The organism is Lactobacillus melliventris (assembly GCF_013346935.1).
Lineage (GTDB): Bacteria > Bacillota > Bacilli > Lactobacillales > Lactobacillaceae > Lactobacillus.
Map to the genome: position 1 here is coordinate 115,344 of NZ_JAAEEB010000001.1, position 115,343 is coordinate 230,686.

The 115,343-nt window shown below is 36.5% G+C and carries 112 protein-coding genes and 2 tRNA genes (2 of these 114 cut by a window edge); 95 read left to right on the forward strand and 19 right to left on the reverse strand.

The genetic code is table 11. The features are described 5' to 3' along the window. A protein-coding gene (locus tag GYV61_RS00520; protein ID WP_174794375.1) for a PTS sugar transporter subunit IIC crosses the window boundary here: on the forward strand, window positions 1-388 show its 3' portion. The gene continues 701 nt to the left of window position 1, outside the view; only the last 388 of its 1,089 coding nucleotides appear in the window; its start codon lies off the left edge, out of view; it ends in the stop codon at window positions 386-388. Between the two features lie 105 nt (window positions 389-493). Here the strand turns inward: GYV61_RS00520 and pgmB are convergent, their stop codons facing one another. Genes pgmB through GYV61_RS00535 form a run of 3 tightly spaced genes read right to left on the reverse strand, consistent with a single transcriptional unit; the run spans window position 494 to window position 5,678 of the window. Continuing rightward, window positions 494-1,162, reverse strand: coding sequence for a beta-phosphoglucomutase (gene pgmB / locus GYV61_RS00525; protein ID WP_174794376.1), 669 nt, complete (start codon window positions 1,160-1,162; stop codon window positions 494-496). Next, on the reverse strand, window positions 1,143-3,962 hold the full coding sequence (locus GYV61_RS00530) for an alpha-L-rhamnosidase (RefSeq protein WP_174794377.1): 2,820 nt from the start codon (window positions 3,960-3,962) through the stop codon (window positions 1,143-1,145). The genes pgmB and GYV61_RS00530 overlap by 20 nt, the downstream gene beginning before the upstream one ends. Window positions 3,963-3,974: 12 nt before the next feature. Further along, window positions 3,975-5,678 carry a glycoside hydrolase family 3 protein gene (locus GYV61_RS00535; RefSeq protein ID WP_174794378.1) on the reverse strand — a complete coding sequence of 568 codons (1,704 nt, stop codon included), beginning with the start codon at window positions 5,676-5,678 and terminating at the stop codon, window positions 3,975-3,977. Between the two features lie 136 nt (window positions 5,679-5,814). On the opposite strand from GYV61_RS00535, the gene GYV61_RS00540 reads away from it, so the two are divergent. The 3 genes from GYV61_RS00540 (at window position 5,815) to GYV61_RS00550 (ending at window position 10,021) form a co-directional block, all read left to right on the forward strand. After that, a complete protein-coding gene (locus tag GYV61_RS00540; protein ID WP_122037483.1) occupies window positions 5,815-6,825 on the forward strand; it encodes an AraC family transcriptional regulator in 1,011 nt (336 codons plus the stop codon). 495 nt (window positions 6,826-7,320) lie between these two features. Next, window positions 7,321-8,733: a glycoside hydrolase family 1 protein gene (locus GYV61_RS00545; protein WP_122037484.1), complete on the forward strand. Its 1,413-nt coding sequence runs from the start codon at window positions 7,321-7,323 to the stop codon at window positions 8,731-8,733. Between the two features lies 1 nt (window position 8,734). Continuing rightward, entirely contained in the window at window positions 8,735-10,021 is a 1,287-nt protein-coding gene (locus tag GYV61_RS00550; protein ID WP_174794379.1) for a PTS sugar transporter subunit IIC, read from the forward strand. Window positions 10,022-10,408: 387 nt separating this feature from the next. On the opposite strand, the gene GYV61_RS00555 is transcribed toward GYV61_RS00550, so the two are convergent. Continuing rightward, window positions 10,409-11,557, reverse strand: coding sequence for a helix-turn-helix domain-containing protein (locus GYV61_RS00555; protein WP_174794380.1), 1,149 nt, complete (start codon window positions 11,555-11,557; stop codon window positions 10,409-10,411). 105 nt (window positions 11,558-11,662) lie between these two features. Here GYV61_RS00555 and GYV61_RS00560 point away from each other — a divergent pair, with 105 nt between their 5' ends. The 5 genes from GYV61_RS00560 to GYV61_RS00580 all read left to right on the forward strand — a co-directional run bounded on the left by GYV61_RS00560 (window position 11,663) and on the right by GYV61_RS00580 (window position 17,354). After that, window positions 11,663-14,056, forward strand: a complete 2,394-nt coding sequence (locus tag GYV61_RS00560) for a DUF4982 domain-containing protein (protein WP_174794381.1) — start codon at window positions 11,663-11,665, stop codon at window positions 14,054-14,056. A 90-nt stretch (window positions 14,057-14,146) separates the two neighbouring features. Then, the gene (locus tag GYV61_RS00565) at window positions 14,147-14,464 is read left to right on the forward strand and encodes a hypothetical protein (protein ID WP_174794382.1); all 318 of its coding nucleotides are present in this window, start codon (window positions 14,147-14,149) and stop codon (window positions 14,462-14,464) included. 1 nt (window position 14,465) lies between these two features. After that, on the forward strand, window positions 14,466-15,428 hold the full coding sequence (locus GYV61_RS00570) for an alpha/beta hydrolase (RefSeq protein WP_174794383.1): 963 nt from the start codon (window positions 14,466-14,468) through the stop codon (window positions 15,426-15,428). Between the two features lies 1 nt (window position 15,429). Beyond that, window positions 15,430-16,896 (forward strand): GH39 family glycosyl hydrolase, encoded by a 1,467-nt coding sequence (locus GYV61_RS00575; RefSeq protein WP_194240774.1) that lies wholly within the window; start codon window positions 15,430-15,432, stop codon window positions 16,894-16,896. Between the two features lie 281 nt (window positions 16,897-17,177). Continuing rightward, the gene (locus GYV61_RS00580) at window positions 17,178-17,354 is read left to right on the forward strand and encodes a hypothetical protein (RefSeq protein WP_174794384.1); all 177 of its coding nucleotides are present in this window, start codon (window positions 17,178-17,180) and stop codon (window positions 17,352-17,354) included. Between the two features lie 28 nt (window positions 17,355-17,382). Here the strand turns inward: GYV61_RS00580 and GYV61_RS00585 are convergent, their stop codons facing one another. After that, entirely contained in the window at window positions 17,383-18,393 is a 1,011-nt protein-coding gene (locus GYV61_RS00585) for a serine hydrolase domain-containing protein (protein WP_174794385.1), read from the reverse strand. Between the two features lie 196 nt (window positions 18,394-18,589). Here GYV61_RS00585 and GYV61_RS00590 point away from each other — a divergent pair. The 3 genes from GYV61_RS00590 (at window position 18,590) to GYV61_RS00600 (ending at window position 20,627) form a co-directional block, all read left to right on the forward strand. Further along, a tRNA-Glu gene (locus tag GYV61_RS00590) sits at window positions 18,590-18,661 on the forward strand. An 8-nt stretch (window positions 18,662-18,669) separates the two neighbouring features. After that, window positions 18,670-18,741: transfer RNA gene (locus GYV61_RS00595), tRNA-Gln, on the forward strand. A gap of 284 nt (window positions 18,742-19,025) precedes the next feature. Then, window positions 19,026-20,627: an ATP-binding cassette domain-containing protein gene (locus GYV61_RS00600; RefSeq protein ID WP_174794386.1), complete on the forward strand. Its 1,602-nt coding sequence runs from the start codon at window positions 19,026-19,028 to the stop codon at window positions 20,625-20,627. A gap of 62 nt (window positions 20,628-20,689) precedes the next feature. Here GYV61_RS00600 and GYV61_RS00605 read toward each other — a convergent pair whose 3' ends face one another. Continuing rightward, window positions 20,690-22,042, reverse strand: a complete 1,353-nt coding sequence (locus GYV61_RS00605) for a Mur ligase family protein (protein ID WP_174794387.1) — start codon at window positions 22,040-22,042, stop codon at window positions 20,690-20,692. Window positions 22,043-22,187: 145 nt separating this feature from the next. Here GYV61_RS00605 and GYV61_RS00610 point away from each other — a divergent pair, with 145 nt between their 5' ends. The 18 genes from GYV61_RS00610 to GYV61_RS00695 all read left to right on the forward strand — a co-directional run bounded on the left by GYV61_RS00610 (window position 22,188) and on the right by GYV61_RS00695 (window position 36,178). Beyond that, the gene (locus GYV61_RS00610; RefSeq protein WP_046324704.1) at window positions 22,188-22,787 is read left to right on the forward strand and encodes a thymidine kinase; all 600 of its coding nucleotides are present in this window, start codon (window positions 22,188-22,190) and stop codon (window positions 22,785-22,787) included. A 17-nt stretch (window positions 22,788-22,804) separates the two neighbouring features. After that, window positions 22,805-23,893, forward strand: coding sequence for a peptide chain release factor 1 (gene prfA / locus GYV61_RS00615; RefSeq protein WP_110445990.1), 1,089 nt, complete (start codon window positions 22,805-22,807; stop codon window positions 23,891-23,893). Next, window positions 23,886-24,734: a peptide chain release factor N(5)-glutamine methyltransferase gene (gene prmC / locus GYV61_RS00620; RefSeq protein ID WP_174794388.1), complete on the forward strand. Its 849-nt coding sequence runs from the start codon at window positions 23,886-23,888 to the stop codon at window positions 24,732-24,734. The genes prfA and prmC overlap by 8 nt, the downstream gene beginning before the upstream one ends. Then, the gene (locus GYV61_RS00625) at window positions 24,734-25,738 is read left to right on the forward strand and encodes an L-threonylcarbamoyladenylate synthase (RefSeq protein ID WP_174794389.1); all 1,005 of its coding nucleotides are present in this window, start codon (window positions 24,734-24,736) and stop codon (window positions 25,736-25,738) included. Before prmC ends, GYV61_RS00625 begins: the two co-directional genes overlap by 1 nt. Before the next feature lie 85 nt (window positions 25,739-25,823). After that, window positions 25,824-26,453, forward strand: a complete 630-nt coding sequence (gene upp / locus GYV61_RS00630; protein ID WP_046324708.1) for a uracil phosphoribosyltransferase — start codon at window positions 25,824-25,826, stop codon at window positions 26,451-26,453. 117 nt (window positions 26,454-26,570) lie between these two features. Beyond that, window positions 26,571-27,284, forward strand: a complete 714-nt coding sequence (gene atpB / locus GYV61_RS00635; protein WP_046324709.1) for a F0F1 ATP synthase subunit A — start codon at window positions 26,571-26,573, stop codon at window positions 27,282-27,284. An 18-nt stretch (window positions 27,285-27,302) separates the two neighbouring features. Next, complete coding sequence (atpE, locus tag GYV61_RS00640) at window positions 27,303-27,527, forward strand: F0F1 ATP synthase subunit C (protein ID WP_034981200.1); 225 nt, start codon at window positions 27,303-27,305, stop codon at window positions 27,525-27,527. Window positions 27,528-27,572: 45 nt separating this feature from the next. After that, complete coding sequence (atpF, locus tag GYV61_RS00645) at window positions 27,573-28,085, forward strand: F0F1 ATP synthase subunit B (protein WP_174794390.1); 513 nt, start codon at window positions 27,573-27,575, stop codon at window positions 28,083-28,085. Beyond that, complete coding sequence (gene atpH, locus GYV61_RS00650) at window positions 28,085-28,633, forward strand: ATP synthase F1 subunit delta (protein ID WP_174794391.1); 549 nt, start codon at window positions 28,085-28,087, stop codon at window positions 28,631-28,633. The genes atpF and atpH overlap by 1 nt, the downstream gene beginning before the upstream one ends. A gap of 14 nt (window positions 28,634-28,647) precedes the next feature. Then, on the forward strand, window positions 28,648-30,159 hold the full coding sequence (atpA, locus tag GYV61_RS00655; protein ID WP_046324712.1) for a F0F1 ATP synthase subunit alpha: 1,512 nt from the start codon (window positions 28,648-28,650) through the stop codon (window positions 30,157-30,159). 11 nt (window positions 30,160-30,170) lie between these two features. Next, window positions 30,171-31,133 (forward strand): F0F1 ATP synthase subunit gamma, encoded by a 963-nt coding sequence (locus GYV61_RS00660; RefSeq protein WP_110445996.1) that lies wholly within the window; start codon window positions 30,171-30,173, stop codon window positions 31,131-31,133. A gap of 22 nt (window positions 31,134-31,155) precedes the next feature. Continuing rightward, window positions 31,156-32,595: a F0F1 ATP synthase subunit beta gene (gene atpD / locus GYV61_RS00665; protein ID WP_046324714.1), complete on the forward strand. Its 1,440-nt coding sequence runs from the start codon at window positions 31,156-31,158 to the stop codon at window positions 32,593-32,595. Between the two features lie 11 nt (window positions 32,596-32,606). Further along, complete coding sequence (locus tag GYV61_RS00670) at window positions 32,607-33,044, forward strand: F0F1 ATP synthase subunit epsilon (protein ID WP_046324715.1); 438 nt, start codon at window positions 32,607-32,609, stop codon at window positions 33,042-33,044. A gap of 74 nt (window positions 33,045-33,118) precedes the next feature. Continuing rightward, a complete protein-coding gene (locus GYV61_RS00675; protein WP_034981184.1) occupies window positions 33,119-33,349 on the forward strand; it encodes a DUF1146 family protein in 231 nt (76 codons plus the stop codon). Window positions 33,350-33,431: 82 nt separating this feature from the next. Next, window positions 33,432-34,421: a rod shape-determining protein gene (mreB, locus tag GYV61_RS00680; protein ID WP_046324716.1), complete on the forward strand. Its 990-nt coding sequence runs from the start codon at window positions 33,432-33,434 to the stop codon at window positions 34,419-34,421. A 16-nt stretch (window positions 34,422-34,437) separates the two neighbouring features. After that, window positions 34,438-34,731, forward strand: coding sequence for a membrane protein insertion efficiency factor YidD (gene yidD / locus GYV61_RS00685; RefSeq protein ID WP_046324717.1), 294 nt, complete (start codon window positions 34,438-34,440; stop codon window positions 34,729-34,731). An 8-nt stretch (window positions 34,732-34,739) separates the two neighbouring features. Then, the gene (locus GYV61_RS00690; protein WP_110445998.1) at window positions 34,740-34,967 is read left to right on the forward strand and encodes a DUF2969 domain-containing protein; all 228 of its coding nucleotides are present in this window, start codon (window positions 34,740-34,742) and stop codon (window positions 34,965-34,967) included. Between the two features lie 17 nt (window positions 34,968-34,984). Continuing rightward, complete coding sequence (locus GYV61_RS00695) at window positions 34,985-36,178, forward strand: FtsW/RodA/SpoVE family cell cycle protein (protein ID WP_174794392.1); 1,194 nt, start codon at window positions 34,985-34,987, stop codon at window positions 36,176-36,178. Window positions 36,179-36,223: 45 nt separating this feature from the next. Here GYV61_RS00695 and GYV61_RS00700 read toward each other — a convergent pair whose 3' ends face one another. The 5 genes from GYV61_RS00700 to rpsD form a co-directional block, all read right to left on the reverse strand. After that, on the reverse strand, window positions 36,224-36,679 hold the full coding sequence (locus GYV61_RS00700; RefSeq protein WP_046324721.1) for a universal stress protein: 456 nt from the start codon (window positions 36,677-36,679) through the stop codon (window positions 36,224-36,226). A gap of 44 nt (window positions 36,680-36,723) precedes the next feature. Then, window positions 36,724-37,005 carry a hypothetical protein gene (locus GYV61_RS00705; RefSeq protein WP_174794393.1) on the reverse strand — a complete coding sequence of 94 codons (282 nt, stop codon included), beginning with the start codon at window positions 37,003-37,005 and terminating at the stop codon, window positions 36,724-36,726. Between the two features lie 449 nt (window positions 37,006-37,454). After that, window positions 37,455-38,756: a replication-associated recombination protein A gene (locus GYV61_RS00710; protein WP_174794394.1), complete on the reverse strand. Its 1,302-nt coding sequence runs from the start codon at window positions 38,754-38,756 to the stop codon at window positions 37,455-37,457. Further along, window positions 38,757-39,224 (reverse strand): YueI family protein, encoded by a 468-nt coding sequence (locus GYV61_RS00715; RefSeq protein ID WP_174794395.1) that lies wholly within the window; start codon window positions 39,222-39,224, stop codon window positions 38,757-38,759. A gap of 70 nt (window positions 39,225-39,294) precedes the next feature. After that, on the reverse strand, window positions 39,295-39,906 hold the full coding sequence (gene rpsD / locus GYV61_RS00720; RefSeq protein ID WP_046324725.1) for a 30S ribosomal protein S4: 612 nt from the start codon (window positions 39,904-39,906) through the stop codon (window positions 39,295-39,297). Between the two features lie 429 nt (window positions 39,907-40,335). Between rpsD and ezrA the strand changes: the two genes are divergently transcribed. The 10 genes from ezrA to mreD all read left to right on the forward strand — a co-directional run bounded on the left by ezrA (window position 40,336) and on the right by mreD (window position 52,642). Then, a complete protein-coding gene (gene ezrA, locus GYV61_RS00725) occupies window positions 40,336-42,051 on the forward strand; it encodes a septation ring formation regulator EzrA (RefSeq protein WP_174794396.1) in 1,716 nt (571 codons plus the stop codon). A 165-nt stretch (window positions 42,052-42,216) separates the two neighbouring features. Continuing rightward, window positions 42,217-43,374 carry an aminotransferase class V-fold PLP-dependent enzyme gene (locus GYV61_RS00730; protein ID WP_174794397.1) on the forward strand — a complete coding sequence of 386 codons (1,158 nt, stop codon included), beginning with the start codon at window positions 42,217-42,219 and terminating at the stop codon, window positions 43,372-43,374. Between the two features lie 6 nt (window positions 43,375-43,380). After that, a complete protein-coding gene (thiI, locus tag GYV61_RS00735) occupies window positions 43,381-44,598 on the forward strand; it encodes a tRNA uracil 4-sulfurtransferase ThiI (protein WP_174794398.1) in 1,218 nt (405 codons plus the stop codon). A 268-nt stretch (window positions 44,599-44,866) separates the two neighbouring features. Beyond that, window positions 44,867-47,506 (forward strand): valine--tRNA ligase, encoded by a 2,640-nt coding sequence (locus GYV61_RS00740; RefSeq protein WP_174794399.1) that lies wholly within the window; start codon window positions 44,867-44,869, stop codon window positions 47,504-47,506. Between the two features lies 1 nt (window position 47,507). Further along, on the forward strand, window positions 47,508-48,785 hold the full coding sequence (locus GYV61_RS00745; RefSeq protein WP_174794400.1) for a glutamate ligase domain-containing protein: 1,278 nt from the start codon (window positions 47,508-47,510) through the stop codon (window positions 48,783-48,785). Next, window positions 48,766-49,446, forward strand: coding sequence for an HAD family hydrolase (locus GYV61_RS00750; protein WP_174794401.1), 681 nt, complete (start codon window positions 48,766-48,768; stop codon window positions 49,444-49,446). Before GYV61_RS00745 ends, GYV61_RS00750 begins: the two co-directional genes overlap by 20 nt. 35 nt (window positions 49,447-49,481) lie before the next feature. Beyond that, complete coding sequence (locus tag GYV61_RS00755) at window positions 49,482-50,105, forward strand: JAB domain-containing protein (RefSeq protein ID WP_174794402.1); 624 nt, start codon at window positions 49,482-49,484, stop codon at window positions 50,103-50,105. 97 nt (window positions 50,106-50,202) lie between these two features. Continuing rightward, window positions 50,203-51,207, forward strand: coding sequence for a rod shape-determining protein (locus tag GYV61_RS00760; RefSeq protein WP_110446011.1), 1,005 nt, complete (start codon window positions 50,203-50,205; stop codon window positions 51,205-51,207). Between the two features lie 50 nt (window positions 51,208-51,257). Next, the gene (gene mreC / locus GYV61_RS00765) at window positions 51,258-52,109 is read left to right on the forward strand and encodes a rod shape-determining protein MreC (protein WP_110446012.1); all 852 of its coding nucleotides are present in this window, start codon (window positions 51,258-51,260) and stop codon (window positions 52,107-52,109) included. Continuing rightward, window positions 52,109-52,642 (forward strand): rod shape-determining protein MreD, encoded by a 534-nt coding sequence (mreD, locus tag GYV61_RS00770; protein ID WP_110446013.1) that lies wholly within the window; start codon window positions 52,109-52,111, stop codon window positions 52,640-52,642. Before mreC ends, mreD begins: the two co-directional genes overlap by 1 nt. A 29-nt stretch (window positions 52,643-52,671) precedes the next feature. Here the strand turns inward: mreD and GYV61_RS00775 are convergent, their stop codons facing one another. Beyond that, window positions 52,672-52,812, reverse strand: coding sequence for a DUF4044 domain-containing protein (locus tag GYV61_RS00775; RefSeq protein ID WP_084619544.1), 141 nt, complete (start codon window positions 52,810-52,812; stop codon window positions 52,672-52,674). A gap of 101 nt (window positions 52,813-52,913) precedes the next feature. On the opposite strand from GYV61_RS00775, the gene GYV61_RS00780 reads away from it, so the two are divergent. The 30 genes from GYV61_RS00780 to GYV61_RS00925 all read left to right on the forward strand — a co-directional run bounded on the left by GYV61_RS00780 (window position 52,914) and on the right by GYV61_RS00925 (window position 80,865). Then, window positions 52,914-53,240, forward strand: coding sequence for a DUF3397 domain-containing protein (locus tag GYV61_RS00780; protein ID WP_110446014.1), 327 nt, complete (start codon window positions 52,914-52,916; stop codon window positions 53,238-53,240). 167 nt (window positions 53,241-53,407) lie between these two features. Next, window positions 53,408-53,839 carry a division/cell wall cluster transcriptional repressor MraZ gene (mraZ, locus tag GYV61_RS00785; protein ID WP_110446015.1) on the forward strand — a complete coding sequence of 144 codons (432 nt, stop codon included), beginning with the start codon at window positions 53,408-53,410 and terminating at the stop codon, window positions 53,837-53,839. Between the two features lie 2 nt (window positions 53,840-53,841). Then, on the forward strand, window positions 53,842-54,789 hold the full coding sequence (rsmH, locus tag GYV61_RS00790) for a 16S rRNA (cytosine(1402)-N(4))-methyltransferase RsmH (RefSeq protein WP_174794403.1): 948 nt from the start codon (window positions 53,842-53,844) through the stop codon (window positions 54,787-54,789). Between the two features lie 12 nt (window positions 54,790-54,801). Continuing rightward, on the forward strand, window positions 54,802-55,164 hold the full coding sequence (ftsL, locus tag GYV61_RS00795; protein WP_046324739.1) for a cell division protein FtsL: 363 nt from the start codon (window positions 54,802-54,804) through the stop codon (window positions 55,162-55,164). Next, the gene (locus tag GYV61_RS00800) at window positions 55,164-57,329 is read left to right on the forward strand and encodes a penicillin-binding protein (protein ID WP_174794404.1); all 2,166 of its coding nucleotides are present in this window, start codon (window positions 55,164-55,166) and stop codon (window positions 57,327-57,329) included. Before ftsL ends, GYV61_RS00800 begins: the two co-directional genes overlap by 1 nt. A 6-nt stretch (window positions 57,330-57,335) precedes the next feature. Next, window positions 57,336-58,298, forward strand: coding sequence for a phospho-N-acetylmuramoyl-pentapeptide-transferase (mraY, locus tag GYV61_RS00805; protein ID WP_046324741.1), 963 nt, complete (start codon window positions 57,336-57,338; stop codon window positions 58,296-58,298). Window positions 58,299-58,307: 9 nt separating this feature from the next. Further along, window positions 58,308-59,687: a UDP-N-acetylmuramoyl-L-alanine--D-glutamate ligase gene (murD, locus tag GYV61_RS00810; RefSeq protein WP_174794405.1), complete on the forward strand. Its 1,380-nt coding sequence runs from the start codon at window positions 58,308-58,310 to the stop codon at window positions 59,685-59,687. Window position 59,688: 1 nt separating this feature from the next. Continuing rightward, window positions 59,689-60,795 (forward strand): undecaprenyldiphospho-muramoylpentapeptide beta-N-acetylglucosaminyltransferase, encoded by a 1,107-nt coding sequence (gene murG, locus GYV61_RS00815; protein WP_174794406.1) that lies wholly within the window; start codon window positions 59,689-59,691, stop codon window positions 60,793-60,795. A gap of 16 nt (window positions 60,796-60,811) precedes the next feature. Further along, window positions 60,812-61,669 carry a cell division protein FtsQ/DivIB gene (locus tag GYV61_RS00820; protein ID WP_110446021.1) on the forward strand — a complete coding sequence of 286 codons (858 nt, stop codon included), beginning with the start codon at window positions 60,812-60,814 and terminating at the stop codon, window positions 61,667-61,669. A 61-nt stretch (window positions 61,670-61,730) separates the two neighbouring features. After that, entirely contained in the window at window positions 61,731-63,089 is a 1,359-nt protein-coding gene (ftsA, locus tag GYV61_RS00825; protein WP_110446022.1) for a cell division protein FtsA, read from the forward strand. Window positions 63,090-63,103: 14 nt separating this feature from the next. After that, window positions 63,104-64,441 carry a cell division protein FtsZ gene (ftsZ, locus tag GYV61_RS00830; RefSeq protein ID WP_122037518.1) on the forward strand — a complete coding sequence of 446 codons (1,338 nt, stop codon included), beginning with the start codon at window positions 63,104-63,106 and terminating at the stop codon, window positions 64,439-64,441. A 15-nt stretch (window positions 64,442-64,456) separates the two neighbouring features. After that, complete coding sequence (locus tag GYV61_RS00835; protein ID WP_046324747.1) at window positions 64,457-64,897, forward strand: cell division protein SepF; 441 nt, start codon at window positions 64,457-64,459, stop codon at window positions 64,895-64,897. Further along, entirely contained in the window at window positions 64,897-65,202 is a 306-nt protein-coding gene (locus tag GYV61_RS00840) for a YggT family protein (RefSeq protein ID WP_122037519.1), read from the forward strand. Before GYV61_RS00835 ends, GYV61_RS00840 begins: the two co-directional genes overlap by 1 nt. A 177-nt stretch (window positions 65,203-65,379) precedes the next feature. After that, window positions 65,380-66,210 carry a YlmH family RNA-binding protein gene (locus tag GYV61_RS00845; RefSeq protein WP_233558038.1) on the forward strand — a complete coding sequence of 277 codons (831 nt, stop codon included), beginning with the start codon at window positions 65,380-65,382 and terminating at the stop codon, window positions 66,208-66,210. Then, window positions 66,177-66,986 (forward strand): DivIVA domain-containing protein, encoded by an 810-nt coding sequence (locus GYV61_RS00850; RefSeq protein WP_046324749.1) that lies wholly within the window; start codon window positions 66,177-66,179, stop codon window positions 66,984-66,986. Before GYV61_RS00845 ends, GYV61_RS00850 begins: the two co-directional genes overlap by 34 nt. Window positions 66,987-67,206: 220 nt before the next feature. Beyond that, window positions 67,207-69,996 carry an isoleucine--tRNA ligase gene (gene ileS / locus GYV61_RS00855; RefSeq protein WP_174794407.1) on the forward strand — a complete coding sequence of 930 codons (2,790 nt, stop codon included), beginning with the start codon at window positions 67,207-67,209 and terminating at the stop codon, window positions 69,994-69,996. Beyond that, a complete protein-coding gene (locus GYV61_RS00860) occupies window positions 69,996-70,202 on the forward strand; it encodes a cold-shock protein (RefSeq protein WP_046324751.1) in 207 nt (68 codons plus the stop codon). Before ileS ends, GYV61_RS00860 begins: the two co-directional genes overlap by 1 nt. A gap of 14 nt (window positions 70,203-70,216) precedes the next feature. After that, complete coding sequence (locus tag GYV61_RS00865; RefSeq protein WP_046324752.1) at window positions 70,217-70,780, forward strand: NUDIX hydrolase; 564 nt, start codon at window positions 70,217-70,219, stop codon at window positions 70,778-70,780. 1 nt (window position 70,781) lies between these two features. Beyond that, window positions 70,782-71,120, forward strand: coding sequence for a hypothetical protein (locus GYV61_RS00870; RefSeq protein ID WP_046324753.1), 339 nt, complete (start codon window positions 70,782-70,784; stop codon window positions 71,118-71,120). A gap of 18 nt (window positions 71,121-71,138) precedes the next feature. Then, window positions 71,139-71,837, forward strand: a complete 699-nt coding sequence (locus GYV61_RS00875; RefSeq protein WP_046324754.1) for a 5'-methylthioadenosine/adenosylhomocysteine nucleosidase — start codon at window positions 71,139-71,141, stop codon at window positions 71,835-71,837. Continuing rightward, entirely contained in the window at window positions 71,838-72,989 is a 1,152-nt protein-coding gene (locus GYV61_RS00880) for a cysteine desulfurase family protein (RefSeq protein WP_174794408.1), read from the forward strand. Between the two features lie 52 nt (window positions 72,990-73,041). Beyond that, window positions 73,042-73,383, forward strand: a complete 342-nt coding sequence (locus GYV61_RS00885; RefSeq protein ID WP_174794409.1) for a DUF1831 domain-containing protein — start codon at window positions 73,042-73,044, stop codon at window positions 73,381-73,383. A gap of 5 nt (window positions 73,384-73,388) precedes the next feature. Next, window positions 73,389-74,513: a tRNA 2-thiouridine(34) synthase MnmA gene (gene mnmA / locus GYV61_RS00890; RefSeq protein WP_174794410.1), complete on the forward strand. Its 1,125-nt coding sequence runs from the start codon at window positions 73,389-73,391 to the stop codon at window positions 74,511-74,513. Window positions 74,514-74,631: 118 nt separating this feature from the next. Beyond that, window positions 74,632-75,288 (forward strand): histidine phosphatase family protein, encoded by a 657-nt coding sequence (locus tag GYV61_RS00895; protein WP_174794411.1) that lies wholly within the window; start codon window positions 74,632-74,634, stop codon window positions 75,286-75,288. Continuing rightward, on the forward strand, window positions 75,285-75,929 hold the full coding sequence (locus GYV61_RS00900) for a tetratricopeptide repeat protein (RefSeq protein ID WP_174794412.1): 645 nt from the start codon (window positions 75,285-75,287) through the stop codon (window positions 75,927-75,929). The genes GYV61_RS00895 and GYV61_RS00900 overlap by 4 nt, the downstream gene beginning before the upstream one ends. Beyond that, complete coding sequence (gene recD2, locus GYV61_RS00905; RefSeq protein WP_174794413.1) at window positions 75,926-78,301, forward strand: SF1B family DNA helicase RecD2; 2,376 nt, start codon at window positions 75,926-75,928, stop codon at window positions 78,299-78,301. Before GYV61_RS00900 ends, recD2 begins: the two co-directional genes overlap by 4 nt. A gap of 9 nt (window positions 78,302-78,310) precedes the next feature. Next, the gene (locus GYV61_RS00910) at window positions 78,311-78,700 is read left to right on the forward strand and encodes a DUF1828 domain-containing protein (protein ID WP_174794414.1); all 390 of its coding nucleotides are present in this window, start codon (window positions 78,311-78,313) and stop codon (window positions 78,698-78,700) included. Between the two features lie 94 nt (window positions 78,701-78,794). Continuing rightward, window positions 78,795-79,508 carry an ATP-binding cassette domain-containing protein gene (locus GYV61_RS00915; RefSeq protein WP_174794415.1) on the forward strand — a complete coding sequence of 238 codons (714 nt, stop codon included), beginning with the start codon at window positions 78,795-78,797 and terminating at the stop codon, window positions 79,506-79,508. An 8-nt stretch (window positions 79,509-79,516) separates the two neighbouring features. Next, complete coding sequence (locus GYV61_RS00920) at window positions 79,517-80,308, forward strand: ABC transporter permease (RefSeq protein ID WP_046324761.1); 792 nt, start codon at window positions 79,517-79,519, stop codon at window positions 80,306-80,308. A 134-nt stretch (window positions 80,309-80,442) separates the two neighbouring features. Then, window positions 80,443-80,865 (forward strand): GNAT family N-acetyltransferase, encoded by a 423-nt coding sequence (locus GYV61_RS00925; RefSeq protein ID WP_046325200.1) that lies wholly within the window; start codon window positions 80,443-80,445, stop codon window positions 80,863-80,865. 136 nt (window positions 80,866-81,001) lie between these two features. Here GYV61_RS00925 and GYV61_RS00930 read toward each other — a convergent pair whose 3' ends face one another. The 4 genes from GYV61_RS00930 to def all read right to left on the reverse strand — a co-directional run bounded on the left by GYV61_RS00930 (window position 81,002) and on the right by def (window position 84,637). Next, window positions 81,002-81,952 carry a diacylglycerol/lipid kinase family protein gene (locus tag GYV61_RS00930; RefSeq protein WP_174794416.1) on the reverse strand — a complete coding sequence of 317 codons (951 nt, stop codon included), beginning with the start codon at window positions 81,950-81,952 and terminating at the stop codon, window positions 81,002-81,004. Between the two features lie 45 nt (window positions 81,953-81,997). Continuing rightward, window positions 81,998-83,677, reverse strand: a complete 1,680-nt coding sequence (gene rnjA, locus GYV61_RS00935) for a ribonuclease J1 (protein WP_174794417.1) — start codon at window positions 83,675-83,677, stop codon at window positions 81,998-82,000. Window positions 83,678-83,682: 5 nt separating this feature from the next. Continuing rightward, window positions 83,683-83,907 (reverse strand): DNA-dependent RNA polymerase subunit epsilon, encoded by a 225-nt coding sequence (locus tag GYV61_RS00940; RefSeq protein WP_046324764.1) that lies wholly within the window; start codon window positions 83,905-83,907, stop codon window positions 83,683-83,685. A gap of 175 nt (window positions 83,908-84,082) precedes the next feature. Continuing rightward, window positions 84,083-84,637, reverse strand: coding sequence for a peptide deformylase (gene def / locus GYV61_RS00945; protein ID WP_174794418.1), 555 nt, complete (start codon window positions 84,635-84,637; stop codon window positions 84,083-84,085). 254 nt (window positions 84,638-84,891) lie between these two features. On the opposite strand from def, the gene typA reads away from it, so the two are divergent. The 9 genes from typA (at window position 84,892) to holA (ending at window position 94,444) form a co-directional block, all read left to right on the forward strand. Further along, window positions 84,892-86,733 (forward strand): translational GTPase TypA, encoded by a 1,842-nt coding sequence (gene typA, locus GYV61_RS00950; RefSeq protein WP_174794419.1) that lies wholly within the window; start codon window positions 84,892-84,894, stop codon window positions 86,731-86,733. Between the two features lie 101 nt (window positions 86,734-86,834). Beyond that, the gene (locus GYV61_RS00955) at window positions 86,835-88,013 is read left to right on the forward strand and encodes an FtsW/RodA/SpoVE family cell cycle protein (protein ID WP_174794420.1); all 1,179 of its coding nucleotides are present in this window, start codon (window positions 86,835-86,837) and stop codon (window positions 88,011-88,013) included. After that, window positions 88,010-88,351 carry a DUF2129 domain-containing protein gene (locus tag GYV61_RS00960; RefSeq protein WP_174794421.1) on the forward strand — a complete coding sequence of 114 codons (342 nt, stop codon included), beginning with the start codon at window positions 88,010-88,012 and terminating at the stop codon, window positions 88,349-88,351. Before GYV61_RS00955 ends, GYV61_RS00960 begins: the two co-directional genes overlap by 4 nt. Continuing rightward, complete coding sequence (gene rsmD / locus GYV61_RS00965) at window positions 88,348-88,896, forward strand: 16S rRNA (guanine(966)-N(2))-methyltransferase RsmD (RefSeq protein WP_046324769.1); 549 nt, start codon at window positions 88,348-88,350, stop codon at window positions 88,894-88,896. The genes GYV61_RS00960 and rsmD overlap by 4 nt, the downstream gene beginning before the upstream one ends. A 9-nt stretch (window positions 88,897-88,905) precedes the next feature. Further along, window positions 88,906-89,385 (forward strand): pantetheine-phosphate adenylyltransferase, encoded by a 480-nt coding sequence (gene coaD / locus GYV61_RS00970; RefSeq protein ID WP_174794422.1) that lies wholly within the window; start codon window positions 88,906-88,908, stop codon window positions 89,383-89,385. Next, window positions 89,382-90,431, forward strand: a complete 1,050-nt coding sequence (locus GYV61_RS00975; RefSeq protein WP_174794423.1) for a SepM family pheromone-processing serine protease — start codon at window positions 89,382-89,384, stop codon at window positions 90,429-90,431. Before coaD ends, GYV61_RS00975 begins: the two co-directional genes overlap by 4 nt. Window positions 90,432-90,490: 59 nt before the next feature. Further along, window positions 90,491-91,204, forward strand: coding sequence for a ComEA family DNA-binding protein (locus GYV61_RS00980; protein WP_174794424.1), 714 nt, complete (start codon window positions 90,491-90,493; stop codon window positions 91,202-91,204). Further along, window positions 91,173-93,461 carry a DNA internalization-related competence protein ComEC/Rec2 gene (locus GYV61_RS00985; RefSeq protein WP_174794497.1) on the forward strand — a complete coding sequence of 763 codons (2,289 nt, stop codon included), beginning with the start codon at window positions 91,173-91,175 and terminating at the stop codon, window positions 93,459-93,461. Before GYV61_RS00980 ends, GYV61_RS00985 begins: the two co-directional genes overlap by 32 nt. Further along, entirely contained in the window at window positions 93,458-94,444 is a 987-nt protein-coding gene (holA, locus tag GYV61_RS00990; protein ID WP_174794425.1) for a DNA polymerase III subunit delta, read from the forward strand. The genes GYV61_RS00985 and holA overlap by 4 nt, the downstream gene beginning before the upstream one ends. A gap of 78 nt (window positions 94,445-94,522) precedes the next feature. Here holA and rpsT read toward each other — a convergent pair whose 3' ends face one another. After that, window positions 94,523-94,774, reverse strand: a complete 252-nt coding sequence (gene rpsT / locus GYV61_RS00995; RefSeq protein WP_046324775.1) for a 30S ribosomal protein S20 — start codon at window positions 94,772-94,774, stop codon at window positions 94,523-94,525. A 200-nt stretch (window positions 94,775-94,974) separates the two neighbouring features. Between rpsT and rpsO the strand changes: the two genes are divergently transcribed. The 7 genes from rpsO to yihA all read left to right on the forward strand — a co-directional run bounded on the left by rpsO (window position 94,975) and on the right by yihA (window position 102,843). Then, window positions 94,975-95,244: a 30S ribosomal protein S15 gene (rpsO, locus tag GYV61_RS01000; protein WP_034979304.1), complete on the forward strand. Its 270-nt coding sequence runs from the start codon at window positions 94,975-94,977 to the stop codon at window positions 95,242-95,244. Window positions 95,245-95,404: 160 nt separating this feature from the next. Continuing rightward, the gene (locus GYV61_RS01005; RefSeq protein WP_174794426.1) at window positions 95,405-97,189 is read left to right on the forward strand and encodes a ribonuclease J; all 1,785 of its coding nucleotides are present in this window, start codon (window positions 95,405-95,407) and stop codon (window positions 97,187-97,189) included. Next, window positions 97,190-98,023 (forward strand): tetratricopeptide repeat protein, encoded by an 834-nt coding sequence (locus tag GYV61_RS01010; RefSeq protein WP_174794427.1) that lies wholly within the window; start codon window positions 97,190-97,192, stop codon window positions 98,021-98,023. It abuts the gene before it with no gap. A 185-nt stretch (window positions 98,024-98,208) separates the two neighbouring features. Beyond that, complete coding sequence (tuf, locus tag GYV61_RS01015) at window positions 98,209-99,399, forward strand: elongation factor Tu (RefSeq protein ID WP_045928030.1); 1,191 nt, start codon at window positions 98,209-98,211, stop codon at window positions 99,397-99,399. A 143-nt stretch (window positions 99,400-99,542) separates the two neighbouring features. Further along, a complete protein-coding gene (gene tig, locus GYV61_RS01020) occupies window positions 99,543-100,868 on the forward strand; it encodes a trigger factor (RefSeq protein ID WP_046324778.1) in 1,326 nt (441 codons plus the stop codon). 123 nt (window positions 100,869-100,991) lie between these two features. Next, window positions 100,992-102,269: an ATP-dependent Clp protease ATP-binding subunit ClpX gene (gene clpX / locus GYV61_RS01025; protein WP_174794428.1), complete on the forward strand. Its 1,278-nt coding sequence runs from the start codon at window positions 100,992-100,994 to the stop codon at window positions 102,267-102,269. Then, window positions 102,259-102,843: a ribosome biogenesis GTP-binding protein YihA/YsxC gene (gene yihA / locus GYV61_RS01030; protein ID WP_046324780.1), complete on the forward strand. Its 585-nt coding sequence runs from the start codon at window positions 102,259-102,261 to the stop codon at window positions 102,841-102,843. Before clpX ends, yihA begins: the two co-directional genes overlap by 11 nt. A 38-nt stretch (window positions 102,844-102,881) precedes the next feature. Here yihA and GYV61_RS09800 read toward each other — a convergent pair whose 3' ends face one another. After that, window positions 102,882-103,004 (reverse strand): SPJ_0845 family protein, encoded by a 123-nt coding sequence (locus tag GYV61_RS09800; RefSeq protein ID WP_255409580.1) that lies wholly within the window; start codon window positions 103,002-103,004, stop codon window positions 102,882-102,884. A 212-nt stretch (window positions 103,005-103,216) separates the two neighbouring features. Between GYV61_RS09800 and uvrC the strand changes: the two genes are divergently transcribed. From uvrC to GYV61_RS01070, 8 genes are all read left to right on the forward strand, one after another. Beyond that, window positions 103,217-105,019: an excinuclease ABC subunit UvrC gene (uvrC, locus tag GYV61_RS01035; protein WP_122037552.1), complete on the forward strand. Its 1,803-nt coding sequence runs from the start codon at window positions 103,217-103,219 to the stop codon at window positions 105,017-105,019. Between the two features lie 66 nt (window positions 105,020-105,085). After that, window positions 105,086-106,390 (forward strand): GTPase ObgE, encoded by a 1,305-nt coding sequence (gene obgE, locus GYV61_RS01040; RefSeq protein WP_174794429.1) that lies wholly within the window; start codon window positions 105,086-105,088, stop codon window positions 106,388-106,390. Between the two features lie 21 nt (window positions 106,391-106,411). Next, window positions 106,412-108,331, forward strand: a complete 1,920-nt coding sequence (locus tag GYV61_RS01045) for an acyltransferase family protein (RefSeq protein ID WP_174794430.1) — start codon at window positions 106,412-106,414, stop codon at window positions 108,329-108,331. Window positions 108,332-108,342: 11 nt separating this feature from the next. After that, complete coding sequence (gene rnz / locus GYV61_RS01050; protein ID WP_046324784.1) at window positions 108,343-109,284, forward strand: ribonuclease Z; 942 nt, start codon at window positions 108,343-108,345, stop codon at window positions 109,282-109,284. After that, window positions 109,277-110,071, forward strand: a complete 795-nt coding sequence (locus GYV61_RS01055) for an SDR family NAD(P)-dependent oxidoreductase (RefSeq protein ID WP_174794431.1) — start codon at window positions 109,277-109,279, stop codon at window positions 110,069-110,071. Before rnz ends, GYV61_RS01055 begins: the two co-directional genes overlap by 8 nt. A gap of 8 nt (window positions 110,072-110,079) precedes the next feature. After that, the gene (locus GYV61_RS01060) at window positions 110,080-110,301 is read left to right on the forward strand and encodes a lipopolysaccharide assembly protein LapA domain-containing protein (protein WP_046324786.1); all 222 of its coding nucleotides are present in this window, start codon (window positions 110,080-110,082) and stop codon (window positions 110,299-110,301) included. A gap of 109 nt (window positions 110,302-110,410) precedes the next feature. Further along, on the forward strand, window positions 110,411-110,602 hold the full coding sequence (gene rpmF, locus GYV61_RS01065) for a 50S ribosomal protein L32 (RefSeq protein WP_034979275.1): 192 nt from the start codon (window positions 110,411-110,413) through the stop codon (window positions 110,600-110,602). A gap of 91 nt (window positions 110,603-110,693) precedes the next feature. Continuing rightward, window positions 110,694-112,241 carry a bifunctional metallophosphatase/5'-nucleotidase gene (locus GYV61_RS01070; RefSeq protein ID WP_174794432.1) on the forward strand — a complete coding sequence of 516 codons (1,548 nt, stop codon included), beginning with the start codon at window positions 110,694-110,696 and terminating at the stop codon, window positions 112,239-112,241. A 36-nt stretch (window positions 112,242-112,277) separates the two neighbouring features. Here GYV61_RS01070 and GYV61_RS01075 read toward each other — a convergent pair whose 3' ends face one another. Beyond that, on the reverse strand, window positions 112,278-112,484 hold the full coding sequence (locus tag GYV61_RS01075) for a YjzD family protein (RefSeq protein ID WP_046324788.1): 207 nt from the start codon (window positions 112,482-112,484) through the stop codon (window positions 112,278-112,280). A gap of 107 nt (window positions 112,485-112,591) precedes the next feature. Here GYV61_RS01075 and GYV61_RS01080 point away from each other — a divergent pair, with 107 nt between their 5' ends. Further along, window positions 112,592-115,343 carry the 5' portion of a DNA polymerase III subunit alpha gene (locus tag GYV61_RS01080; protein ID WP_174794433.1) on the forward strand. The gene runs 389 nt beyond the window's last position, so the window shows 2,752 of its 3,141 coding nt (coding positions 1-2,752); the start codon lies at window positions 112,592-112,594; its stop codon lies beyond the right edge, outside the window.

Consider the following 115,343-nt stretch of genomic DNA (forward strand, 5'->3'; position numbering starts at 1 on the left):
CACTTTGGTATTAGTAGTTCATTCTTGGCGCACTAATAAATCTGGAGTTACCATCGCCATAGCACTGGGAGCTATGAAAATGATGATGCCTAATCTTTTCAGATATCCAATTATCGTTTTGCCAACCTTAATTACTGCAGTTCTTTCTGCTATTCCAGTAGCTTTATTCCATGTTAGTGGCACACCAGCTTCTGCTGGTTTCGGTCTTGTTGGCTTAGTTGGCCCCCTTGCCGCATTAGACGCTGGTAAAGCAAGCATTAATATTGTAATGGCGCTAATTGTCTGGATAGTATTTCCGGTTGTAGTAGCAATGATTTGTCGCTTTCTTTTTGAAAAAGTATTTCATCTTTATGATGAAAAAGTTGCCTTTGCTTATTTAGGCGAATAATTATTTCTGTCATTAAAAAACCAATCCTTACTTACATCAATTTATTTTAAACATCAAAAAACTCGTGAAAAAATATTATTTTATTCACGAGCTTTTATTTTCTAATTATTTTTCTAAGCTAAATTTTTTCCAGGCAGTTTCGATTTGCTTATAGTTTAAAGCTGCTGTTTTAGGGAAAAGGACTTTAGCATCTTTGAGGTCTTTCTTAGAGCCAACACCAACGGATAATGCCCCTGACTTATTAATTGCAGTGATGCCAGCAATTGAGTCCTCAATACCAACGCAGTCTTGTGGCTTGAGCTTTATGGCCGCGGCTGCAGCAATAAAGATATCTGGAGCAGGTTTACCAGCAGCTACTTTACTAGGATCGGCAATAGCATCGAATGCATCTGTTAATTGTAATTTTTCTAAAATAAAGGGGCCATTCAGACTCGCCGAAGCCAAGGAAAGTCTGACATTATTCTTCTTAAAGGAAGAAATCAATTCATTAATTCCAGGCAAGATATTTGCGGGTGTTAAATTGGCCAGCAAATTGCGGAAAATATTATTCTTCTCATTAGTCATTTCATTAAACTGTTCTTTTGAAACGGAGATAGCTAAAAAGTTTAAAATTGCTTTTAAAGAATCACTGCGATTAACGCCTTTAGTTTGCTTTTCCAGTTCATCCGGCAACTCAAGATTGAAATGATTTTTAATTAATTTGCGCCATGCTTGGAAATGATAGATGGATGTATCTGCGATGACTCCATCTAAATCAAAGAGAACGCCTTTCATTTAAAAACTTCCTTTCACTTGCTACAGGTGTTGTGTCAAGTATTTTATTAATTTGGGTAAAATCTTCGTCTGCGATATTAATAAATGGCAACAAATTATTTAACTTCACAAGGGAATTTTCGCCAAATTTTGCGAGATTATCAGGATCTTGCAAAAAATCAAAGACTGGATTAATTGACTTTAATTGTTTAACAAGCTCTGAATCTTTCATTAGTTGTTTGGCAGGCATGTTGATATTGTAGTATTCGATATAACTTCTTTCAGGTACATAAGAGATTGTAAAGTCACCATTAGTTAATTCCAATGGCATCGATGCTGGCTGACCATTAAGTTCTACTTTATTCTTCACTCTAGGTAATTTTACGGTTACTTTTTGACCAAAAGGAATGCTGAGGTTGACCTTGATAGTGTGCCGAGCATCAGTTTCAAGTTGGTATGCCATTTTGAGGTCACCATATGAACTGTGGTAGTGACCAGAAATCTTTTTAAACCGATAATCAAATTGAGGCGCAAAAAGAACCTTTTGGTAACCATAAGTTTGCTTTCTTAATCCCAAAATTTGTTGATAAACCCATTGCATAATTGCACCGATTGAATAGTGGTTAAGAGAATTCATTCCTTCAGGATTCATTGAGCCATCAGGCAGCACGGAGTTCCAACGTTCCCAAATAGTAGTGGCACCCAAATTAACTTCATAGAGCCAGCTTGGAAAATCTTCGTTTAGAAAAATTTGTGTCGCTAATTTATGTTCGCCATTTTCAGATAAAACCTGACAAATAAAAGGCGTTCCAATAAAGCCAGTTTGCAAATGGTTGTGATCCTTATTTAACCTTTGAACTAAATCTTTAACTACACGTTTTTTCTGTTTTTCTGGTACTAAATCGAAATGAAGGGCTAGGGCGTATGCAGTTTGTGTGTCAATTGCCAGCCGGCCATTTTTAGTAATAAATTCGTCTTTGATGGCTGTTTTAATAGCTTGAGCTTGTTGTTCATATTTCTTAGCATCACTGGCATTACCTAAAATTTTAGCTGTTTGAGCAACAATCCAACTGGAATAGGCGTAATAAATTGAAGCAATATAATCTTCGTCAGTCTTTCCACTAGGCAGCGCTGGGTTTTCACCATCTAAAGACAGCCAATCACCGAATTGAAAGCAACCAGTCCAAAGATTCTTGGTAGTGGTTGCTTGACCAATCCAATCTACCCAGGACTTCATACTGGAATAATTTTGTCTTAAAATAGCTGAATCAGCTGTTGCTTGGTATGCTGTCCAAGGAATAACGGTTGCGGCATCTCCCCAAATTGCTGCGCCACCACTATTATTGCCCATTGCAGGAGCATACATTGTTAGCATTCCATTGTGTGCAGCCTGTTCAATTTTCATATCTTTAGCATATTTTTTGAAAAAGGCGTAAGCATTCATGTTTAAAATGGCAGTGCTGGCAAAGATGTCGGCATCACCGGACCAGCCTAAACGCTCGTCTCGTTGCGGACAGTCTGTTGGGACATCAAAGAAGTTGCTTTTTTGACTCCACAAAACATTCTGGAGCAGGTGATTAACTTTGGTATTAGTAGTTTCTATACCACCAGTAATTTCAAGATCGGAATAAATTACCGCTGCCCTGAAATCATCTTTTCCTAAAGGTTTTGAATTGCCGGAAACTTTAACATAGCGGTAACCGTAGTAGGTGAAGTGTGGTCTAATCCATTCTTTTTTACCATTCGAAATATAATGAAAGGCAGCACGAGCTTCTCGAAGATTATCCCGGTAAAAGTTACCATCTTGCAGAATTTCGCCCACTTGTAAATCAATTTCGCTGCCTGAAGGTTCCTGATTTTTAAATTCTGGCCAACCAGCTTGATTTTGACCGAAATCAAGAACTGTTTCACCTTTAGGAGTATGAATAATTTCTTTAACAGGTAAATATTCTTTTATTTTTAATGGTAGGCTTAAACGGTCGTGCAATATTTCTTTAGTATGGTGTAATACGATTACCGGTTGCCAATTAGTTATTTTCTTGCTAGCGTCAAAGTCTTCACCATAATAAATGGCTGATTTGGTAATTTTTCCAGCAGTAGTTTTCCAAGAAGAGTCTGTGTTTATCACTTCACTACTACCATCATCATATGCGATATGCAGTTCAGCAATGGCCATTTGCTGGTCGCCATAAATGCAATCTTTACCACCATCAAAGCCAAAGTTGCCTTTGTACCAACCATCACCAAGGGAAATCAAAAGTTCTTGCTGCGATTTTTCCGCCAGCATTGCGGTAACATCATAAGTTTGAATTTGTACTAGCTTGTCATATGCAGTGACGCCGGGGGTAAGAAACTCATCACCAATTTTTTGCTTGTTCAAATAAGCTTCGTAAACCCCTAAACCGCTAATATAAAGACGTGCATTAACAACTTCCTTAGGTACAGTAAATTCTTTCTTTAAAAGAGTATTTTGAATGTTTTTATCTTGATTACCGATCCATTCGGCAGTGAAAGGCTCATTCATCTTACCAGTTTCAAAGAAGCTTTTTGCGCTTGTTTGAGTATCAGCGCTTTTTAACCAAACAGTAACGTCATATCTCGTGCGCGGTTTAAGCTCCAATTTAAAGTCAAAGTAATTGTTATCATATTGTTGCCACTGACTGTCAAAAATTGGTTCATTTGCATCAATTGTTATTCTTTTTTGAATATTGCTTGAAATCTGACTCGCTTCAGCGCTGAATTCAATTCTCAAATGGTTGTCTAAATCATAACCAAGAGGCTCAGCATAATGATTGACTAAAATATCTTTAATTTTTAACATTGATCTGCCTCCTTATAAGTGAGTCTCAAAGCGGCCACAGAAAGGATCAACAGGACTATGTCCACTAAATTTATCATTGCCCATCATTTTTTCCAGAAGAGCATCAATTGTGACATCATTGCCTGTATAAGCATTAATATAAGTTGAAACCATTGGAATATCGAATAGGTGATAGGGATTGCAAGTGGAAACAAAAACAGTAGGGATGTCCTTCATAAACCACGGAGCGTCTGCTGCCATTAGATGAATCCAATCAAGTCTTGTTGTCGTTTGATTACTTGCCGTTTCAACGTTAGCAACGTAAAATGCCAGGTCAAATTGATCTTTTTCATATTGCACTCCACCTTCGAAAACCTCTTTAAAATTAAGATTTTTCCGATCAAAAACTGTAACTTTAAATCCTTTTTCTGTCAGTTTCTCTTTAAATTTTGCGGTTACTTTACCGCCTTCCTTAAAACCACCATCGTCTGTATCACCTAAAACGACTAAACGAACACGAGGATATTTTTCTGGTGTAATCGGTAGCAGTTTGTCACGATCTTTAACTAAAGTAACAGATTCTTGTGCTACTTTGGCGGCCAGTTTTTCGTGTTCAGCTAACTTTAAATTAATTTCTTGCGATGCGGGTTCGCAAAGGTTATTTTCTGTATTCATTACGCCTTGTGCAATTTTAGTTGCAATTATTCTGGTAACAGCTTCGTCTACTCTTGCCATAGAAATCTTGCCACTTTTGACTGCGTCAGTCACAAATTGATAGTCTTCATCGATATCCTTGTTGAATAAGATCATGTCGATACCCGCATTAATGGTTGCAGGTAAGGCTTCTGAACGTGGCAAAATTGCATTGTATCCGATCATTGGTGTGGCATCAGTTATTGTGAGACCATTAAAATGCAAAACAGTGCGCAAAAGGCCATCAATTAGCAATTTGGAAGTAGATGCAGGACGTAAATCCTTATCTTCAATACCAGGTTGTAAGCGACGTTCCCAAGCTGGTTGCATAATGTGGGCAATCATGACAGCAGGCAGACCATTTTGAATTAAATGATGATAGATTTGCCCGTAAGATTCCATCCATTTGTCAGCGGGTAGGGAGTTAATTGAGCTCAAGAGGTGTTGGTCGCGTTCATCAACGCCATCCCCAGGAAAGTGTTTAGCTACAGGAATAACATGATTAGCCTTAAGACCTTTGATTTGTGAATCAGACATTCTGATAACACGCTCTTCGCTACTACCATATGTGCGCACATTCATGATCGGGTTGCGGAAGTTTTGGTCTAAATCAACAATTGGTGCAAAAGACATGTTGCCGCCAACTTGTTTTGCTTCATAGCCTGATACATCACCCAAATTATATGCATTCTGTTCGTCATCCGTAGCGGCAACCTGTAAGGGTCTGCCAAACCATGTGCCTTCAGTTAATAAACCATTGCCGCCAGCTTCCAAATTAGCAGCAATGAACAGGGGAGTTGCACTTGCTTTTTGAGATACTGCTATTTCATGTTGCAATTTTTGGGCTTTATCAGGCCGGTACATGATGCCACCTGGTTGATATTTTTTAACAAACTCTGTTAAGTCAGTGTTGTCTTCATCCTCACCAATTACAAAGAAAAGCTGTCCTATTTTAGCAGAAAGTGGCATATTTGCCACTTTGTTTTTGATAAAATCAATTTCTGCGCTCGATAAGTTATAAGGCTTTTTTGTTAGATCTGTCATTATTTTCCTCCCAAATTCTGAAATGTCTTGCTTTGTTCTTCATTTTAACTTAATGTAAAAAGGTAAACTATTGTTAAATTACATAATAAAACTGTTTATTTCACAGAATCTTTTTCATAAGCTTAAAGGTATCAAAATGCACGAAAAAATAATTCAAATGTTACGTCAGAATAATAGCTTTCGAGATTGGAATACAATGTTGCAAGATTTTAAAAATGGTGATTTCAAATTAAAAGTTGCTGGTCATATTAATAGTGAACCTGTTTATGAATTCTTCAATACTTATTCTGATAACTTAGTGCTAAACAGTAGTTCAATTACAATATCAGTTCAACCCGTAGAATCATATATTCCATTTCATATACATGATTATGTAGAAATTAACGTTCCCTTGGTGGGTAACTGTGTCTTAGTAACTGAACATGAACGTATTAAAGTTAAGCAGGATAATATGATTTTTGTAGGTGTCAAAACACCTCACAAAGTGGAACCGATTAGCAAAAATGGTGTAGTTTTAAATATTGAATTGCGTACATCTGCTTTTTCTTTGAACGAACTGGATTTTTTGCAATCAAAAGGAAAAGGCATTTCAATTTCAAGTTTACTTTTTTCTTTATTGTCAGATGAAGATCATGGTGAAGGACGATACAGTTTATTCGAGATTGATCATGATCCTAAAATTACTGCTGTCATATACGATATCATTGATGAATATTATGGTGCTCGAATACAATCAGATCAGATTATCAAATTGGAAATGCTGACTATGTTTTCCTTGCTAATACGAAAAACATATTATCGAGAAGCATCGGTCACTGACTCAAAAAAGAAAAACAATAATTTACTTTCTTTGCTACTGTATATTGAAAAAAATTATTCTAAGATCACATTGGATCAGATGGCGCAGCATTTTGGCTTTAATCCTAATTATTTATCAGATTATTTAAAAAATGAAACTGGTTTGTCATTTATTAAGTTAGTCCAGCTGCAAAGAGTGAATGTAGCAGCAAAATATCTGACATACACTAAGGTTTCGATTGAAAAGATTGCCACGAGAGTGGGATATGAAAATGCATCCTATTTTTATAAAATTTTCAAACAATATTTTGGCATTTCTCCAGCAAAATACCGTTCTAATACCAGATAATGGTATTTTTTTATGTCTTCTTTTTTAATAAAATCTGTGAAATCAACATAATTTGTCTAGCTTTTGCATATTGTTTGCCTACTATAACAATCATATACTTTATTAAAATTAAAGCGCTTTAATTTTAATAAAGAAAGAAGAGTGATGTGAATGATAAATTGAAAAGCTCACATAGAAGAATATATTCATTCATATAAAAACTTTTGTGATGTGAAATAGAATTAGTATCGAATAATTAAATATTTGGGTGTTATTGAAAATTTTAATTTTAAATCTACGAACAATTAATTTTTCACAAACTACTAATTTTGTTAAATTTGACACTAATAAGTATATCTATTCAGTTAATAAAAGAGTTTATGATGATATTTGCAAAATAAATACTAGAAGATGTTTTTTAAACTGTGCTAATAAAAATTTCTGACGATAATTGCAATAACTAATCTCAGATTAATAGTAATAAGACAAAATTAAAAAATGAATGTGAGTATAACAATGTTGAAGAAAAATTTTTTATGGGGTGGCTCAACTGCTGCTAATCAAATTGAAGGTGCTTTTGATTTAGATGGTAAAGGATTGAGTACGGCTGATGTTTTGACTCAAGGTTCACTGCATAAGAAAAGAATAGTTACTGATACAGTTGAAAACGGGGAGAAATATCCTAGTCACTTAGGGATTGACTTTTATCATCATTATAAGGAAGACATCGAGTTATTTGCCGAAATGGGATTCAAGTCTTATAGGATGTCTATTGCTTGGTCACGAATTTTTCCCAATGGTGATGAAAATAAGGCTAATGAAGAAGGACTGAAGTTTTATCATGATGTTTTTAATGAGTTGCATAAATATAATATAGAACCCATAGTGACGTTATCTCACTATGAAATGCCATTAAATTTAGTTAAAAAATACCATTCTTGGAGAAATAGGAAACTTATAAAATTTTTTGTTAATTATGCAAAAACGGTTTTTCAAGAATATAAAAATGACGTTCATTACTGGCTGACATTTAATGAAATAAATGCTATTTCCGGAAATCCTTGGAATCCTGCAGGAATAGTAATAAAAAATGATGAAAATCGTGATCAAGTGATCTATCAGGCTTTACATTACCAACTAGTAGCTAGTGCACGAGCTGTAATCGAGTGTCATAAAATTAATCCTAAAAATTCAGTAGGAAATATGATACTTTTTCCAATCGTTTATCCCAAAACTTGTGATCCATTGGATATCAAAGCTTCATTTGACATGGAAGATTCTGTTTTGGAAGCTGGGGATATACAGGTATTTGGAAAATATCCCCAGAAAGTTATAAATAAATTCAATGAAGAGAATTTAATGTTAGACATTACTGAAAATGATTTAGAAACTTTAAAAAAGGGCACTGTAGATTTTGTCAGCTTTAGTTATTATTCTTCCTTAGTAACTGAAGACTCTACTAAAGCATCAGATAAATCTTCAGGAAATGTTGTTTTTGGAATTAAAAATCCATATTTAAAAGCCACAAAATGGGGCTGGGAAATTGACCCCATAGGTTTAAGAATGTCCCTAAGATTTCTTTACATGAGGTATCAAAAACCGTTAATCGTTGTTGAAAATGGTTTAGGTACGGAAGATAACTTTCAAAACGGTGAAATTAATGACGATTACCGTATAAATTATTTGAAGGCTCATATTCAAGCATTGAAAGATGCTGTTAATAAAGATGGTGTCGATGTCTTTGGCTATGAAGTGTGGAGTGCAATTGATTTAGTTAGTGCTGGAACAGGAGAAATGAGAAAAAGATACGGATTAATTTATGTTAATTTGGACGATGAAGGAGAAGGGGATTTAAGAAGAATACCTAAGAAGTCCTTTTATTGGTATAAAAAGGTGATTGCTACTAATGGAGAAAACTTGGAGGAGTAAAATGAATAATGAAATATCTATTAAGTTGGGTAAACTAAGTGATAAAGTAAGCAAAAATAAAGTAATACAAGGACTATCAAACGGTGTAATGGGAACTTTCCCATTGATAGTAGTTGGCGCTTTTGCAAGTCTTTTTAATGGACTACGAATTCCTGCTTGGCAGAGTTTTATTCAAAGTACAGGTGTTGCTGCATCATTATCTATGATAACTAATTCAACAACTAATTTTTTGGGAGTATTAGTTGCATTTACTTGCGCTTCCAGTTTTGCCGATGAGTATGATGTGAAGTATAAACATATTGGATTGTTATCAATAATGTTTTATTTAATTTTACTACCAACATATTTAATGAAAAAAGGAGCAGTTGCTTATCTTACTTACGACTATTTAGGACCAGCAGGAATGATCACTGCTATAATTGGCTCCTGGATTGTAGTGAAGTTATATAAATTTGTTGTTAATGATCACAATTGGACAATTAAAATGCCAAAAGGAACGCCACCATATGTTTCAAATTCATTTAGCGCTTTAATTCCTGGTTTCGTAATTGCATTTGTAGCCTTTGTTCTCAGAATGATTTTTTTGGCTACTCCATTTAAATCGGCATTTGATTTGATTTATTACTTATTGCAAACTCCTTTAAACGCAATTATTGGAAATAATATTTGGTCAATCGTTTTAATTAACATAGTAGTGCAATTGCTTTGGGTTTTTGGTATTCACCCGGGATTTGTGGAATCAATTTTAGGTACTATCTTGTTTCAATTAGATGCTGTTAATCAAGCTGCCTATGCTGCAGGTAAATCAATTCCTAACATTATTGGTTTTACCTTTAATTATAGTCTTACAGTCGCAGTATTTTATCCTGCTTTTGCTATAGCTGTTTTAATTTTTGCCCGTTCAAAGCGAATGAGAACAGCAAGTAAAATAGCTATTGTACCTGCACTTTTTGGCATTTCAGAGCCAATGAATTTCGGCTTTCCAATTATATTTAATCCAGTCTTAGCAGTTCCTTATATTATTGTACCTGCTTTAAACGCTTTTATTGGATACTATGTAATCAAAACAGGAATAGTTGCACGTTATGCTGGAATACTAGTAACTAATGTTCCTTTGGGCTTTACGGGAATTATAAATGGCAGTTTTTCACTAGCAATTTTAGAAGTAGTACTATTTATTTTAGATATATTCATTTGTATGCCGTTCATTAAAGCATATGACAAGACTATTTCAGCTGAAGAAGCAAAGGAAACGGATGGAAAAATAAGAAGTAAAATCGAAGATTAGAATTTTAAAGGAAAAAATTAAGATATATTTTGTAAGTAAATAGTCAGAAACTATTTACTTTTTTATGCAAAAAATAAAATACAGTTGTTTATACATATTAGAGAGGCAACATATAATCAATTTATAGTTTAGAAAACCTAATTAAAGTTTTATCCTATTTGAATTTAATAGTCGTTATTACAAGCAAGGAAATCCAGAATTCATAAACTTATTTTTAATTGAAATTGATTAAGCCATATCCAATCTTTTTTCAAAGCTTAAAAGAATAGCTTTAGCTAATATTAACTATGTATCAATTTTATGATGCAATAATGCTGATTTTATTCTAGTTGTATAGTTATTATTACAAAATTTAAACTAATAAACTTAACCAAATTAATTTTTGCTTTATAAACGTTTAATGTCTTGATTTTCTAAGGATAAAAATACAGTCTCTCTAAAATTTCTGCGATATGCGCTGGGTGTGAGGTGGAGTATAGTTTGAAAACTTCTTTCAAAGCTGTTGACTGAACTGTAGCCAACTTGTTCGCTGATGCTATTGATACTTTCATCCGTATATTTCAGTAAATTGCAGCTTTTTTGTATGCGGTAGTAGTTGCGTAAATAGTTAAAAGAATGTCCTGTCTTTTTAGAAATCAACTTTCCCAAATACGCTTTATCATAATTATATTGCCGAGCCAAATCTTTTAACTTAACAGTATCACAGTTAACTTTAATAGTATTAATGATTTTGGCAAATCTATTGGTCAGATTATTATCGTAAGTTTTAAAATTATTTGACTCGCTTAAACCGCGTAGAGCATAGGATAATAAAATAGAAATATAGTCACAACAAATCGCGTTTGATTGTGGTAAGGAAGAATAAGATTCAATGAATATATTTTGGATTATTCCTAAAATTTTCTCTGTGATTTGAACGTTAAATGTTAAATAGTTTTCGGTAGAACTATAGAGACATTTGTTAAAAAAATCAGCTAGTATGTTATCAGCTTTTATTAAGTTAAAAAAAGAATTATCAAAAGTACTTTTCTTCATCACAATACAGATAACGATACTACTCTCAATGACTTCTATTTTATGAGAAGTACCAGGTGAAATTATTACTAGGTCACCTTTGTGTAAGGTAGAGACTGAATTATCGGTGAAAAACTTAGTTTCTCCGTCTAATACTAAGTCTATTTCAAAATAGTCGTGTTTATGATAATGAACTAATTCATTTTGAAACTGCAGTAAAATTTTGGCATCTTTTTCTTCAAACATGAAATAAGACTCTGACACGTTTTTATATAGCTGTTGGGGTTTTTGGATAATGGCTGTTACGTCAACATGTAAATTTTGCAAACATTGATAGAGTGAAAAAATATCATGAGACTTGTTTAAAGAATTTGGAGTTTTAGGCAATTCATACGAATAATTACTTTTTTGATATAAATGCAAAATTGCATCCAGTAAAGAAATTTTTTGATGTCTTTTAAAAAAACAAAATGACAAGTACTTTTGAATTGCCTTGTAAGACATATAAATTCGACGATTCATTTTTTCTCCTAACACTAATTTTGTTAAATTTAGCACTAAAAAGTATATCTGGTTAGTCTATGAAAGCGCTTATAATTACATTGAAAAGTAAAAATGGAGGCAAATATGAACGAATCTATTTCTTTAAATTATAACTGGAAATTTCATTTGGGTGAAATCCAAAAACCAAAATTATTAGCAAAAAAATCGTATGCTTTTGGTGGGTTAACGGCTCCACTTGAAAATGAAACTGGCAGTATTATTCCAGTTGGTCCGGGAGGTAATCACTTCTTAAACTTAATATCTAATGGTGATCCCGATAAAGGTTTACAGAATTTGGCTGGTACAGATTTTATTAAGTCTTTGGATAAAACGTGGCAGGAAATTAATATACCTGATGATTGGAAAAGACGTGAACCATATCAAAATGATCCGAATACGTTGATGACCGGTTCTAAACTTGATGGAATAGCCTATTACCGCAAGACTTTTAAACTTGCAACAGATTCATCAGAAGATAGGGAGTATCTGTTACATTTTGATGGCATTATGGGGTCAAGTGATATTTGGTTTAATGGCTGTTATTTGGGACACAATGACAGTGGCTATGTAGAGATAGACTATGATGTTTCACAAATAATTAGATTCGCTAGCGATGGGAATAATGTTATTCTCGTGCGTACCGATACAACAACCGGTTCTGAAGGGTGGTGGTATGAAGGAGCCGGAATCTATAAGAATGTTTGGATTGAAGTCAGAGATTTAGTCCATTTAGAAAGCGATGAGTTTTACTTTAGGACAACGAAAATAAATGATCAAAATGCAAAAATGTTGATCAGCTTTGTTGTCAAAAATGATTTAAATCACCCTATTTCTGTCACGCCAAAACTCACAATAAATCAAACGACTCAAATTGATTTTGCGACTGTGACAATACAATCTCAGTCAGTCAGACGGTTTAACAAAGCATTTGAGATAAAAGGACCAAAATTATGGTCGCCTGAGCATCCTCATTTATACCAAGCAAGATTGGAAATTGAAAATGACTCTTTGAAGCAAACTTTTGGTATTAAAACAGTCAGCTATGATGTCAATGGTTTTCATTTAAATGGCAAACTTTATCTGTTGAAAGGTGTATGTGAGCATCAGGATTTTGGTGGGGTTGGCATAGCTTTGAATCAAGATATTATTGATTTTAAAGTCAAAAGGCTAAAGGAAATGGGTGTTAATGCGCTTAGGAGTTCACACCACTTTGCTTCAAAAGAGTTATTAAACGCATGTGATCGCTTGGGAATAATTTTAATTGATGAAAACCGTCTTTTAGAGGCTACACCTTGGCGATTAAGAAATTTGACTAGAATGGTAAAGCAAAGTCGATCCCATGTATGCATCTCATTTTGGTCAATTGCCAATGAAGAGATTATCGGCAATACAGAATATGGTTGTCGTTCAGTAAAAAAGATCACAGAAATTATTCGTTATTTATCTCCTGATACATTATTAATTTCTGCAGAATTGTTAAATCCAGAGGGGAAAGTAAATGACGATTACATCAAGTACTTTGACATATTAGGAGTCAATTATCCTGAAGCAGGTGTAATGGGTGAAGGAGCTGAACTTATTCATCAAAGTCATCCGAACTTACCAATGATGTGTACTGAAAACGCATCGTACTTTTCAACACGTGGTATTTACAAAGACGACGCTGAAAACTGTCACACTAATAATTTTGGCTCTTTATATTCAATGGTTTTACCAGGGAAAAGAAAGCCGGGAGATCCGGGAGTAGGCGGGACTGCACGTCCTGAAACTGTGATGTCTTACCTGCATAAACATGAATATATGGGTGGTGTATTTTTGTGGACCGCCTTTGATTATTATGGTGAACCGTCACCTTTTGGTTGGCCGGGTATTAGTTCTCAATTTGGAATTATGGATTTAGGGGGTCTACCTAAAGACTATTTCTACTATTATCAGGCTCAATGGCAAGATCAGCCGATACTTCATCTCATGCCTTCTTGGAATAAAACTGATTTAACAATTGAAAATGGTCAAACCGAAGTCAGAGTTTTTTCAAACCTGGATGAGGTTGAACTGTTTATCAACCATAAAAGTTTAGGCAAAAAAGCCGTTAAAAACTATGAATGTAATTGGCAGATTAAATATGAACCTGGAGAACTTTTAGCTAAAGGATACGTGAAAGATAAGCTTGTGCAAAAAGATAAAAAGGAAACCAGTGACAAAATTAGTAAAGTAAATACTGCTATTTTGTACCGGGGCAAAAACTGTACTTTATTTGAGTTAAAGGCAATTGATGGACAAAATCACTTTGTTCCCGATGATAATAGTTCGTTGCAAATTAAAGCAAATAATGGTCAGATCATCGGATTGACTAATGGCAACCCTTCTGATAACAGCGAATATTCTTTAAGTAAAATTAAACTTTTTTCTGGTAAAGCTGTTGTGATTGTAAAACACGATGAAAATGTTTTGCCTAAACTTAATGTGGATTTTGACTAAGAAAACGAAGGTGACTTTCATGACTAAAAAACAAATTTCTAAGGCCATAGGTATCTTGAGTATGAATTTGCTCTATCTTTTATCTGCATTGTGTTCTCATCTAACGTTGTTTTGCACATCATTGGCAACGCCTTTTCGGGCATGCTTGTTAACGCCACAGCCCCCTATGAGATGTCAATTTTAACTGATCAAAAGCAATTTCCATTAGCAGTTTCAATCACTACTTTACTTGGTTCCGTAGCTGGCATGATTGTGCCAATGTTACTAGCAGCTGTAAAGATTGCACCAGGCCAAGATTCATTTATGGCTGGCATAGCTGTATCAGTTGTGACTGCAGGTGTATTGTTTATTACCAGATTCGGTAGTCGAGTAGAAAAACAACAAAGTAATGAAAAAGGAGAAGATTAAAATGAAAATCAAAAAAATATTTTTAGGTAAAGAAAATCAATCTGCATCGCTGACAACATATGTTTTAGACGACTCAATAGAAACTTTAAATGGCAAGAGTAGACCAGCAGTCATAATTTGCCCTGGTGGAGGCTTCTTCACTTGCTCTGATCGCGAAGCTGAACCAATTGCCATGTATTTTGTTTCGCTTGGCTATCACGCTTTTGTTTTAAGATATACTACATACTTCTCAGATACATTAGAAATGTCAGATTTGTTAAAGACTTTGCCCAAGAAGGAAAATACGATTTATCCTAAGCAGATAAGAGAACTCGGTCAGGCCATGTTGTTGATCAGAAAAAATGCTTTAAAGTGGCACGTTGATACCGAAAGAATTGGTGTATGCGGTTTTTCAGCTGGCGGACATGTTGCCGCTCTTTATTCCACAGAATTTAATGAGCCAGTTCTTACAGATTATTTAGGCGTAGACAAAAATGATTTACGGCCAGCCTTTGGTATTCTTGGTTATCCCATCACTGACTATCATCTTTTAGATGCCGATCTTGAAAAGAGAAAAAATAACCTTACGGACTACCACTTTATGACAGCTTCAAACATTGTTACCTGTGGGACAGAAATTCCAGATAAAGAGCTTGAAACCAAACTTAGCCCAGTTGATCATGTTGATAGTGAAACACCACCATTTTTCATATGGACAACTGCAACTGACCCTCTAGTTAATCCGCTTCACTCACTGGAATTGGCTTCCATTTTAGCCCAAAATAATATTTCGTATGAAATTCATGTTTTTGATCGAGGTACTCATGGTCTAAGCTTGGCTTCACAAGCTGCTGCTGGTTCTAAATCTCAAATTTCTCCTGTTGTTAATCAATGGACCAATTTATGTGCCAAGTGGTTAGAAAATAATTTTGCTCTTAAACTGCCTGCAGTCAGTGATTTTGAAAAAATGGAAGGAAAAAATTAGAATGCTAGATTTTAAAATAAATTCAAGTAAAAAAACACCGTTTCCACATTATTGGGAAATGTGTGTTGGTAGTGGTCATGCTTATACTGCTTTGAGAGCAGATTATCAAGAGCAATTAACAAAAGTACATCAGGATATGGGTATTAAATTTGTCCGTTTTCATGGTTTGTTCGACGATGAAATGAGTGTCTGCATTGAGAACTTTGATTTTACGGGCAAATCACAAGGCATCACCTATAATTTTGTTAATATTGATAAAATATATGATTTCTTACTAAAAATAGGCATGAAACCATTTGTAGAATTAAGCTTTATGCCCAGCTGTTTAGCTTCAAAACAGAATCAAATCTTTCCTTATGGTGGCAATAATTCCATGCCTAAATCTGATGAAGCGTGGGAGAATCTAATTGCTAAATTCATAGAGCATATTCTTGACCGCTATGGTAAGGATGAAGTAGAGTCCTGGTACTTTGAAGTTTGGAATGAACCAAATTTATCGCGCTTTTTCTCAGGTACCAAAGAAGATTACTTCCACTTATATGAAATAACAGTAAGAACTGCTAAGAAGATTGATGAAAAGCTTCGCTTTGGTGGTCCTGCCACATCTTACAATTCCTGGATACCCGATATGATAACTTTTTGTCAGAAAAACCATTTGCCGCTAGATTTTATTTCAACACATCATTATCCCACAGATGATCCTTTGTGGGAAAGTGGCATGGATATTGACGAATTCTTTAAAAAGACTAATGGAGTTTCACAAGATTATCCTCGTGGAATACTTAAAGTTATGACTTCGAAGACAAGAGAAGAAGCTCAAAACTACCCACTATTTTATACAGAATGGAGCGTTTCAGCGATGGTTGGCGATTCCGCTCATGATACTCCTTATGGAGCAGCAATGGTCGCCAAAACTCTGGCTGATAATGATGGACTAGTTGAAGGCTATGATTATTGGGCATTCTCAGACATTTTTGAAGAAGAATCCCAAAAGCCAGGTGTATTTCACGGCGGCTTTGGTCTGCAAACAGTTGATGGTATAGAAAAACCTGTTTATAGATTATTTGAAATATTCCACAATCTCGGTGATCAAAGAATAAAAGTTGAAGATAATAATAATGCTACTGCAGAAATTTTGGCTGTTCAAAAAGGTAAAGATTTGCAAATCGTCGCATATAATCATAATGTGCCAAAAGAGCCAATAAAAACAGAGCAATTGGAAATAAATCTGGACAAAACAATTAGTGGTACTTGTGAAATTAACAGAATTGATGAAACCCATGCTAATCCAAAGAAATTGTGGCAGAAGATGGGAGAACCAACCTATGTTAACTATGAGCAAGTTAAAGAATTGCGTGCTGCTTCACAATTAAAAGCGGAAAGCCTAAAAATGCAAGATGGCAAGATTAACTTGGAACTAATGCCACAATCATGTGCATTGATTACAGTTTCTAATTATTTTGAATAGCAAATAAAAGGACTTTAGAATTGTAATTTTAAAGTCCTTTTTGATAGTTAAAAAAGCAATTAAATTACATAACTCACAAAAATGATCAAATAGGTTTTATCAAAGAAATTTTTTTAAAAAAGTTCGTTAATGCTTACGAATGTAAACATTTTGAATTAATAACAATTATGGCAGATCATAATGAAACTTGAGCTTTAATGTGATTAAATAACTTGAAATAACCCCCTTCTTTACGTTAAAAACGGTATAATTCTAAGTAAATTGAAGGGAGTTTTTTACAAATGATGTGTGATAACTTATTTTTTAAAGTTTTGTGGGTAGTGGTATACGCTATTACTGCTTACTTTACCTTTACGGGCAATATGATGATGGGAATGTACTGGATGGCTGGTGGCATGCTTGCTCAAGCAGTGGTAGATCTGGTTTATCATTTTTGGCCTAAGCGTAAAAAGTGTTAAAAAACAGCTTCTATATGAAGCTGCTTTTTTAATGGTCGTTTTCTTTTAAAAAGCTTTGAATGATTCTTTCTCTCATTGTTAAGAAGACTTGATTATGGCCAGTAGGGTGTATGCGATTGGTCAAAAGAATTAAGCCAGATTTTTTAACTCTATCGAGAAGCATCAGAACTCCAGTAAATCCCGTATGAAGAATTAAGGGGTAGTGCAACTCTGGATCAAAGCGTAGATCCCAACCCCATGAACGAGGCTTTAAGCCTTGGGGATTTTTATTTTCGAATAGCTTTGCGACTAAGTTTTGACTATAAGGCAATATACTTTTATCCAAGCCCAAGTACCCCTTACTTAATTTAACCAAATCGTTCATAGAAGAGAACAGACCGGCTGAGCCACAATCACTTCCTAATTGGCGTGCTTTGGGATCGTGAGGAATTCCTTGTAAAACTCTTCCTTGATAAACTGCAGTGGGAACACATAAGTCTTTTTCAGGTCTAAAAGTCGTATTTTTGAGTCCAGCGGGCTCGATTATTATTTTTTGACCAACTTCTTGAACTGGTTTACCCAATATTTTTTTGATTACTAAACCTAAAAGAATAAAATTGGTATCTGCGTAACGCATTTTATGTTCAAATTCTTCTGTTACAGGCAAATGGATGATAGCATCGATTAACTCGTCGCGAGATAATTGATCCCGATTTTTAATCCAGCCCCTTATTCCACTGGTGTGAGTCAGCAGATGAAAAAGACGTACACGCTCATCTTTAAATTCAGGAATAAAGTCATGCAGTGGTTCAGTAAAATTGAGCTGTCCATCTTGATATAATTTAAGCAAAATATTTTCAGTGATAATCACTTTGGTCAGACTGGCTAAATCATAAATGGCAAACGGACTCAGTTGCGTCACCTTGGGGTAAGTACTCGCAAAGCCAACGGTTGAAGTAAAAACCTGTTCATCTTTAATAAAAGCATAATTCACACCCGGTACAATGCGCTCCGTGACCATTGATTCGATTAAGTTCTGGGTGTTTGAGTAGTCAATCATAAAAACTATCCTTTAGTAAAAGTATCTTACTCTATTATATACAATTCTCAAATTAATTTTGAAAAATGTGGCTATTGACAGTCAACTGAAAACGATATTCGATTGTCAAAAGGATAGTTCGATAATTTTTACCGCTAAAGCGTGAAAACTACTTGACATTACGTGTATCTTCAAGCATAATAATTACTGTTGATTTTGCCCGCTGGTCAAATGGTTAAGACGCCACCCTCTCAAGGTGGAGTTACGAGTTCAATTCTCGTGCGGGTGATTTAACACTGGGATATAGCCAAATGGTAAGGCACAGGTTTCTGGTTCCTGCATGTTTCGGTTCGAGCCCGGATATCCCAATAAAAATAGCTCAACAACTGGGTTTATGAGAGTTGAAAAACAAATTTGCCCATCAGAGCTAATGAAAAATTTATTTTTATTAATTAAGATTAAATACACAATTCTGAAATTTTTGGGGGATTGTGTTTTTTTGTTGGTAAATTTTATTTTTTCACCTAGACCCGTTTATTAGCCCACTTAGTTACAAAATTTGACCTCTTATTCTAAACTTATTGTTAGTTTGTTTTAATTGTGCTTTAATAATGCACAACAACAAAGAATAACTTGAATGGTGAGGTAAAAGCATGAACAAAAAAGAGGTAAATGTTACAGTAAGGTGGGTCTTAAGCAATCTCAAGCCATGGATGATATTTTGCCTATTTATCTTTGGCGTTACTAGTTCTTTTGAAGGAGTATTAAATGGTTACATTTTAGGTTATATTCCCAGGCTTAATGTCAAGGATGGTCGCAGTTTAATCGTATTTGGAATTGCCGCAGTTTTGTCCTATCTAACCGTTTATATTTCTCTTTTCTTATTTTGCCTGTTAATGCAAAAAGCAATTCAAATTTTAAATGAAAAGATAAAGGCTATATATTTCAGAGCAAATTTTGCCAGTTCATTTAACAATCCGAATTTAGATTCATCTGATGTTTTGAACAACATGACTAGTATTTCCAAACAGATAGAGGAAAAGTATTTTGAACCGCTTTTATTGCTTTTTCAAAGTTTGATGACAGTCATATCTTCTACAGTCGTAGTATTAATGACTAATCCAGTTTTAGGTCTTGTTTATCTAGCTCTTTCTTTCCTGTCACTTCTTCCCAGTTATATGGGTAAAGAAAAAATGAAGACTAAAACCGAAGTTTGGAGTCACTCGAATTCAAACTTTTTAGCGATCACACGTGACTTATTTGCAGGACGCTTTGAAATTACGAATTTTGGTGTTAAAAAATTATTTATGCAGAAATTTGATCATTCTTTGCATAATGAGGAACAGAGATATTACCAATTGAATGCTTTCCAATATGTTCTGCAGTTTATTTCTTGGTTATTTGCAATTGTAATAACCCTATCTCCAATTTTCATAGGGTTATGGATGGCCAAAAATAACATCTTAGGTGTTACCGTAAGTACAATTTTGACTTTGACTCTGACTGCGGATCATGTAGTCGGTGGTTTTAGACAGTTAACCAATTTTGAAACTCAAATTCAAAGTACAGAAGGAATTAGAAAGATCTCTTGGACTGAAACAAAAACGGATCAAGAAATTGATCAGCCAGTCGCTGACAATAAACTGGTTGTTGAAAACCTGTCAGTTAAACGTGGCGATCGAGAAATTTTTAAAAATCTGTCTTTAAGCTTAGATGAAAACGACAAAATGCTCATTACTGGACCTTCAGGTGTTGGTAAATCAACTTTGCTAAATGCAATAGCAGGATATATTCCAATTGAAAAAGGTGAAGTAGAATTTGGCGGACACAAATTGAAGTATTCAGATTTTGTATTTATTTCACAGAATATTTGGCTATTTGCAGGAACAGTTCGCGAAAATCTTTCTCTGTTGCAAAATTTCACAGACCAAGAATTAGTTGCTGCTTTAAATAAGGTAGGTTTAGACAAAGAGCTCGGTAGCAAAGCATTGGATTTTGAAATTAAAGAGCAAGGCAGCAGTCTTTCGGGTGGACAAGCACAAAGACTGGCTATTGCCAGAGGACTTTTACGTCATAAGAAGATCTTTTTACTAGATGAAATTACATCTAGCCTGGATCATCAAAATGCGGATGAAGTTCACCGCTTAATTTACCAACTGCCTTCAATTGTTATTGAAGTGGCGCACAATTATAATGAAAAAATTGCGCAAGAAAATAACGTTAAGATTTTTAACTTAGCGCAAAATACAAAATAAAAATAACCCGCAAAATGTTTCATTGCACATTTTACGGGTTTTTCATTAATATTATTGCTGCTTTACATCCCTGCCTTAATTATCTTCTTTTCAGCCATAGTCTTACGTAAAGAGAGCATAGCGGTATAGGTAGACAAAATGTAAACCTTTTTCGTCGTCAAATTGGCAATATTAGCGATTACTTCCTCATTGTCAGTGCAGGTAACCATTTTCCCCGGATCAAAACCGGCAACTTCCAATCGAAAGCCCATGTCGTGCCAGCGCTCGCCGCCAACCAAAATTTTTTTAATTTGATCGTGATTTAAGTCTTCAAATTGACCATCCCAAATCCAGGAAGTGTCGATGCCGTCAGCGTGGTTAGCGTTAAGCAATGTAACTAAGGAATAATCATCTTTTTCAGTGTTAAGCATGTGCAGCACTTCATCTAATCCCACCGGATTTTTAACTAAGATCAAGTCAATTTCTTTTCCTTCATATTTAATTAACTCTTGTCTGCCAAAAATCCGCTTGTTTTTAGCAAAAGCCTGAGCAATTTCTTCTTCACTGAGGTCAAAATAGCGCGCCACTGAATAGGCAGCTAGAGCATTATAAATATTGTAAGTGCCGCCAATGCTGATAGTATAGTTTTTACTGCCCATTTGAAACTCAAGGTTATTCGGCGTCTGCTCAATAATTTTGTTCACAGAATAGGTTAACTTGGGTCTGCGATAGTTGCAGTTGGGGCAGAAAAAATCTCCCAGATTGGCGTAAATCCTTTCATGATAATGTAAGATATGATCACAGTCAGGACATAAGATGCCGTCAGTATTAACTGGAGCCTTGGTATCATTTTGCGGATTATCATTTGGCAGTTTAAAGCCATAAAAAATTTTAGGATTAGGCAAGTCGACTGAAGAAAAGATGCTAGCATCACCATTGGCTATAATAGTAGCTTCAGGTGCTAATTTAATGCCATCTACAATTTTTTCGTAAGTGGTGTAGATTTCCCCGTAGCGATCCATTTGGTCGCGAAAGATGTTGGTAAGAACAAACACACTAGGATGAAGCAGTTCCGTTACCATTTTGACATTAGCTTCGTCAACCTCTAACACTGCAATCGGTCTGGATGATTTTTTCTTTTTATGGGCTAAAAAAGCCGTCACGATTCCTTGTTGCATATTGGAACCTGATGGATTGGTTAAGACGTCACCGTATTTTTCTCTTAATGCCGCCACAATCAATGCGGTAGTCATGGTTTTACCGTTTGTTCCTGTAACAATGACCGTTTCATAGCCGTCAGCCAGTGTCTTTAAAATCTCCGGATCAAGATTCATTGCCAGTTTGCCGGGAAAACTAGTGCCACCTTTTAAAACGTTATGTAAAAACCAGTAGCTTGATTTACCCGCGCTTTTTGCTATTACAGATTTAAAACTCATATTTTTCCCTCGCTTTAAAATCATTATCAACTATAGCATAGCCATAAACCGAAAACGAGTTTTTATAACCATTTAACTACACATATTTTATTTTTACATTATACTAGATAAGTTAGATGAATTTAAATGAAACAAAGGAGCAAAAATGGCACAATTATTTTTTGAGTACGGCACGATGAGCAGTGGCAAAACTTTAGAAATACTGAAAGATGCTCATAACTATGAGGCTCAGGGGCGCAAGATTGCTTTGTTAACCAGTAAAATTGATAATCGTAGTGGTGTAGGCACTGTGGCTTCAAGAATTGGGCTCCACCGAAAGGCAGTTCCGATCGACCATGATTTTGATATTTTTGCTTATATAAAAAAGTTGAACGAACAGGAAAAAGCACAAGGTGACGGCGCAATCGCCTGCGTTTTTGTCGATGAAGCCCAGTTTTTGGAACGTCATCATGTGGTAGAATGTGCCAAAATTGTTGATGATTTATGCATTCCCGTAATGACTTTCGGCTTAAAAAACGACTTTCAAAATAATTTATTTGAAGGAACCAAGAATTTGTTGATTTTTGCTGATAAAATAAAAGAGATCAAAACAATTTGCCACTACTGCGGTAGAAAGGCTACAATGAATCAACGGATACACAATGGTAAACCAGTTTACGAGGGTGAACAGGTTCAAATAGGTGGGGATGAAAGTTATTACCCGGTTTGTCGGTTTCATTATTTTCATCCGCATCAAACAAGATAGGAAGGGATTAGAACAACATGGATAAAATTATGGCACAGCTTGAAAGTCTTGTTGCTCATTATGACGAATTACAGGAAATGATGGCTGACCCGGAAGTTATCAATGATACCAAAAGGTACATGGAAGTTTCTAAGGAAGAAGCAGATTTACGCGATGTAGTTGAAAAATATCGCAAATATAAGGCTGATAAAAAAGAAATTTCAGACAATAAGGATATTATTGCAAACGAAAGTGATTCAGATTTGGTTGAGATGGCCAAAGATGAAAATAACGAGTTAGAGCAGGATATTGCTAAGCTTGAAGATGAAATCAAAATATTAATGTTGCCCAAAGATCCTAATGATGATAAAGACATTATTATGGAAATTAGAGGAGCAGCTGGTGGTGATGAAGCTTCCTTGTTTGCCGGAGACTTGCTCAGAATGTATGAAAAATACGCTGAAAGACAAAACTGGCAGGTTTCTATCGTCGACAGTGAGCCAACTGAAGTAGGTGGTTATAAACGAGTTGCCATTATGATCACTGGCAACAAGGTTTATTCAAAACTTAAATATGAAAACGGAGCGCACCGCGTGCAACGCGTTCCTGTAACTGAATCTCAAGGCCGCGTTCATACTTCAACGGCTACGGTTGCCGTCATGCCAGAATATGAACAGGTTGACCTTGACTTGGATCCCAAAGATATTAGAGTTGATGTTTACCGCTCCAGTGGTGCTGGAGGCCAGCATATTAACAAAACCTCCAGTGCTGTGCGCATGACGCACTTACCTACTGGCATTGTAGTGGCAATGCAGGATCAACGAAGTCAACAGCAAAACCGGGAGAAAGCCATGCAGATCTTGAAATCGCGTGTTTATGATTACTATGAAAGTCAAAACCGTGATAAGTATGATGCTAAGAGAAAAAATGCTGTTGGTACAGGTGACAGGTCTGAGCGCATCAGAACTTATAATTACCCGCAAAACCGGGTAACTGACCATCGTATCGGTTTGACTCTTAATAAGCTTGATCGGGTAATGAATGGAGAACTTGATGAAATTATTGATGCTTTGATTTTATATAATCAAACAAAGCAATTGGAGGAGCTGGCCGAACAGAATGTCTAAAATTGACACTTTAAAAAGCTTGAGAATCTGGGCTGCTGAAACTGCACCAGAACAAAGACCAGAAGATATCGCTTTTTTGCTAGCTGAAAGACTGCAGCTGAGTCCTAGTGAGTTTCAATTAAAACAGGACATGGAATTATCACCAGACCAAATTAAGCAAGCACAAAAGGATGTGCGCAAGCTGGCTAAAGGGATATCGCCTCAGTATATTTTGGGTTACTCCTGGTTTTTTGGTTATAAAATTTTAGTGCAGCGCGGAGTTTTAATTCCCCGTTTTGAAACTGAAGAGTTAGTGGAATGGGCTTTAGCAAATCTGACCAGTGGTGATAAAGTGCTTGATTTAGGAACAGGCTCCGGCTGCATTACAGTAGCTCTAGCTAAAGAAGCTGCTAAAAAGCAGATTACCGATCTTGATTTATATGCTTCTGACGTCACTGATGCTGCACTAAGAAATAGCGAAGAAAATTTTTTGATTCATAAAGTTGATGTTACCGTTCGAAAAGCAAACATTTTAATTGGTCTTGAAAAGTTCGATAAAATCATTTCTAATCCTCCCTATATAAAGGAAACGGAAAAAGATTTGATGGACCAAAACGTATTGCAAAATGAACCCCAGGAGGCACTTTTTGGTGGAAAAAATGGTATAGAATTTTACCAGAAGTTTGTCAAACAAGTGCGTGATCACTTAAACAGCAGAGGAGAGTTTTTCTTGGAATTTGGCTTCAGTGAGAAAGAGCAGCTGGTTGATTTATTTGGACGGGAGCTGCCGGATTTTACCATTGAATTCAAAAATGATTTAGCTGGAAAGCCACGCATGGTTAAAGGAAAGTGGAATAAATAATGGAAACTAAAATTTTTTCACAGAATCAAATAGATGATGCAGTAAAATTACTCGCTCAGGGAGAATTGGTTGCTTTTCCGACAGAAACAGTCTATGGCTTGGGTGCCATTGCCACAAATGAACAGGCTGTAAAAAATGTTTATAAGGCTAAGGGACGTCCTAGTGACAATCCGTTAATCGTAACAGTTTCTGATGCTCAAATGATGTCTCATTATGCAAAAGAGGTGCCAGAGCGTGCTCAAAAGTTAATTAAAAAATTTTGGCCAGGTCCTTTAACCCTTTTGCTTTATGTTAAACCTCACAGTCTGCCTAAAGCTGTAACTGGTGGTCTTGATACTGTGGCTTTTCGCTGTCCTAATGATGACTTAACTCATCAGTTGATCAGTAAATTGGGTTACCCAATTGTTGGACCTTCCGCCAACACTTCGACTAAGCCTAGTCCAACGACAGCTGCGCATGTCTATCATGATTTAAAGGGAAAAATTGCGGGAATTATTGATGGTGGACCTACAGAAGTTGGATTGGAATCAACGATTATTGACTTGTCTGTAGCTACGCCCATTGTTTTACGTCCTGGTGCAGTTACTCCCGCAGAGTTAAGTCAGGTTTTGGGTGAAAAAGTTTTAATTAACAGTGGTAAAGTTGCTGATAAAGATGTTCCGAAAGCTCCGGGAATGAAATACCGTCATTATGCTCCGAGTGCACCCGTAGTCGTGGTTGATGATCCAGAAGACTTTGCAAACATTGATTTAACAAGTGCAACAGGAGTAATGGCATTAACAGATGTGCTTGAAAAAATTAAGCTGCCGGCCGCAAATAAATTTAATTTAGGTAAAAACTTGTTAGAGGCCGACCATAATTTATTTGGTGGTTTACGTTACTTCGATGATAAACCAGAGATCAAACAAATTTTTGTGCAGGGATTTAGTGGCAGCGAGAATACTCTGGCATATATGAACAGGCTTAATAAAGCTGCCGCTGGTCATCATTATGTCAAAGAGTAAAAATTTTAGTAGCAAGGGACTTTAAACCCTCTGCTTTTTTTATTAAAATACACGTAAACGTAATTATGTTTATAGGAGGAAAAAGATGGGCAAATTTACGGTTTTGAATCATCCGTTAATTCAACACAAGTTAACAATTATCAGGCGTAAGGAGACAAGTTCTAACGAGTTTCGGAGAATAGTTGGTGAAATCGGGGGACTGATGACTTACGAGATTACCAGAGATTTGCCGCTGAAAGATGTTGAAATTGAAACACCAATTGGCAAGACAACCCAAAAAGAGATTGCCGGCAAGAAATTGACTATTGTGCCAATTTTACGTGCTGGTATCGGTATGCTTAATGGTGTTATGGAAATGATTCCGTCAGCCAAGGTAGGAGTAATTGGTATGTATCGGGATGAAGAAACTCTTATGCCTCACGAATATTTCTGCAAAATGCCTAAAGACGTTGCAGAGCGTGAATGTCTTGTGGTTGACCCAATGCTTGCCACTGGCGGTTCTGCTAATATGGCAATTGGTGCGCTTAAAAAGCGGGGCGTTAAAGTGATTAAGCTGGCTGTTCTTGTAGCCGCTCCTGAGGGTGTCAAAGCTATTCAAGAAGAGAATCCGGATGTCGATATTTATGCTGCCGCCGAAGATGAAAAATTGTTGCCAAACGGCTATATTACACCTGGTTTAGGAGATGCAGGCGATAGATTATTTGGTACCAAATAATCTTTTTTATGTAAATTAATTGCAAAATACGCTTACATTTTTCACAAAATTATTGAATGGTGTTAATATTGTATGAGTGTTCGATAATATGGGCACGAGAAGGGAGGTCACGAAGAATTGGAGCAATCATTTGTTTTTAAATTTCTGGGTTTGACATTTGATCTTTCTGGGATCATTGGCTCAACTTTAATGGCAGCTGTCGTATTATTTGTCTGCATCTGGTTATCAAGAAAAGTTGAGATGAAACCAAATAAAAAGCAAAATATCATGGAATATTTGATTGACTTTACTGATGGAATTGTTAAAGACAATGTCAGTGATGTTGATGCACGAAAGCATCTTTCGCTTTATGCTTTTGTCCTTTTTATTTACATTTGGTTTATGAACCAGTTGGGCCTCTTCTTAGAGGTTAAGGCGGGAGACAACATTTTTGTAAAATCTCCCACAGCAGATCCGGTAACGACAATGTCGTTTGCAATGATGACCTTGCTTCTTTCATTCACATTCGGTATGCAGAAATTCGGTACTGGTGGCTACTGGCGTAATTATGCCGAACCTGTTAGTTTTCTTTTTCCAATCAATATGATTGAAGAAATCACTAACTTTTTGACATTATCTTTGCGTTTATATGGTAATATTTACGCTGGCGAAGTGTTATTAACTTTAATAGGTAATAGCTTTGCTCCTAGCTTTGGTGTTATCACTTTGGTGTTAGCAGCACCGCTTGCTATGATCTGGCAAGGATTCTCTGTCTTCATTGGCTCTATCCAGGCATATGTTTTCGTAACTTTATCCATGGTTTATGTTGGGAAAAAAGTTACAAAAGAATAATTTATTGGAGGTTTAAATATGTCACAAGCTTTTAAATATATCTCAGCAGCGATTGTAGCTGGTATTGCTGCATTGGCAGCTTCTTGGGGTAATGGTAAAGTTATCACTAAGACAGTTGAGAGCATGGCTCGTCAACCTGAAAGTGCTGGTAACTTAAGATCAACAATGTTTATCGGTGTTGGTCTGATTGAAGCCGTTCCTATTTTGGCGATTGTTGTTGCTTTCCTGATTCTCTTCGTTTAATTTTTTTATTTAAAACAATTTAGATAAAAGAGAGAAGGGCAGTAAATGACATTTCAAATTTTATTTGCAGCCTCGGCAGGTCATATTTATCTGGGTAATACTATCTGGTATTTAATTGTTTTTGCAATTTTACTTATTTTGGTTAAACATTATGCATGGGGACCTGTTTCCGACATGATGGAAAAAAGACGCCAAAAGGTAATCAATGATCTTGATTCGGCTGCAGACAATCGCAAAAAGGCCGAAGTTTTGGCTAATGAGCGTGAAGCTGCCTTGAAGAACTCAAGACAAGAAGCAACGCAAATTCTTACTGATGCAAAAGCAAATGCTGAAAAAACCAGCACGCAGATTGTTGCGGAAGCTAATGATAATGCGGCTTCGATTCATGAGAAGGCAAAGGCAGATGCTGCACAGGCTAAAGCGGATGCCTTAAATGAAGCTCGTGCACAAGTTGCAGATATTTCTGTTACGATTGCAGAAAAAGTAATTGCGAAGAATTTATCTGCTGATGACCAAAAAGATTTGGTTGATCAATTTATTAAGGGGCTGAATAAATAATGGCCTTAAGTAAAGCGGAAATTGCTGCACGTTATGGTACTGCACTATTTGATTATGCAGAAGATATGGCTGCTTTGGATACTGTTCATGCAGATATACAAGAACTAGCTAAGGCTATTTCCAATTATCCGCAAATTTTGAAAGTTTTTAGCGACCCAATTTTTAATAGTACTGAAAAAGCAAAATCGCTTTCTGCGATTGAGCAAGGTCTGTCAGAAGAAGTTCAGAATTTTTTGAACCTGTTACTGGATTATGATCATTTTTTGGAATTGCCGGACATTATAAATTGTTTCAATGATTTGTATAATAAAAATCAAAAAATTGAAACGGGAGTTGCTGTTTCAGCAGTAGCGCTTGATCAAACACAATTACAAAAATTAGGTACTAGTTACGCTCGAAAATTTAATTTGAGCAAAGTCATTCTCACTAATGAGGTTGATCAAAGTATTATTGGCGGCGTAATTTTAAAAGTTGGTGATTGCGTAATCGATGGGTCAGTCAAGAACAAACTGAATAAGATTCGTGCGCAGTTAATTAATAAAAATTAAAAGAGGTGAAACCATTGAGCATAAAAGCAGAAGAGATTAGCTCTTTAATCAAGCAGCAGCTTGAACACTATGATGATAAACTCGACATTAATGAAGTTGGAGTTGTAACATACATAGGTGATGGTATCGCCCGGGCTCACGGATTGAACAATGTTTTGGCCAACGAACTATTGGAATTTGACAATGGTTCTTATGGTATTGCACAAAACCTTGAATCAAATGATGTTGGTATCATTATTCTAGGCAATTTTGATGATATTCGTGAAGGTGACCAAGTCAAAAGAACCGGTGAGATTATGCGTGTGCCGGTTGGTGATGCACTAATTGGTCGCGTGGTAAACCCATTGGGGCAGCCAGTTGATGGACTTGGCGAAATAAAAACGTCAAAGACTCGTCCAATCGAGGCTTCGGCACCGGGTGTTATGGAACGCCAGTCAGTTAATCAACCGCTGCAAACTGGTATCAAAGCTATTGATGCCTTAGTGCCAATCGGTCGCGGTCAGCGTGAGTTAATTATTGGTGACCGTAAGACTGGAAAAACTAGTTTGGCAATTGATACTATTTTGAGCCAAAAGGGACAAGACGTAATTTGCATTTATGTCTTTATTGGTCAGAAGGAATCAACTGTCAGAGCACAAGTAGAAACTTTAAAGCGTTTTGGCGCAATGGACTATACAATTGTTGTCGAAGCTGGGCCAAGTGAACCCGCACCAATGCTGTATATAGCGCCATATGCCGGAACAGCTATGGGTGAAGAATTCATGTATAACGGCAAAGATGTTTTGGTAGTCTTTGATGATCTATCAAAGCAAGCTGTCGCTTACCGTGAACTTTCTTTACTTCTCCGTCGTCCGCCTGGTCGTGAAGCATATCCTGGCGATGTCTTCTATTTGCATTCACGTTTACTTGAACGTAGTGCGAAGTTGAGTGATAAACTTGGTGGCGGTTCAATGACGGCCATTCCATTTATTCAAACTGAAGCGGGAGATATTTCAGCTTATATTCCAACTAACGTGATTTCAATTACTGATGGACAAATTTTCTTGCAAAGCGACTTGTTCTTTGCAGGAACCCGTCCTGCCATTGATGCCGGTAACTCAGTTTCCCGTGTTGGTGGTAGTGCCCAGATTAAGGCAATGAAAAAAGTTGCTGGTACGCTTCGTACCGATCTGGCAGCTTACCATGAACTTGAAAGTTTTGCTCAATTTGGTAGTGATCTGGATCAAGCAACTCAAGCAAAGTTAAATCGTGGACGCAGGGTTGTTGAAGTGTTAAAACAGCCACTTCATACACCAATTCCTGTTGAAAAACAGGTTATTATTCTTTATGCCTTAACCCATGGTTATCTTGACTCCGTTCCAGTTGATGATATTGCCAGATTTGAAAAAGAATTATATGACAATTTCGATACTAATCATGCAGATTTGCTAGAACACATTCGTAAGACTGGTGAATTGCCAGATGAGAAGAAATTACAAGAAGCAATTTCTAAATTTGCGGATAGTTTTTCACCAAGTAATAAATAGGAGGTAGTTATATGCCTGCATCTTTACTTGCGTTGAAGAAGAAAATAGCTTCAGTTAAGCAAACTGGTAAAATTACTGAGGCCATGAGAATGGTTTCGGCATCAAAGTTAAACCAAACTGAAAAGCGGGATAAGGGGTACACGATCTACAATGATCACGTACGGCAAACTTTATCGCGCTTGATGAGTGCTGAAGTCGTCAGCCATTTGCGTAAGGCACATGTTGCAATTGATGAAGACAGCATTAGCAAAATCGATTATGAAAATGTCTTTGGTTTGGGTGTTGTTTCCGATATGGTTCAAGCACGCAAAAAGGTCAATTCCACTGGTTATTTGGTTATTACCGGTGACCGTGGTCTTGTTGGTTCTTATAATAGTGCTGTCATCAAAAACATGATGGGATTGTTTGAGGATTCGAAGGCTGAACACAAAGATATTAAGGTTTTGGCTGTTGGCTCAGTCGGTGCTGATTTCTTTAAGAAAAACAAGCTGAACGTTGTTTATGAAAATGACAGTATTAGTGACGTACCTACTTTTGATGAAGTTTTACCAATTGTTTCAACTGCAATCAAAATGTATTTGAACGGAGTTTATGATGAATTATATGTATGTTATACTCACCACATCAACTCACTTTCATCTGCATTTCGGGTTGAAAAAATGTTGCCAATCGTTGACATTGATATTGGTGTCAAAGAAGCTGAAGCCCATCAAGATTTGGAATACGATATCGAACCTGATGTTAATGCTGTTTTAACAACACTAATTCCCCAATATGCCCGTTCTACTATTTACGGTGCTATTCTGGATGCCAAAACTGCTGAACATGCCAGTTCAATGACTGCCATGCAGAGTGCTACGGACAACGTTGACGATTTGGTTTCGAGTTTAACTACTAAATTAAACCGTGCAAGACAAGCAGAAATCACTACTGAAATTACTGAAATTGTCAGTGGTGCTAACGCTTTGAAATAATTAAGAAAAGGAGGTAGATGTTTTGAGTGAAGGTGAAGTTGTTCAAGTAATCGGCCCAGTTGTCGATGTCAAATTCCCGCTTGACAAAAATCTGCCTGATATTGACAATGCTTTGCGCGTCGTTAAGTCGGACGATGAATCTGTTGTTCTCGAGGTTACACTAGAGCTTGGCGATGGTGTTTTAAGAACAATTGCGATGGAATCTACCAATGGTCTTAGACGCGGAATGAAGGTTGAAGACACAGGTGGCCCTATTTCAGTACCGGTTGGTAATGATACTTTAGGACGTGTTTTTAATGTTTTAGGTGAGCCTATTGACAACGGCCCTAAATTTGCAAAAGATCATGCTCGTGACAGTATTCATAAGAATGCTCCTAAATATGATGAATTAACAACGAGTCAGGAGATTCTTGAAACCGGTATTAAGGTAATTGATTTACTTGAACCTTATGTCCGTGGAGGAAAAGTCGGCCTGTTTGGTGGTGCCGGTGTTGGTAAAACCACTATTATTCAGGAACTTATCCATAATATCGCCCAGGAGCATGGTGGTATTTCAGTCTTTACTGGTGTTGGTGAAAGAACACGTGAAGGTAATGACCTTTACTTTGAGATGAAAGCATCTGGAGTTTTAAGCAAAACTGCCATGGTCTTTGGTCAAATGAATGAGCCGCCTGGTGCCAGAATGCGGGTAGCACTGACAGGATTAACGCTGGCAGAGTATTTCAGAGATGTTGAAGGTCAAGACGTTCTGCTCTTTATCGACAACATTTTCCGATTTACTCAAGCTGGTTCGGAAGTTTCAGCTTTGCTGGGACGCATGCCCAGTGCCGTTGGTTATCAGCCAACCTTGGCAACAGAAATGGGCCAATTGCAGGAAAGAATTACTTCTACCAAGAAGGGTTCTATTACCTCAATTCAAGCGGTCTATGTTCCTGCTGATGACTATACTGACCCGGCTCCAGCTACTACTTTTGCTCACCTTGACGCTACTACCAATTTGGAACGTAGTTTAGTTGAGCAAGGTATATACCCGGCTGTTGACCCGCTGCAATCTACTTCAAGTGCTTTGGATCCTGAAATTGTGGGCCAAGAGCACTATGAAGTCGCTACTGGCGTCCAGCATATATTGCAAAGATACCATGAATTGCAAGACATCATTTCTGTTTTGGGAATGGATGAATTATCTGACGAGGAAAAGGTGATAGTTAGCCGTGCTCGTAAAGTTCAATTCTTCTTATCGCAAAACTTCTTTGTGGCTGAACAGTTTACTGGTGTGCCTGGTTCTTATGTTCCAATTAAAGAAACTATTAAGGGCTTTAAGATGATTTTAGATGGTCATTTAGATGATCTTCCAGAAGATGCATTCCGTAGTGTAGGCCCAATTGAAGATGTTTTGAAAAAAGCAAAGCAAATGGGTGTAACTCCGAGTGATCCTGAAGCTAAAGCATTATTAGAAAAGTAAGGTGATGTCAAATGGCAGATCCAGAAAAACTTTTTATGGTAAATGTTGTAACTCCAGATGGTCTAATATTTTCTCATCATTCTAGTATTGTTGAAATGCGTGCAATTGATGGTCAACGTTCAGTGATGTATAATCACTTACCGATTTTGACTCCGCTAGCAATAGGTGAGATTAAAGTTAAAAGAAGTCGGGAAATGAACAATATTGTCAACCATATTGCTGTTAGTGGCGGCTATTTTGAATTTTCAAATAATGTGGCTACCATTATTGCTGACAGCGCTGAGCGGGCAAATAATATTGATGTTTCCCGGGCTAAAGCAGCTAGAGAACGTGCTCAAAATGCACTGAAAAAAGCTCAGGCTGCCCATGATCAACGATCACTTGAGCGGGCACAGGTTGCACTTAGAAGAGCCGTCAACCGAATAAGTGTTTACAATTCAGTTAAATAGATTTAAAGTTTTAAGCGGATACACTGCTTTTGTGTGTCCGCTTTTATTGTGACTTAGGAAAAGTGAGAAAGAATATGTTTCAACTTGGCGTTCATGCTTTAATTAGTATAGTAATTTATTTAATTACGATCGGTCTATCCTTTCAGATTATGAAAAGTGTTCGTATTGAAAAGATAATTCGTAAAAACAGGATATTTGAAGCTCAACTGCTACTTATTTTTGCTGCAATTGCTTTAGGCTTTCTAGTGGGTAATTTCTTTATTACATTAATTGATACTTCATTGCAGTTAAGTAATTTCTTTTAAGACTTGGTAAAGCGGATAAAGTCACCGACAAACTTAAAATCTTTATGGTAAAATATACATTGAAATATGATGGAGGATTATCGTGGCACGAGATATAGGAATAGATTTAGGAACAGCAAATGTGCTCATTAATGTTTCTGGTAAAGGAATTGTCTTAAATGAGCCTTCTGTTGTTGCTGTCAATACAAGTACAAATAAAGTAGTAGCAGTTGGTACAGAAGCCTACAAGATGGTAGGAAGGACTCCGGGGAACATCCGTGTAATCCGTCCTTTAAAAAATGGTGTTATCGCTGATTTTGATATCACAGAAGCAATGCTGTCTTACTTTATTGAAAAATTAAACGTTAAAGGCTTTATGTCTAAGCCAAATATTTTAATTTGTGCTCCGACAGGAGTAACATCAATTGAACAGAAGGCAATTATTCAGGCTGCGGAAAAATCGGGTGGAGGCAAAGTTTACCTTGATTTTGAGCCTAAAGTTGCTGCTGTAGGTGCAGGGCTTGATATTTTCAAACCTCAAGGCAACATCGTAATCGATATTGGTGGTGGTACTACTGATATTGCCGTTTTATCAATGGGTGAAATTGTTACAAGTCAATCATTGCGTTATGCTGGGGATCATATGAACCAGGCGGTTGTCTCCTATATTAAGAATAAACATAACTTGCTAATTGGCTCACGCACTGCGGAACAGATTAAAATCGAAATTGGTAGTGCTTTTGAACCTGATAAGAACGAAACTATCACTGTTCGCGGTCGCGATGTGGTTGACGGTCTGCCAAAACAGGCTACTGTTACTGCGCCTGAAATTCAAGAAGCTCTTCATGATGGCTTGATGACTATTATTGCTGCTACTAAAGAGGTTTTGGAAAAAACGCCACCAGAGCTTTCTGCGGATATTATTGACCGTGGAATTATGCTGACAGGTGGTGGAGCATTGCTTAAGAATATTGATAAGCTAATTTCTTATTACCTTAAGGTACCAGTATTAACGGCCGATCATCCACTTGAAGCTGTGGCACTTGGGACGGGAATTTTACTTAAGAATATTGAAAAACATCAGCGTCACTAATCTTGGGAGGCTAGATTTGCGTAAAATTTTGATTTATTTGGTTAAAATCTACCAGAAGTTTATTTCTCCTGCTTTACCAAAATCATGCCGTTATTATCCAACATGTTCGACCTATATGGTTGACGCATTGACCAAATTTGGTCCTCTTTTAGGACTTATTATGGGAATATCACGTATATTACGCTGCAATCCTTTTGTGCGTGGTGGTGTTGATCCGGTACCAGATAAATTTACAATTTTTCGTAATCCTCATCCAGAACGATATGAAGATGAGATTATTGCAAAGAAATTCCATCCTAATACGAAATAGGAGTATTTATGTCAAAAAAACCAGAAAATATTAATGTGGAAATTAATGAAATTAAGGGTAAGCAAAACCCAACCTGGGAAGTAGTAATTCCCCAGAAAAAATCTATTGGCGTGATTGAAAAAATTGCTGGCCGTTATCGGGCTACAACCGGCAAAACCAACAGCGTCTTGTATGCAAAAAGTTTGGAAAGCAGTATTAATGATTTGCTTTCATACTTCGCTTTGCATGAAAAATAATAGGTTGTGATTAATTAATGGTCAAAGTACAAAATAAAACCAATCTGTTTGATCGAATTGCCTGGAATATTGTTGTCCCTGTGCTCATATTGGCAGCTGTGGGCCTTTATTCCATTTATTTTGCCGCAATTGATGATCCCAGTCATATGGGAAGTCCAGTTAGGGCAGTGGCAATGCAAGGATTATGGTATGTTATTTCGATTGCTGCAGTTGCTTTTGTAATCCAATTTGATGCTGAACAGCTCTACCGCATTGCACCTTATGTATATGGTCTGGGGATAGTGCTTTTAATTGCGGTTTTGTTCTTTTATAATCGCAGTATAGCTGCAGATGCTGGTGCCAAAAGCTGGTTTAAGCTGGGACCAATTTCTTTTCAGCCATCAGAAGTCATGAAACCAGCTTTTATATTGATGCTGGCCCGGGTTGTGCGTGAGCATAACAATAAATATGCCCACACAATTAAAAACGACTGGATTTTAATTGGTAAAATGCTGGCTTGGCTGCTACCGATTGCTGTGCTTTTAAAACTGCAAAATGACTTTGGTACGATGCTGGTTTTCATTGCAATTGTTGGTGGCGTAGTGCTAGTATCTGGTATTTCGTGGAAAATAATTGCGCCAATGTTTGTCGCTGTCTTTGTGCTGGGAGTCGTAGTTATTTATATGGTTACCACACCAAGTGGTCAATCATTTCTAAGTCATTTCTTTCAGCCTTATCAATTTAGACGTATTATGTCATGGCTGAATCCATCTAATGACACTTCAAAAGCTGCGTATCAATTGTGGCAAAGTATGCAAGCGATTGGTTCTGGGCAAATATTCGGCAACGGCTTTGGTAAACTAAGTGTTTATGTGCCGGTCCGAGGCTCCGACATGGTTTATTCAGTGATAGGAGAATCATTTGGCTTTATTGGAAGTGTAGCAATCATTTTGCTTTACTTATACTTGATAGTGCAAATGGTACGGATTACTTTTGATACCAAAAACGCATTTTATTCTTACGTTTCTACTGGCGTTATCATGATGATACTCTTCCATGTATTTGAAAATATTGGTATGAGTATTGATCTGCTACCTCTGACCGGTATCCCGTTGCCTTTTATTTCTCAAGGTGGATCAGCCTTAATTGGTAATATGATTGGTATTGGTATGATTTTGTCCATGAAATTTCATAATAAAGATTATATGTTCAGTCAAGCAGGAGATTTCTAATTTATCTATACATAAAAAAGAGCATTTCAGTTGAAATGCTCTTTTTTAATTACTCAAATTTTCGTTAGAACGACAAACTAGCACATCACAATCTGCAGTTCTAGTAACATATTCGGTAACACTACCGATTAATATGCGTTCAACAGCGTTGAGACCTGTAGCTCCTAATACGATTAAATCAATCTGGTGCTTTTTAGGGAATTGGTGGGCGATAATTGCTTTAGGAGCCCCAAATTCAATTGAATAGTGAACCTCACTTACTCCAGCTTCTGTAGCCTGTTGGTAGTAATTTTGCAATTTTTCTTTAGCATCGTTTGATACTTGTTCAACCATTTCTGAATCAAAGCTAGAAACATTTTGGAAGGATCTGGTGTCAATGACATGTAAAATTTCCAAAGCAGCTTCATTTCGCTTAGCCGCAGCGACCGCCTTTTTAAAAGCTAAATCAGCTTCTTTTGAGCCATCAACTGCGACTTGAATACGGTGATATTGTTTCATCATTTAAAACACCTCTCTCACCATTATTTTACCAAATTTTAGTCCAGTTAATCATCCTTTTGATTAAGTAAAAGACTAAAAATTAGGATAGTAATGCTGCTGAGAATTAAAGTAATAAGATTTAAATATTTATTCTTCTGGAAAACTATAACTAAACCTAAAATGGTCTCTATAATTAAAATAATAGCTGTCCAAGACATTAGAGAACTAAAATTAGAAATATTTTTACTGTTGTATATTAGGAAATGACGATGCCGATTATGCCATAAGTAAAAGGCAGTCAATAGCAATACTGCCAGGTAAATTAGAATAACAATTTTAATAGCCATAAAATCTCCAAACAAAAAAACGGTCCGCAGACCGCTTCCTAAATTTCTCAAGAAATCCGAGTCGTCGAAACATAGCAAAACAATGCTTGTTGAACCCGCAGTGTTCAAAAAATGAGATGTATCGCAACGAATATGGATCCTATCTTTGAAGATAGTTTTCCGATTCGAAAGTTATTTACTATCTCGCATGTCTTATGTTTGACCGGTCAACCTTATACAATTGAGCTAGTCGATCAACTCAGATCAACTATTATACTACTAAGCATCACGAGTTTTGTCAAGGCAGAAAAATTAGAGGGTACTTTTTTAGGATAGCTTTTAAGCTCCTGAATGAACTAAGGTTATCAATATACCGACTTACTTTGTGCATGACCAAAATAAAAGGGCTGATTGCAAAATAAATCTTCGGCCAGCATCTACTAAAATATTTTCCTTCTATGCAAAACTAATTATTTTAGACCCTGTTTTTGCAATTCATGCAAAGTTTCGTATTGCTTTTTAAACCCTTTTTCTATTTTAGAATTGCCTTTAGGCTGAAAATATCGCGTGCCAACGAGTTTATCTGGTAAATATTGCTGTGGTACCCAATCATTCACATAAGAATGAGGATAAATATAACCTTTACCGTGACCTAATTTTGCTGCACCACTATAGTGTGCATCTTTTAAAGTAGCAGGGATATTGCCATAGTCCTTATTTTTTACATCAGCTAAAGCCTGATCAATAGCACTGATAGCACTGTTACTTTTAGGTGATAAAGCCAGTTCAATCACCGCGTTAGCTAAAGGTATCCGCGCTTCAGGGAAACCCAGACTCTTAGCAGACTGAATAGCTATTTGAGCATGCTGAACGGCTGCGGGATTTGCAAGGCCGATGTCTTCATAGGCAATTACACTTAAACGCCTACAAATTGCTATTAAATCACCAGACTCAATTAGTCGAGCTAAATAATGCAAGGCTGCATCTGTGTCAGAGCCACGAATTGATTTTTGAAAAGCAGAAACCAGATCATAATGTCCATCGCCCTTAGCATCAAAGTTTTGATTACGCAACTGAATAGAATTGGCCATTTCATCTTGATCAATGGTTAATTCTGTTTCATCATTTTTACCGGCAGCAATCATTTCTTGTTTCGTTGAGCGGACTGCAAGTTCAAGTCCGTTCAATGTTGAACGTAAGTCGCCATTGCCCTTTTGCACTAATAACTTTCTGGCGCTTGAAGTCAATTTAACGTTGTACTTACCCAAACCAAGTTCACAATCTTTAAGCGCTCGATTAATTGCTTTATTGACATCATCTTTTGCTAGAGGCTTTAATTCAAAAATCTGGCAGCGAGAACGAATAGCGGGTGAAATTGCTATATACGGATTTTCAGTTGTCGCACCAATCAAAATAATTTGTCCGGATTCTAAAAGGGGTAATAAAAAGTCCTGCTTGGTTTTATCCAAACGGTGAATTTCGTCTAGGAGCAATATCACCGTGCCACTCAATTTTCCTTCCGCAGCTACTTGCTCCAGCTGTTTTTTGCTGTCTGTTGCAGCGTTAAGCTGGCGAAAGGCATATTTGGTGGAACCAGCTATGGCACTGGCAATACTTGTCTTGCCTATACCTGGGGGACCGTAAAGAATCATCGAGGACAACATTTTGGCTTCAACCATCCGGCGAATAATTTTTCCAGGGCCAATTAAATGCTCCTGACCGACTACCTCATCTAAGGTTTTTGGTCTCATTCTGTAAGCTAATGGTTTCATTTAATTGTCTCCATGAAAAAGCCGCTGCCAAAAACCAGCTTTTTTAGTTTTGCCACTAGTAAGCAATTCTTGAGGCATTTCGGGAGGATACACTTGACTTATGTCAATGCGCATTTTGTTAATTGCATTTGCAGCTACTACTAAGATTGCTGAGTCATTCGGACCCGTTTTTGCTGTTTGATTGTTAACGATAGTAAAAGAGATCTCGTATTTGCCACAACTAGTTTCTACTTGATCAACAAATTTATCATGTAAATTGCCATTAATCAGGATATTGTAACCAATATAATCTTTAAAATGGCGTAAAAATAGGTTGGTTAACTTAGGATCTTGCACTTCGGCATTGGTCATTCTAACTAGAACTCGTTCGCGAAGAGACCCTAAAAATCTTCTGCGTTCATCCGGCTTTGTTTGGGGTGTGATGCCTTGAGCAGCATTTGAAACTCTGGTATTTAAATCCTCCGTCATTGATTGGTACTCCTTTCGGGTAACAAAAACCCCTCTCCAAGAAGGAAAGGGGTTTGTAAAAACATGGAAATTAAAGTAACTTGTTGTAGTATTCAACAACTAGAGCTTCGTTAATTTCTGGTTCCATTTCATCACGTTCTGGAAGGCGAACAAGTGAACCTTCTACCTTGTTGTCATCGAATGAAACAAAGGATGGGCGGGATACAACTGCTTCAAGTGCATCCTTAACTTGTTGCAGGTTCTTTGACTTTTCCTTAAGACCAATGGTTTGACCAACCTTGACTTCATAGGAAGGAATATCAACACGCTTGCCATCAACAGTGATGTGACCGTGGTTAACTAATTGTCTAGCTTGCTCTCTAGTAGTAGCTAAACCTAAACGGTAAACAATACTGTCTAAACGACACTCAAGCAGAACCATAAAGTTAGTACCGTGTTCACCTTCACGGATCTTGCCGGCACGTTTGAATAAAGTTCTAAATTGACGTTCATTTAAACCATACATCCAACGTAGCTTTTGCTTTTCATGTAATTGTTCACCATATTCTGATAAACGACCACGTGAATTGGGACCGTGTTGACCAGGGGCGTAGTTTCTACGACTAAGCTCCTTGCCAGTACCTGAAAGTGAAATTCCTAATCTTCTGGAACGTTTCCAACTTGGACCTGTATATCTTGACATAAAATCCTCCAATAAAATCTGATAACAGTTTTTGGAGTAAAATAATTACGTATAAGTTTAACATTCGTGCATCTTAATTTTCATTTTCGCCTATTGCAGCGTCGGTTACTCGTTCACTAAAACGTATTAAGATGTTGACGTTCTTGCCACTTATAGCTGCAAATATTTTACACGTTCTATATTATAGTTGTATTACCTTATTAAAGCAAGGAAAATAGCAATTGCTTTAATATTTAATAATTTAACTAGAAAAAATAAAAAGGTGGTAGCAACTTGTTAATACTAGTATACTGCTTTTAATTAAAGAGATATTTATAAATATCTGATCGCACGATTTTATTTAAATAACGAATTTTATTGGCTTGAAAAAACTCTTGACCACAATAATGTAGAAGTTTGGTATAATTGGGGTAGTTTTGGAGGAAAATTATGTCACCAACTCAATCCATAGTTGTAATCATTGCAATTTTAATCATCATTATAATTATAGCCGCTATGTTAATAATCAATCGCCGCCAATTAAGGCAAATTCTTGAATTAGACGATTTGATTACCAAAATTGATAAAATGCATTTAGAAACAGATATTGTCAATCTGGATAAAATGGATTTAGCCGGTGAAAGTTTGACAACATTAACTACTTGGCGTAAAAACTACGAGCAGGCATTGGCTAAAAAGATTCCTGCAGCGCAGAACTTTCTTGAACAGGCTGCTGAGCAAAATACACACTATCACTTATTTAAAGCTCATAAAAGTATTAAACAAGCCCGTGAAATCATGGATCCAACTTATAAAGATGCCAAGAACACTAAGGAAGTATTCACAGAATTACTTGAATCAAACCGTGAGAATCAAAAAAAATATAACGACTTGTTCAATGGCTTTAAAGAAATGCGTAAAGACATTCTGGCAAATTCATATGATTATGGTGCTGCTCTGGATCAGATTGAAAACGAATTGACAAATATTGAAAATGACTTTTCGGAAGCCAAGAGTTTGACTGCTCAAGGAGATCAAGTTGAAGCAAAACGTATTTTGTCAAAAATTAAAGCTGCTTTGACTAACATTAGTTCTATCCTGCCCGAAATTAGGAATGCTCGTCACCAACTCAATAAAGTTTTTCAAGATCAGTTGAGTGAATTGTCCGACAGTTATAAGAAGATGATGTCTTCTAAGTATTACATAACTCAGGTAGACGTTTTAGCTGAGATTAAAAAAATCAGAGGACAAGTAGCCGATGCAAATAGTTTGCTAAAAGAGCTTAAAGTTTCCGAGTTAAAAGAAAAAAATGCTGAAATCAAAAAAGAGATTTCTGCTCTTTATGATATTTTAGCTAAAGAGTATAAAGCAAGACCATTTGTAGAAGAGAATCAAGATAAAATCCAGCGTCTTCTTGCTCACGAACAAGTGGAATCAAAAAAATTAGTAGCAAAATTGCGTCATATTGATGAGAGTTATGAGCTTACTCATAATGAACTTGCCACTAGTAGAAAGTTGGAACAGGAAGTTAGTGATATGGAGCGGCAATATACGGTCGATACCCAAAATGTTGCTGATGGTAAGGGAGTTTATTCCAAAATTAAGTCATCGTGGTTGAGTATGTTGGAACGATTGCGTGAAATTAGTGCACAGCAAAAGAAAATGTCCCAAGACGTTGATGGTCTTTATGATTCTGAGAATGTAGCCAATGATTCGATCAACCGCTTTAAACAGGAAGTTTCTCTAGTTTATCGCCGCTTAGAACGTAAAAAAATCCCTGGTAATCCTGATACCTTTGTGCAAATGTATACTTTGGTTGTCAACGAGATTGGTCACGTGGCCAAAGAATTGAGTCAAGTAAGGCTGAACATGGAAAAGATTTCTCAGGAATTAATTCAAATTTCTGATGATGTTGAAAGGTTAAAACGTGAAGCAGATGACATAATTAATTCTGCAGATCTAGTTCAGCTAACCTTGCAATATTCTAATAAATATTCCAATAATGGTTCCATTAAAAGCGCTCAGAAAAAGGCAATGCAACTGTATGAACAGGATTATAACTATAAAGATGCTTTGGACACCATTGCAACTGCTATTGAAAAAGTTGAGCCAGGTTCATATCAACGCTTAGAAAATTTGTACTATTCTGATAAGAAAAATAGCTGATGGATATTATAATTCTGCTGAAAAATATTTAGCTTTAAAATTAAAAAAACAATTTTAAAGCTTTTTTAGTGCTCATGAATAAATAATTGAAGCTGACAAGAATTTAAGTTACAATTTATAAGTTAATAGCTGACCATGTAGTGTTTTTGGAGGGGGAGAAATTCCGTGATTTACTTTGATAACAGTGCCACGACTAAGATTGATCCTGCTGTTTTAGCCACTTATGATAAAGTAGCTCAAACCATTTGGGGCAATCCATCTAGTTTACATAAATTAGGAGACCGTGCATTTCAACTTTTAGAAAGTTCACGTAAGCAAATTGCCAGTCTTTTGGGCACAAAACAGGATGAAATTTTCTTTACCTCTGGTGGAACTGAGTCAAATAACTGGGCAATAAAAGGAACCGCTTTTCAAAAACGGGAATTTGGCAAGCATCTCATTACTTCAAGCGTGGAACATGCTTCTGTTGCCAATGCTTTTAACGCTTTAGAATATATTGGCTTTCGTGTAACCCATTTACCTGTTGATAAAGAAGGGCGTGTTAGCGTAAACGATTTACGTAATGCCTTAGATTCTGATACAACTTTAGTTTCAATAATGGGCGTTAATAATGAAATTGGTGCTATTCAGCCAATTGATGAAATTAGTGATTTATTAACTAACTACCCGACCGTGAGTTTTCATGTAGATAATGTGCAAGCATTAGGTAAAAATATTTGGTCTCGTGTTTTTACTCCTCGTGTTGATTTTTCCAGTCTGTCAGCGCATAAATTTCATGCACCACGAGGTACCGGAATTCTTTATAAAAAAGAGGGCAAGATGCTTGCTCCCTTGCATGATGGTGGCGGTCAGGAAAAAGGTTTGCGTTCAGGTACTGAAAACTTACCGGCAATAGCAGGGATGGCTAAAGCAGTACGTTTGCTTTTGGAAAATGAACAGGAAAAAGCTCAACGTGAGGCTGAAATTAAAGCTAAAATAGTGAAGTATCTCCAAGATAAGCCAGGAATCACTATATTTTCACCATTGAATGATAACTTTGCCCCTCATATTTTATGTTTTGCCCTTGAAGGTATTCGAGGAGAGACTCTTGTTCATACACTCGAAGAGTATGACATTTATACTTCAACTACTTCGGCCTGTTCTTCCACTAAGACTGATCAAGCCAGCACATTGGTGGCAATGCATGTTGATGATAAAGTAGCAACAAGTGCGATTCGTCTTAGTTTTGATGAAACTAATACTCTTGCCGAGGCAGATGAATTTATTAAGGTCTTTGATAAAATTTACCATCATTTTGCCAGAATTAATCATTTAGGAGAATAATTTTTTATGAAATATACTGAAATAATGGTACGTTATGGTGAGCTGTCAACTAAAGGGAAAAATCGTAAAGATTTCATTGGCCGCTTAGCTGGTAACGTGACTAAAGTATTGCGCGATTTTCCGCAAGTCGAAATACACCCGCGGCATGACCGCATGCACATAGTTTTAAATGATGCACCTTTTGCAAAAGTCGATAAACGTTTAAAAAGGGTTTTTGGTATTCAAACTTATTCACCAACTATCAAAGTTGAAAAGACTTTGGCAAAAATTGAAGAAACTGCTCTAGCTTTAATGAAAGAAACTTTTAAAAAGGGCATGACTTTTAAAGTCAACACTAAACGCAGTGATCATCAATTTTTATACGATACCAATGAGTTGAATAAAATGGTGGGTGATTATCTCTTTGATAATATGGAGAATTTAAAGGTAGAAATGAAACACCCTGACATTGTCCTGAGAATTGAAGTACGCAAGGATGCTGTCTATATTTCGAATCAGTTACTTCGCGGTGCAGGGGGAATGCCAGTTGGAACTGGTGGTAGGGCAGTTATGATGCTTTCTGGCGGAATTGATTCGCCTGTAGCTTCATATTTAGCTCTAAAGCGTGGTGTTGATATTGAAATGGTTCATTTTTACAGTCCGCCATATACTACTGAAAAAGCGCTAAATAAGGCTAAAGAATTAACTGGAATTCTTGCTAATTATGCAGGGAAGATCAATTTTATTGCCGTGCCTTTTGCGGAAATTCAGGAAACCATTAAGGAAAAAATTCCTGAGGGTTATTTAATGACTGTGCAAAGAAGGTTCATGTTGCAGTTGGCAGATAAAATAAGAGCTAAAAGAAGAGGCCTAGCTATTTTTAACGGTGAATCCGTTGGTCAAGTGGCTTCGCAAACTTTGGAATCAATGGCTGCAATTAATGATGTGACGACCACACCAGTTGTCAGGCCAGTTGCCACGATGGATAAAACTGAAATTATTAATTTGGCTGAAAAAATTGGTACTTTTGATTTATCAATTCAGCCATTTGAAGATTGCTGTACAATTTTTGCCCCTCCTCGTCCCAAAACTAAACCCAAAATCGATAAAGCACGGGAATTTGAAAATCGTTTGGATGTTGAAGGATTAATTGACCGCGCTCTAGCTGGTATACAAGTAACTTCAATTTATCCTAATGATAAGTTTTTAGCAGATAAAGCGGCAGAAGATGCTGCACTACTGTAAAAAACGTGTTATAATACGCCCAAAGCAATAATTGAGAGGTATTAACCTTATAGATAGAGAAAGGCTGATAGTGGTGAAAGGCCGAATGAAGGTTAATTGGTAGCTCAATTGGACTGATTGGCTGAACTAACAGTAGGCTGATCCGGCAAATTCGCCGTTATCATTATTAAGAGAGGCAGAATTTTTTCTGCTTAACTTTAGGTGGTACCGCGGTTAATCACATCGTCCTAGACATTTTGTCTAGGACTTTTTTATTGGGAGGAGAACTATGACAGATTTAGCACCAAAATATGACCCACGCGAGGTTGAACAGGGTAGATATCAAAAGTGGCTTGATCAAGATTTATTTAAGCCATCTGGAGATAAAAAGGCACATCCGTATGCAATTGTTATTCCGCCACCAAATGTTACTGGTAAGCTTCATTTAGGTCATGCTTGGGATACAGCAATTCAGGATACATTAATTAGATTTAAAAGAATGCAGGGTTATGATACCTTGTATCTTCCGGGAATGGATCATGCCGGAATTGCAACTCAGGCTAAAGTTGAGGCTAAATTACGCAAACAGGGTAAAGACCGTCATGAAATGGGACGTGAAGCTTTTGTTAAACAAGTTTGGGACTGGAAAGATGAGTACGCTGCTATTATCAAGAGTCAGTGGGCAAAATTGGGCCTGTCACTAGATTATTCACGTGAAAGATTTACATTAGATAAGGGTTTGTCTAAAGCTGTTCGCCGCGTCTTTGTTCAACTTTATAATGAAGGATTAATTTATCGCGGGGAATACATTATCAATTGGGATCCTGAGCTGCAAACAGCTCTAAGCGATATCGAAGTTATTCACCAAGACGATAAAGGCGCTTTTTATCATATTAAATATCCGTTTGCTGACGGTTCTGGCTTTGTTGAAATTGCAACTACTCGTCCTGAAACTATGTTCGGTGATACTGCCGTTGCTGTGGCACCGGGGGATGAACGCTATAAAGATCTTGTCGGCAAAGAATTAATTTTACCGCTAGTGGGACGTCACATTCCAATTATTGAAGATCAACACGTTGATCCTGAATTTGGTACTGGTTTAGTAAAGATTACCCCTGCTCATGATCCTAATGACTTTTTAGTCGGTAATCGTCATCACTTAAAACGGATTAACGTGATGAATGACGATGGCACTATGAATGAAAATGCCGGTAAGTATGAAGGCATGGATCGTTTTGAGTGCCGTGAAGCATTAGTTAAAGACCTAAAGGAACAGGGCTATTTGCTTAAAGTTAAGCCGATTGTCCACTCTGTTGGACACTCAGAGCGTTCTGGTGTTCAAGTAGAACCTCGTCTATCAACGCAATGGTTTGTTAAGATGAAGCCATTAGCTGAGGCAGCTTTAAAAAATCAAGAAACGAATAATAAAATTAGTTTCATTCCAGAAAGATTTGAACATACATTTAAGCAGTGGATGGAAAATATTCATGATTGGGTAATTTCACGTCAATTATGGTGGGGTCACCAAATTCCCGCTTGGTACAATAAAAAGACGGGCGAAATGTATGTTGGCGAAGATGCCCCAAAGGACATTGAAAATTGGAAACAAGATCCTGATGTATTAGATACTTGGTTCTCCAGTGCTTTATGGCCATTTTCAACCATGGGTTGGCCAGATGAAAACTCCGCTGATTATAAGCGTTATTATCCAACTAATGCTTTAGTTACTGGTTATGATATTTTGCCATTCTGGGTTGCCAGAATGATATTCCAAGGTTTGCATTTTACGCATCAACGTCCATTTAAAGATGCTGTTTTTCATGGTTTAATACGTGATGAACAAGGACGTAAAATGAGTAAATCATTGGGTAACGGAGTAGATCCAATGGATGTAATTGATGAATATGGTGCCGATGCTTTACGCTGGTTCTTGCTTAACGGTACAGCTCCAGGTCAAGATACCCGTTATAATCCTAAACAATTGGCATCTGCTTGGAACTTTATCAATAAGATTTGGAATGCCGCCAGATTTGTCATTATGAATTTACCAGAAGATGCACAATCTGCTCATATGCCAGATACAGCTAAATTTGATTTAGCAGATGGTTGGATTTTTGATCGTTTAAATCATACTGTTAGTGAAGTTATTCGGTTATTTGATGACTATCAATTTGGAGAAGCTGGTCGTGAATTATACAACTTCATTTGGAACGACTTCTGTGACTGGTACATCGAAATGGCCAAAGTAGCTTTGAATGGTAATGATCAAGAATTAAAAGCAAGAAAACAAGACAATTTGATCTGGATTCTTGACCAAATCTTACGTTTATTACATCCAATTATGCCATTTGTAACTGAAAAGCTTTGGCTCTCAATGCCACACGATGGTGAGTCAATTATGGTGGCTAAGTATCCTGAAGTACATGCTGAATTTGAAAATGAACCAGCTCGTCATGACATGGCTTTCTTAATTGAAATTATTAAGGCGGTACGTAACATTCGCAGGGAAGTAAATGCTCCATTATCTTCTTCAATAGACATCATGATTCAGTTAGAAGACGCAAAGAATGAGAGAATTTTAACTGACAATGAAGATTACGTTAAGAACTTCTTGCATCCAAAGGAATTAACCATTTCAACTCAAATTGCTGCACCAAAACTTGCTAAAACTGCAGTGATTTCAGGAGCTCAGATCTTTGTGCCATTAGCTGATTTAGTTAATATTGCCGACGAAATCAAGCGCATGACCAAAGAAGAAAAAGATTTGCAAGCTGAAGTTGAACGCTCAACTAAGAAACTAAATAATCAAGGCTTTGTCGCACATGCTCCGGAAGCTGTGGTAAATAAAGAAAAGGCGAAAAAAGCTGATTATGAAAGTCAACTTCAAAGCGTTCAGGAAAGAATTCAAGAATTAAAGAAGAGTGAATAACGTGACTTTTACCAAAGCTCAAGATGTGATTAATTATTTATACTCACTTCCTAAATTACATGAAAAAGCAGATTTAACATATATTAAGACAATTTTGGCTATGTTAGGTAATCCGCAAGATCAGATAAAAACAATCCATGTTACGGGCACGAATGGTAAAGGCTCAACTTCTTACTATTTAAGTAATTTGTTGCAAAAGGCTGGTCAAAAGACTGGCCTTTTTGTTTCGCCCTACGTTTTTGAATTTAACGAGCGAATTCAGCTGAATGGTCAAAATATCAGTAACCAAAGTTTGATTGGAGTAGCTAATAAAATAGAGTCGGTTTTGACAAAAATTCGTAAAAACAATCCTGCTTTTTCATTAGTGACGTTTGAATATGAAGTAGTATTGGCATTTCTTTATTTTGCACAAGAAAAATGTGACTATGCTGTGATAGAAGTTGGCATAGGTGGTGAACATGACAAAACTAATGTTATTACACCTGAAGTCAGTGTGATTACTACAGTTGGACTAGATCATGAGCAAGTTATCGGACCAACTCTAGCAGATATTGCCCGTGAAAAAAGTGGAATAATAAAGGAAAATCGGCCAGTTGTTTTAGGTAATATTCCAAAAGAGGTGTTGCCTATTATTCAGCGAAAGGCTCAAAAAGAAAATGCTCTGGTTAAAAAACTTGGATCCGACTTTAATGTTTTACTTCAAGAAAATTTGGAGTATCAAGATCAAATTCAAAACATTTCTTTTTTACCCAGGCCGCTAGTTGAAGGTTATGATATTGGGATCGCTGTTCAAGCCTTTAGCTTATTAAATCTGTCACTTCCTGCTTCAGAGCTAGAAGATACAATAAACCAAACAACTGTGCCTGGACGTTATCAAATCTTGCAAAGTAATCCTTTAATTATCCTTGATGGTGCACATAATATTCAGGCAATGCAAAATCTGCTAAATTTTGCTCACTTTAAGCAGGAAAAAAAGCAAGGCAAAATTAGAGTATTAATTATGATGATGAAAGATAAGGATATTGAGCAAGTTTTTAAACTGTTTAAACCAGCAGATGAAGTTCACTTAACTACAATCGACTATCCGCGTGCAGCTAAAAAAGAAGACTATCCGGTATGGATTCAAAAAAAATATCAGTATCACGCTGACTGGCGAACTTCTTATCAAGATTTAAAGCATAAGAGTCAAACAAATGATATACTGCTAGTAACAGGATCATTTTACTTAGTTGGGGATATTTTACAAATGGAGATAAAAGATGCGCGTTCAAGGCATTAAGGATGATATCACAGGCATTTTGTTTGATATGGATGGCTTGTTGGTAAATTCCGAAAATTTATACTGGGAAGCCAATATTCAGGCTGCTAAGGAGGCAAATCTAGGTACGCCCGATGATATTTATCTTAAATTAGTTGGCTCGACAACAACTGATATGAACGATTTTTACCTGCAATATTTTAAAAATAAAGAACAACGTGACCAATTTATTAAACGTACTGATGAACTAGTATGGCAGTGGACTGAACAAGGTAAATTAAAGTTAAGACCGGGGGTGCAAAAAGCTCTTGATCACTTTCAGGCTGCCGGGTTGCCTATGGCTGTGGTAACCAGCAATTCTGAAAATGTGGTAGAGCATAATTTATGGGCCACAGGTACGCGTAACTATTTTCAATTTCACTTAAATTATGACGATGTCAAAAATAATAATGTCAAGCCTAAACCTGCACCAGATATTTATCTTTTGGCAACCCAAAAATTACATGTTGCCCAAAATAATATCTTAGCGTTCGAAGATTCTTCTCCTGGCTTGCTAGCCGCTGTTAAAGCCGGCTTGAAATGTGTGATGGTGCCTGATTTAATTCCAGCTACTGCCGAAGATCGTCAGAATGCGGTTTATGTTTGTCAGGATTTCTTTGAATTTTTACAAAAAGTTAGTTAGTTTTGGCGTATATAAATAGTGAAAGGAATGATTTTATGGAATTAATAAGGTCTCATCACTATTTAATTAAAACTGACTGGGAAATGCTGAACAGCTTTTTTGGAGAATTGAAAGAACATGGAATTGAAAATTTTGATGAACTTCTTGTTAAGTTGGAAGAATTAAAAATAAGAAATGCCAATGATCTGCTTAAATATGTTTCTGGCGGTCAATGCTGTGACAGCCTGGCGCTTTTGAGCGAAGGATTGCTCGAAAGATTGCGCTCAGCAGTATCAGACCGGGAACTTATTATGACTTCAAGCGACGAAGTCGGTACTTATTTATTAGATAAATTTGCAGGACATAAGCAAGAAGAACTATGGGCAATCTACATAGATAACAGTAATCATATAATTGCTGAAAAGAAGTTGTTTCAAGGTACTTTGGATAAGTCAATTGCGCATCCCCGGGAAATTTTCCGTTGGGCAGTTGTTTATGCCTGTGCCGGCTTCTTTGTGGTGCATAATCACCCTAGCGGTAATTTGTTACCTTCAAAAAGTGATATTGAACTCACTGAGATGCTTCATGAAGCAGCAAAACTATTTCGGATTGAATTTCTTGATCATTTCATTGTTGGTAAAGGAAATTACTTTAGTTTCTGTGAACAACAATTATTTTAAAATCATCTTAAAGTTACGTTCCATTTTCTTTTTTAAGTTGCACTTTATGCTATAATTATTCAAGATTTAGAGACTGCGATAATAAGGAGAGATTTACGTGTTTGGATTAGGAGCAAAAAATATTGGCATTGACTTAGGAACTGCCAATACTCTTGTTTATATGGAAGGTAAAGGGATTGTTTTAAGAGAGCCTTCTGTGGTGGCAAAAAACACCCATACCGGTAAGGTAATTGCGGTAGGCTCAGAAGCAAGAGAAATGATTGGCAGAACACCAGAAAGTATAGTGGCTATTAGGCCAATGAAAGATGGCGTAATTGCTGATTATGATACAACTGCCTCAATGCTTAAGTATTTTATCGAAAAGACTGTTGGCAATTCCAAACCTTCAGCTATGATTTGTGTACCTTCTGGTGTAACTGAAGTTGAAAAGCGGGCAGTGATTGATGCTGCCCGTGTAGCTGGAGCACGTGAAGCTTTTGTAATAGAAGAACCATTTGCAGCTGCTATTGGGGCAGGATTGCCAGTAATGGATCCCACTGGCTCAATGGTTGTAGATATTGGTGGGGGAACTACCGATGTTGCCACTATTTCTTTAGGGGGAATAGTTTCTTCTACCTCAATCCGCCAAGCCGGTGATAAGTTCAATACGGCAATTGTGAACTATGTTCACTCTAATTTTAATTTGCTAATTGGTGAGAGAACTGCTGAAGATATTAAAATTCAGATTGGTTCTGCTTCAGTTGAAAAGGCTGAAGATATTGAAGCAGTCAATATTCGTGGCCGTGATTTAGTTACTGGTTTACCAAAATCAGTTGATGTAAAAGCAGTCGATGTTGCTCATGCTATTCAAGACGTTGTTCAGGACATTATCGTTGCAATTAAGGAAACGCTTGAACAGACCTCTCCTGAAATAGCAGCAGACGTTATTGATCACGGAATTGTATTGACAGGCGGTGGAGCTTTACTAAAAAACTTACCTGAGATTATTTCCGAAGCTACTAAAGTGCCAGTATTTATAGCCCAAGATCCACTAGATTGTGTTGCAGTTGGTACAGGTGAGTCTCTGAAAAATATTGAAGTAATGCGCAAAAATCGCAGATAATACTAAAAGTCGGCTGTTTTCGCCGGCTTTTCTTTAGGGACTGTTTCCAAATGAAGAAATTTCTACAAAACAAAAAATTATTATCGGCATGTATAGCAGTTATTTTGGCTTTTACTGTAATAGGAGGCAGTGTCAGCTTGCGTAATAGACGTGATACTCCTTTGATTATCCAGAGTTTTGGCAATGATGTGGTTGCAGTGGGAACAAGAATAATTGATTTTCCACTTAGTTTTGTTTCTGGTAGTTTAAATAATGTTCACGATTTGTTGAATACTCAAGATGAAAATAACTACCTCAAGAGCAAAGTTACTGACTTGGAACAAACAAAAGCTCGTAATGCTAGCCTGGAAGCTGAAAACAAACAACTTAAATCTGCATTAAAAGTAAAAAATACGCTTACTGACTATAATATTATTCAAGCATCTGTCATTTCTCGTTCACCGGACAGTTGGACAGACCTGTTGGTTATTAATAAAGGATCTACATCTGGCTTGCGTAAAAATATGGCGGTAATGTCCGGTGGTGGTATTATTGGTCGCCTAATAGAAGTCAATGCTGCTACTGCAAAAGTTGAATTAATAACAACTAGTGATAAATCAGCCAATCGTTTTGCAGTTGAAGCACAAGCCATTAACGGAAAGAAAGTTCATGGAATTATTACGGTAATAGGTAACAAGACACTAGCATTTACTCAGGCGGTCGACAGTAAAAAACTAAAGCGTGGTGCAAAAATTTACACTAGCGGATTGGGTGGTAATTCACCGAAAGGATTATTGGTAGGGACGATTTCTACTACAACCCATGATACATTTGGCTTATCTGATTTAATTAAAATTAATCCAGCAGGTGAATTAAATGATCCTTCTGTAGTTTCGGTTATTAAAAGGAAAGTGAACGACTAATGAAGTCTCTGCGAAAATTTAGTCTTGTTTTAGCTTTATATATTGCTTTAGCTATCAGCGGCAGTTTGTCTTTATTCTTTCACCGGTTCTTTTTAATTGGTAATGCTACAAACTTATTGGTACCTGTTAGCATGATGTTAATAGCACTTTTTGATGATACTAATCACAAAGAGATTTGGTTAGCTTTTGGTACTGGTGTAGTAAGTGACATTTATTTTTTTGGTATTATCGGTGTTTATGCCATTAGTTTACCTATAATTTGCTGGCTGTTGCAAAAAGCTGCCAGATTTTTACCAGAAGTTTTTTGGGCACGAATTTTAGCGATTTTAATCGCTTCTATTCTGGTTGAGGGCTATACTTGGCTTATTATGAATATGACAGGTCTGACGAGTATTAGTTCAATGAAATTGTTAAAAAGTATTTTGCCAACCTTATGCTGGGCATTTATTTTCGCTTCCGTTACTTATAAATTATGGTGGAATTTAGCTGTTAACTATCCCTTTATGGTAAATTTAGATAATTATCAACAATAAAAAACGTGAGACAATGATCTCACGCTTTTTTATTCGAAAAAGCCAAAGCTAGATAATGCACCAACAACTTGCATTACTACAGCAGCTAAAGTTATTATTGCCATTAGCCAGGCCATGGCAATTGTTAGCTTTTGAAATTTAGATCTCTTTTTCTTATGTCTTCTCGTCATTGATAGACCTCCCTGTTTGAACAATATTTTATGCTACTTAATAGTTTTTTTCAATCAGAGAGTAAGATAAAATAAAGAATAGATAATAGAGGATATAGCCAATGTTTTTAATTTTTTTGATACCTATTGTTGGTCTTGCTTTAGCTTTTCTTATTAATAAGATGTTTCCCAAGGCTCAATTTCGCGGATACGATTTATTACCATTCTTTTTTATATACGCATGTCACTTGATTACCCTGAAGCAGAAAAGGCCTGAGTTTTTGCCTTATGGTTTTTTTGTCTTCTTCATTTTAGTTATAATAATTGCTATAACTGAAGCAATTAAAAATAAGAATCTGTCCATAAGTAAAACTTTCCGCAAAATATGGGACTATTTAACTGTTAATACTATTTTTTGGTATTTAGGATTATTATTTTTAATGATATAGTCAAACTTTTTGAGTAAAAAAATTTGTTTTTTAAGATAAACGCAAACCTGTAGTGGTCTGCGTTTTTTACTTTTCGGATCATAAAAAAGAAATGTTAAACTTTATAACTAAAAAGTGGTAGGAAGTGGTGAATTGTGGTAAATTATTTAGTGGAAGGGGGCAATGTCATGTTCATGGGTGAATATCATCACAATCTCGACAGTAAAGGGCGTTTAATAATACCTGCCCGTTTGCGTAGTCAGATTGGAGAAAAAATGATATTTACTCGTGGAATGGAAGGTTGCATTTTTGGCTATACCACTGAGGCATGGCAAGAAATTGAAGCCAAACTAGCCCACCTTCCTTTGACTAAGAGGAATGCACGCAGTTTTACGCGTTTATTTTATTCTGGTGCAATGGAATGCGAATTTGATAAGCAAGGGCGTGTGAATCTGACCACAACGTTGAAGAAGCACGCTTGCCTTGTTAAAGAATGTGTCATTATAGGAGTTTCTGATCGAATTGAGATTTGGTCAAAGGAACGTTGGGAAAAATTTAGTGATGAAGCCAACGAGAACTATGATGATATCGCAGAAAATTTAGATGATTTGGAACTATAAACATGGAATTCAAACACACCAGTGTACTCTTACATCAAACAATCGAAAATTTAAACCCCAAAAATGGTGGTCTTTATGTGGACGCAACTTTTGGCGGCGGCGGTCATACAAAATACTTACTGAGCAAACTTGCTAGTGGTACCGTGATTGGTTTTGATCAAGATGAATATGCAATAAATTCGGCCAAGTTAAACTTTGCCGATTTACTTAAATCTGAAGCAGACCCTAAATTACAATTAGTACACGACAACTTTAGTCATTTAAAAATTAACTTAGTTGAGCTGGGTTATCAAAATGGCATTGACGGCATCTATTATGATTTGGGCGTTTCCTCTCCCCAATTTGATCAGGCAAAAAGAGGTTTTTCTTACCGCTTCGATGCCAGATTGGATATGAGAATGGATCAGGATCAAAGTCTTGATGCGTATCAGTTGGTTAATGACTCAAGTCAAAAGGAATTGGCTAATATTTTGTATAAATTTGGCGGAGAAAAGTATTCTCGCCAGATCGCTCATAAAATTGTCCTTAAAAGACAAAAAAAGCCAATTGCGACAACCTTTGAACTGGTTGATGTTATTAAGGAAGCAATTCCTGCGTTTGCAAGAAGGACTGGAGGGCATCCAGCAAAAAAGACTTTTCAGGCTTTGCGTGTTGCTGTAAACCACGAGCTTGATGCTTTAAGTACATCACTTGAGGAAGCGATCAAACTACTCAAACCGGGCGGTCGCATTAGTGTGATTACTTTTCAGTCTGATGAAGACAAAATTGTAAAAAATATTTTTAAAAAATACTCCGATGTTGAGGTACCTAGGGGAATGCCTGCTATTCCCGATGACTTGAAGCCAACGCTTCGATTAGTAAATCGTAAGCCCATTGTTGCTTCAGCTGAAGAGCTTAAAAATAACAATCGCTCACACAGTGCCAAGTTGCGGGTTGCAGAAAAATTGTAAAGAGGAAAAACAATGGCTGATAATTTAGCAAGAAAAATAGAGTTTAATCCTAATGAGCAAAGAGATCCAGAGAAGAGACAACGTCAAGTTCTCAATCATCACAACGTTGCTTGGACCGGCTTCGAAAAGTCCTTGCTTATATTGGGAACAATGATCACAATTGGCTTAATGACAATGCTCGTTTCTTCTAGTATTTCTGCTACTTCAGCTCAACATGAACTTACTAGTTTGCAGCGCTCGGTTGCAAAAGAGCAAAGTCAAGTTGGAGATTTGCATCAAGAATTAGGTGAGTTGACCTCAAGCTCAAGAATGAATAAAATTGCTCGCAGCAAGGGGTTGGCTTTGAATGAAAAAAATATTAGGACTATACGCTAATGAATAAGCACATTAGTAAAAAATATAACTTAAATTCCAAAGCCCACGGATACCGTTTTACAGTCGGGAGATTTCTCGAGGTAGCTGTTGCTTTGGTTTTTCTTGTATTTATAGGCAGATTTTTATATCTTGGAATCTCAAAAACCGTTAATGGACAAGATTTAACCGCTAAGACCGAACAATTGTATATGCGTAATCAAGTGTTGAAAGCCAATCGGGGAAATATTTATGACCGGAATGGTTTAGCTGTAGCGCAGGATTCTCATTTATACACAATTTATGCCATTCTAGATAAATCTTCCATTAATTACAAAAATAAGCCGGAATATGTTGTTAACAAAAGTAAAACTGCTGAAAAGTTAGCACAAGTTTTACCTCTTAAAGCAAATAAAATTTTAAAGTATCTTAATCCTTCGCAGCCGGTTTTTCAGGTACAATTTGGTACTGCCGGTTCTAATTTGACCAAAAAACAAAAAGACCGGATTGAAAAAATGAATTTGCCGGGAATTAAATTTTTTGAAACTCAGTCACGGTTGTACCCTAATGGTAATTTTGCAGCTCACATAATTGGTCTGGCTACACCAGTTTATGATAAAAAAACAAGACAACAAAATTTAGAGGGTACAATGGGACTGGAAGCTTGGTATGACGACGTTCTTACCGGAAGAAACGGCTATCAGGTTTCAGCTGTTGATGCCTCAAATTTCCAGACGCCCAACAGTACCCATACTTATAAAGCCCCTGTAGATGGTAATAATATTTATCTAACTATTGATTCGCAGTTGCAGGAATGCCTTGAAAGCAGGTTGTCTTATGTTCAAAATACCTTTAATCCTGTTTCTATGACAGCCGTTGTGGAAGATATGAAGACGGGAAAAGTTTTAGCTGCTTCACAAAGACCCAGCTTCAACCCACAGACCAAAAAGGGACTTAAAAATTCTTATCGCAATATTTTGGTGCAAGATACATATGAACCCGGATCAGTTTTTAAAGTCCTGACATTGTCCTCTGCCGTCAATAGTGGGAACTATCATCCAAATCAATATTATAATTCAGGATCAGTTTCTGTGAATGGCTCAGTAATTCACGATTGGAAGCCGCGTGGCTGGGGAAGCATCCCTTTTTCACAAGCATTTCCACGGTCAAGCAATACCGGATTTGTTCATATTGAGCAGCAGATGGGTGCTAAGACTTGGAAAAAGTATTTAAGAAAGTTTCACATTGGTCAGAAAACTGGCGTAACGCTCCCAGGTGAACAACCAGGATTGATCGCGTTTAATTCACCTATTGATCAGGCTGTCACTAGTTTTGGGCAGGGCGTTGATGTGAATGTCATGCAAATGATGCAAGCTTTTAGCAGCTTGGCGAATAATGGTCAAATGGTAAAACCCCAATTTGTTGAAAAAATTACGGATGCAGATGATCACATAATAACAGGTTATCAAATAAAACAAGTTGGCAGGCCAGTTTATACTAAAGAAACAGCAAACATAGTTCTTGGAAACATGCGACAAGTTTTAAATAAAAGAATTGGTACGGGAGCTGCATACCAGATGAAAAATCAAAGTATTGCTGTTAAAACGGGAACAGCTCAAATTGCTAATCTTAAAGGTGGTGGCTATCTTAAGGGTAACAATAATTACATCTTTTCTGTAGTTGGAGTTACACCGGCTAAGCATCCGCGTTATTGCATTTATATCACTGTCAAGCAGCCTCAAAGAATGAGTAAACCGGCTGAAGTAATTCTTTCTTCAATTTTTAAACCTGTAATGAATAGAACAATTCTTATGTCTAAAAATGGCTTAAGCAGTTCAACCATGATTAAAATACCTGATTTAGCAGGGCAAAATTATAAGGAAGCTGAAGCAATTGCTCAACAGGTTGGTTTCAGACTTGTCAGGATTGGTTCAGGTGATAAAATAACCAAGCAGTCTTATCAGGTAGGTCAAAAAAAGCAGTCTGGTAAATTAATGCTGGTGCGGACTGCTGGCATTATAAAGTGTCCTAATATGAAAGGCTGGACAAATGATGAGCTGCAGCAGTTCGCAGATTTGACTGGAGCTAAATTAAGCATTAAGGGTACAGGTGCAGTATCTAAGCAAAGTATAACTGTTGGTGAAACTGTCAAATCCGGGACAAAAATAAAAATACAATTAAAGGAGTAGCATTTTATGCTGATCATTAGCATTATTGCATTAGTAAGTTCATTGGCGTTAACGGGGATTATTTTACCCTGGGTGATTATTTTCATGAGGTCACACCATGAAGGACAGGAAATTCGGGATGAAGGTCCTAAATGGCATGAAAAAAAGTCTGGTACACCTACAATGGGTGGTGTGGTTTTTGTTTTAGCAGCCACAGTTTCTACAATCTGGGTTGGTGTATGGCAACACGAAGTCACGAAAATGATCTGGATTTTATTAATCAGTTTGCTGGGTTACGGTATTATAGGCTTCTTAGATGATAGTATAAAATTGTTTTATAAGCGTAATTTGGGTCTTCGTGCATGGCAAAAATTTTCTTTACAAATTTTAGTTGCTGTTCTGATTATTATCATCGCAGCAACGGACCATTTTCAATTCAAACTTTTCATACCGTTTTTTGGTGTAGTTAACAGTGTTGTTTTATTCACAATTTTTGTAATTTTCTGGTTGGTAGGTTATTCCAACGCAGTTAATCTGTCAGACGGTTTAGATGGTTTGGCAACTGGACTGTCAATTATTGCTTATGCCACATACTCTTATATCGCACTTAAACAAAAAAATTTTGCCGTTTTAATTTTTTGTATGAGTGTCATAGGAGGGTTGATTTCATTTTTTATTTTTAATCATAAGCCTGCTAAAATTTTTATGGGTGATGCTGGGTCTCTAGCTTTAGGAGGAGGACTGGCTGCTGTTAGTATCTTTCTAAATAGGCCTTGGTCACTTTTGTTAGTGGGAATCGTATTTGTATGTGAAACAGCGAGCGTAATTTTGCAGGTTATCTCTTTTCAAACAACTGGTAAACGGATTTTCAAAATGACACCGATACATCATCATTTTGAAATGCTGGGTTACTCTGAATGGAAAGTAGACATTATTTTCTGGATTGTTGGCTTACTGGGAAGTATCTTGTATTTAGTAATATGGGGATAAAATAGTTCAATGAGGCAAGTTAAGACTTATCAAGGTAAAAATATTTTAGTTTTAGGCCTCGGCAAAAGTGGTTTTGCAGTAAGTAAATTACTGCTTGAACTTGGTGCAAAGCTAACTTTAAACGACAAGGCTGATTTAAGTAAAAATCCAAAAGCACAGGAATTGAAAAAACTAGGCGTGCAAATAATAGGTGGCACGCATCCAGTAGAATTATTACACCAAGAATCTTTTGCTTATTTAGTAAAAAATCCGGGGATTCCTTATGAAAACCCAATGGTGCAAGAGGCAATAAAATTAAATTTGCCAATTATTACCGAACCTGAAATTGCACTGAGTGTTAGTGAAGCTCCATATATTTGTGTTACAGGCTCAAATGGTAAAACTACTACGGTAATGCTAGCACAGAAAATTCTGGATCATTATCTGGCTAAAAATGGCCATCATGCCTATGCAGTTGGTAACATTGGTGTTCCAATTTCTGAGATCGTGAAAAAAGCTACCAAAGATGATATCTTGGTTTGCGAAACTTCTAGTTTTCAACTGCTTGGCGTAACAGATATTGATCCTAAAGTAGCTGCGATTATTGATATTTATCACAATGTCCATATAGATTATCACAAGACTTTTGCTAATTATGTTAATGCCAAGCTAAACGTTACCAGGACGCAAACTTCAGATCATTATTTTTTAGCTAACTTAGATCAAAAAAATATTTTTGAAGAAGAAAAGAAAGTTACAAAAGCAAAACTAATAACTTTTTCCGAAAATGATCGAACTGCCGACTATTTTATTGCTGATGGCTATTTACAGAATCAACATGAAAAAATCATTAAGACCGCCGACATGAAATTACCCGGTATCCATAACCAGCAGAATGCTTTAGTTGCTAGCGCAATTGCACAAATTATGGGAGCGACTATCAGCGATATCCAGGCAGTGTTAACTAGTTTTGCCGGGGCAAAGCACCGCTTACAATATGTTATGACCTTGGAAGGCCGCAAAATCTATAATGACTCCAAATCCACGAATATAGAGGCGGCTTCAGTAGCTATTCCCTCTTTTGAAGATCCTGAAGTTTGGATCGCTGGTGGGCTAGATCGCGGTTTTACATTTGACTCCTTGGTTCCACTTTTAAAAAAACATGTTAAAGCCGTGGTTTTATATGGCGAAACCCGTTATTTATTGGCTGATGCCGCGCGCAAAGCTGGCATTAAAAATATTGTCATTGAAAATACCTTACAGGAAGCAGTACCAAGAGCATATGAATTGACAAATCCTGGTGATGTATTGTTATTTTCACCAGCTTGTGCGTCATGGGATCAATTTCGAACCTTTGAAGAACGTGGAGACTATTTTGTTAATTTTATAAAGGAATTGAAGACTAAATAAAATGAGAATAATATTTACAGGTGGAGGAACTGGCGGCCATATTTATCCTATTATGGCAATTATTGAACGATTAAAAGAGCGCAACTTGGCGACAAATGATGAAATACTGTTTGTCGGCACCAAAAATGGTCTCGAAGCCAAAATAGTTCCAGCAGCAGGAGTAAATTTTAAAACGATTGAAATGCGCGGGTTTTCTCGTAAACATATAATAAGTAATTTTGCTACAATTAGTCTGTTTCTTAAGGCCACAAAAAAAGCTCAAAAAATTATTAATGATTTTAAGCCTGATATTGTGATGGGAACTGGTGGCTATGTCAGTGGTGCCCTAGTGTACGAAGCAGCAAAAATGAAGATTCCAACTATGATTCATGAATCTAATTCAGTAGTTGGCGTTGCTAATAAGTTTTTAGGACACTATGTAAACAAAATTTGTTATACGTTTGATGATGCTGCCAAGCAATTTTCGGAAAAGAAAAAGTTGGTAAAAACTGGAAATCCACGTTCTCAGCAAGTACTAAATCTGTCATCAACCAAGATTGATTTGCAAAGCAAATGGGGTCTTAATCCTCAAATACCTACAGTATTAGTTTTTGGCGGCTCTCGTGGTGCTTTGGCTATCAATCGGATAATGTTAAAATCACTGACTCGGCTTGAAACTAAGCCATACCAAGTCATTTGGGTGACAGGAACTTATTATTATCAAAAAATTGCAGAAAAACTAACCAATGTTAATTATGGTGAAAGTATCAAAATCTTACCGTATGTTAAGGATATGCCAGCACTTTTACCAAAAATGATTTGTGTGGTTTCGCGTTCAGGAGCCACTAGTATTGCGGAATTTACCGCTTTAGGTGTTCCAGCTATTTTGATTCCTAGTCCAAATGTAACTAATAATCACCAAATGAAAAATGCTCTTGATCTTGAAAAAGCAGGCGCAGCAACAGTGATTGCAGAAAGTGAACTCAATATTAATAACTTTATTTCTTCAATTGATCATATCGTGTTGGATCGTAAATACTATACAGAAATGAGTAAGGCGTCTAAAAAACTAGGAGTTTCTGATGCTTCTGATGAAGTAATTAGAGTAATGCAAGATTTAGCTAAGTAAAAAGAAGGTGAGGCAGTTGACAAAAAAGCGAGTAACTAAAATTGACCCTAAAGAAAAGCTATCGCCATATTTAAGTCATCAATCAAGTAAGAAAAAGAAAAATTTCAGGACTAATACAAAAATTTCTGCCTCTCTTTCTAAATTACATAATGAACGTAAATCTGCACTATTAAAGAGACTGGGACTTATAATAGGTGTTTCAGTAATAGTGCTTTTAGGACTTGGCTATTATATTTCGCCACTGGCAAATGTTCAAAGTATTCAAATTAGCGGGGAAAATGATTTACCAGTAAAAGAAGTTGTAAGAGCAACAGATATTAAAGCTAGTGATAAAGTAGTCGATTATCTTCTTAATAAAAATGGCGTGTCCCGTAAACTTTCTGTCAAATACTCAGAAATAAAAAACATCAAAGTTCAAGTTAAAGACTTTAATCATTTAATAATTGAAATTGATGAATATCCCACAAAAGGCTACATAAAAACTTCTAAAGGATATCGTAAAATACTTACACAGGGAAAATTGGGGTCTCAGTTTATTCCTTGGTCAAAAGTGTATCCAGATAAACCAGTTTTTGTAGGCTACAATCATGAAGTATCTCTCAAAAAAATTCTTCATTTATTCAATAGTTTACCGCCTGATTTTCAGGATCAAATTAAATTATTAAGTGGTAATACCCGAAGAAAATCACAAGTGATTTTTCTAATGAAAAACGGGAATGTAGTTATTGGCAACATTTCAACCCTAAAAAGTAAAATAAAGTACTATAATAAAATAAAAACTAAAGTGGGAAAAAATACGCTGATTGATTTGGAAGTAGGGGCATTTAGCAGGCCGCTTACACCAAATGAAAAGCGTGCATACGGTTTAATATAAACTGATTTTAAGCTGGTTTTATGGTAAAATTTTTTTAGGTAGCACTGACGGGGGGAAAATTTTGGACAATTCGAATTTATTAGTGGGCTTAGATATTGGTACCACAAGTGTGAAAGCGGTTGTAGCCGATTCTGGCAAAGTTATTGGAGCTGTTGCAGTTCCTAATAAAGGGATGCGACATGGTAATATAGTTGATATTGATGAAACTGCCGCTGCGATTAATAGGGCACTAAAAGAAATAGCCAAAAAGACAAATGCAAATATTTATCGAGTAGTAACAGGTATACCTGTAGGTATGCTCCAACTTGAAACTGCAAGTGATTTAGTTAATATCAGCGATAATGGTCAAGAAGTAGGTAACCATGATGTTAGGCGAGTAGTTCGTGCTGCCATCAGGTCTGCTGTGAAAAACGAACGGGAGCCTATTTCTTTTTTGCCAAGTCGCTTTCTAATTGATGGTAAAACCGAAGTCGATGATCCGCGAAAAATGATTGCACATTCTCTGTCGGTACAAGGCATCATGTTAACGGCTCCTGCTAGTCCTTTACATAATATCAAAAAAGCTATTGAACGTGCTGGCTATTCCAATAACTTTTTTATTCCAACTCCACTTGCTATTGCCAGCGTGGCTTTAAATGAAAGTGAACGCCATTTTGGTTCAATTATCCTCGACTTAGGTGGAGGAGTTACGACGGCTACGGTAATTCATAATAATCAAATTAAATATGCTAATATCGATTTTGAAGGCGGCAGTGATATTAGTAATGACATTTCGGTTGTTTTAAGTACTTCTAACAAGGATGCAGAACAAATAAAACTTGATTATGGTTATGCTGATCCTAGCTTGGCATCTGCTAAAAATAAATTTGCCGTTAACAGCGTTGGTTCAAATGGCCAGCAAATGGTTGACGAAAAATATTTAAGTGAAATTATTAACGCCAGGGTTATCCAGACTATTGCTAGAATTGAAAAAGGTTTGGTTAAGCATGATGCTTTAGAGTTACCTGGTGGTATTATTATTACTGGCGGAAGCAGTCTTTTGCAAGGCTTTGATAGTATTATAGCTAATAAATTGAATGTTAAGGCGCGAATTTATCAGCCTGATCAAATTGGGATGCGTAATCCAATTTACTCAGCGGCTTACGGAGTAGTTAACTATGCATATAAAATGTCCGATATAGATTTCCTAGTAATTAGTGCTATTTATGGCAGAGGTGCTCTCGGTCAAGGGGAGCAGTCTACTCAGGAAAAGCCAAAAACTTCTAAAAGAACAATTGCTGTTAATGAAACTAAAAGAAAAGAAGAATATAATAGACATGAGTTACTAAAGCGTGAGCAATCTCCGCATAGTAAAACAAAAAATAATACGCAAAATAAAGATAAAGGCTTTAAGAACTTCTTCAAAAAGTTCTTTGATTAAAGGTGGTTAATTAGATGGATTTCACGTTCGATTCAGACGACAATAAAAATGCTGTCATCAAAGTTATTGGTGTCGGTGGTGCTGGTGGTAATGCTGTTAATCGAATGATTGATGACGGTGTGCAGGGAGTTTCCTTCGTTGCTGCTAACACTGATGTACAAGCATTAAATAGCAATAAAGCAGAGAATAAAATTCAGTTAGGCCCTAAATTGACAAGAGGACTGGGAGCTGGCTCTCACCCTGAAGTTGGCCAAAAGGCTGCAGAAGAAAGTGAACAGACAATTGAAGATGCTTTAAAGGGCGCTGACATGATCTTCATTACTGCTGGAATGGGTGGCGGTACTGGAACTGGTGCTGCCCCAATTGTAGCTAAGATTGCCCGCGAAACGGGTGCTTTAACTGTTGGCGTTGTAACTCGTCCTTTTACTTTTGAAGGACCAAAAAGATCAAAAAATGCCGCTGAGGGTATTGCGCAGTTAAAGCAGTACGTTGATACTCTTGTAATTATTGCCAATAATCGTTTGCTAGAAATGGTTGACAAAAAGACACCAATGATGGATGCCTTCAAAGAAGCTGACAATGTCTTAAAACAAGGTGTTCAAGGTATTTCTGACCTAATTACTTCAACTGACTATGTCAACCTCGACTTTGCCGATGTTAAAACTGTTATGGCTAATCAAGGCGCTGCTTTAATGGGTATTGGCCGTGCAAGTGGCGAAAATCGCACTGTTGAAGCTACAAAACTGGCAATTTCTTCCCCTTTGCTTGAAGTATCGATTGATGGTGCTAAGCAGGTACTGCTAAATATAACTGGTGGTCCTGACTTAACTTTATTTGAAGCGCAGGATGCTTCAGAAATCGTTTCTAAGGCTGCAGGTGACGATGTTAATATAATTTTTGGTACTTCTATTAATCCTAATTTGGGAGATGAAGTTGTAGTTACTGTTATTGCGACAGGAATCAACTCTCAAGCAGAGGAGGAAGCCTCAAAGCAGCTCCCGGGTCATAGTCACCAGATTAAATCCCAACCAGGTCAAGCCAATACATCTCCAGAAAGAAAAATTAACTCAGTTAACAGACCTATGGAGCAAAATACGGCAGTAAGCGAAAATTCCAGTGCAGTTCAAAGTGCACCTAAACATAAGCCAATGGTTGATCCGACAAGTGTTTGGGGCCTGGATAACGATGATGAGGGTAACCGTCGGTCAACACCTTTTGCAGCAAATCAGGATGATAGATCTAGTTCATTTGATGAAGACGATCAAAGTAGCATTTCACAAATCGAAACTAATGCTTTTGATGATGACGATACTGATGATATTCCATTTTTCAGGCATCGTGGTGAAAACTAATAGGAGGCAAGAGAAATGGCTTTTAGTAAAATAGGCAAATTTTTCGGCGTGGCAAATGATGAAGATGAAATGTTAGATGACGAATATGCAGAAGAGCAGCAATTAAGTGATGAAGACAGTTTTCCTGCTGGTGCTGTTAACCGCGATAAAGTTGTTTCCATTAAATCTGGTATGAATGCTGCCAAAAGCAAAATTGTGCTTTATGAGCCACGTGTTTATTCAGATGCTAAAGAAGTTGCACAGAATTTATTGAATAATAAAGCAGTAATTATTAACTTTAGCAGAATGGAAGATGCATCAGCCAGAAGAATCGTTGATTTTATTACTGGTACAGTGTACGCTTTAAATGGTGAAATTCAACGTATCGGTGATAAAATTTTTTTAGCTACTCCCCCAAAGTTTGTCACGAATGGTAAAATTAGCGATCTAGTTGATAAGAAAGATTCTTTAAGTTAATGGCAGCAAATATCATATATTACAGCATTAATGTTATTGACTATGTAATATGGATTTACAGTATAGTCATGGTAATTGATGCAATTTTAAGTTGGGTTCCTTCTCTACGCGATTCAGCTGTGGGTCGCATAATTAATCGAGTAATTGACCCTTATTTGAATATTTTTCGAAAGGGGCCAATTGCCAGACTGTCTAATGCCACTGGATTAGATATTTCATTTTTAATTGGTTTGCTTTTACTTTATTTTGTCCAAGATTATGTTTTAAATTGGATTGCAAATATTTTATTTCATTTATTTGTTTAACCTCCAATCCTAATAAAGAGCTGGTAAATTTCGTTATAACTTTGACGAGAGCTACTAGCTCTTTATTTATCAGTTGGCTCAATTATTTCCTAAAATAAAAGAAAGTCACAGTTCATGCTATAATAATTTACGAAGTGACAGAGTAGTAATTTCACCTTCACTATTAGGAGGCAGTTCTTGAAAGCATCTAATATCTCAAAACGTAGTTTTTATATTAAAAATGTGGTCTTTAGGGGAAATTTATCTGACCAAAAAACAGTTGATAGAATGAATGGGCTTATAAATGATGTCATTTATAAACATCAAAAAGTTTTAACTGAATTTTTAGACCCAGGGGAAAGAGATATTTTAAAAAAGCTGGCTGGAAATGAAGTTTGCCTGCAAAGCTTTGGTGGCTATTTAAACGCTGAAAAAAAGAGAGTTGTTATAACAGAAGATTGGGCTACTGGTTCATCTCTGTCATATCAAATCAGTCTTTTTGAAATTGAATATCCTCAAAAATTTGTTTCTTTGACACATAGTGATGTATTAGGAAGTATAGCTAATGCTGGAATAGAAACGTCTACATTTGGTGATATTATTACGGATGGGAATGGGCGCTGGCAATTTTTTGGCAAAAGTGAACTAACTGATTTTTTCCAATATGAAATTACTCATATAGGCCACACAAAAGTTAAATTAAGGCCTATTTCAAGTGAAAAAATATTAGCAGTTGATGATGATAGTAAACACTTAACGGTAATTGCTTCTTCATTGCGATTGGATGCAGTTTTGGCAGCGATCGCTAAACAAAGTAGAAGCCAAATTAAAGCCAATATTAAGAATAATTTAGTTAAATTAAATTGGCATACTATTAAAGATTTTAATATAATAATTGAAGAAGATAATGTTCTTAGCCTAAGACATTTTGGCAGATGTAAAATTATGGGTATTTCAACAACAAAAAAGGGCAATTATAAGGTGGTATATAAGCTATGGCAAACGAAAAGAAAGAAACGCAGAAGCTGACTCCGATAAAAATTCACAATAAAGAATTTAAAAAAAGAGGATTAAGTGGATATGACAGGCATGAAGTTGATAGTTTTTTAGATCAAATTATTAACGATTATGGTGATGTATTAGATCAAAATGTTGATTATAAAAATAAAATAATACAATTACAAGATCGAGTTTCAAATTTGCAAAAGCAAGTTGCACAGTATCAGCAGAATGAAAATGCTACTAAAGAAGCCATAAATAATGCAAAGATCAAAGCAGAAAGAATTATCAATGACGCTACAGTTCAGGCAAATAATGCAACTGAGCAGGCTAAAATTGATACTGATTATCAGCGTCAGCAACTGGAAACTATTAAGTTAGATTATGAACGGGTCAAAAAGGAAACTTCCGGTTATCGCAGGTATATACAAGAACTTTTGCAAAAAGCAATTGAGAATCTGAATGACGAAAAGTGGCAAAAAGCTCTTGATCAATATTTTGATACAGAACGATTTTATCCTCCAGATGGTGCAGAACCAATCATGCTCACCGATGAGGACGAGGATGTCGATGAAGACGATGACGATGATGATACTGATGAAGAAGATGAGGATTTTGAGGTTGACAACGATACGGATGATGAAGTAAACTTTGAACAAGACTCTGAAGAAACAAATAATAGTCCTCAACCAATGACCGGTGACAGTCCTAGTATTGAAACTGTTAATAACGACGATGCTGCAGCCGATAATAATTCTGGTGGAACTACTATTATTTTTCCGGATGACTATAAAAATCATAAATGACAAACTGACAGTAAAACTTGCGAGCAATTCAGCGAATTAGTGAGGGTGTGAGTCTAATATAAGAGCTTAAAAGTTGATCAGCTGTTAATGATGGTTTGTCACGGTAGTTGCACGATACGCAATTCATTAAGTGGAGTTTAGCAACTCAATTTAGGTGGTACCACGATATTAACCTCGCCCTAATTTTAGGACGAGGTTTTTTGATAGGAAGGATTAAAAAATGAGAGTGAAAGATACACTTAATTTAGGTAAAACTAAATTTAAGATGCGGGGCAATTTGCCAGTACGTGAAGCACAATGGCAAAAAGAATGGGAAGAAAATAAATTATATGAACAGAGATTAAAATTAAACAAAGGCAAGCCAAGATTCGACTTGCATGATGGTCCTCCCTTTGCAAATGGTAATATTCATATTGGTCATGCGATGAATAAAGTGTCTAAGGACATAATCGTTCGCTTCAAAAACATGAACGGTTATTATGCTCCTTATGTTCCGGGTTGGGATACTCATGGTTTGCCAATTGAACAGCAATTGACTAAACAGGGCGTTGACCGCAAAAAAATGAATCTTGCGGATTACCGTCAACTTTGTCAGGATTTTGCCAGTAAAGAAGTTAAAAAGCAAATGACTGACTTTAAGCGTTTAGGCGTAATGGGAGACTGGGACCACCCATATATTACTTATCAGCCAGAATATGAGGCAGAAGAAATTCGCGTCTTTGGTAAAATGTATGAAAAAGGTTATATCTATAAAGGTAAAAAGCCCGTTTATTGGTCTCCTTCAAGTGAATCAACATTAGCTGAAGCTGAAGTTGAATATCACGATATTAAATCACCTTCAATTTATGTTTCATTTCCTGTAAAGGACGGTAAGGGAATTCTGAATCCTGAGAAGACATATTTCTTGATTTGGACAACTACACCTTGGACTATTCCTACTAACCAAGGGATTACAGTCAATCCAGGGTTTGATTACTCAGTAGTCCAGGTTAACGATAAGTGTTACGTGGTTGGAACTGATCGTTTAGAAGCCGTTGCTGAAGAATTGGGCTGGAATGACTATGAAGTGGTGCAACATCTTAAGGGTAGTGAAATGGACCGTATGGTTGCTAAGCATCCTTTGTATGATCGTGATGCCATTTTAATGAATGCGATGCACGTTACTGCTAGTGATGGTACTGGCTTAGTTCACACAGCTTCCGGCTTTGGTGAAGACGACTATAATGTTGCTCAAAAATATGGTCTACCTGTATATAGTCCTATGGATGACAAGGGCTGCTTTACTGCAGATATTAATGATCCTGATTTAGCTGGCTTATTTTATGATGATGCGAATAAAGTTGTCAGCGAAAAATTAAAGAAGTCAGGGAATTTACTCAAGTTAAGTTTCTTTACCCACTCTTACCCACATGATTGGCGCACCAAGAAGCCCGTAATTTACCGTGCTACCACACAATGGTTTGCTTCTGTTGCTAAGTTTCGTCAGCAAATTCTTGACCAAATTGATCAGGTTAAATTTACGCCTTCTTGGGGTCAATTACGCTTACACAATATGATTAAAGATCGTGGTGACTGGGTAATTTCCAGACAGCGTGCTTGGGGTGTTCCACTGCCAATCTTTTACGCAGAAGATGGCACTGCAATTGTGACGCCAGAAACTATCGAGCATATTGCCCAGATTTTTGCTAAAGAGGGCTCAAATGCTTGGTATAAGAAGACTGCTAAGGAATTATTGCCCGAAGGTTTCACTTCTGAACATTCTCCAAATGGTAAGTTTACTAAAGAAAAAGATATTTTGGACGTTTGGTTTGATTCAGGGTCTTCCCATCAGGCTGTTATGGCCAAAAGACCAGATTTGAAATTTCCATGTGATCTTTACCTTGAAGGTAGTGACCAATACCGTGGGTGGTTCAATTCAAGTCTGATTACCTCTGTAGCTGCCACAGGTAAAGCACCTTATCGTGGCATTTTGTCACAAGGCTTTGTTTTAGATGAAAAAGGACATAAAATGTCTAAATCGTTAGGTAATGTAATTTCACCAAACGATGTCATCAAACAAATGGGTGCGGAAATAATTCGTTTATGGGTTGCCTCAGTTGACACGACTTCTGACGTTGCCGTTTCACAAGATATTTTACGTCAAACCTCTGAAAGTTATCGTAAAATTCGTAATACTTTCCGTTACATGCTGGCTAACACCTCAGACTTTGATCCACAAAAAGACCGCGTGGTTTATGAAAATCTCAATTCTATTGATCAATACCTGGAAGTTAAACTTAACGATTTAGTTAAAACTTGCCTTGACAGTTATGAACGTTACGACTTTAATAATGTATATAAAAAGGTATTTGCCTTTATCTCAAACGATTTATCAGCATTTTACCTGGACTTTGCCAAAGATGTTCTTTATATTGAAAGCAAAAATAGTCATGCGAGAAGATCAATGCAAACTGTAATCTATGACGCAGCGGTAAAACTTGCTAAAGTCATGACACCAATATTGCCTCACACAATGGAAGAAGTTTGGTCCTTCTTAAAAGAAAAAGAAGATTATGTCCAGCTTGCTGACATGCCTGAAGTTGAACAATATGATAATCATGATGAGCTTCTGGAAAATTGGCAGAAATTCATGAATTTACGTGATGATGTTTTGAAGGTGCTCGAAGAAGCACGTGATCAAAAATTAATTGGTAAATCTTTTGAAGCAGCTGTTACAGTTTATCCCACAGATGAGATAAAAACTGTTTTAGCTAATCTTGATGCCAACTTTAGACAAATTTTGATTGTTTCTAAATTAACGATTGCTAAGGGTGAGGCACCGGCAAATGTTCAAAAATTACCAAATGGTGCTTTTGTAGTTGAGCATGCTAAAGGAGAAGTTTGTCCTCGTTGTCGCATGATTAGAACTGATATCGGAGCTGATAGTGAAGTACCAATGCTTTGCGGTAGATGTGCTAAAATTGTCAAAGAGGATTACCCTGAAGCTGTGCAGGAAGGCTTAGAAGAATAATGCGCTACGGAACTGTAAAGCAATTCGATCGTAACAGTAGTTTTGGTTTTATTACTGATAGTGAAAACCAGAAATCATATTTTGTTTTTTATACAGCAATAAAAGAAGAAGGTTATCGTCGCTTACAAGTAGGACAAAAGGTTAAATATCAGCTTGCCCAAGGAAAAAATGGGCTCCAATGTGTGAACGTATATTTAGCTGATTAACAGGAAAGTGAATAATGGATTTAACAGAAACTGAAATCTCTTCAAAACAAATTTTTACTGGGCGTATAGTTGATCTTTCAGTTAGAACGATCAAATTACCTAATGGTGAAACTGCAACAAGAGAAGTAGTAAAACATCAGCCTGCTTCGGCTGCCATTGCAGTAAATGATAAGCAAGAAATGTTGCTGGTTGAGCAGTGGCGTGAGCCGATTAAAGAGTTGACTTTGGAAATTCCAGCAGGATTAATAGATGAAACTGATGCCAGTCCATTAGATGCCATGAAAAGGGAATTAAATGAAGAAGGCGGATATCATGCCGACTACTGGGAAAAGATAACAGAATTCTATTCGTCGCCTGGCTTTACTAATGAGAAACTATACTTATTTTATTGTGATACATTAACCAAATTGACTGATAAAAAGGCGCTTGATCCTGACGAATTTTTAACTAGTCACTGGTATAGTTTGGAAAAGTTGAAACAGCTTGCGGCACAAGGTAAAATTGTTGATGCCAAGACATTATATGCAATGAGTGTTTGGGAGAATATGTTGCTTACCAGTGCTAATACAAGGGATTAAAATGACAGAAAAGCGATCTGATTACCGTAAAAAATTAAAAAAGAAAAAAAGCAAAAATATTTTAAATACAATTAAATCTGCTTTTGATGATAATGATGCTGAAGTTGACGTTAATCCTGATTTTACCCGTAATGAAGATGAAGTTATACAACCAAATGAATCTTCAAATAAAAGGGCAAAGACTCAGGGGCAGTCTCCGAGAAGAGAAAAGAATAAGTCACAATCTCAACCAACTACCAGTCAAGACAAAGCGTTAAGACTGAAAGGTAAGCTTAATCGTGCCATTCTCATCGTTTCAATTTTAATTATTTTGGTATTATTGGCGTTATTTCACTTATAAATAAAAACGAGGGTAAAAATGAAGATAGCAATTATTGTCCCAATGGAAATTGAGGCTGAATATTATCATAAGTATTTTCACTCTGGTCACAAAGAAATGTTCGGATCTACCACATTCGAGCATTTTTGCGTTAACCATAATGATTTATATATTGGTTTGAGTGGAATTGGTAAAGTCCAAGCTGCTATGAATTTAGCTAGTTTGCTATGCCAGCTTAATATTGATTTAGTTTTTATGACTGGTACAGCAGGATCTTTACAGCCCAATATTCAAAAGGGCGATTTGATTTTAGCCAGTTCATTTGCTTATCACGATGCGCATAATACTCTAGCAGGGGATTATGTTGAAGGACAAATACCAGGTGAACCGGCAGAGTTTGTTTTGAAGTCGACTGTTAGAACACAATTTGCACAGTTTTTGCAGCATGAGAACATTGAATATAAAGAGGGACTTATTGTCACAGGCGATTCTTTCATTGGTTCACAAGCACAAAAAAATGATATTAAGCATAATTTTGCTCAAGCTTTAGGAGTTGAGATGGAAGGGGCTGCTTTTGCACAGGTGGCTTATCATTTTAATAAGCCCTTAATAGCTTTGCGAGCTATTTCTGACAATGGCAATCAAGATGCAAATGAAGACTTTGATCAGTTTGCACAAAAAGTGGGTGCTAAAGCGGCTAAAATTATTTGTACTTACATAGAGAAGATGAATTCATAAATGACAGAAATTTACTTGGATAATGCTGCTACGACACCTATGTCTGCCAAAGTAATTAATGTGATAGCTGAAGAAATGAAAAATGACTTTGGTAATGCTTCCAGTACTTATGAATTAGGACGTAAGGCCCGTCATGTCATTGATCTTGCCAGGCAAGAAGCTGCCCGAGCAATCAATGCCAGCGAAAATGAGATAATTTTCACCTCCGGTGGATCTGAGAGTAATAATACTGCTATTTTTGGGACTGCTCATAGTCGCAAAAATATTGGTAAACGCATTATCACAACAAAAATTGAACATCCCTCTGTTTTAAAGCCAATGCAGCAATTGGAAAAAGAGGGTTATGATGTTATCTACCTTGATGTAGATACAGATGGTCGGATATCATTGGCTGATTTGAAAAGGGCTTTAACTCCGCAAACTATTTTGGTATCTGTAATGGCAGTTAATAATGAGGTTGGAACAATCAATCCTTTGGCTGAAATTGGTGCAAAGGTAAGACAAAGTAATGCCTATTTTCATGTAGATGCAGTTCAAGGATTAGGAAACATTAATCTTGATGTTGCTAAAATGAATATCGACTTATTATCCACTTCTGCTCATAAAATCAATGGTCCTAAGTTTCTGGGATTTTTATATGAAAAAAATTCTATTAAACTACCACCTTTAGTTTATGGTGGGGAACAGGAAACTAAACGCAGGGCTGGAACTGAGAATGTACCTGGAATTGCGGGTTTTGGTGAAGCAATTAGTGAAATTGGAGCTATAGATAAAAATAAGCTCCAGGCTAATTATCAGAAGTTGCAAAAAATTATTTTAAATGAACTTGATCAAGCTAAAATTGAGTATCAAGTTAATGGTGGAACTAAAAAATTTGATTCTCATCATGTCCTAAACTTGCACTTTACTAATGTCAATACGACTATTCTGCAAACAAACTTAGATTTGGCTGGGTTTGCGGTTTCAGGGGGTTCTGCATGTACCGCAGGAACACTTGAGCCTTCCCATGTTTTAGTGGCTTGTTTTGGTAAAAACTCTCCGCGAATATCTGAGTCAATTCGTATATCATTTGGCCGTTATACTACAGCAGAAGAAGTTTCTGCTTTTGCAAGTCAGTTGGTTAAAATTGTGGGTAAAATACAAAACAAATAAAAAATTGCTTTTTTAAAAAGATATGCTTATTATAAGTAAGTGAGGTAATATTATGGCAAATATGGTTATGATTAATGGTGATCAACGCAAGTTTACGCTTAGTCCCGACTTGAAATTATATGCACTGATTGATGCCGGTTTTGTTAAAACTGTTAAGGGTAATTTTAATTATGAGCATCCACTTTATAATGATTCACCATATAACGCCCCAACAAAGTTAAAAATGACCATTAATAAGGAAATGACCCGTTTAACAATGGTCGTTACTGATAGAAATGGCTTGCAAAAGGTCAATATTTTTAAAAATAAGCAATTGGCTCCCACAGTGGAACTTTTAAATTATATCTTAAAAGATCTTGAGGAACGTAAAATTATTGTCGCTGTGAAGGATTGATTAATTTGGAAAAGAAAAATAAAAGAGTAGTTGTAGGAATGAGTGGCGGAGTAGACTCTTCAGTTTCCGCCCTTCTTTTGAAAAAACAAGGATATGACGTAATTGGTGTCTTCATGAAAAACTGGGATGATACCGATGATTCTGGTGTTTGTACAGCTACTGACGACTATGAAGATGTTAAAAAAGTTGCTGATCAAATTGGCATTCCTTATTATTCAATTAATTTTGAAAAGGAGTATTGGCAGCGAGTTTTTGAGTATTTTTTAAATGAATATAAAAAAGGGCGCACACCAAATCCTGATGTAATGTGTAATAGTCAGATTAAATTCAAGTCCTTTTTAGAGTTTGCTTTCAATCTGGACGCAGATTATATTGCAATGGGGCATTATGCAAAAACTATAACTGATAAAAATGGCATCACACATATGATGCGTCCTAAAGATGGTAATAAGGATCAAACTTATTTTTTAAGTCAGTTAAATCAAAAACAGATTAGCCGCGTTATTTTTCCATTAGCCAATTTCACAAAGCCGCAAGTCCGGGAAATTGCAATAGAAAATGGTTTAGCTACAGCCAAAAAGAAGGATTCCACCGGTATTTGTTTTATTGGTGAAAGAAACTTTCGCAAGTTTTTGAGTGAATTTTTACCTGCCCAGTCTGGTGAAATGATTACGCCAGATGGCAGAGTAGTTGGCCATCATGCTGGCTTAATGTATTATACAATCGGCCAGAGATCCGGTTTAGGCTTAGGTTCAACTAAAGAATCTACGGCTCCTTGGTTTGTTGTCGGCAAAAACTTGCAAAAAAATCAATTGATTGTGGAGCAGGGTTATGACAGCAAGCTACTTTATGCCACTGAATTAGAAGCTAGTGACATGTCATTTTTTACTGGACAGCCCAAGCATGATTTTACAATTCATTGCAGTGCCAAGTTCCGTTATCGTCAACCAGATGTCGGCGTGACAGTATCTTATGATGCTGCAGCAAACAGGGCAAAAGTTTACTTTGATGAGCCGGCACGCGCTGTAACTCCGGGACAAGCTCTCGTTCTTTATCAAGGCGAGGAGTGTTTAGGCGGTGGCAATATCGATTGCGCCTACCAGAATGAGCAGCAATTACAATTAGTCTAATACAAACAAGTAAGGAAAATGTGCCATGCATTTTCCTTTTTATTTGTGTTCGTTTTTCTTTTAAACTAATTAAATGATAAACTAGATAGCAACAGCTATAGAAAAGAGTAATTAATGAATGCAAATTTATTTTGTCAGACATGGTAAAACAGAATGGAATTTACAAAGGCGTTTTCAAGGAGCTCACGGTGACTCACCACTTTTGCCTCAAAGCTTAAGTGATATTCAAAAATTGGGCGGTTTTTTAGCTGGCACCAAATTTGCCGGAATATATTCAAGTCCATTAAAAAGAGCTAAGGCTACAGCGGAAGGCTTAGTAAAAACATTGAGCTGTCCTCTTGCAGTTAAAATAGATGATCGTCTGCGCGAATTCGATTTGGGAGCAATGGAAGGTCTCACTTTCACCGAAGCTCAAACTAATTACCCCAAGCAAGTAACTGATATTTGGGATCATCCCGAAAAATATGACGGTCACAGTATAGGTGGAGAAAATTATTCTGAAGTCATTGCTCGCGGTAAAAGTTTTGGTCATGATATTGCGCTGAAGTTTAAGGCGGATGATAAAGTAATTGCTGTAAGTCACGGTGCAGCCTTAGGGGCAATTATGGGAGGATTATTAGGCTATCCGCTGTCAGATATCAGGCGCAACGGCGGCTTAAGCAATACCAGTCTGACAATTTTAGAAACAAAAGATAAAGGCAAGACTTTTAAAGCTTTAGTTTGGAACGAAACAGGATTTTTAGGTAGAAAAATGGTGGATTCAGATTCATTATGATAGAGAAAAGAAAATCAACAGGTAAATCCGATATTGTCCAAAAAAAAATACACGAATTAATTACTTACATTGATGAAAAGCCAGATATCAGTGAAAACTATTTAAAATTGGCCACCTTTTTAATAAAAGAGGGTAGCAGCGATCAAGCTACCGAGTTATTAGAAAAGGCTAAAAATCTGGTTACTCGTCCGCAGGATTTAGATTATGATCTGGCAGTGTGCTATTACTTGCAAGGTGAATTTAAAAAGGCCTTAAATATACTTAACCAGATTCCCAACGACGATTTAGTTTTATACCAAAAGGCTCTCGTTTTTTTCAAAATTGGACAAAAGCAAAAAGCACTTGCTTATGCTTTAACTATTAAACAAAGAGATGCCAAGACGTGGGAATTGATAGGAGATATTTGGCTTAGTCTTGGTGAAATCAATGAGGCAGAGTCAAGTTATAAAAAAATCAGGAAAGAGCAAAGGACGGCAAAAGTAAATTTCATGCTGGGAATCACGAGTTTGACACAAAACCGCCTAGAAGCAGAAAAGCATTTTGCCAAAGCTAAAGAGCAGGATCCCAAAGTTTTTGCCCAAGAAGAGCAAAAGTATGCTTCTGCACTAAAATTAATAACTAATGCGAGAAAGAAAAAATGACAACTTTTACCGGAAAAATTAACAGAATAGTTTTTGAAAATGACCAGGATCTATATAAGATACTTGATGTCACCATAATTGGCAAACTCGAAAAATACGATCGTGATGAAATTAAAGTTACCGGTAATTTTGGTGATGTCCAAGTTGGTGCAACTTATAGCTTTTCTGGCAGGCTAATTGTTCATAATAAGTTTGGCCTGCAATTTCGTTCAGATAACTATAAACTGGCTTTACCTCATGAAAAAGGTAGTTTAATCAGCTACTTGAGTTCAAGTAAATTTCCGGGAATCGGTAAAAAGGCAGCTAGTGCAATAATTTCAGACTTAGGAATGGATGCACTAACAATTTTAAAAGAAAAACCTGAAAAAGTAGCGACTTTGTCATTAACCAAAAAGCAAAAAGATAGTTTGCTAAATGGTGTCAGCTTAATGGATTCTTATTCTGAAACTGTACTAAAATTAGCGCAATTTGGCTTAAATAAAAAAGTAGCTGGTAGACTTTACCAACTTTATCATGGTGACACTCTAACCAAATTGGAAGAAGATCCATATGCTTCTATTGCTGAAGTTACGGGCTATGCGTTTAAAAGTGCCGATCGAATCGGTAGTAAACTAGGAATTAGTTCCGCAGATCCTAAAAGAGTTAATGGCGCTATTTTTCAAATTTTACTTGATGAAGTTGCTAAAGAAGGTAATACCTACATCAAACTGGAACAGTTGCTAACAGAGGCTAGTAAATTGCTTCAAGTTGAGCAATTTGATGTTATAGCTGATTGCGTTAATAATCTCCAGCATCAAGGAAAAGTGGTGGTAATGGGTGAAAATGCAGCGCTGCAAGAAATTTATGAAACTGAAACTGATATTGCCAACGCAATGAAAAATCTAGTGGAAAAAAAGCAAAAGAGTTCAAATTACAGTGAAAAAGAACTAAACCTTGCTATTACTCACGCTGAAACCAAGTTGAAAATTCATTATGATAATACTCAAAAAGCAGCGATTAAAAATGCGCTGACTAATCCAATCTCAATTTTAACTGGTGGTCCAGGGACTGGCAAAACTACTATCATAAACGGTATTTTGTTAGCATTGAAAGAGCTGGCCGAAATACCATCATCGTCTCTTTATAGTACAGACCCACCATTTTTACTCGCTGCACCTACCGGTCGTGCTGCAAAAAGAATGGAAGAAATCACTGGTATTACCGCTAAAACAATCCATCGCTTATTAGGATTGGGAATTGGAGAAAATGATGCAACTGATTTGAACGAATTAAATGGTGAGATTTTAATCATTGATGAAATGTCAATGGTAGATATGTTTTTGTTTAAACAGTTGGTTTATAGCATTAATGAAACTAAGCACATAGTTTTTGTAGGTGATAAAGACCAGCTACCATCAGTGGGCGCTGGAAACGTATTTGCTGATTTGATCAAATCGCAAGCTTTTCCCACTACAGTTCTCAAGCAAATCCACCGTCAAGGTGATGATTCCAGCATTATCACACTTGCTCATGACATTAATATGGGTAAAAATGTCCAAGAATTATTTCAAAAAACCAGCAACTATTCCTTCATTTCTTGTCCACCTCATGAAGTCGCTCACGTAGTTAGTCAAATTGTTGAGCGAGCTTTGGCAAAAGGTTTTAATCCCGATGATATCCAAGTCTTAGGGGCTATGTATCAGGGCGATGGCGGAGTAAATAATTTGAATGATGTAATTCAGGAAATTATGAATCCAGCTAAGCCAAACAGTAAAATTCTGGAAGTGCATGACGAGATTTTTCGTATTGGTGATCGCATTCTACAGCTGCAAAATAATCCGGAAAAAGATATTTATAACGGTCAAATCGGCAAAATTTTAGCAATTGATAACGAAAATTCGCAAAAGTGTATGGTTGCTGACTTCGATGATAGGGAAATTACTTTTAGCAAAAAGGATCTTTTCGATTTAACTAGAGCATATGCAATTACTATTCATAAAGCCCAGGGTTCTGAATTTCCTTTAGTTATCCTTAGTCTGACTATGCAAAATTATGTCATGCTCAAACGTAATTTGTTATATACTGCTGTTACTCGTGCAGAAAAAAATTTGGTTTTAATTGGTGACCCTCGTGCTTATGAAATGGCTTTGACTACTTCAGGTAACGATCGCAAGACTGGCTTAACTACTAAATTACAAGCGACGTTAAAAGTTGAGCCCAAGGAAACTAAGAAGCAGATTCCAGCTAAAAGTGACCAAGACGTTGTATCAAATTCTGAAGATATAAGTTCTGAGAAAAAGAATTATATTTTGACACCTGAATTGATATACTCAGGGCAGATAGATCCTATGATTGGGATGCAAGATGTCAAGTTAGTAACAAGAGCGGGGTAAAAATTCGCTATGATAGGAAAAAATACTGATTTGAAAGAGTTTAATGATGCTTTACAAATATGGGTTAATAATCATACTCATGTTTTACTGCTGGATCAAAATACCCTGGAAGTTGAAACAATTTATCGAGATTCTTTTAATGAGTCAGTTTATTGTTTTGTAGAAAGAACTGCAAAAGAAAAGTTTATTGTCAGTGATGATGGCCGTTCACTTTTTAAGCTTGATCCTAGTGCAAGTGACGTTGATTTAATCGCAACTATTGGTGATATAGCAATAGCCTCAGAGTTTAATTTTAATCTCCAAAATGGCGTTATCAGTGCTAAAGCTGACAGAGAAAATTTAATCGACACCATTATGCGTTTAGCGCAACTACAAGTAAATATTTCATATCTTAATTAAAAAATTTTTCAAATAAAATTTTTATTGCTTTTTTTAAAATATAATGATTAAATTAGTAATATTATTTTATTTTAATCTGGGGGGAGCAAAGTCTATGACAATAGTTTTTGATCAGGTAAAGAAAAATTACGGTAAAAAGCCAGTTTTACATGATATTAACATTAAAATCCCTTTGGAACCTACAGTAATTGGTTTGGTTGGACCTAATGGTGTGGGAAAATCAACTATGTTAAGACTACTTGCAGGAGTACTAGTACCAACTGAGGGCACGATCAGGAATGATCAAACGAAAGGATCCTATTTTAAATGGGCAAGTTTGCACACAAGTTTTGTTGCCTCTGGAGAGAGGGGTCTTATGTACAGACTAAATACCCTTGAAAACGGAATGTACTTTTCCTCACTTAAGGGAATTAGTACTAAAAGAACGGAAAATAATATTCGTAAGATGGCTCAAGATTTTAATTTTTCAAATGAACTTAATACTTTTTTTCAGAACTTGTCCACTGGCTTAAAGAAAAAAGCTGCTATCTTGGTGGGAGCTGCAATGGGAACAGAAGTTTTACTCTTAGATGAACCCTCGAACGGTTTGGACATAGCAGCTCAAGAGGATTTAGCCTCTTTTATTCTGGATTTAAAAAATAAGAATGGCAATATTATTTTCATTTCTTCTCACGATACACAGATGCTCTCTGGAGTTGTTGATCATTATCTCTTCGTAAGAGATGGCCAAATAGAGCAAAATATTGAACATAAAATGGCTGAAAATGACCTAATTTCTGAGTACCGTGGAATTTATAAGCGAAAGTAGGAAACAAAATGAAAAAAATTAAAAAGCTATTTAATATTTTTTGGATACAATTATATTTAGAGCTAAAACTACAAATTCGTTATGTTAATTCTGCTATTAGTTCGCTTGTTTTATATGCCGGAGCTTTCTTAGTTGTTATCCTTTTCACCAACCCTGCCCAGTTGGGCCAGGCCTATGGTACCAAACAAGGGGTTTTATTTACCATTGTTGGCTTTTTGTTTTGGAGTATTGGTATTGCCTCATTGGGTGGATGTAGTAATGGGGTGGAGACTGATGAGCGAACTGGTCTGCTTGAAAGTGAAACTCAATCCGTCTTTCCCTTGTGGGTTCTATACTTTATTCAAACTTTGGCAGAAAACTTATTTGTTTGGATCTATCTCTTAATTATAGGACTTGTAGCCTCGTTTTTTTCAATGTTTACAGTAGCGGAATTATTAAAAGCTATATTATTGACGTTTGCTTTTTCCTTAATTTCCAACTTAGGAATGTTTGGCATCGGAATGATTTTTGCTTCTGGCTCCATTAGATTTAAAAGAATGGGACAGTGGGCTACTATTTTGCAGGCTTTATTGCTAATGTTGTCAAATGTTTATTTTCCAGTATATAATGCTTTTCAGGAGGTTATTCCTTACGTGGGCGGCATCGAAATAGTGCGGCAAATATTTCTTGGTCATGGAGTTTCATTGTCGAAACTGATGTTATTGATAGTGGTAAATGTAATTTGGTTCTTGTTTGGTATATTGATTTTCAATTATTGTATTAAAAAAGAGCGCAAAAACGGTTCATTTGACGCATTTTAAGTTAGAGAAAGGTGATATTTATTTTAACGTTTAAAAATGTTAAATGGGGAACAAAAAATTATTTTAAAGTAAAAAAATTATATTTAAGTGCATTTCCAAAAAGAGAGCGGTTTCCAATTAGTGGCTTGCTTGCAATGGGTCTGCAAAAAAGAGTAAATTTTCAGGCCGTTTATGACCAAGAAAATTTTATAGGCTTAATTTTCTGGACTTATGCGAAGCAAATCATTTATATTGGGTATTTGGCTGTTAATCCAATCTGGCGTGGCAAGGGCTATGGTAGTGAGATTTTAAATCTAATGAAAAGAAACCATCCAGGTCAGGAAATTGTTTTGGACATTGAACCAGTTATTAAAACAGCAAAAAACTACTCTCAAAGGATCAACAGATTATTATTTTACAAACATAATGGCTTCAAACTAACTCAAGATAATTTAGTTGACGAAGGAGGTCGTTATTCGATTTTAAGCTCAGATAAACACTTTAAAAAGCGTAGTTTAAGTCAACTGCTTGATCATATGAGTTTTAATTGCTATAAGTATAAAATTGTAAAAAGGTAATAATAACTAGCGGTCTAAAAGACTGATATTAAAAAGTGTATATCTTATTAAGGCAAATGTAGTCAAACACAAAAAACCGAGCATAGCAAATGCTCGGTTTTTGTGCTTTTTCTAGGTAGTGACAAAACTAATTTTTTTAGCGTAAAAGATTAAAACTTGAAACAGAAAAATTAATGTTAAAAATATTACGTTTAATTTCTTCCCCATCTACTTGGGCATATTCTTTTTTTATTGTTGTTACTTTAACTTTATTAGTTTCAAAATAATGAAATTGAGGGTCATTGACATGTGAGCCATCTTTTAGGAGGTTGATAAATAGTTTAATCAATTTGGCTAAGCTAAATTTTTCAACCACCACGGTGTATATTTTATGGCTGTCAATTCTAGCACTGGGTAAAAGGGGAAGACCTCCGCCCAAATAGGGATGATTAGTTGTGGTAACCATGAAAGCATCGTCAAAATGGAATTTTTGACAATTTTTTTCAATATCGACAATAAAAGTATCTTGCTTGGTAACAGTTGCTAAAACATTACAGCCGTAAATTAATTTACCTTCACTAAGATGATTTAGAACCTTTTTCAATTTTGAAATATTACTATTATGGTTGACAAATGCGTCAAAGCCAATGCCAAAGCTATTGGCAAAATAATACTTCTTATTAGGGGCAATATCAGGAAAAATAAAAGTCCCGCAGTCTATCCGCTCTGGTTTAAATTCTTGTTGTAAATGATCTATAAGAACTTTCGGATCATTAGTTAAGTTAGCAGCGCGCGCAAAGTCATTACCTGTTCCTGCAGGTAGGTAGGCAATAGGAGTTTTCGGATTTTGGGATCTTTTAATTCCATTTAGCACCTCATTAAGAGAACCATCACCACCGATTACTAACAAAATTTCCGTGGGTGAGTGCTTTTTGTCACCATATTCTTGCGCAATGTAAATAGCTTCCCCGGCATAAGTACTTTTTCGCAAGTCAAAGTTAATGTTTTCATTGATTAATAAAGCTGTGGTTTTCTTGAGTGCTTTTTTGGCACGCCCGTTACCAGCTACTTCATTAACCAAAAGATGTATTTTTAATTTGTTATCCATAAAATTTCATTCATTACATAAAAAGCCCTTAAAAAGGGCTTTTCGTTATTTTTTCTCAACTAACATTGGTAAAATCAGCGGCCGTCTTTTTGTCTTAGAATATAGAAAATCAGAAAGGTTAGTAATAATGGCATTGCGAATTACACTGTCTTTAGGATGCTCCGTTTTGTCCATTTCAGACTTTATAATGTGATAAATATGCTTTTGAGCCTGGTTGATTAATTCAGTAGATTCACGCATATAAACAAAACCACGACTCAAAACATCGGGGCCAGCTAAAACGCGTTTGTGCTTGTAATCAACTGTTGCAACCACAACTACCAATCCATCTTCAGATAAGACTTGCCGATCATGAACGACAACATTGCCTACATCGGCTGTGCCAGAGGTATCAACATAGACATCGCCAGCTGGGATATGACCAGCTATGCGGGAGCCTTCTGGTCCAAAGCAAATGACTTCACCATTTTCCAAAACAAATGTATTTGCTTCCGGAACTCCTGCTGCTTGTGCCAGTTCGGTATGAATGACCTGCATGCGGTATTCACCATGAACAGGAATCATGTACTTAGGTTTTGTTAGGCGAACCATCATCTTTAATTCTTCTTGACCACCGTGTCCTGAAGTATGGACATTATTAATGCGGCCATGAACCACGCTGGCGCCACCTTCCATTAACTTGTTAATCAAATGATTAACGCTTAATGTGTTGCCAGGTATTGGGTTTGAAGAAAAAATCACTGTATCGCCGGGCTGTAAACTAATTTGTCTGTGGGTTCCATTTGCTATTCTGGAAAGAGCAGCTAAAGGTTCGCCTTGTGAGCCGGTACATAAAATCATCACTTGTTCAGCTGGTGTGTGATTTATTTCATTAGCATCTACAATCAGACCATCAGGAACGTTCAAATAGCCTAAATCAATGCCATTTTGCACACCGTTTTCCATACTGCGTCCAAAAATGGCAACTTTACGTCCAGTATCTATTGCTGCCTGGATAGCAGTCGATACGCGGTAAAGATTAGAGGCGAAGGTAGCAAAAATTATGCGACCGTGGATCCCCGTAATGATGTCATGCAATGATTTAGCTACAAAACGCTCGGACTTAGTAAATTGGGTGACTTCAGCATTAGTTGAATCGGATAATAGCACCAAAACTCCCTCGTTACCTAATTTAGCCATCTTTTGAAAATCCGGAGCAGGTTGGTTCATTACCGGTGTTAAATCAAATTTGAAGTCTCCTGTAAACACGACCGCACCTAATGGGGTATGAACAGCTATGCCTAAGGTATCCGGAATAGAGTGAGTGGTTCTGAAAAAAGTAACCGTTAGTTTCTTGAATTTAAGAACAGTGTCCTCGTGCTCTTCGTGTAATTCTGTTGTCCGCAAAATGCCGTGTTCTTCAAGCTTGCCCTTAATTAAAGCTAGGGCAAATGGGGTGGCATATACGGGAATTTCCGGAATCTTTTCTAGTAAGAAGGGGATCCCACCAATGTGATCTTCGTGTCCGTGGCTAACAACAAGTGCTTTAATCTTTTTACGATTTTTAACTAAATATGAATAGTCAGAAATGACGTAATTAATACCAAGAAGATCATCTTCAGGGAATTTAATTCCGCAATCCATAATAATAATTTCGTCTTGGTACTGTACACAGTACATATTCTTGCCTATCTCGTGCAACCCCCCGATTGCAACGACGGCAACTTCATTATTTTTTATTCGCACAGATATTACTTCTTACTCTCAAAAGAAGTTAGCTTAAAATCAGCATGCTCCTTTTCGTAAGTCAGTGAATTGCCGGCTAATTCTTGGATGAGTTCAATATTATAGGGGGTATTTTCCTCAACCATAGTCCTTGCGGCGACCAAATTTTCTGCCTCAAGGTAAAGAGTTTTAGTTGTTTCCCGTCTAGGATTGACAACCTTGTCTTTTTGATACAAAACTTTGTAGATCATATTTGTATTCTCCTTATTCAGTTAATAAAACGTTCTAATTTTGGACAGCATTAAAGCTTCCAATAGCTAGTAAAATTCTACCATACATGCAAAAACAAGTATAGAATCAAGTTTTGCCAGCTTTATTAAAAAAGCCGTCAAAACGATAGCTGACGACATAAATATTTGTGAAAAATTAATAAATGACTACGGTATTTTCATCTAATTTAAATGGGTCTTGTTTATTGATGCGGTCGTAAAAAAGATGACCCCGCAAATGTTCAATTTCATGTGACGCTACGATTGCAGGATAATCCTTTAACCGGACTGTTTTTTCTTCACCAGAAACAGTATAATAATGAATTTTCAATTTATCAGGACGGGGCACATAACCATCAATTACTTTGTCAACGCTTAGACAACCTTCACCTTCACTTAAACAAGCTTGTCTGACAGATTCGGACAAAATTTCCGGGTTAACAAAAGTTTCCTTGAAAACTATTTCATTTTGATCATTTGGTACTAACAATGAGGCCATCTGGACGCTCTCACCAACCTGAGGTGCGGCTAAACCAACGCCAGCACGTAATTGGTGCTTTTTTGCAATTTTAGGATCTTGAGAGTTAATCAGATATTCCATCATTTCTTTTGCTAAATTTTGATAATGTTCGCTTAAAGGAAAAGTTAGTGGTTTGGCTACCTTGCGTAATACCGGATTTCCATCTCGGGTAATATCTTTCATTAAAATCAATTACATTCACTCTTTCATAAAAGTTTATAGTTATATTTGTAACATAAAATAAACTAATTTGTCTGCTTTTTATTCTATACTAAATTTTTAATTTGAAAAAGAGGGATAAACGTTGACCCTTAAACAGTTAGGTGGTAAAATCAATGAGCGTAAATATACAGATATGAAACACTTCGATCAGCATGTTTTTGACGTGCCGCCGAAACTGTGACCACGTCACAGTTTTTTTATTGAGGAGTGGAGGAGGAATACTTTTGTCAGAAAAAAGAAGAAACGATATTAGAAATATAGCTATCATAGCGCACGTTGACCATGGTAAAACTACTTTGGTTAACCAATTATTGAAGCAATCCGACACTCTCCCTGAACATATGGCTCTGGAAGATCGGGCAATGGACTCCAACGATATTGAGCGTGAGCGTGGTATTACTATTTTATCTAAAAATACTGCGGTTAAGTATGGCGACACTACCATCAATATTTTGGATACTCCAGGACATGCCGATTTTGGTGGTGAAGTTGAACGAATCATGCATATGGTCGATGGTGCCTTATTGCTGGTTGATGCTTATGAAGGTACTATGCCGCAAACTCGTTTCGTACTCAAAAAGGCATTAGAGGCTGGAGTTAAGCCCATTGTGGTTATCAATAAAATTGATCGTCCTGGTGCTCGTCCGAAAGAAGTTCTTGACGAAGTTTTGGAATTATTTATCGAACTTGGTGCTAACGATGAACAACTTGATTTTCCAGTCGTTTATGCATCGGCCTTGAATGGTACCTCATCCTATGATCCAGATCCTGCTAAACAGGAAGAAACGATGAATCCTATTTTTGACACTATTATTAAGGCTATTCCTGCGCCTATTGACAATGCTGATGAGCCTCTGCAGTTCCAAATTACAATGCTTGACTGGGATGATTATGTTGGTCGAATTGGCGTTGGCCGTATTTATCGCGGTAAAGTTAAAGTTGGCGATAATATCACTGTGATGAAGCGTGACGGTTCTACCCAAAACTTTAGGGTTACCAAATTATTTGGTTTCTTCGGTTTGAAGCGTAATGAAATTACTGAAGCTAAAGCAGGGGATATCATTGCCATTAGCGGTATTAACGATATTTTTGTTGGTGAGACTATTGCTTCTGCCGAAAATCCGGAAGCATTGCCACTTCTTAAAATAGATCCGCCAACTTTGCAAATGGATTTTGTTGCCAATGACTCACCATTTTCTGGTCGTGAGGGTGACAAAGTTACGCCTAAGAAGTTAGAGGATCGACTAATTAAGCAAACACGTACCGATGTGTCGTTAAGAGTTGAGCCGACAGACCAATTGAATGCCTGGACTGTATCTGGTCGTGGTGAATTGCACCTTTCAATTTTAGTTGAAGAAATGCGGCGGGAAGGTTTTGAATTACAATTATCAAGACCAAAGGTAATTTATCGTGAAATTGACGGCAAAATGTGTGAACCATTTGAAGCTGTCCAGGTTGATACTCCTGATGAATATGTTGGCTCTGTCATTGATTCTCTTTCACAAAGAAAAGGTGAGATGAAGAATATGACTTCAACTGGCAATAATCAAACCCGTTTAGACTTTTTGGTTCCTTCTCGTGGCTTAATTGGTTACAATAATGAATTTATGTCCCAAACCGGTGGCTACGGCATTATGAACCACAGTTTTGATTCATATAAGCCAGTTGTCAAAAATTGGGAACCGGGCCGGCAAAATGGTGCTTTGGTGTCAATTAGCCAGGGCAAATCAACTACATATTCTCTACAAACTGTTGAACAACGTGGTGAATTATTTATTGGTGCTGGAGTAGAAGTTTATGAAGGGATGATTGTTGGCCAATCTTCTCGTGATCGTGATATTGCGGTCAACGTTATCAAAGGTAAGAACTTAACAAACACTCGTGCTGCTGGGAAAGATCATGCCGCTGCAATCAGAACTCCTAAGACCTTAACTCTAGAAGAGGCTATTGAATTTTTAAATGATGATGAATACTGTGAAGTAACTCCTGATTCAATTAGATTAAGAAAGAAAATTCTCAATACTTCAGAAAGACAAAAAGCTGATAAGAAACGTAATAAAAAATAAATAAATGTTTTAGAAGGGCACTCACTGATGAAGTGGTGCTCTTTTTGTTTTATAATGCTTATAATAAAGGTAGATTAAGTTACAGAAGGAGAGGTCGGCTAGTGCGGCAAAAACTTCACCATTTAAATTACAATATTTTCATACCTTATATTCTCTTAGTCGTTTTTGGAATAGTAATGGTTTATTCGGCTAGTTCGGACATATTATTAGTTAATGGCTTTAACCCGGCAATATATGGTATTCGCCAGGCTCTGTATGCCGTCTTTGCCGTTTTTGTCTGCTGTGCTCTGTGCTTTTTCTTAAAACTAGAAATTTTTAAGAGTCGCAAATTTGTTATCTGGTTTTTAGGTCTTAGTTTTTTGCTGCTCATTTACCTAATTCTCTTGAAAATTTTTAAGGGATCTGCCGCAGCTGTAAATGGTTCTGTTGGCTGGATTGATTTAAAGATAATAAAGATTCAACCATTAGAAATTGCCAAACTCTCGCTGATAATTTATTTAGCATATTTTTTAGACCGTCATGATGGAGCTTTTAAAAAAGGCCAAATTATTCATAATTTATATAGGCCAGCAATCTTAGCTGCTTTTATGATGTTTTTGGTTATACTTGAACCGGATTTTGGCGGTACTGCTATTTTAGCCATGATTGTGATTATCATGTTTTCTGTTTCTGGTGTTCCTGCTAAAAATGCAGTATTATGCTTAATTGGTATTGCAGTTGGAATATATTTGTTTATCTTCCTGGTTATCAAATTGAATCCTGCTTTCTTACAAAATAAGTATCAGTATCACCGTTTTATGTCTTTTCTGCATCCTTTTGAACTTGAGCAAAAGGGTGGTGCCCAGCTAGTTAATTCGTATTATGCTATTCATAATGGTGGTTTGCTCGGGGTAGGATTAGGCAATAGCATGCAAAAACGGGGCTATCTCCCGGAACCTTACACAGACTTTATTTTAGCTATAATTGCAGAAGAAATTGGGGTTATTGGTGCTCTAGTCATACTAAGTATTATGTTTTATCTGATATGGAGTATCATGGAAGTTGGTATCCATGCCAGTTCTCAATTCAATGCTCTGGTATGTTTTGGAGTTACTACAATTATCTTTATTCAAACTCTGTTTAATGTAGGCGCCGTGCTTGGTCTATTGCCTATAACCGGGGTCACGTTACCTTTTATTTCCTACGGTGGCTCTTCTTTGATTATCTTATCAGCCGCTATTGGGATTGTACTGAACATATCAGCAAATGAACGAATCGAAAAAGAAGGAAGTTTTAAATGAGCATCAAGCAAGACTTAACCAATAAAAATATTAGCCAAAGGCTGAGCATTATTGTTTATTTAAATTCAGTCAGTAACCAATATAAGCTAAGGCATTATGGTGATATAGTATATTTTTCTAAAAAATTTGGTTATTGTATTTTATATGTAAATCAAAATGAGATCGAGCAAGTTATGCGGAATCTGAATGCACTTGATTTTGTTGACAGGGTTGAAAAATCAAAATGGGATCAAATCGATCTTTCAAGTGATCATATTGAAAAACAAATTACGGCTTTAGCAGCGGATGCTGAAAGAAAGTTACAAGAACGTCAGGAAAATACAGAACAACTATTATGAGAATTATTTCTGGAAAATATGCCAAAAGAAATTTATTTACTTTAAAGAGTCAAAAGACAAGACCGACTAGTGATAAAGTTAAAGAGTCACTGTTTAATTCATTAGGTCAATTTTTTTCTGGTGGTGAAGTCCTTGATCTATATGGCGGAAGTGGTGCTTTAGCAATAGAAGCCGTTTCTCGCGGTTGTCACCATGCCGTGATAATAGACATTAATTACCAGGCCGTAGCGATTATTCGCAAAAATATTGCCTTGACCAAAGAACCTAATCTTTTCTCTGTATATAAGATGTCCAGTAAAGCCGCCTTGAATAAATTGGCTGAAGAGCAACAGAAATTTGATTTAGTTTTTTTGGACCCGCCATATGCAAAGCAAAAAATTGCGTCTGATATGGCAAAAATGCGTGATTTAGCTTTGCTACATCAAGGGGCAATAATAGTAGCTGAAACAGATGATCAGACGGATTTGGAGGTAGTTGCTGGTTTTGAGTTTATTAAAGAAAAGCACCTGGGTAAAACCATTATCCGTTTTTATCGAAAGGAATAAAAAATAATAATGAGTGTAGCAATTTTTCCGGGCAGTTTTGATCCTGTTACTAATGGACATGTTGATGTTATTAAGCAGGCAGCTGCAATTTTTGATAAAGTTTACGTAGTAGTAATGGTTAATACGGCTAAAAAATATCTTTTTAAGGATAACGAAAGGCAAAAATTATGCCAAGCTGCTGTTAAAAACCTGCCAAACGTTGAGGTGCTGCTAAAGCCTGATCAGCTGACAGTTAATGTAGCACGAGATTTACACGCAAATGTTATCGTGCGGGGAGTCAGAAACACTACAGACTTCTTATTTGAACAACAGATTGCGGAAATGAATAGAAAAATGGCAAATGATATTAGTACAGTCTTGCTTTTTACTAAACCGGAAAATAGTTATGTTGCATCTAGTATTATTAAAGAAATTGCACAATTTAATGGTGATTTTAATAGTTTCTTGCCCAGCGAGGCTGCAGAGGCTTTAAAGGAAAAATTCTCATGAATAAAGTAGAAAATCATGCTAAAAGAAATAGTAAAACACGTAAATGGCTGCTTTTTATTCTGACTCTTTTTCTAGTTTTTATTGGGTTGAACTGGCCGACAAATTATTATATTGAAATGCCGGGAAGCGCAGTTCCAGTAGGACAATTTGTGAAAAGTAAGGCCAAGGCGCCCAATAATTTCTATCTTGTTACAGTTAGTGAAACTAGCCAGCCGGCATCAGTCTGGGAGTACCTTTTTAGTTATACTCAAAAATATGCCAGTCGCATTCCCAAGTCTGAATTACTGGGTAATTCAAGTAACAGTCAGTATCAGGAACTACAAAATTGGTATATGCAAACAAGTCAGCAAAATGCACTTTATTGTGCGGCTAAAAAGGCAGGTCTTAAGCCTAAACTGCATTATAAAGGCGTATATGTTATGCAGGTACAAAAGGGTTCCAGTTTTAGAAATAAATTGCAAATAGGAGATACCGTTTTGGGAGCAAATGGTCATAAATTTCGCTCAACTGAAGAAATGATCAATTACTTTCAAAAGAAAAAGATTGGCTCTGAAGTTGTAATTAATGCTTTGCGTGAACAGAAAAAAATAGATTTCAAAGGGAAAATCGTTAAAGTTGAAGGGACAGGAAAGCCAGGTATTGGCATTCAATTGGTTGAACATTTACAGGTCGAAACCCATCCTCAAGTAACGATTAATGCTGGCGCTATTGGTGGTCCTTCAGCTGGTTTAATGTTTACCTTGACCAGTTACGAAGTCTTTTCAGGTAAACATTTGGCTCCAGGACATAAAATAGCTGGAACTGGAACTATCAGTCCAACTGGAAAAGTTGGCATGATTGGCGGCGTTGATAAAAAAGTAGTAGCTGCTGACAAAGCCGGCGCTGAAGTGTTTTTTGCCCCGACGGATACTGCAGGAATGAAAAAAGTCACCAGCAATTATTTATTAGCTAAAAAAACAGCTAAGCAGATAGGTACTAGAATGAAAATAGTTCCCGTTCGTACTTTTGATGATGCACTCCATTATTTACAACAAAAATATCAATAATTACTAAAAGCCCAAGTTTTTGGGCTTTTTTTGCGTACTTATCAATGGGGGTTGAAAAAATGAACTGGGAAAAAATTAAAGCTTTTATTGAGGAACACAAACAATATTTTTTCATTGGGATAGTCCTTTTGGGCATTGTTCTAGTAGTTTGGTCTCAAAGGCCAAACTCAAATGACACTTTTGACGAAATAGATTATAAAAATGAGAATACTGTGCAAAATAAAAATCAGTCCGGCAGTGACGCAAGTAAACAGTTGTCAAATACTGAATCTGTTACCAAAAAGGTTGCCGCGACTAAGCCTAAAGATGTGACCTGTGACATATCAGGCGCGATTAATCACCAAGGCGTCTACACTTTAAAAAGTGGAGCACGTTTAAACGATTTAATTGCGGCCGCAGGTGGGATTAAGAATAATGCGCAGCTAAAGAATGTTAATCGAGCATTGATATTGAAAGATCAAGATAAAATTCACATTCCATACAAAGGTGAAAAAATTAAAGCAGAGCAAGTCGTTGAATCGGTTTCTTCCAATGCTTCTAATTCTGCCCCTGAGACAACAAGTGACCAAACTAATGCCGATAACAAGGTGAATATTAATACTGCAAACATAAGTCAACTGCAACAACTAAATGGTATTGGTGAAAAAAAGGCTCAGCAAATTATTGCTTACCGTCAAAAAAGCGGAGAATTCAAATCTGTTGAAGATTTAATGCAGGTATCAGGAATTGGAGAAAAGACTTTTGCTGCGCTTAAAGACCAACTGGAAATTTGATATTCTGCGACCTGGGTTTTTCCTGCTACTGGCCTTATTACTAATTAATTTAAGTTTCTTGAAATATCAATGCTATACCTTTGTGCAAAAATGTACTTGCCTATTAATAGTTTTTTATTTAGTTTTTTTACTATTATTTAAATTTAATTCTTTAAAATGGCTAATTTTTATTATTCTTTTGGCAACTATTTTTGGTTTTCACTCTGACATGAGTAAAACTAATTTTGCACTTAAACCTAATACAGCTATTACCTTTTTTCCAGACAAAATGAAAATTTCCGATGACTGGTTTACGGTTGAAGGGCAGACGGCTGGAAGTAAGATTTTAGTTTCTGGCAAATTGAGTTCAAGTCAGCTAAAGCAATTAAATTATGGCTATAAAGTTATATTACATGATTTGTCTGGTGAGGTTAACCCAATTGAACCAGCTTCGAATTATGGAGAATTTGACCAGCAAAAATATTACCGCAGTAAAAAGATTACTCAGCAAGTTAATTTAACGAGCTTTAAGATCCAAATTAAGAAAGGAGGATTAGCAAATTACCTGCATTACTGGCGTTTTCAGTTAAAGAAATTTTTGCAAAAGTTTCCACCGATTTTGTCTTTTTTTAGTAATGAACTTATATTGGGAGAAAGCCCTGACCAGAAATTCCAAACAATACTCAATAATTATCGTGACCTCGGTGTCATTCATATCTTAAGCATTTCTGGTTTGCATGTTGGTATTTACACGCTAGTAATAAGCACAATGTGCTATTACTGTAAATTAACTGAAAAAGAAACTTTCATTTTTTGCTTGTTTATCTTATTAATCGGTATTTTTCTAAGTAATGGTCAAGCTGGTTTTATTAGAGCGAGTTTAACCTATATCTTGGGGCAAATTTTTTCGTTGCATAAGCTAAAAATTAATAAGGCAGATCTGCTAGGATTAACGGCTGTTTTGCATATGTCCGTCAATCCTCGACTCATGATGAGTACTGGAGCTCTTTTAAGTTACACTTTAGCCTTGGGCCTTGAAATGACTAAAAGCCTGACTAAGTTTAGACAGTCCTGGGCTTTAAACAATTTGTTATTGCCACTACTTTTATTTCATTTCTTTCAGTTTAATCTGATAACGGTCTTTTTTAATTTGTTAGTGGTACCATATTTTAACTGGGTTGTTATGCCCTTGACTTTTTTTAATTTAATTATTTTTAACATTAGTCCCCGATGTAGTTATTTCCTTGAAAAGATACTTGAACAAGGTGAGAAAGTAATTGCGAAGGTTTCTAATAGTAAAATTGGTCTTTTAACATTCGGAAAAATTAATTGGTGGCAATGTCTGTTTTTATTACTGCTAACTGCTATATTGTTAATGTTAATAAATGAAAAGTCTAAAAGTCAAAAACTGATCAGACATCTTTTTAAGCTTGCGTTCATTATGTATGGATTAATCTTCTTAACGATTCATTTTCCCCTCAAAGGTCAAGTAACTTTTATTGATGTAGGACAGGGAGATAGTATCTTAATTTCTACGCCCATTTTTAGGCGTGTTTATCTCATTGACGTTGGTGGAAAGTTAAATTTTAACGGTAAAAAAATAACCCCGCAGATTAATAAAATCACCGTGCCTTTTTTAAAAGCACAGGGAATAAATAAAATTGACGGAATTTTTCTTAGCCATCAGGATGCCGATCACGTAGGGGACTTAAGGCCACTTTTGAGTCAAATTCGGGTAAAAAAATTGTATATGGCGCAAGGATTGATCAGAAATCCTTCATTTTGCAAAAGAATAACAGGTCGAATTCAAAAAGGGCAGATTGTACAGCTGTTAGCCGGTGAAACAATAAATGAGCCACCAATTTCCTTTAAAGTTGTATATCCCTTTAAGCCAGGTATTGGTAAAAATGAAGATTCACTTTCGTTATTATTTAAATTAGCAAACAAAAGCTGGCTTTTTACCGGAGACCTGGGCCAAAAAGGGGAACTGGAAATATTGAGCCGTTATCATTTACATGCTGATTATTTTAAGTTAGGACATCATGGAAGTCGAACCGCTTCCAATAAAGAATTTTTGCAAGCTTTGCAACCAGAAAGAGTCTTTATTTCTGCTGGCCGCAAGAATCGCTTTGGGCACCCTCATCCAGAAACTATTGCTACTCTTCGAAGCCAACATATTCCATGGGCTTCGACTCAGGACTGTGGTATGATAACTTGGAACTATGGTGTTTTAATAAAACCCAAATTTAAAAGATTTTTGCCGGTGATTAAAAAATGACATTACTTTCTTTATTTAAAAACTCAAATAAAAAAATTTTGCATACTTTAATTAATGGAAATGATAGTTTTTTAAATGAATATCTTACTAGCTCGTATATACATGATGAGATTTTCGCAGACTATGAAAAAGTATCCGTTGATTGCGAAGCAGAGGGGCTAGACGAATTAATTACTGATCTTACTGAATCAAGTCTTTTTAGCCAGAAAAAAGTAATAACAATTAAGAACCCTTTTTTCTTAACGTCAAAGGTTTCCCAAAAATATCAAAAGCAGATCATCCAACTGCAAAATATTTTTGTAAATACTGCAAAACTTGAAGATGTCATAGTTATTGTCGCCTCTTATGAAAAATTAGATCGGCGCAAAAAAATAACGAAGTCCGTCACGCAAAATTTTAACGTTGTTGAGACTCAAGTTCAACCGTACGATTTGAATAAAGTAATTAAAGCAATTATAACGACCGAGGGCTATCATATTACAAATTCTGCTGCAACATTGTTGCTTGAACGCAGTGACCAGGTTTTAGATATAGTTTTAAGTAATTATAATAAGCTGAAGATGGTAGCTGTTGACAGAAATATCACTACTGAAATAGTTGAAAAGAATGTTGATTTATCACTAGCACAAAATATTTTTGCAATTTTAGATTCAGCTTTAGCCCAAAACTACCAAGAAGCTATCGCTCGGTTAAATAATCAACTTCAAAACGGAAATAATCCAATTCAAATACTTGCGGTTTTTGAAAACCAATTAGAAATGATTTTGCTAGTTAAAATACTTAAAGCAAGAGGGAGAAGTGAAGCTGAAATTGTAAGAAAACTTGGTGTTCATCCTTATCGTGTTAAGTTGGCGCTAAAAAATAAGTTAGCAAAAGAAAAAGTAGCACAGCTATTAGAGCAAGCAATTAAACTGGATTATAATTATAAAAATGGTCAATATCGAGCCGATAATTTTTTGAAGCTCTTTATTCTTAATGTTTAATTACGTATAAATTTTGGTAAATAAAAAGACAGAAATGATTTTCACTTCTGTCTTTTTGATTATCATTTAATCAAATTATTATTTTGCAAGTTTAGCTAAACGGCTCTTATCACGGCTAGCTTTATTCTTGTGAATAAGTCCTTTTGAAGCTGCCTTGTCAATAGCACGAGCAGCAGCTACATGTAATTCGGAGGCGTTATCAGCACCAGCAGCTTGAGCAGTCTTGAACTTCTTAACGGCAGTTCTTAACTTGTTCATTTGAGCAGCATTGCGCTTTCTAGCAGCATCTTGAGTCTTAACACGCTTAATAGCTGATTTGATTTGTGGCATAAAATTCACCTCCATTGATCGTAATTCTACTTTATAGATTATACTGAAAGATAATTGCAGATGCAAGATAAATTATACTTGCTTTTTAAAAAAATTGTCTGTATTATACTATTGTTGTGAACCGTTAACGCTGTTTGCACGCTCACACCTGACGGTTAACGTTGTTAACGGCAATTATTTTAGTGAAAGGTGAAAATATTATGGCAATTTCAAAAGCTGAAAAAGATGAAATCATTCAAAAATTTGCGACTCACGAAGGTGATACAGGTTCAACTGAGGTTCAAGTGGCAATCTTGACTACAGATATTAACAATCTGACTGAGCATATGAGAAATCACTCACATGACCACCATTCTTATGTTGGCCTGTTGAAGAAAATTGGTCACCGTCGTAACTTGCTTCGTTATTTACAAAACAAAGATATTAATCGCTATCGTGAATTAATTAAGAAGTTAGGCTTACGTCGTTAATTTTAATTGAGATCTAAAAAAGCTGGTTCGAGTATTGAATCGGCTTTTTTATTTTTGTCATAATACCATTTTATGCTAGAATAAAAAAAGATACTTTTTACGTTGTGATCATCTGATCCATAAATAACAACTGAATAGCAATTAAAGAAAAGGAAATATAATGACTGATCAAGTTAAAATTATGATTCTGAGCGGTGTTCGTGAGCAAGGAAAAGACATGTTCGCTGTTCAAGTTAATGATGAAATTTTTGTTCTTGATGCCGGCCTTAAATATCCCGACAGTACATTGTTTGGAATAGATCTGGTTATTCCAGATCTGGATTTTTTCGAGCAATATGGTGATCAGGTAGTCGGCATCTTTTTGACACATGGACATGCAGATTCAATTGGGGCACTACCTTATATTCTACGAAAATATGACATTCCAGTTTTTGGCTCCCAATTAACAATTGAATTGGCTAAGATAACAGTAAGACGTGAGAATAAACGGTGTAAAAACAGTCTCTTTCACGTGATTGATGCGGAAACAGAGATTGAATTTAAAAACGCCAATATCTCTTTTTTCCCAACTACGCATTCCATCCCTGATTCTCTTGGTATTGACGTGCATACTCCAGCCGGAGAGGTGGTTTACACAGGCGATTTTAAATTTGACCCTTCCGCTGCTCCTAAATACCGGACTGATCTAGATCGATTAGCTGAAATTGGTCAAAAAAAGGTATTAGCTTTATTAAGTGATTCTTCAAATGCAGAGGCATCTTTACCAAATGTTGCTGAACAGAACATTGGAGATTATGTTACAAATGTTTTTCGTAATGCAAATGGTCGGGTAATTGTTGCTGCAAAAGCCTCGAATTTGATTAGAATTCAAGAAGTTTTAAACGCGGCCTATCAAACGGGTAGACATGTTTTACTGACTGGAAGAGATTTAGCCAAAATCGTTCGTACTGCAATGAATCTGGGTTATTTGAATGTCCCTAAAGGTTTATTAATGAGGGTTAAAAATTTAAAAGAAACTCCAGATGAAAAGACGGTTATTTTGGAAACCGGTCAAATGGGTGAGCCCTTAAATTCATTGCAAAAGATGGCTAAGAACCGTCACAGCATGATCACAATTCATAAGGGCGACCTAGTCTTTATTGCGACGACCCCTTCTCATTCTGTGGAAACGGTTGTGGCACAAACCAGTGATCTGGTTTATCGTGCTGGTGGGACCGTTATTCAATTAGGTAAGGCAAAGCATACCAGTGGACACGCGACAGGCCGTGATTTGCAACTACTTATTGATATTTTGAAACCGCAATTTTTAATTCCCGTTATTGGTGAATATCGACTGCTTGAAGTACACAAGGACTTAGCTATTAGGGCAGGAATGGATAAAGATAATATTTTTATTACCAAGAATGGAGATTGCTTAAACTACGATTTCAATCAAAAGCGACTTTATTTAACAGATCCGGTCCCAGGTGAGGATACGATGATTGACGGTTCTGGTATCGGGGATGTTGGTAATATTGTTTTACGAGACAGAGAAGTATTATCAGATGACGGTATTTTCATTGCTGTAGTCACTATTGATCGCCGTAAGAAAAAGATTATTGCTCAACCACAAGTTACCAGCAGAGGCTTTGTTTACATTAAGGCCAATCAGCAACTGATGCGTGACAGCATTGAATTGATTAAAAAAACTATCAATAATAATTTTGAACATAAAAAATTTGATTGGACTGAAATTAAGCAAGATGTTCGTAATGATTTGGAAAAGTTTCTCTACCGCAAAACGAATAGACGCCCAGTAGTTTTACCAGTAGTAATGGAAGTTAACCAAAACCGCCATCGTGCTATGCAGAAGAGAAACAGCAAGAGCGAGTTGCCCAAGAAAGAAACTCATCATCCTGTTGATGTCAATAAAACCGGTCAGAGAATTATCAAGAAAGATAAATAAATGACCTCATTAAGTCAAAAGAATCTGCTTAGTTTAGCCCAAAAATCTGCAGCAAAAGGAGATTTTGCTCAAGCAATACAAAATCTTGAAGAAGCACTAAGAGACGGACCAAGTAATGAAGTCATACTTAGTCTTTGCGAGCTTTATCTCAAAGATAAACAAAATTATTCAGCTTATGAGCTAATTAAAGAAGAAAAAGACTTGTTTACTAATCCTAAAATTTTTCGCGAATACAGTAGAATTCTGAAAATGAATCACTTTGCTATTGAAGCATTAGAGGTAAAAAATATTACCGCATACGAGTTACCGGATTTAGTTGAACCTGTTAGTAAGACGAAGCAGCAGCAAATAATGGTTACTTTCAAGCAAAAAAGCAAGCCGACAAAATTTGATTACGAACAATTATTTAAGTTAGATTTACCAAATTTTAAAAATTTTGCTCAGAGTTTGTTGCTGGATCCAAGTTTAAACTTTGCAATTCGGCTGGTTTTAATTGAGGATTTGTTTCGCCTGGGACTTCAAAAAACATTTAGGGTTTTGGTATTGGGGCAGGAAGAGCAATTTATTCCACAAAAAATAAATTTACTCGAAAAAGATGCGATATATCGAGAAGTTGTATCAGGCATCGGCTCTCGGTATTATCATAAACCGAGCCAGCTTCCTGCAGTTTTAGGCGAAGTAAATTTGATTTTGGGCAGTCTTTATCCTAAACTATATAAGTATGTTGATAATCCTGACAGTTTTGCCAGTGACATTGCTTCTTATATTGAAAATCATGATGGCCGAAGCAATCAAAAACTGTTTGAGAAAATCGATAATAATATATCCGAATAAAATTGGATAAAATGTCTTTACTTTTTCAAAGTATTTAGTATAATAGCAAAGGACGTTTTCATTAGGCATGGCTCTATGCATTAAAATACTAGGCATTTGCCTATGAAAGTAGTACAATATTCAACAGAGAACTATCCGTTACTTACTCAACGGACTTCTTGCAAATTTACAGGAGGGTCATTTTAATGGCAGAAAAAGAACATTACGTTAGAACAAAGCCACACGTAAACATTGGTACTATCGGTCACGTTGACCATGGTAAGACCACTTTAACAGCGGCTATTACTAAAGTTTTATCAGAAAAGGGCTTGGCTAAGGCAGAAGATTATTCAGAAATCGATGCAGCTCCAGAAGAAAAGGAACGTGGTATTACTATTAATACCGCTCACGTAGAGTACGAAACTGAAAATCGTCACTACGCCCACATGGATGCCCCAGGTCACGCCGATTACATCAAGAACATGATTACTGGTGCCGCACAAATGGATGGAGCTATTTTAGTTGTTGCCGCAACTGATGGTCCTATGCCACAAACTCGTGAACACATTTTACTTGCTCGTCAAGTTGGTGTTAACTACATTGTTGTTTTCTTAAACAAGACTGACTTAGTTGACGACCCAGAATTAATTGACTTGGTTGAAATGGAAGTTCGTGACTTGTTGACTGAATACGATTATCCTGGTGATGACATTCCAGTTATCCGTGGTTCAGCATTGAAAGCTTTACAAGGTGACAAGGAACAAGAAGAAGTTATCATGAAGTTGATGGACACAGTTGATGAATACATTCCAACTCCTGAACGTCAAACTGATAAGCCATTCTTGATGCCAGTTGAAGATGTCTTCACTATTACTGGTCGTGGTACTGTTGCTTCTGGTCGTATCGATCGTGGTACAGTTAAGATTGGTGATGAAGTTGAGATTGTCGGTTTGGTAGATAAAGTTCTTAAATCAGTTGTAACTGGTTTGGAAATGTTCCACAAGACTTTGGACTTAGGTGAAGCTGGAGACAACGTTGGTGTATTGCTTCGTGGTATTGACCGTGACCAAGTTGTTCGTGGACAAGTTTTGGCTGCACCTGGCTCAATTCAAACTCACCACGAGTTTAAAGGCCAAGTTTACGTTTTGAAGAAAGAGGAAGGCGGACGTCATACGCCATTCTTCTCAGATTACCGTCCACAATTCTATTTCCACACTACAGATATTACTGGAGAAATTGAATTACCAGAAGGTACTGAAATGGTTATGCCTGGCGATAACACAGAATTTACTGTTAAATTAATTAAACCAGCAGCCATTGAAAAGGGTACTAAATTCACTATCCGTGAAGGTGGTCGTACTGTTGGTGCTGGTCAAGTTACTGAAATTCTTGACTAGTTCGTTAAAAACAGTTTAAAAAGATGTACTTCTTCATAGAAGTACATCTTTTTTTGCCTAAGTTTGTTTTTTGCGAGCGTTTAATGTAAGATAATTTAGTATGTAACGATGCAATTTAACTTGACATTGGAGGTATTTAATTAATGTCTGTAAAATGGAATAAAACCGATAAAACTACCGGTGAACTTACTTTTGATATTCCCCAAGCTGATGTAAAGCGTGGGCTAGATCAAGCCTTTAAAAGGGTAAAGGGTAGCCTGCGTGTTCCCGGCTTTAGAAAGGGACATGTTTCTCGTGTGATCTTTGATCAATATTACGGTGAGGAATCTTTATATGAAAATGCATTAAACATTGTGCTGCCAAATGCTTATTCTGCAGCAGTTAAAGAAGCTGGTATTGCTGCCGTAGGTCAACCCCAAATTTTGCCGGTTTCAATGGAAAAAGGTCAAGATTGGCAAATGAAAGCCACTGTTACTATTGAGCCAGAAGTAAAATTGGGTGAATACAAGGGAGTTGAAGTTCCAAAACAAAACACTCGTGTATATGCTAAAGATGTTGATGCCAAATTAAAAGAAGAGCGTGAAAAGAACGCTGAATTAGTATTGAAGAAGAGCGCAGCTGCTAACGGAGATACTGTTACTATTGATTATAAGGGAACAGTTGATGGTAAGGCATTTGAAGGCGGCTCAGCTGATGATTATTCACTTAGTTTAGGCTCAAATACTTTTATACCAGGCTTTGAAGATCAATTGGTTGGTCATAAGGCCGGTGACGAAGTTGATGTTGTTGTCACATTTCCTGAAGACTATGGTGCAAAAGACTTAGCTGGTAAAGAAGCTCATTTTGCTACTAAGATTCATGAAGTTAAAACTAAGCAATTGCCTAAGCTAGATGACGAATTTGCTAAAGATGTAGACGATTCAGTCGATACTCTTGATGATTTAAAAGAAAAAATCAAGAAGGACTTAAAGTCTCAAAAAGAAGAGGCTGCAAGAGACGAAATCGAACAAGCTGCTATTGAAGGTGCAGTTGCTAATGCTACTATCGATAAGATTCCGGATGCTATGATTCAAGAAGATATCGATACGCAAATGAATCAATATTTAGGCAATATGCAGCGCCAAGGCATCAGCCCTGAAACATATTACAAGATAACTAATACGACAGAAGCACAATTGCGTTCACAATTCAGTAAAGATGCTGAAGAAAGGGTTAAAACTAACCTTGTCCTTGAAGCTATTGTCAAAAAAGAAGATATTAAAGCTTCACAAGAAGAAATTGACAAGGAAATTAAGGACCTGGCAGCCGAATACAACATGGATGAAAAAACTGTGCGCAATACTTTGACTGATGATATGCTTTCACATGATATCAATGTTCGTAAGGCTATTAAAATTGTTGCTGACAGCGCAAAGCAAGTTGCTAAATCCAAAACAAAAAAAGATGAAAAAAAGTCTGACGAAAAATAGGATTTTAATATCTAGGTAAAAAGGTGGTGTCAAACTGCCTTTTTATTTTTCTCCAAGCAAATAATTCATATACATAGCGCAATTTATGCTAATCTAGGACTTGTAGATATTAGGAGGAAAAGAATGGCATCACAATTTACTGATCAAGAGGAAATAAGATGTTCCTTTTGTGACAAAACACAAGATCAAGTTAAAAAGATGATTGCGGGTAACGGGGTTTATATTTGTAACGAATGTGTTGATCTGTCTAAAAGAATAATTGATGATGAACTAAAATCTGATTCTTTGAAAAAAGCACAAGATTTACCTAAACCAATGGAAATCAAAAAGCAGCTTGACCAATATGTTATTGGCCAAGAACGTGCCAAAAAGATTCTTTCAGTAGCCGTTTATAATCATTATAAACGGATTACTCAAATGGATGTTGACTCTGCAACAGAATTGCAAAAATCGAATATTGCTTTAATAGGACCAACTGGTTCTGGCAAAACTTATTTGGCACAAACTTTGGCACGAATTTTGGATGTGCCTTTTGCGATTGCTGATGCAACGACTTTAACAGAAGCCGGTTATGTCGGTGAAGATGTCGAAAATATTTTGCTTAAGCTTTTGCAAAATGCCGATTACGATATTGAACGTGCAGAACGTGGCATCGTTTATATCGATGAAATTGATAAGATTTCCAAAAAATCTGAGAATGTTTCAATTACAAGAGATGTTTCAGGTGAAGGCGTTCAACAGTCTTTACTGAAGATTTTGGAAGGAACTGTTGCTTCTGTTCCCCCTCAGGGCGGACGTAAACATCCCCAACAAGAGTTAATTCAAATAAATACTACTAATATTTTATTTATTGTTGGTGGAGCTTTTGACGGTATTGAGCAAATCGTTAAAAGTCGTCTAGGCAAAAAAATAATCGGTTTCAGTGCCGAAAAAGAACTTAATAAAGTGCAAGATGATTCTTGGATGAAACATTTGACAACCGGGGATCTCGTCAAATTTGGTCTGATTCCAGAGTTTATTGGACGTATTCCGATTATCGCAACACTTGATAAACTTGACAGAAACGATCTTGTAAGAATTTTAACCGAACCAAAGAATGCTTTGGTAAAACAATATAAAAAATTGCTATCACTTGATCAAGTTAACTTGGAGTTTACACCAAGTGCTTTGAACGCTATTGCAGATTTGGCAATTGAACGCAATATGGGTGCTCGTGGTTTAAGAACCATTATAGAAAATGCAATGATGGGTATTATGTATCAAACACCGAGTGAGCCTGATATTGAGAGTGTCAGAGTTACAAAAGAAGTGATAGAAAATAGTGCTGAACCGGTAGTAACTCGTCGCTCAAATGATGAACAAGACGACGGAGAAGAAATTAAGGCAGCCAATGATCATTAAAAATAGCTCGTATGCGATTAGTGCCGTGCGTGAAGACCAGTATCCAACAGATAATTTACCTGAAATCGCGCTTTCCGGTCGTTCAAATGTAGGTAAATCCAGCTTAATAAATACACTGCTGAGTCGCAAAAACTTAGCAAGAACATCAGCACAGCCTGGGAAAACTCAAACACTAAATTTTTATTTGGTAAACCAAGAGTTTTACTTAGTTGATGTACCCGGTTATGGTTATGCTAAAGTTTCGCAAAAAAAGCGACAGCAGTTTGGAACTATGATTCAGGATTACCTTGAAACACGAGCAAACTTGCAAGGGCTAATTATCTTAATGGACTCACGGCATGAACCTACCAAAAATGATGTGGCCATGTATAATTATGCACTTTATCTGAATTTACCTATTTTGATAATCTGTACCAAAATTGATAAGGTCAAGAAAAATCAGCAAAATCAAGTTATTAATACTTTAAAACAAAAGATAAACTTAAATTATGACAATGTAAGTGTAATTACTTTTAGTTCTGTTCAAAAGTTGCATGTAAAAGAAGTATGGCAATGGATAGAAGAAAATCTGTAAATTTGTAAGAAAAAATGGTTCTCGTTGTAGAACCATTTTTATTTATTATCTTTGACTTTCTGATTGTTTTTAGATATTTTTTTCTTTTTATCTTCAGGAACAGTAGCAAATTTATCAAATAATTTTTCTAATTCATCTTGTTTTTTAAAAGTTAAACCCATAATAATTTTCCTTTCTATTTTTATTATATTAAAAATAGCATTAACAAGCTAGAAAAACAGGTTTTAATTAACTTGAAATAATTAATTTTATGTAAAATAATTTACAATAAAATATTTTTATCCTTTACTTAATCTGAATCGTTAAGCAAAAGCAAATTTCAAATTACGAATTGTATGTTAAAATATGATAGCGAATTTGGGGGAGTGATTTTTTGGCAACTCAGTTAATTGAAAACAAATTAAAACTTTTGCCGACTAAACCAGGCTGTTACTTAATGAAAGATGTTAACGGTAAGGTAATATATGTCGGTAAGTCGAAAAATCTTAGAAGCCGTGTACGGTCATATTTTAAGAGTACCCAAGTTGGCAGAAGGGCAGAACTGGTCGAAAATATTCGCGATTATGATATTATCACCGTTTCAACCGATAAAGAAGCCTTTCTACTTGAAGTAACTTTAATTAAAAAATACCAACCGTATTATAATGTGCAGTTAAAGCAAGGTACTGGCTATCCCTATATTGAGATTACTAACGAGCGGGATCCCCAGACCAAATTAACTAGTATTATTAGAAAAGACGGAGGCTATTATTTCGGACCGTATCCAAATGTCTACGCTGCACAGGCAACTCTTAAGTTTATTCAAAAAGTTTTCCCTTTAAGGCGCTGTCATGGCAAACAGGGAAGACCTTGCCTGTACTATCATATGGGACAATGTTTAGGTGCTTGTTTTAAAACAGTACCAAAGTCTGTTTATGAGGCACAAATAAAAAAGATCAAAAGCTTTTTAAACGGTGATATTGGCTGGGTTAAAAAAGACCTTAACCAAAAAATGGCTGTTGCATCCAAAAATCTTGAATTTGAGCGTGCTGCCGAAATTCGTGATCAACTTAATTACATTGAAGAAACAGTTGAGAAGCAGAAAATTATTTCTCACGATAATACTCAACGTGATATTTTCAATTTCTACGTTGATAAATCATGGATAGCTATTCAAATTTTCTTTTTAAGGCAGGCAAAGCTGCTTAGAAGTGAAACCAGAATGTATCCTTTGACCGATACTAATGACCCCGAAGATACATTTTCCTCATTTATTGTTCAATTTTACGGGCAAAGAAACAGAATCGTACCTAAAGAAGTTTTAGTACCTGCTAAAATTGATAATGAAGCCCTAAGTGAAGTTTTGCATGTACCGGTCAGAACGCCTAAGAGAGGGCAAAAACGGTCTTTATTAAACATGGCTAAGGATAATGCCAAACTTAAATTAGATGAAAAGTTTCGTCTCTTAGAGCTGGGCAATAGGAAAACTAAAGGCGCACAAAAAGAGATTTTCGATTCTTTAGGACTGCCATATGGTCATGTGATTGAAAGCTTTGACCATTCGCATATTCAGGGAGCCGACCCCGTTTCTGCTCTAGTTGTCTTTAAAGACGGTGAACCTGATAAAAATTCCTATCGCAAATATAAACTAAAAGGTGAAGTAGAACACCAAAATGGTGGCGATGAAGTGCGCAACACTCGTGAAGTGGTGCGCAGAAGATACAGCAGACTACTTAAAGAACATAAACCCATGCCAGATTTGATTTTGATGGATGGTGGCCAAATCCAAGTAGATGCTTGTGAGGATATTTTACGCAATGAATTAAATCTTAATATTCCTGTTGCCGGTATGGTAAAGGATAACAAGCACAGGACTAATCATTTACTTTATGGCGATCCTATTAACGGCATACCATTAAAACTAATTCCTTTAGATCCTAAATCTCAAGGCTTTTATTTAATGACTAGAATTCAAGATGAAGTACATAGATTTGCAATCACTTTTCACCGAAGAACACATGCTAAAAATGCTTTGTCCAGTAAACTAGATGCGATCAAAGGAATAGGTCCAAAAAGTAGAAATAAGCTTTTAAGACAATTTGGCTCTCTAAAGAAGATTAAGGAAGCTTCTATTGACGAGTTACGTTCTGCTGGTTTAACTTTGCCTCAGGCGCAAACAGTTAAGTTAACCTTATAACAAGTGATATTAAACATAATAGTGTGGTATAGTAATGTAGTTAAGAAAGACGGAAGGAGATTCTATATGCCTACATTTGTCGATCAAACTAAGATTGAAGTCCAAGCTGGTAAAGGCGGAGATGGCATGGTCGCTTTCCGCCATGAAAAATATGTGCCGAATGGTGGCCCTGCCGGCGGCGATGGTGGCCGCGGCGGAAGCATTATTTTTGTTGCCGATAGTGGCCTTAGAACATTAATGGATTTTCGCTATCGCCGTAAGTTTAAAGCAGAAAATGGTGAAAATGGTCGTATTAAGTCCCAATATGGTCGCGGAGCTAAGGACTTATACTTAAAAGTGCCAATTGGAACGACTGTTTATGATTTCAACACTAATGAAGAAATTGGTGATTTAACTAAGAATAAACAAGAATTAGTTGTAGCCCGCGGTGGCCGTGGTGGTCGCGGCAACATTCACTTTGCAACGAGTGTCAATACTGCGCCCGAAATTGCAGAGAATGGGGAACCGGGAGAAGACCGTGTTTTACGCCTGGAATTGAAAGTTTTGGCTGATGTCGGACTGGTGGGCTTTCCCTCAGTTGGTAAGTCAACATTATTATCAGTCGTCACTAAGGCTAAGCCGAAGATTGCAGCGTATGCTTTTACCACCCTAACACCAAATTTGGGTATGGTAATTTTACCTGATGGCCGAGATTTTTCAATGGCTGATTTACCCGGCTTAATTGCAGGAGCTAGTCAGGGAGTCGGGCTCGGTTTACAGTTTTTGCGTCATATTGAGAGAACAAAAGTAATTTTGCACTTAGTAAGTATGGATCCTAACAATGGGCGAGATGCAATCAAAGACTACCAAACTGTTAGGCAAGAACTACTTGAATATGATCAAAGTCTTAAAAACAGGCGCGAAATTATTGTAGCTACTCAGATGGATCTTCCTGGTTCCGCTGAAAAGTTGCAGCAATTTAAACACGACTTAGAAGATCAACAAATTAAAAAACCTGTATATGCTGTTTCCAGTGTGACACATCAAGGCGTTGATCAGTTAATGCAGTATACAGCATCACTAATAGAGCAGGTAGAAAAAGAGCAGCAAAAGCAGGAACCACAATCTCAGCAAGTTGTAAAAGAATATAAGTATCAAACCCAGCAAAAGAACACTTTTACAGTCACAAAACTGGAAGATCATGTTTTTGAAATTAAAGGTGAGAGTTTGGAAAGACTAGTAGCTCGAACCAATCTCGATTACCAGGATGGTGTCATGAGATTAGCTAGAAAGCTTAAAAATCTAGGAGTAGATGATGCTCTGCGTGAAAAAGGAGCCGTTGACGGCGATGATGTAATCATTGGCTCATTCAATTTTGAATTTGTCCAATAAAATAGAAAAGTTTTGAAAAATATGGCAAAAAATCGATACATTACAGGATATTCTGGACTTAGGGCTTTAGCGGTAATCGGTGTGATACTTTATCACCTCGACCCTAATACTTTTGCAGGCGGCTATCTTGGTGTACCGATTTTTTTCGTACTATCAGGATATTTAGTTACCTGTCAGATGCTTAAGTCATATGAGGAAAGTGGCTTTTACGATACTAAAAAGTTTTACTTGAGCAGATTAAAAAAGATTTATCCGCCATTAATTGCGGTATTATGGCTATCTGCGGCATATATAATTCTGTTTCAACGCAATTTATTGGCCAAGTTAAGTCAAATAGTCGTGACTAATTTACTCAATGTTTATAATTTTTGGCAGATTTTAAACGGACAAAGTTATTTTGAACGTTTTGCAGCTAATGAATCACCTTTTGTTCATTTATGGACAATGTCCATTAACGGTCAGTTTTACATATTATGGCCGCTAGTTATTTTTTTATTAGTGAAGTACGGTAAAAAGAGAAAAAACATTTTTAAAATTATTTTGTTTTTCACTTTACTTTCTGCAGTTGAAATGACGGTATTGTACAACTCTGGCGCCGACATCAATCGCGTATATTATGGCACCGACACTAGATTTTTTTCTTTGGGCTTAGGGGCGGCTTTAGCAGTTATTTGGCCAATGGACAAGTTAAAAACTACTATAAAGCATAATGATTCAATTATTTTGGATATCATTGGTATGATTTGTCTCGTTGGTATAATCGCTTTGCTGTTTAATCCGTTAATGGCTGCTGAAAAGCCCTTTACATATTGCGGGGGAATGCTTTTGTTTACGCTGCTCGTAACTGTACTTGTCGGTATAATTGCTCATCCGGCAAGTCGCTGGAACAGGTGGTTGACTAATCCAATTTTTAACTGGATTGGATCTCGAAGCTATGAAATTTATCTTTACCAATTTCCCGTAATGATATTCTTTGAAGATAAAGTTTTTGACATGGCCGATCATGTGCAACTTTACCATCTAATTGAGCTTGTTCTAATCATTTTTTTAAGTGAAGCTGCGTACAGGCTGGTAGAAAAGCCTTGTGGAAAAATTTCAGGGCAAAAAGTTAAAAAATACTGGCAACAAATTTGGGATAAAAACACTAAAAATTATCTAATGAAGGCAAAAGCGGTACTGGCAGGTTTAATTTTTCTTACAGGGAGTACTGCAATTTTGATTTCACCAGCAGTTAAAGCGCAAAACTTTAATCAAAGTCAATTAGCGCGCAGAATTAGAGCTAATCGCAAACAACAAAAAAGAGATAATAATGAGTTAATAGCACAATATAAAAAAATTAGGCCTAAAGAGCAAAAAAAAGCTAAACTATTAAAAGAAGCTGAGCGAGCTGCAAAAAAGCATCCCGTTAATAAGTCTTTTACAAAATTTGGTATTTCACAAACGGAGTTACAGTTAGCACGAAAGGTAGAATTAACTGCAATTGGTGATTCTGTCATGGCGGGTTCGAGTGCAGACTTAAATCGTCTGCTGCCTAAAGCTGTGATTGATGCCGCAATTTCCCGGCAGCTGAATGTTTCCTTTGGCTTATTAAAACAATATCAAAATAAAAAAGTTTTAAGTAAAAATGTCTTAATCGGCTTAGGAACTAATGGCCCTTTCAAAATGTCCGATATAGATGATTTGATGAAACAATTGGGAAATAAACGACAAGTATTTTGGATTAATACCTATGTGCCGGCTAAACCCTGGCAAAATGAGGTTAACGGCTTATTAGCCAAAGCTGCCAAAAAATATCATAATTTTGTAGTAATTGATTGGCACGCTGATGCAGAAAAGCATCCTGACTGGTTTTATGAAGATAGAACACACCCTACGCCATTAGGATCGAAGCATTATAGCGTCTTAATTGTTAAAAAAATAGTTGAAAAAGCTAAGTATTAGATAGGAATAAGATGGAGTTACAATTTTTAGGAACTGGAGCAGGACAACCTTCAAAGAAACGTAATGTATCAAGTATTGCTTTGAAAATGCTTGATGAGATCAATGAAATTTGGTTATTTGATGTGGGAGAAGCAACACAACACCAAATTTTACGAACCAATATTAGGTTGCGTAAAGTCACCAAAATATTTATTTCCCACAATCATGGTGATCATATTTTTGGGCTACCGGGATTACTGGCAACGAGATCTTTTCAAGGTGACGTGGGACCAATTACCATTTATGGTCCTGCTGGCTTAGAACAATTTGTACGGACAGCTTTAAAAATTTCTCGTACAAAAATTAGTTATCCGATCAAATTTGTCGTTTTGGACGAAGGTGGGTTAATCTATCAAGGAAAAGGTTTTAGAGTTTATACAGAAAAATTAGCCCACCGAATACCTAGTTTTGGCTATCGTGTAGTTGAAGATGATAAACCGGGAGAACTTTTAATGGATAAATTAGCGCAATATAATGTACCTAATGGTCCGTTACTTGGTAAACTTAAAAATGGGGAAGAAATAACTCTAGAAAATGGTACTATATTAGATGGTAAGAACTTTTTGGGACCTGATAAAAAGGGCAGAATAGTTACTATTATCTATGATACGCGCTCAACTCCTGCAATAGCCCAGTTGGCACAAAATGCGGATGTTTTGGTACATGAATCAACTTTTGCGGGTAATGAAACTAATTTAGCTCATTCGTACTATCATTCTACAGCCGTTGAAGCAGCAAAGATTGCACGTGATAATAATGTTAAATATTTATATTTAAATCATATTTCTGCCAGGTATTTGGGTGCTAAGGCCAAAAAATTGGAAAATCAGGCACAAAAAGTTTTTTCAAACACTAAATTGGCTAACGATTTTGATCGGATTGTAATTCCTATGAAAGGGGAAAAAAATGAGTGATTCTCTTAGAAATAAAGTAGTGGTAATTACTGGCGCTTCCAGTGGAATAGGTCACTCTATTGCGCTCGAAAGTGCTGGTAGAGGCGCAACGGTTATTCTGATTGCCAGAAATAAAGCTAAACTGGAAAAAGTGGCTTCTGAAGCCCATGAATTGTCGGGAGCTGCTTCTTATACAATAGTAACGGATATGAGTCAAAGTGATCAAATTGATACTGCTTTTACTGAAATTATTAAATTAACTAAGCATATTGATTATTTAGTCAATTGTGCTGGCTTTGGCAAATTTGAAAACTTTGTGGAATCAGATCGTCGCGAAGTTACTGCGATGTTTCAAGTTAACGTTTTAGGATTAATGTATTTTAGTCGTTTAGTGGGCCGCCTAATGATGGAACAAAAAGCTGGTCAAATCATTAATATTGGTTCGATTGCCGGCAAAATTCCTACTGTGAAATCAGCAGCCTACAGCGCGTCAAAAGCGGCAGTTATTCAGTTCTCCAATGTATTGCGGTTGGAGCTAAAACCATTTGGTGTTAAGGTGATGACGGTTAATCCTGGTCCTGTTTACACGAATTTTTTCAATATTGCAGACACCAGCGGCCATTATGCCGACAACGTGCAAAAATTTATGCTGGATCCCGATGATGTTGCCTGGCAAGTAGTTCATTTCTTCGGCAGTAATAAACGGGAACTGAATTTACCTGTCAGTCTGGCTGTTTTGGCGAAATTATATAACTTGTTTCCCAAGATTGGTGACAAGCTGTCCCTTAAGTTTGCTTCCAGAAAGTAGTGCGGATTATGAAAAGTAAAACTAGTCAAATTAAACTTATTTTTACCTTAATTTTAACGTTATTGGCAGTGGTATTCGTTGTTTTGAATACTAATAATGTGGCTATTAATTTTGGCTTGTTCAAATTGAAATTACCTTTGATCATTATTTTAGTATTAATGATTATAATCGGAGTTTTGATTGGTTATTTTTGGGGCTCTTACGGTCATAATCAAGACAAGAATAACTAATATAGCTTGATTTATTTGGGATACAATAGTATCATTAACAAGCGTGAAGTATTTTGGGCGACTAAAAGCAGCCTAAAATCGTAATTCTACAAAAAAGGAGATCAGTTAAATGGCAGTTCCTAAAAGACATACTTCTAAGCAAAAGAAACGTTCACGTCGTGGTCATATTAAGCTAACTGTGCCAGCAATGCACTATGATGCAACTACTGGTGAATATCGCTTAAGCCACCGCGTTTCACCTAAAGGATATTACAAGGGTCGTCAAGTTGTTAGTCAAACTAACTCAAATGACAATCAATAATTAAGAGGCACCAAGAAGCGGTGTCTTTTTTTATGCAAAAAGATACTGATTTTTATTTGCTTAGTTTGATTAGAAAGATTAAAAAGACGAAATGAAATTAGTAATTTTACATTCTAGCGATATTCATGGTTTTATTATGCCTACTGACTATCAAAACCAGAATGATTATTCGGCTCCTTTCGGACTTAGCCGGCTAAAAAGCGCAATAGAAGAGCAAAAAAGAAAATATGGACCTGAAAACGTGATAGTTACGGATGCAGGTGACAGCCTGCAGGGTTCGCCTTTAGCAGCCTATGTTCACGAAAGCAAAAATAACTCTGCATTAAAAAAGTTTGCTGAGTGCTATAACCAAATTAACTATGATGCGCGCTGTTTGGGTAATCATGATTTTAATTTTGGCTTGGATTATTTAAAACAGTATCTCTCATATAGCAAAGCGCCCTTTGTAAACAGTAATATTTTAGCTGAAAAAACTGGTCGACCGGCTTTTGGTCAAGATTATATCATTATAAATAAAAATGGCATAAAGGTGGGAATTATCGGAATTGCTACGCAGAGAATACCTTTTTGGGAACCAGCAGAACATGTTGCAAACTTGGAATTTAGGTCTGCTTTTGCACAGGTTAAGCATTTAATACCTTTTTTAAGGCCAAAAGTTAATGTTTTAGCTGTCCTTTATCATGGCGGCTTCGAGGCTGATATTGAATCAGGAACTCATACCGAACCAGCTACAGGAGAAAATGAGGGCTATCGTCTTTTACAAGAAATTCCCGCCATAGATCTATTGTTAACTGGACATCAGCATCGCAAACTGAGTGCAGTAATAAATAAAACGGCGCTTGTCCAGCCGGGTTATCGTGGAGAAGCTCTGGGCAAGATAGTGCTGGAGATTGACAAGCAAAGTAAGAAGATTAAATCAATGTCAGCTGAATTAATTGATGTAAGTGCTTATAAGCCCGCTGCCGCAATTAATTCAGTCAGCTTAGCTTTAGACAAAAAGACGCAAAAATGGCTTGATCAGCCAATCGCTCATTTAGATAATCCTGCACCTGTAGCAAATGCTAATCAGGCAAGAATTGAGGGTTCACCTTTTATCAATTTGCTGCAAAATATGCAGCTTTATTTTACCCATGCTGATATTTCAGCAACTGCATTAATGAGCGAAACTACCAAGGGCTTTGGCAAAAATGTTTCAATGCGCGATATTTTGTTAAATTATCCTTTTGCTAATCAATTGTGTGTTGTTAAAGTAACCGGTAAAGAATTACGCCATATTGTTGAATACTCACTTAAATTTTTAACTAAAGACCAAAAAGGCAATGTTAGCTTTGCTCCTCAATATCGCAGTCAACTTTTTAATTTTGATTTGTTTTACCCGCTTGTTTATGAAGCTGATATCCAAAAACCAGAAGGTGAACGTTTGACAAAGTTGGAATTACACGGACAAGCAATTTTAGTCCCCAAGACATATCGCTTGGCTGTTAACAACTATCGTGCTATGGGTGGGGGTTTTTATCCTGAATACAGTATTAATAAGATTGAAAAAATTTGGGATAAAGATTATATAGAAATGTTTCAAGAATACTTAACTAAAGGTCAAATTAAAAGCGAAGTAACACATAACTATCATTTTAAGTAAGAAAAAAGTCATCAACGGTAAGCTGATGACTTTTGTTTACTTAAGTTTAGAATATTTGCTCTTGTCTTTATGAGAATGTGCTGTAATTGTAGGAATAATTGCTGCAAATAGCAAGCCGAAGATTAAACCTACAATAGCAGCCTCGCCAAAATTAAAAACATGTTGGGTTAACGGAGCGGCAATAAAGCCTACAATTAGCATGTAAACGACGCTCCAGCAAATAGTTACAATATATCGACCCATAGCGTTTCCTTCTTTCATACCCTTGAATTCTAACAAATATTATGCAGGTTTTCAATCCAAAAGATAGCTTTTTGGTATACTAAATTATATGGAGGGTGACCCGAAAAATGAAATATACTGCATTACAGAATCTTAGTTCTTTTACACTTTTAGAAAGTCCAGTAAAAATTTATGATTTGGTTACTACTGCCAAAAAATTAGGCTATGAAGCTGTTGGATTGACCGATGTCAATGTCACATACGGGTTAGTTAACTTTTTTGAAGTTGCTCAAAAAGTTGGTATTAAACCACTTTTAGGGATGCAATTAAGATTAAACGGCTTAATTGACAGTGCTCACCAATATGATCTGATAGCACTGGCAAAATCTGATGAGGGTTACCGTAATATTTTGCGTTTATCAAGTAGAATTAACCTTTTGACGGATAATGGCAATAAGCAAAAAATATTAACTTTAGCAGATTTGACTAAGGATTTGCATGAACTGATTTTGATAGAACCGGCAAATTCTCACAGTGAGTTGTTGAACTTGCAGGTACAAAATGACAAATTAGGGACAGATTTTTTACGTCAATTAATCAGTTTAGTACCTAAGTCAAGTTCTCTTTATATTGGTGTTTATGGCAATGAAAAGCAAAAAAAATACATTCAATATGTTAAAACTTTGTCAAAGCAATTTGAAGTACCATTAGTTAGCGTTGAAGATACTTGTTACTTAAAACCGCGTGACCAGTTTTTACGCAAAACTTTGCAGGCCATTAAAAAAGGAGAGGTGTTACAAGATACTGCCGAACTAGCAAAGCAGTCAGGTTCACATTATTTACCAGCCGTTCAGGAATTAAGTAAGCGCTACCATGAATTAGACTTGGATGAAGCATTAAGTAATACCGGAAAGATAGCATCCTTATGTAATGCTAAAGTTATTTTTCAAACGCCTGTCTTACCGAAATATAAGCAAAAAAAATTTACGAGCTCAAAGGATTACCTAAGGTATTTGGCCGAGAACGGCTTAAAGAGTCGTTTTAAGCAGCGCCAAGTTCCTGCAAGTTATCAAAAGCAGCTCAATTATGAGTTGCAGGTGATCGATCAAATGGGCTTTAACGATTATTTTTTGATTGTTTGGGACGTAGTAAACTATTGTCATCGAACTGATATTGTGATGGGTCCTGGCCGTGGATCGGCATGTGGATCTTTAGTTTCATATGCACTTAACATCACAGAGGTTGATCCACTTGAATATCATTTGCTTTTTGAGCGTTTTCTTAATCCAGCTCGCCACGAAATGCCTGATATTGATTTAGATATTCCTGACAATCGCCGTGACGATGTCATTAAGTACATGTTTACCAAATATGGTATGGATCACGCGGCACAAATTCTTACTTTTGGCACATTAGCCGCCAAACAGGTTTTGCGCGATACCGGACGGGTTTTTGGCCTGCAGGAAATGCAATTGAGTGAATGGTCAAAAAGCGTGCCTTTTGCAAAGGGTAAAATTAGTCTGGCTCAAGCCTATAAGGAATCTAAAAAAATGCAAATGCTGGTAAACGCTAGTGATACCAACAAACTGCTTTTTCAAACTGCCAGTGGCTTAGAAGGGCTACCGCGACACTACTCAATTCATGCTGCTGGTTTAGTTGTCAGTGATAATTCTATTGCAGCCATTTCTGGCTTACAGGCGGGTCAACTGGGGATACCGCTAACGCAGCAAACTAAAAAATACGTGGAAGCTCTGGGTTTGTTAAAGATCGACTTTTTAGGGTTAAGAAATTTGACTATCCTTGGAGATACAGCAAAAATGATTCGTGATCAAGGTAAAAAAATCGCTTTTAATCAGATTCCTTTGGACGATCCGCCAACTTTAAATATTTTTCAAAAAGGCGAAACAGAACTAGTTTTTCAATTTGAATCTGCTGGGATTCGTAATGTGCTTCGGGAACTGCACCCAGATAATTTTGAAGATCTGGTAGCAGTCAATGCACTTTATCGTCCAGGTCCAATGCAGAATATTAACACTTTTATTGCTCGCAAAAAGGGTAAACAAAAAGTCACATATCCTGATCCCAGTTTAAAGACAATCCTGGCTCCAACATATGGAATTTTAGTCTACCAGGAACAGGTTATGCAGACTGCTCAGGTTTTAGCAGGCTTTTCTTTAGGCGAAGCTGATATTTTACGCAGGGCAATGTCAAAGAAGGACCAAAAAGTTATTGAACAGGAAAAAGCTAAATTTATCTCTGGTGCTGTAAAAAAGGGTCATAGCACTCAAGTTGCCACTCGGGTATATGACTATATTGAACAATTTGCTAATTATGGCTTTAACCGCTCGCACGCTGTGGCATATACTATGATCGCTTTTTGGCTAGCTTATTTACAGGTTCATTATCCCGCTGAGTTTTATGCGGCTATGCTTAATTCCAATATCGGTAATCAAAATAAAACAAGTGAATATATAATGCGAGCACAAGAAGATGGCGTTAAAATTTTGCCACCTGATATTAATAAAAGCTCTTTATGGTATCAGGTAATTGATGGTCAGATTTTAGTTGGTCTCAGAGCGATTAAGGGTGTTAGAATTGATTTTCTTAAAGAGATAATCGCTAAGCGTCAGACAAAACCATTTACTTCTTTAGCAGGCTTTTTACGGCAAATTGATACTAAATTTATTAAAGCCAATAGTATTACAAATGTCATTGAAACTCTTATTAAAGCGGGCTGTTTTGATCGGATAAACAAAAATCGTAACGAATTATTGCAAAACTGCCCTGAAACTATTGAAAATGTGAAATTGACAGGAGAAAATTTAGCTTTATCGGAAGGGCTGGGAGGCATACCCGTCAAAGATGCCCCTGAACCAAGTA

Excerpts from the sequence above, each read along its gene's own strand:
- GYV61_RS00580 (WP_174794384.1), top strand. The coding sequence starts at position 17,178 with ATGATGTGTGATAACTTATTTTTTAAAGTTTTGTGGGTAGTGGTATAC.
- GYV61_RS00560 (WP_174794381.1), top strand. The coding sequence starts at position 11,663 with ATGAACGAATCTATTTCTTTAAATTATAACTGGAAATTTCATTTGGGT.
- GYV61_RS01010 (WP_174794427.1), top strand. The coding sequence starts at position 97,190 with ATGACCTCATTAAGTCAAAAGAATCTGCTTAGTTTAGCCCAAAAATCT.
- GYV61_RS00610 (WP_046324704.1), top strand. The coding sequence starts at position 22,188 with ATGGCACAATTATTTTTTGAGTACGGCACGATGAGCAGTGGCAAAACT.
- holA (WP_174794425.1), top strand. The coding sequence starts at position 93,458 with ATGACATTACTTTCTTTATTTAAAAACTCAAATAAAAAAATTTTGCAT.
- GYV61_RS00975 (WP_174794423.1), top strand. The coding sequence starts at position 89,382 with ATGAATAAAGTAGAAAATCATGCTAAAAGAAATAGTAAAACACGTAAA.
- yihA (WP_046324780.1), top strand. The coding sequence starts at position 102,259 with ATGATCATTAAAAATAGCTCGTATGCGATTAGTGCCGTGCGTGAAGAC.
- GYV61_RS00600 (WP_174794386.1), top strand. The coding sequence starts at position 19,026 with ATGAACAAAAAAGAGGTAAATGTTACAGTAAGGTGGGTCTTAAGCAAT.
- atpE (WP_034981200.1), top strand. The coding sequence starts at position 27,303 with ATGTCACAAGCTTTTAAATATATCTCAGCAGCGATTGTAGCTGGTATT.
- upp (WP_046324708.1), top strand. The coding sequence starts at position 25,824 with ATGGGCAAATTTACGGTTTTGAATCATCCGTTAATTCAACACAAGTTA.
- GYV61_RS00870 (WP_046324753.1), top strand. The coding sequence starts at position 70,782 with ATGACAGAAAAGCGATCTGATTACCGTAAAAAATTAAAAAAGAAAAAA.
- GYV61_RS00670 (WP_046324715.1), top strand. The coding sequence starts at position 32,607 with ATGGCAGATCCAGAAAAACTTTTTATGGTAAATGTTGTAACTCCAGAT.
- pgmB (WP_174794376.1), bottom strand. The coding sequence starts at position 1,162 with ATGAAAGGCGTTCTCTTTGATTTAGATGGAGTCATCGCAGATACATCC.
- GYV61_RS00625 (WP_174794389.1), top strand. The coding sequence starts at position 24,734 with ATGGAAACTAAAATTTTTTCACAGAATCAAATAGATGATGCAGTAAAA.
- recD2 (WP_174794413.1), top strand. The coding sequence starts at position 75,926 with ATGACAACTTTTACCGGAAAAATTAACAGAATAGTTTTTGAAAATGAC.
- coaD (WP_174794422.1), top strand. The coding sequence starts at position 88,906 with ATGAGTGTAGCAATTTTTCCGGGCAGTTTTGATCCTGTTACTAATGGA.
- GYV61_RS00715 (WP_174794395.1), bottom strand. The coding sequence starts at position 39,224 with ATGACGGAGGATTTAAATACCAGAGTTTCAAATGCTGCTCAAGGCATC.
- ezrA (WP_174794396.1), top strand. The coding sequence starts at position 40,336 with ATGTCACCAACTCAATCCATAGTTGTAATCATTGCAATTTTAATCATC.
- GYV61_RS00690 (WP_110445998.1), top strand. The coding sequence starts at position 34,740 with ATGTCAAAAAAACCAGAAAATATTAATGTGGAAATTAATGAAATTAAG.
- GYV61_RS00700 (WP_046324721.1), bottom strand. The coding sequence starts at position 36,679 with ATGATGAAACAATATCACCGTATTCAAGTCGCAGTTGATGGCTCAAAA.
- rpsD (WP_046324725.1), bottom strand. The coding sequence starts at position 39,906 with ATGTCAAGATATACAGGTCCAAGTTGGAAACGTTCCAGAAGATTAGGA.
- mraY (WP_046324741.1), top strand. The coding sequence starts at position 57,336 with ATGCTGATCATTAGCATTATTGCATTAGTAAGTTCATTGGCGTTAACG.
- obgE (WP_174794429.1), top strand. The coding sequence starts at position 105,086 with ATGCCTACATTTGTCGATCAAACTAAGATTGAAGTCCAAGCTGGTAAA.
- GYV61_RS00535 (WP_174794378.1), bottom strand. The coding sequence starts at position 5,678 with ATGACAGATCTAACAAAAAAGCCTTATAACTTATCGAGCGCAGAAATT.
- mraZ (WP_110446015.1), top strand. The coding sequence starts at position 53,408 with ATGTTCATGGGTGAATATCATCACAATCTCGACAGTAAAGGGCGTTTA.
- clpX (WP_174794428.1), top strand. The coding sequence starts at position 100,992 with ATGGCATCACAATTTACTGATCAAGAGGAAATAAGATGTTCCTTTTGT.
- GYV61_RS01055 (WP_174794431.1), top strand. The coding sequence starts at position 109,277 with ATGAGTGATTCTCTTAGAAATAAAGTAGTGGTAATTACTGGCGCTTCC.
- GYV61_RS00750 (WP_174794401.1), top strand. The coding sequence starts at position 48,766 with ATGCGCGTTCAAGGCATTAAGGATGATATCACAGGCATTTTGTTTGAT.
- GYV61_RS00740 (WP_174794399.1), top strand. The coding sequence starts at position 44,867 with ATGACAGATTTAGCACCAAAATATGACCCACGCGAGGTTGAACAGGGT.
- GYV61_RS00555 (WP_174794380.1), bottom strand. The coding sequence starts at position 11,557 with ATGAATCGTCGAATTTATATGTCTTACAAGGCAATTCAAAAGTACTTG.
- GYV61_RS00550 (WP_174794379.1), top strand. The coding sequence starts at position 8,735 with ATGAATAATGAAATATCTATTAAGTTGGGTAAACTAAGTGATAAAGTA.
- prfA (WP_110445990.1), top strand. The coding sequence starts at position 22,805 with ATGGATAAAATTATGGCACAGCTTGAAAGTCTTGTTGCTCATTATGAC.
- GYV61_RS00850 (WP_046324749.1), top strand. The coding sequence starts at position 66,177 with ATGGCAAACGAAAAGAAAGAAACGCAGAAGCTGACTCCGATAAAAATT.
- atpF (WP_174794390.1), top strand. The coding sequence starts at position 27,573 with ATGACATTTCAAATTTTATTTGCAGCCTCGGCAGGTCATATTTATCTG.
- murG (WP_174794406.1), top strand. The coding sequence starts at position 59,689 with ATGAGAATAATATTTACAGGTGGAGGAACTGGCGGCCATATTTATCCT.
- GYV61_RS00880 (WP_174794408.1), top strand. The coding sequence starts at position 71,838 with ATGACAGAAATTTACTTGGATAATGCTGCTACGACACCTATGTCTGCC.
- GYV61_RS00605 (WP_174794387.1), bottom strand. The coding sequence starts at position 22,042 with ATGAGTTTTAAATCTGTAATAGCAAAAAGCGCGGGTAAATCAAGCTAC.
- GYV61_RS00575 (WP_194240774.1), top strand. The coding sequence starts at position 15,430 with ATGCTAGATTTTAAAATAAATTCAAGTAAAAAAACACCGTTTCCACAT.
- ileS (WP_174794407.1), top strand. The coding sequence starts at position 67,207 with ATGAGAGTGAAAGATACACTTAATTTAGGTAAAACTAAATTTAAGATG.
- prmC (WP_174794388.1), top strand. The coding sequence starts at position 23,886 with ATGTCTAAAATTGACACTTTAAAAAGCTTGAGAATCTGGGCTGCTGAA.
- GYV61_RS01045 (WP_174794430.1), top strand. The coding sequence starts at position 106,412 with ATGGCAAAAAATCGATACATTACAGGATATTCTGGACTTAGGGCTTTA.
- rsmH (WP_174794403.1), top strand. The coding sequence starts at position 53,842 with ATGGAATTCAAACACACCAGTGTACTCTTACATCAAACAATCGAAAAT.
- rpsT (WP_046324775.1), bottom strand. The coding sequence starts at position 94,774 with ATGCCACAAATCAAATCAGCTATTAAGCGTGTTAAGACTCAAGATGCT.
- tuf (WP_045928030.1), top strand. The coding sequence starts at position 98,209 with ATGGCAGAAAAAGAACATTACGTTAGAACAAAGCCACACGTAAACATT.
- GYV61_RS09800 (WP_255409580.1), bottom strand. The coding sequence starts at position 103,004 with ATGGGTTTAACTTTTAAAAAACAAGATGAATTAGAAAAATTATTTGAT.
- ftsL (WP_046324739.1), top strand. The coding sequence starts at position 54,802 with ATGGCTGATAATTTAGCAAGAAAAATAGAGTTTAATCCTAATGAGCAA.
- GYV61_RS00980 (WP_174794424.1), top strand. The coding sequence starts at position 90,491 with ATGAACTGGGAAAAAATTAAAGCTTTTATTGAGGAACACAAACAATAT.
- rnz (WP_046324784.1), top strand. The coding sequence starts at position 108,343 with ATGGAGTTACAATTTTTAGGAACTGGAGCAGGACAACCTTCAAAGAAA.
- ftsZ (WP_122037518.1), top strand. The coding sequence starts at position 63,104 with ATGGATTTCACGTTCGATTCAGACGACAATAAAAATGCTGTCATCAAA.
- GYV61_RS00775 (WP_084619544.1), bottom strand. The coding sequence starts at position 52,812 with ATGACGAGAAGACATAAGAAAAAGAGATCTAAATTTCAAAAGCTAACA.
- GYV61_RS00705 (WP_174794393.1), bottom strand. The coding sequence starts at position 37,005 with ATGGCTATTAAAATTGTTATTCTAATTTACCTGGCAGTATTGCTATTG.
- GYV61_RS00530 (WP_174794377.1), bottom strand. The coding sequence starts at position 3,962 with ATGTTAAAAATTAAAGATATTTTAGTCAATCATTATGCTGAGCCTCTT.
- GYV61_RS00585 (WP_174794385.1), bottom strand. The coding sequence starts at position 18,393 with ATGATTGACTACTCAAACACCCAGAACTTAATCGAATCAATGGTCACG.
- GYV61_RS00915 (WP_174794415.1), top strand. The coding sequence starts at position 78,795 with ATGACAATAGTTTTTGATCAGGTAAAGAAAAATTACGGTAAAAAGCCA.
- tig (WP_046324778.1), top strand. The coding sequence starts at position 99,543 with ATGTCTGTAAAATGGAATAAAACCGATAAAACTACCGGTGAACTTACT.
- rpmF (WP_034979275.1), top strand. The coding sequence starts at position 110,411 with ATGGCAGTTCCTAAAAGACATACTTCTAAGCAAAAGAAACGTTCACGT.
- GYV61_RS00755 (WP_174794402.1), top strand. The coding sequence starts at position 49,482 with ATGGAATTAATAAGGTCTCATCACTATTTAATTAAAACTGACTGGGAA.
- GYV61_RS00875 (WP_046324754.1), top strand. The coding sequence starts at position 71,139 with ATGAAGATAGCAATTATTGTCCCAATGGAAATTGAGGCTGAATATTAT.
- GYV61_RS00675 (WP_034981184.1), top strand. The coding sequence starts at position 33,119 with ATGTTTCAACTTGGCGTTCATGCTTTAATTAGTATAGTAATTTATTTA.
- GYV61_RS00570 (WP_174794383.1), top strand. The coding sequence starts at position 14,466 with ATGAAAATCAAAAAAATATTTTTAGGTAAAGAAAATCAATCTGCATCG.
- GYV61_RS00895 (WP_174794411.1), top strand. The coding sequence starts at position 74,632 with ATGCAAATTTATTTTGTCAGACATGGTAAAACAGAATGGAATTTACAA.
- GYV61_RS00545 (WP_122037484.1), top strand. The coding sequence starts at position 7,321 with ATGTTGAAGAAAAATTTTTTATGGGGTGGCTCAACTGCTGCTAATCAA.
- GYV61_RS00885 (WP_174794409.1), top strand. The coding sequence starts at position 73,042 with ATGGCAAATATGGTTATGATTAATGGTGATCAACGCAAGTTTACGCTT.
- GYV61_RS00660 (WP_110445996.1), top strand. The coding sequence starts at position 30,171 with ATGCCTGCATCTTTACTTGCGTTGAAGAAGAAAATAGCTTCAGTTAAG.
- GYV61_RS01070 (WP_174794432.1), top strand. The coding sequence starts at position 110,694 with ATGAAATTAGTAATTTTACATTCTAGCGATATTCATGGTTTTATTATG.
- GYV61_RS00800 (WP_174794404.1), top strand. The coding sequence starts at position 55,164 with ATGAATAAGCACATTAGTAAAAAATATAACTTAAATTCCAAAGCCCAC.
- GYV61_RS00840 (WP_122037519.1), top strand. The coding sequence starts at position 64,897 with ATGGCAGCAAATATCATATATTACAGCATTAATGTTATTGACTATGTA.
- GYV61_RS00865 (WP_046324752.1), top strand. The coding sequence starts at position 70,217 with ATGGATTTAACAGAAACTGAAATCTCTTCAAAACAAATTTTTACTGGG.
- GYV61_RS00900 (WP_174794412.1), top strand. The coding sequence starts at position 75,285 with ATGATAGAGAAAAGAAAATCAACAGGTAAATCCGATATTGTCCAAAAA.
- GYV61_RS00835 (WP_046324747.1), top strand. The coding sequence starts at position 64,457 with ATGGCTTTTAGTAAAATAGGCAAATTTTTCGGCGTGGCAAATGATGAA.
- GYV61_RS00930 (WP_174794416.1), bottom strand. The coding sequence starts at position 81,952 with ATGGATAACAAATTAAAAATACATCTTTTGGTTAATGAAGTAGCTGGT.
- atpH (WP_174794391.1), top strand. The coding sequence starts at position 28,085 with ATGGCCTTAAGTAAAGCGGAAATTGCTGCACGTTATGGTACTGCACTA.
- GYV61_RS01005 (WP_174794426.1), top strand. The coding sequence starts at position 95,405 with ATGACTGATCAAGTTAAAATTATGATTCTGAGCGGTGTTCGTGAGCAA.
- mreC (WP_110446012.1), top strand. The coding sequence starts at position 51,258 with ATGAAGAAATTTCTACAAAACAAAAAATTATTATCGGCATGTATAGCA.
- rsmD (WP_046324769.1), top strand. The coding sequence starts at position 88,348 with ATGAGAATTATTTCTGGAAAATATGCCAAAAGAAATTTATTTACTTTA.
- mreD (WP_110446013.1), top strand. The coding sequence starts at position 52,109 with ATGAAGTCTCTGCGAAAATTTAGTCTTGTTTTAGCTTTATATATTGCT.
- GYV61_RS00540 (WP_122037483.1), top strand. The coding sequence starts at position 5,815 with ATGCACGAAAAAATAATTCAAATGTTACGTCAGAATAATAGCTTTCGA.
- GYV61_RS01060 (WP_046324786.1), top strand. The coding sequence starts at position 110,080 with ATGAAAAGTAAAACTAGTCAAATTAAACTTATTTTTACCTTAATTTTA.
- thiI (WP_174794398.1), top strand. The coding sequence starts at position 43,381 with ATGAAATATACTGAAATAATGGTACGTTATGGTGAGCTGTCAACTAAA.
- GYV61_RS00925 (WP_046325200.1), top strand. The coding sequence starts at position 80,443 with ATGGGTCTGCAAAAAAGAGTAAATTTTCAGGCCGTTTATGACCAAGAA.
- GYV61_RS00695 (WP_174794392.1), top strand. The coding sequence starts at position 34,985 with ATGGTCAAAGTACAAAATAAAACCAATCTGTTTGATCGAATTGCCTGG.
- GYV61_RS00860 (WP_046324751.1), top strand. The coding sequence starts at position 69,996 with ATGCGCTACGGAACTGTAAAGCAATTCGATCGTAACAGTAGTTTTGGT.
- murD (WP_174794405.1), top strand. The coding sequence starts at position 58,308 with ATGAGGCAAGTTAAGACTTATCAAGGTAAAAATATTTTAGTTTTAGGC.
- GYV61_RS00960 (WP_174794421.1), top strand. The coding sequence starts at position 88,010 with ATGAGCATCAAGCAAGACTTAACCAATAAAAATATTAGCCAAAGGCTG.
- rpsO (WP_034979304.1), top strand. The coding sequence starts at position 94,975 with ATGGCAATTTCAAAAGCTGAAAAAGATGAAATCATTCAAAAATTTGCG.
- GYV61_RS01075 (WP_046324788.1), bottom strand. The coding sequence starts at position 112,484 with ATGGGTCGATATATTGTAACTATTTGCTGGAGCGTCGTTTACATGCTA.
- GYV61_RS00910 (WP_174794414.1), top strand. The coding sequence starts at position 78,311 with ATGATAGGAAAAAATACTGATTTGAAAGAGTTTAATGATGCTTTACAA.
- GYV61_RS00940 (WP_046324764.1), bottom strand. The coding sequence starts at position 83,907 with ATGATCTACAAAGTTTTGTATCAAAAAGACAAGGTTGTCAATCCTAGA.
- GYV61_RS00920 (WP_046324761.1), top strand. The coding sequence starts at position 79,517 with ATGAAAAAAATTAAAAAGCTATTTAATATTTTTTGGATACAATTATAT.
- GYV61_RS00780 (WP_110446014.1), top strand. The coding sequence starts at position 52,914 with ATGTTTTTAATTTTTTTGATACCTATTGTTGGTCTTGCTTTAGCTTTT.
- GYV61_RS00710 (WP_174794394.1), bottom strand. The coding sequence starts at position 38,756 with ATGAAACCATTAGCTTACAGAATGAGACCAAAAACCTTAGATGAGGTA.